General features: G+C 72.1%; 84 protein-coding genes (2 of these 84 running past the window's edge). 21 read left to right on the plus strand and 63 right to left on the minus strand.

What is annotated here, in order from left to right:
• Together ACFWYW_RS25525 and ACFWYW_RS25530 are read left to right on the plus strand one after the other, a co-directional pair.
• A protein-coding gene (locus ACFWYW_RS25525; protein ID WP_379611817.1) for an SDR family NAD(P)-dependent oxidoreductase crosses the window boundary here: on the plus strand, positions 1 to 1,531 show its 3' portion. It extends 2,330 nt beyond the left edge of the window; only the last 1,531 of its 3,861 coding nucleotides appear in the window; its start codon lies off the left edge, out of view; it ends in the stop codon at positions 1,529 to 1,531.
• Positions 1,518 to 2,675 carry an acyl-CoA dehydrogenase family protein gene (locus tag ACFWYW_RS25530; protein WP_379611818.1) on the plus strand — a complete coding sequence of 386 codons (1,158 nt, stop codon included), beginning with the start codon at positions 1,518 to 1,520 and terminating at the stop codon, positions 2,673 to 2,675. Before ACFWYW_RS25525 ends, ACFWYW_RS25530 begins: the two co-directional genes overlap by 14 nt.
• On the opposite strand, the gene ACFWYW_RS25535 is transcribed toward ACFWYW_RS25530, so the two are convergent.
• From ACFWYW_RS25535 to ACFWYW_RS25585, 11 genes are read right to left on the minus strand one after another with little or no spacing between them, the layout of a single operon-like run.
• Positions 2,638 to 3,471: a 4'-phosphopantetheinyl transferase family protein gene (locus ACFWYW_RS25535; protein ID WP_379611819.1), complete on the minus strand. Its 834-nt coding sequence runs from the start codon at positions 3,469 to 3,471 to the stop codon at positions 2,638 to 2,640. The two genes, ACFWYW_RS25530 and ACFWYW_RS25535, sit on opposite strands and share 38 nt — an antisense overlap.
• Positions 3,462 to 4,256 carry a thioesterase II family protein gene (locus tag ACFWYW_RS25540; RefSeq protein ID WP_379611820.1) on the minus strand — a complete coding sequence of 265 codons (795 nt, stop codon included), beginning with the start codon at positions 4,254 to 4,256 and terminating at the stop codon, positions 3,462 to 3,464. Before ACFWYW_RS25540 ends, ACFWYW_RS25535 begins: the two co-directional genes overlap by 10 nt.
• A gap of 10 nt (positions 4,257 to 4,266) precedes the next feature.
• Entirely contained in the window at positions 4,267 to 5,337 is a 1,071-nt protein-coding gene (locus tag ACFWYW_RS25545) for an HAD-IIIC family phosphatase (RefSeq protein WP_379611821.1), read from the minus strand.
• Complete coding sequence (locus ACFWYW_RS25550) at positions 5,334 to 6,458, minus strand: acyl-CoA dehydrogenase family protein (protein ID WP_379611822.1); 1,125 nt, start codon at positions 6,456 to 6,458, stop codon at positions 5,334 to 5,336. The genes ACFWYW_RS25545 and ACFWYW_RS25550 overlap by 4 nt, the downstream gene beginning before the upstream one ends.
• On the minus strand, positions 6,455 to 6,703 hold the full coding sequence (locus tag ACFWYW_RS25555) for an acyl carrier protein (RefSeq protein WP_379611823.1): 249 nt from the start codon (positions 6,701 to 6,703) through the stop codon (positions 6,455 to 6,457). The genes ACFWYW_RS25550 and ACFWYW_RS25555 overlap by 4 nt, the downstream gene beginning before the upstream one ends.
• 15 nt (positions 6,704 to 6,718) lie before the next feature.
• A complete protein-coding gene (locus ACFWYW_RS25560) occupies positions 6,719 to 7,561 on the minus strand; it encodes a 3-hydroxyacyl-CoA dehydrogenase family protein (RefSeq protein ID WP_379611824.1) in 843 nt (280 codons plus the stop codon).
• Between the two features lie 13 nt (positions 7,562 to 7,574).
• The gene (locus tag ACFWYW_RS25565; RefSeq protein ID WP_379611825.1) at positions 7,575 to 16,733 is read right to left on the minus strand and encodes an SDR family NAD(P)-dependent oxidoreductase; all 9,159 of its coding nucleotides are present in this window, start codon (positions 16,731 to 16,733) and stop codon (positions 7,575 to 7,577) included.
• The gene (locus tag ACFWYW_RS25570; RefSeq protein ID WP_379611826.1) at positions 16,726 to 21,471 is read right to left on the minus strand and encodes an SDR family NAD(P)-dependent oxidoreductase; all 4,746 of its coding nucleotides are present in this window, start codon (positions 21,469 to 21,471) and stop codon (positions 16,726 to 16,728) included. The genes ACFWYW_RS25565 and ACFWYW_RS25570 overlap by 8 nt, the downstream gene beginning before the upstream one ends.
• 34 nt (positions 21,472 to 21,505) lie before the next feature.
• Entirely contained in the window at positions 21,506 to 26,698 is a 5,193-nt protein-coding gene (locus tag ACFWYW_RS25575; protein ID WP_379611827.1) for an SDR family NAD(P)-dependent oxidoreductase, read from the minus strand.
• 24 nt (positions 26,699 to 26,722) lie between these two features.
• On the minus strand, positions 26,723 to 31,963 hold the full coding sequence (locus ACFWYW_RS25580; protein ID WP_379611828.1) for a type I polyketide synthase: 5,241 nt from the start codon (positions 31,961 to 31,963) through the stop codon (positions 26,723 to 26,725).
• Positions 31,953 to 40,493, minus strand: a complete 8,541-nt coding sequence (locus tag ACFWYW_RS25585; RefSeq protein ID WP_379611829.1) for an SDR family NAD(P)-dependent oxidoreductase — start codon at positions 40,491 to 40,493, stop codon at positions 31,953 to 31,955. Before ACFWYW_RS25585 ends, ACFWYW_RS25580 begins: the two co-directional genes overlap by 11 nt.
• A 175-nt stretch (positions 40,494 to 40,668) precedes the next feature.
• On the opposite strand from ACFWYW_RS25585, the gene ACFWYW_RS25590 reads away from it, so the two are divergent.
• Both ACFWYW_RS25590 and ACFWYW_RS25595 read left to right on the plus strand, forming a co-directional pair.
• The gene (locus tag ACFWYW_RS25590; protein ID WP_379611830.1) at positions 40,669 to 42,021 is read left to right on the plus strand and encodes a condensation domain-containing protein; all 1,353 of its coding nucleotides are present in this window, start codon (positions 40,669 to 40,671) and stop codon (positions 42,019 to 42,021) included.
• Positions 42,022 to 42,042: 21 nt separating this feature from the next.
• Positions 42,043 to 43,419: an AMP-binding protein gene (locus tag ACFWYW_RS25595; RefSeq protein ID WP_379611831.1), complete on the plus strand. Its 1,377-nt coding sequence runs from the start codon at positions 42,043 to 42,045 to the stop codon at positions 43,417 to 43,419.
• On the opposite strand, the gene ACFWYW_RS25600 is transcribed toward ACFWYW_RS25595, so the two are convergent.
• Positions 43,387 to 43,629 (minus strand): phosphopantetheine-binding protein, encoded by a 243-nt coding sequence (locus ACFWYW_RS25600; RefSeq protein ID WP_184971190.1) that lies wholly within the window; start codon positions 43,627 to 43,629, stop codon positions 43,387 to 43,389. The two genes, ACFWYW_RS25595 and ACFWYW_RS25600, sit on opposite strands and share 33 nt — an antisense overlap.
• A 139-nt stretch (positions 43,630 to 43,768) precedes the next feature.
• Here ACFWYW_RS25600 and ACFWYW_RS25605 point away from each other — a divergent pair, with 139 nt between their 5' ends.
• Genes ACFWYW_RS25605 through ACFWYW_RS25615 form a run of 3 tightly spaced genes read left to right on the plus strand, consistent with a single transcriptional unit; the run spans position 43,769 to position 47,440 of the window.
• Positions 43,769 to 45,412, plus strand: a complete 1,644-nt coding sequence (locus tag ACFWYW_RS25605) for a condensation domain-containing protein (RefSeq protein ID WP_379611832.1) — start codon at positions 43,769 to 43,771, stop codon at positions 45,410 to 45,412.
• Positions 45,409 to 46,269, plus strand: a complete 861-nt coding sequence (locus tag ACFWYW_RS25610; RefSeq protein ID WP_379611833.1) for an LPD16 domain-containing protein — start codon at positions 45,409 to 45,411, stop codon at positions 46,267 to 46,269. The genes ACFWYW_RS25605 and ACFWYW_RS25610 overlap by 4 nt, the downstream gene beginning before the upstream one ends.
• 4 nt (positions 46,270 to 46,273) lie before the next feature.
• On the plus strand, positions 46,274 to 47,440 hold the full coding sequence (locus ACFWYW_RS25615; RefSeq protein WP_379611834.1) for a cysteine desulfurase family protein: 1,167 nt from the start codon (positions 46,274 to 46,276) through the stop codon (positions 47,438 to 47,440).
• 345 nt (positions 47,441 to 47,785) lie between these two features.
• Here the strand turns inward: ACFWYW_RS25615 and ACFWYW_RS25620 are convergent, their stop codons facing one another.
• The 20 genes from ACFWYW_RS25620 to fabG are packed head-to-tail and all read right to left on the minus strand — an operon-like array spanning position 47,786 to position 65,915.
• Complete coding sequence (locus tag ACFWYW_RS25620; protein WP_379611835.1) at positions 47,786 to 48,784, minus strand: hypothetical protein; 999 nt, start codon at positions 48,782 to 48,784, stop codon at positions 47,786 to 47,788.
• A gap of 3 nt (positions 48,785 to 48,787) precedes the next feature.
• Entirely contained in the window at positions 48,788 to 49,672 is an 885-nt protein-coding gene (gene rfbA / locus ACFWYW_RS25625; RefSeq protein ID WP_379611837.1) for a glucose-1-phosphate thymidylyltransferase RfbA, read from the minus strand.
• Positions 49,669 to 50,598 carry a dTDP-glucose 4,6-dehydratase gene (rfbB, locus tag ACFWYW_RS25630; protein WP_379611839.1) on the minus strand — a complete coding sequence of 310 codons (930 nt, stop codon included), beginning with the start codon at positions 50,596 to 50,598 and terminating at the stop codon, positions 49,669 to 49,671. Before rfbB ends, rfbA begins: the two co-directional genes overlap by 4 nt.
• Before the next feature lie 5 nt (positions 50,599 to 50,603).
• The gene (locus ACFWYW_RS25635; protein WP_379611840.1) at positions 50,604 to 51,749 is read right to left on the minus strand and encodes an ABC transporter permease; all 1,146 of its coding nucleotides are present in this window, start codon (positions 51,747 to 51,749) and stop codon (positions 50,604 to 50,606) included.
• The gene (locus ACFWYW_RS25640; RefSeq protein ID WP_379611841.1) at positions 51,746 to 52,873 is read right to left on the minus strand and encodes an ABC transporter permease; all 1,128 of its coding nucleotides are present in this window, start codon (positions 52,871 to 52,873) and stop codon (positions 51,746 to 51,748) included. The genes ACFWYW_RS25635 and ACFWYW_RS25640 overlap by 4 nt, the downstream gene beginning before the upstream one ends.
• 2 nt (positions 52,874 to 52,875) lie before the next feature.
• Positions 52,876 to 53,814 carry an ABC transporter ATP-binding protein gene (locus ACFWYW_RS25645; RefSeq protein ID WP_379611842.1) on the minus strand — a complete coding sequence of 313 codons (939 nt, stop codon included), beginning with the start codon at positions 53,812 to 53,814 and terminating at the stop codon, positions 52,876 to 52,878.
• On the minus strand, positions 53,811 to 54,812 hold the full coding sequence (locus tag ACFWYW_RS25650) for a nitrous oxide reductase family maturation protein NosD (protein WP_379611843.1): 1,002 nt from the start codon (positions 54,810 to 54,812) through the stop codon (positions 53,811 to 53,813). Before ACFWYW_RS25650 ends, ACFWYW_RS25645 begins: the two co-directional genes overlap by 4 nt.
• Entirely contained in the window at positions 54,812 to 55,252 is a 441-nt protein-coding gene (locus ACFWYW_RS25655) for a hypothetical protein (RefSeq protein ID WP_379611845.1), read from the minus strand. The genes ACFWYW_RS25650 and ACFWYW_RS25655 overlap by 1 nt, the downstream gene beginning before the upstream one ends.
• Complete coding sequence (locus tag ACFWYW_RS25660) at positions 55,249 to 56,031, minus strand: alpha/beta fold hydrolase (protein ID WP_379611846.1); 783 nt, start codon at positions 56,029 to 56,031, stop codon at positions 55,249 to 55,251. Before ACFWYW_RS25660 ends, ACFWYW_RS25655 begins: the two co-directional genes overlap by 4 nt.
• 38 nt (positions 56,032 to 56,069) lie before the next feature.
• On the minus strand, positions 56,070 to 56,909 hold the full coding sequence (locus tag ACFWYW_RS25665) for a nuclear transport factor 2 family protein (protein ID WP_379611847.1): 840 nt from the start codon (positions 56,907 to 56,909) through the stop codon (positions 56,070 to 56,072).
• Position 56,910: 1 nt separating this feature from the next.
• Complete coding sequence (locus tag ACFWYW_RS25670) at positions 56,911 to 57,327, minus strand: phosphopantetheinyl transferase (protein ID WP_379611848.1); 417 nt, start codon at positions 57,325 to 57,327, stop codon at positions 56,911 to 56,913.
• Positions 57,324 to 58,229, minus strand: a complete 906-nt coding sequence (locus ACFWYW_RS25675) for an ACP S-malonyltransferase (RefSeq protein ID WP_379611849.1) — start codon at positions 58,227 to 58,229, stop codon at positions 57,324 to 57,326. Before ACFWYW_RS25675 ends, ACFWYW_RS25670 begins: the two co-directional genes overlap by 4 nt.
• 10 nt (positions 58,230 to 58,239) lie before the next feature.
• Positions 58,240 to 59,106, minus strand: coding sequence for an alpha/beta fold hydrolase (locus ACFWYW_RS25680; protein ID WP_379611850.1), 867 nt, complete (start codon positions 59,104 to 59,106; stop codon positions 58,240 to 58,242).
• Positions 59,103 to 60,335 carry an NAD(P)/FAD-dependent oxidoreductase gene (locus ACFWYW_RS25685; RefSeq protein ID WP_379611851.1) on the minus strand — a complete coding sequence of 411 codons (1,233 nt, stop codon included), beginning with the start codon at positions 60,333 to 60,335 and terminating at the stop codon, positions 59,103 to 59,105. The genes ACFWYW_RS25680 and ACFWYW_RS25685 overlap by 4 nt, the downstream gene beginning before the upstream one ends.
• Positions 60,332 to 61,081 carry a nitroreductase family protein gene (locus ACFWYW_RS25690; RefSeq protein WP_379611852.1) on the minus strand — a complete coding sequence of 250 codons (750 nt, stop codon included), beginning with the start codon at positions 61,079 to 61,081 and terminating at the stop codon, positions 60,332 to 60,334. Before ACFWYW_RS25690 ends, ACFWYW_RS25685 begins: the two co-directional genes overlap by 4 nt.
• Positions 61,078 to 63,312 carry a beta-ketoacyl synthase N-terminal-like domain-containing protein gene (locus ACFWYW_RS25695; RefSeq protein ID WP_379611853.1) on the minus strand — a complete coding sequence of 745 codons (2,235 nt, stop codon included), beginning with the start codon at positions 63,310 to 63,312 and terminating at the stop codon, positions 61,078 to 61,080. Before ACFWYW_RS25695 ends, ACFWYW_RS25690 begins: the two co-directional genes overlap by 4 nt.
• A gap of 11 nt (positions 63,313 to 63,323) precedes the next feature.
• Entirely contained in the window at positions 63,324 to 64,397 is a 1,074-nt protein-coding gene (locus ACFWYW_RS25700) for an aminomethyltransferase family protein (RefSeq protein WP_379611854.1), read from the minus strand.
• The gene (gene fabZ / locus ACFWYW_RS25705; RefSeq protein ID WP_184971230.1) at positions 64,390 to 64,857 is read right to left on the minus strand and encodes a 3-hydroxyacyl-ACP dehydratase FabZ; all 468 of its coding nucleotides are present in this window, start codon (positions 64,855 to 64,857) and stop codon (positions 64,390 to 64,392) included. Before fabZ ends, ACFWYW_RS25700 begins: the two co-directional genes overlap by 8 nt.
• Positions 64,854 to 65,141, minus strand: coding sequence for an acyl carrier protein (locus tag ACFWYW_RS25710; protein ID WP_157251764.1), 288 nt, complete (start codon positions 65,139 to 65,141; stop codon positions 64,854 to 64,856). The genes fabZ and ACFWYW_RS25710 overlap by 4 nt, the downstream gene beginning before the upstream one ends.
• A gap of 24 nt (positions 65,142 to 65,165) precedes the next feature.
• A complete protein-coding gene (gene fabG, locus ACFWYW_RS25715) occupies positions 65,166 to 65,915 on the minus strand; it encodes a 3-oxoacyl-ACP reductase FabG (protein WP_379611855.1) in 750 nt (249 codons plus the stop codon).
• Positions 65,916 to 66,048: 133 nt separating this feature from the next.
• On the opposite strand from fabG, the gene ACFWYW_RS25720 reads away from it, so the two are divergent.
• Entirely contained in the window at positions 66,049 to 67,659 is a 1,611-nt protein-coding gene (locus ACFWYW_RS25720) for an FAD-dependent monooxygenase (protein ID WP_379611856.1), read from the plus strand.
• Here ACFWYW_RS25720 and ACFWYW_RS25725 read toward each other — a convergent pair.
• Positions 67,575 to 69,224: a BTAD domain-containing putative transcriptional regulator gene (locus ACFWYW_RS25725; RefSeq protein ID WP_379611858.1), complete on the minus strand. Its 1,650-nt coding sequence runs from the start codon at positions 69,222 to 69,224 to the stop codon at positions 67,575 to 67,577. The genes ACFWYW_RS25720 and ACFWYW_RS25725 overlap by 85 nt on opposite strands.
• Positions 69,221 to 70,495 (minus strand): macrolide family glycosyltransferase, encoded by a 1,275-nt coding sequence (locus tag ACFWYW_RS25730; protein ID WP_379611859.1) that lies wholly within the window; start codon positions 70,493 to 70,495, stop codon positions 69,221 to 69,223. Before ACFWYW_RS25730 ends, ACFWYW_RS25725 begins: the two co-directional genes overlap by 4 nt.
• On the opposite strand from ACFWYW_RS25730, the gene ACFWYW_RS25735 reads away from it, so the two are divergent.
• Positions 70,494 to 71,594, plus strand: a complete 1,101-nt coding sequence (locus ACFWYW_RS25735) for a DegT/DnrJ/EryC1/StrS family aminotransferase (protein WP_379611860.1) — start codon at positions 70,494 to 70,496, stop codon at positions 71,592 to 71,594. The two genes, ACFWYW_RS25730 and ACFWYW_RS25735, sit on opposite strands and share 2 nt — an antisense overlap.
• 1 nt (position 71,595) lies before the next feature.
• Here ACFWYW_RS25735 and ACFWYW_RS25740 read toward each other — a convergent pair whose 3' ends face one another.
• The 3 genes from ACFWYW_RS25740 to ACFWYW_RS25750 are packed head-to-tail and all read right to left on the minus strand — an operon-like array spanning position 71,596 to position 74,001.
• Entirely contained in the window at positions 71,596 to 72,162 is a 567-nt protein-coding gene (locus tag ACFWYW_RS25740; protein ID WP_379611861.1) for a dTDP-4-dehydrorhamnose 3,5-epimerase family protein, read from the minus strand.
• Complete coding sequence (locus ACFWYW_RS25745) at positions 72,162 to 73,376, minus strand: methyltransferase domain-containing protein (protein WP_379611862.1); 1,215 nt, start codon at positions 73,374 to 73,376, stop codon at positions 72,162 to 72,164. The genes ACFWYW_RS25740 and ACFWYW_RS25745 overlap by 1 nt, the downstream gene beginning before the upstream one ends.
• A 22-nt stretch (positions 73,377 to 73,398) precedes the next feature.
• Entirely contained in the window at positions 73,399 to 74,001 is a 603-nt protein-coding gene (locus ACFWYW_RS25750) for a DUF1707 domain-containing protein (protein WP_379611863.1), read from the minus strand.
• Between the two features lie 136 nt (positions 74,002 to 74,137).
• Here ACFWYW_RS25750 and ACFWYW_RS25755 point away from each other — a divergent pair, with 136 nt between their 5' ends.
• On the plus strand, positions 74,138 to 75,472 hold the full coding sequence (locus tag ACFWYW_RS25755; RefSeq protein ID WP_379611998.1) for an NDP-hexose 2,3-dehydratase family protein: 1,335 nt from the start codon (positions 74,138 to 74,140) through the stop codon (positions 75,470 to 75,472).
• Here the strand turns inward: ACFWYW_RS25755 and ACFWYW_RS25760 are convergent.
• On the minus strand, positions 75,453 to 76,289 hold the full coding sequence (locus ACFWYW_RS25760) for a TIGR03621 family F420-dependent LLM class oxidoreductase (RefSeq protein WP_379611864.1): 837 nt from the start codon (positions 76,287 to 76,289) through the stop codon (positions 75,453 to 75,455). The genes ACFWYW_RS25755 and ACFWYW_RS25760 overlap by 20 nt on opposite strands.
• Positions 76,286 to 76,918: a 4'-phosphopantetheinyl transferase gene (locus tag ACFWYW_RS25765; RefSeq protein ID WP_379611865.1), complete on the minus strand. Its 633-nt coding sequence runs from the start codon at positions 76,916 to 76,918 to the stop codon at positions 76,286 to 76,288. The genes ACFWYW_RS25760 and ACFWYW_RS25765 overlap by 4 nt, the downstream gene beginning before the upstream one ends.
• 157 nt (positions 76,919 to 77,075) lie before the next feature.
• Here ACFWYW_RS25765 and ACFWYW_RS25770 point away from each other — a divergent pair, with 157 nt between their 5' ends.
• Positions 77,076 to 78,014: an aldo/keto reductase gene (locus tag ACFWYW_RS25770; RefSeq protein WP_379611866.1), complete on the plus strand. Its 939-nt coding sequence runs from the start codon at positions 77,076 to 77,078 to the stop codon at positions 78,012 to 78,014.
• Here ACFWYW_RS25770 and ACFWYW_RS25775 read toward each other — a convergent pair.
• From ACFWYW_RS25775 to ACFWYW_RS25785, 3 genes are all read right to left on the minus strand, one after another.
• Complete coding sequence (locus ACFWYW_RS25775) at positions 77,990 to 78,661, minus strand: response regulator (RefSeq protein WP_379611867.1); 672 nt, start codon at positions 78,659 to 78,661, stop codon at positions 77,990 to 77,992. The two genes, ACFWYW_RS25770 and ACFWYW_RS25775, sit on opposite strands and share 25 nt — an antisense overlap.
• The gene (locus ACFWYW_RS25780; RefSeq protein WP_379611868.1) at positions 78,642 to 79,427 is read right to left on the minus strand and encodes a sensor histidine kinase; all 786 of its coding nucleotides are present in this window, start codon (positions 79,425 to 79,427) and stop codon (positions 78,642 to 78,644) included. Before ACFWYW_RS25780 ends, ACFWYW_RS25775 begins: the two co-directional genes overlap by 20 nt.
• A gap of 387 nt (positions 79,428 to 79,814) precedes the next feature.
• Positions 79,815 to 80,693 carry a UbiA family prenyltransferase gene (locus ACFWYW_RS25785; RefSeq protein WP_379611869.1) on the minus strand — a complete coding sequence of 293 codons (879 nt, stop codon included), beginning with the start codon at positions 80,691 to 80,693 and terminating at the stop codon, positions 79,815 to 79,817.
• A gap of 222 nt (positions 80,694 to 80,915) precedes the next feature.
• Here ACFWYW_RS25785 and ACFWYW_RS25790 point away from each other — a divergent pair, with 222 nt between their 5' ends.
• From ACFWYW_RS25790 to ACFWYW_RS25800, 3 genes are read left to right on the plus strand one after another with little or no spacing between them, the layout of a single operon-like run.
• Complete coding sequence (locus tag ACFWYW_RS25790) at positions 80,916 to 81,641, plus strand: BTAD domain-containing putative transcriptional regulator (RefSeq protein WP_379611870.1); 726 nt, start codon at positions 80,916 to 80,918, stop codon at positions 81,639 to 81,641.
• Between the two features lie 23 nt (positions 81,642 to 81,664).
• Positions 81,665 to 83,398: a 2-isopropylmalate synthase gene (locus ACFWYW_RS25795; protein WP_379611871.1), complete on the plus strand. Its 1,734-nt coding sequence runs from the start codon at positions 81,665 to 81,667 to the stop codon at positions 83,396 to 83,398.
• A 15-nt stretch (positions 83,399 to 83,413) separates the two neighbouring features.
• Positions 83,414 to 86,131, plus strand: a complete 2,718-nt coding sequence (locus ACFWYW_RS25800; protein ID WP_379611872.1) for an AAA family ATPase — start codon at positions 83,414 to 83,416, stop codon at positions 86,129 to 86,131.
• Between the two features lie 7 nt (positions 86,132 to 86,138).
• On the opposite strand, the gene ACFWYW_RS25805 is transcribed toward ACFWYW_RS25800, so the two are convergent.
• Together ACFWYW_RS25805 and ACFWYW_RS25810 are read right to left on the minus strand one after the other, a co-directional pair.
• Positions 86,139 to 86,348, minus strand: coding sequence for a DUF5988 family protein (locus ACFWYW_RS25805; RefSeq protein WP_379611873.1), 210 nt, complete (start codon positions 86,346 to 86,348; stop codon positions 86,139 to 86,141).
• A 12-nt stretch (positions 86,349 to 86,360) separates the two neighbouring features.
• Positions 86,361 to 87,761 carry an acyl-CoA carboxylase subunit beta gene (locus ACFWYW_RS25810; RefSeq protein ID WP_379611874.1) on the minus strand — a complete coding sequence of 467 codons (1,401 nt, stop codon included), beginning with the start codon at positions 87,759 to 87,761 and terminating at the stop codon, positions 86,361 to 86,363.
• A gap of 177 nt (positions 87,762 to 87,938) precedes the next feature.
• Here ACFWYW_RS25810 and ACFWYW_RS25815 point away from each other — a divergent pair, with 177 nt between their 5' ends.
• Positions 87,939 to 91,136: a GH92 family glycosyl hydrolase gene (locus ACFWYW_RS25815; protein WP_379611875.1), complete on the plus strand. Its 3,198-nt coding sequence runs from the start codon at positions 87,939 to 87,941 to the stop codon at positions 91,134 to 91,136.
• Positions 91,137 to 91,140: 4 nt separating this feature from the next.
• Here ACFWYW_RS25815 and ACFWYW_RS25820 read toward each other — a convergent pair whose 3' ends face one another.
• From ACFWYW_RS25820 to ACFWYW_RS25845, 6 genes are all read right to left on the minus strand, one after another.
• Positions 91,141 to 91,524, minus strand: a complete 384-nt coding sequence (locus tag ACFWYW_RS25820) for a YchJ family protein (RefSeq protein ID WP_379611876.1) — start codon at positions 91,522 to 91,524, stop codon at positions 91,141 to 91,143.
• 12 nt (positions 91,525 to 91,536) lie between these two features.
• Positions 91,537 to 92,934 (minus strand): pyridoxal phosphate-dependent decarboxylase family protein, encoded by a 1,398-nt coding sequence (locus ACFWYW_RS25825; protein ID WP_379611877.1) that lies wholly within the window; start codon positions 92,932 to 92,934, stop codon positions 91,537 to 91,539.
• Positions 92,931 to 94,190: an MFS transporter gene (locus tag ACFWYW_RS25830; RefSeq protein ID WP_379611878.1), complete on the minus strand. Its 1,260-nt coding sequence runs from the start codon at positions 94,188 to 94,190 to the stop codon at positions 92,931 to 92,933. Before ACFWYW_RS25830 ends, ACFWYW_RS25825 begins: the two co-directional genes overlap by 4 nt.
• Positions 94,191 to 94,381: 191 nt before the next feature.
• Entirely contained in the window at positions 94,382 to 94,996 is a 615-nt protein-coding gene (locus tag ACFWYW_RS25835; protein ID WP_379611879.1) for a TetR/AcrR family transcriptional regulator, read from the minus strand.
• A 109-nt stretch (positions 94,997 to 95,105) separates the two neighbouring features.
• Positions 95,106 to 95,552 carry a MarR family winged helix-turn-helix transcriptional regulator gene (locus ACFWYW_RS25840; protein ID WP_379611881.1) on the minus strand — a complete coding sequence of 149 codons (447 nt, stop codon included), beginning with the start codon at positions 95,550 to 95,552 and terminating at the stop codon, positions 95,106 to 95,108.
• Positions 95,549 to 96,175: a type 1 glutamine amidotransferase family protein gene (locus ACFWYW_RS25845; protein ID WP_379611882.1), complete on the minus strand. Its 627-nt coding sequence runs from the start codon at positions 96,173 to 96,175 to the stop codon at positions 95,549 to 95,551. The genes ACFWYW_RS25840 and ACFWYW_RS25845 overlap by 4 nt, the downstream gene beginning before the upstream one ends.
• A 242-nt stretch (positions 96,176 to 96,417) precedes the next feature.
• Here ACFWYW_RS25845 and ACFWYW_RS25850 point away from each other — a divergent pair, with 242 nt between their 5' ends.
• Both ACFWYW_RS25850 and ACFWYW_RS25855 read left to right on the plus strand, forming a co-directional pair.
• Positions 96,418 to 97,752: an NERD domain-containing protein kinase family protein gene (locus ACFWYW_RS25850; protein WP_379611883.1), complete on the plus strand. Its 1,335-nt coding sequence runs from the start codon at positions 96,418 to 96,420 to the stop codon at positions 97,750 to 97,752.
• A gap of 2 nt (positions 97,753 to 97,754) precedes the next feature.
• The gene (locus tag ACFWYW_RS25855) at positions 97,755 to 98,264 is read left to right on the plus strand and encodes a GNAT family N-acetyltransferase (RefSeq protein WP_379611884.1); all 510 of its coding nucleotides are present in this window, start codon (positions 97,755 to 97,757) and stop codon (positions 98,262 to 98,264) included.
• On the opposite strand, the gene ACFWYW_RS25860 is transcribed toward ACFWYW_RS25855, so the two are convergent.
• The gene (locus ACFWYW_RS25860) at positions 98,261 to 100,894 is read right to left on the minus strand and encodes a BTAD domain-containing putative transcriptional regulator (RefSeq protein WP_379611885.1); all 2,634 of its coding nucleotides are present in this window, start codon (positions 100,892 to 100,894) and stop codon (positions 98,261 to 98,263) included. The genes ACFWYW_RS25855 and ACFWYW_RS25860 overlap by 4 nt on opposite strands.
• Before the next feature lie 148 nt (positions 100,895 to 101,042).
• Here ACFWYW_RS25860 and ACFWYW_RS25865 point away from each other — a divergent pair, with 148 nt between their 5' ends.
• The gene (locus ACFWYW_RS25865; RefSeq protein ID WP_379611886.1) at positions 101,043 to 101,966 is read left to right on the plus strand and encodes a M23 family metallopeptidase; all 924 of its coding nucleotides are present in this window, start codon (positions 101,043 to 101,045) and stop codon (positions 101,964 to 101,966) included.
• Entirely contained in the window at positions 101,963 to 103,324 is a 1,362-nt protein-coding gene (locus ACFWYW_RS25870; protein ID WP_379611887.1) for an N-acetylmuramoyl-L-alanine amidase, read from the plus strand. The genes ACFWYW_RS25865 and ACFWYW_RS25870 overlap by 4 nt, the downstream gene beginning before the upstream one ends.
• On the opposite strand, the gene ACFWYW_RS25875 is transcribed toward ACFWYW_RS25870, so the two are convergent.
• Together ACFWYW_RS25875 and ACFWYW_RS25880 are read right to left on the minus strand one after the other, a co-directional pair.
• Positions 103,321 to 104,802, minus strand: coding sequence for an AMP-binding protein (locus ACFWYW_RS25875; RefSeq protein ID WP_379611888.1), 1,482 nt, complete (start codon positions 104,800 to 104,802; stop codon positions 103,321 to 103,323). The genes ACFWYW_RS25870 and ACFWYW_RS25875 overlap by 4 nt on opposite strands.
• A gap of 43 nt (positions 104,803 to 104,845) precedes the next feature.
• Complete coding sequence (locus ACFWYW_RS25880) at positions 104,846 to 105,715, minus strand: FKBP-type peptidyl-prolyl cis-trans isomerase (protein ID WP_379611889.1); 870 nt, start codon at positions 105,713 to 105,715, stop codon at positions 104,846 to 104,848.
• A 94-nt stretch (positions 105,716 to 105,809) separates the two neighbouring features.
• Here ACFWYW_RS25880 and ACFWYW_RS25885 point away from each other — a divergent pair, with 94 nt between their 5' ends.
• On the plus strand, positions 105,810 to 106,847 hold the full coding sequence (locus ACFWYW_RS25885) for a DUF2293 domain-containing protein (protein WP_379611890.1): 1,038 nt from the start codon (positions 105,810 to 105,812) through the stop codon (positions 106,845 to 106,847).
• 525 nt (positions 106,848 to 107,372) lie between these two features.
• On the opposite strand, the gene ACFWYW_RS25890 is transcribed toward ACFWYW_RS25885, so the two are convergent.
• From ACFWYW_RS25890 to ACFWYW_RS25900, 3 genes are all read right to left on the minus strand, one after another.
• Positions 107,373 to 107,822, minus strand: coding sequence for a hypothetical protein (locus ACFWYW_RS25890; RefSeq protein WP_379611892.1), 450 nt, complete (start codon positions 107,820 to 107,822; stop codon positions 107,373 to 107,375).
• Positions 107,803 to 108,456 (minus strand): DUF433 domain-containing protein, encoded by a 654-nt coding sequence (locus ACFWYW_RS25895; protein WP_379611893.1) that lies wholly within the window; start codon positions 108,454 to 108,456, stop codon positions 107,803 to 107,805. Before ACFWYW_RS25895 ends, ACFWYW_RS25890 begins: the two co-directional genes overlap by 20 nt.
• 271 nt (positions 108,457 to 108,727) lie before the next feature.
• A complete protein-coding gene (locus ACFWYW_RS25900) occupies positions 108,728 to 109,273 on the minus strand; it encodes an HD domain-containing protein (protein WP_379611895.1) in 546 nt (181 codons plus the stop codon).
• Positions 109,274 to 109,290: 17 nt separating this feature from the next.
• Here ACFWYW_RS25900 and ACFWYW_RS25905 point away from each other — a divergent pair, with 17 nt between their 5' ends.
• Complete coding sequence (locus ACFWYW_RS25905; RefSeq protein WP_379611896.1) at positions 109,291 to 109,692, plus strand: MmcQ/YjbR family DNA-binding protein; 402 nt, start codon at positions 109,291 to 109,293, stop codon at positions 109,690 to 109,692.
• A 45-nt stretch (positions 109,693 to 109,737) separates the two neighbouring features.
• Here the strand turns inward: ACFWYW_RS25905 and ACFWYW_RS25910 are convergent, their stop codons facing one another.
• The 7 genes from ACFWYW_RS25910 to ACFWYW_RS25940 all read right to left on the minus strand — a co-directional run.
• Positions 109,738 to 110,322 carry a LysE family translocator gene (locus tag ACFWYW_RS25910; protein ID WP_379611897.1) on the minus strand — a complete coding sequence of 195 codons (585 nt, stop codon included), beginning with the start codon at positions 110,320 to 110,322 and terminating at the stop codon, positions 109,738 to 109,740.
• Between the two features lie 188 nt (positions 110,323 to 110,510).
• On the minus strand, positions 110,511 to 111,206 hold the full coding sequence (locus ACFWYW_RS25915) for an ABC transporter ATP-binding protein (RefSeq protein WP_379611899.1): 696 nt from the start codon (positions 111,204 to 111,206) through the stop codon (positions 110,511 to 110,513).
• Positions 111,203 to 111,928: an ABC transporter ATP-binding protein gene (locus tag ACFWYW_RS25920; RefSeq protein WP_379611900.1), complete on the minus strand. Its 726-nt coding sequence runs from the start codon at positions 111,926 to 111,928 to the stop codon at positions 111,203 to 111,205. The genes ACFWYW_RS25915 and ACFWYW_RS25920 overlap by 4 nt, the downstream gene beginning before the upstream one ends.
• Positions 111,912 to 112,832 carry a branched-chain amino acid ABC transporter permease gene (locus tag ACFWYW_RS25925; protein ID WP_379611901.1) on the minus strand — a complete coding sequence of 307 codons (921 nt, stop codon included), beginning with the start codon at positions 112,830 to 112,832 and terminating at the stop codon, positions 111,912 to 111,914. Before ACFWYW_RS25925 ends, ACFWYW_RS25920 begins: the two co-directional genes overlap by 17 nt.
• Entirely contained in the window at positions 112,829 to 113,686 is an 858-nt protein-coding gene (locus ACFWYW_RS25930; protein WP_379611902.1) for a branched-chain amino acid ABC transporter permease, read from the minus strand. The genes ACFWYW_RS25925 and ACFWYW_RS25930 overlap by 4 nt, the downstream gene beginning before the upstream one ends.
• Positions 113,683 to 114,807, minus strand: coding sequence for an ABC transporter substrate-binding protein (locus ACFWYW_RS25935; RefSeq protein WP_379611903.1), 1,125 nt, complete (start codon positions 114,805 to 114,807; stop codon positions 113,683 to 113,685). Before ACFWYW_RS25935 ends, ACFWYW_RS25930 begins: the two co-directional genes overlap by 4 nt.
• Positions 114,808 to 114,879: 72 nt before the next feature.
• On the minus strand, positions 114,880 to 115,343 hold the 3' portion of the coding sequence (locus ACFWYW_RS25940) for a 2-keto-4-pentenoate hydratase (RefSeq protein ID WP_379611904.1). Its footprint extends 331 nt past the window's final position; the window shows 464 of its 795 coding nt (coding positions 332-795); its start codon lies off the right edge, out of view; its stop codon occupies positions 114,880 to 114,882.

Genomic DNA, 115,343 nt, shown 5'->3' on the forward strand with positions numbered 1-115,343 from the left:
CTTCAGCCTGGCCAGCCCGGAGGCTTCCGGCGACCCGGTCGAGCACTTCACCGCCGAGCAGAACCGCGGCTTCTACTCCGTACTCGCGCTGGCCAGGGAACTGGTGGACAACACCGGCTCGGCCCCGCGCGCGGAGCTGGTGCTGCTGACCTCGCAGGCGGTGGGCGTGGCCGGCGCCGACCTGCGCCACCCCGAGCACTCCACGCTCGCTGCCCTCGCCCCGAGCCTGGCCCAGGAGAACCCCCGGCTGCGCGCGCGGCACATCGACGCCGACGAGGTGGCCGAGGACGCCCTGCACCTGCTGGCCGCCCAGATCCTGGCCGCCTCCGTCGCCCCATACGAGGGGCCGATGGCGGTACGCGCCGGCGAGACGTTCGTGCGCGCCTACGACCAGCACCCCATCGCCGAGCCCGAGGGCGAGGCGCGGCCGATCCGCGACGGCGACACCGTGCTCATCACCGGCGGTCTCGGCGACGTGGGCCTGGTGCTCTCCCGCCACCTGGCCAGCACGTACGGCTGCCGCCTCGTGCTGACCGCCCGCTCCCCGCTGCCGCCGCGCGAGGAATGGGACGCCTACCTGGACGGGCACGACGGGGACCGTACCTCTCGGCACATCCGCAACATCCGCGACCTGGAGGCGAGGGGCGCCACCGTGCTCCCGCTGTCGGCGGACGTGGCGAACGAGGAACAGATGGCGGCCGTGGTCAAGGCGGCGGTCGGCCGGTTCGGCACCATCGACGTCGTGGTCCACGGCGCCGGGGTGCAGGACGGGGCGTACTTCAACTTCGCCCACCTCATGGACCGTCAGCAGTGCGACGCCCACCTGGCCGCCAAGGTCACCGGGTTCCACGTGCTGCAGAAGGTCCTGGGCGACCGCTGCCCGGAGCGCCGGATCACGCTGTCGTCCATCGCCTCGGTGCTGGGCGGGATGACGCTGGCGCCGTACGCGGCGGCCAACGCCGCCCTGGACGCCTACGTCAGGCAGGCCAGGACCGCGGGCGAAGGCCGGTGGGTCACCGTCGACTGGGACACCTGGGCGATCGACCCCGACCGGGTCGAGGGCCACAGCGAGGCCGTGGTCGGCTACGCGATGGCGCCCGCCGAGGGCGTGGACGTCTTCGAGCGCACGCTGTCCGCGGCCGACCGCGCCGGTCACTTCGTCATCTCGACGGGCTGGCTGGAGACGCGGATCGCGCAGTGGGTCACCGGCGACATCCACGACACCGACGGCGACTTCGACGAGCAGGAGCGCCACCCACGGCCCGAGCTGAACAACGCCTACGTCGAGCCCGCCCCCGGCACCGAGACCACGCTGGCCGACATCTGGTCACGGGTGCTCGGCATCGAGCCGATCGGCGCGCTGGACAACTTCTTCGAGCTCGGCGGCCACTCGCTGCTGGCGATCGAGCTGACGACCCGCATCCGCCGGGCCGTGAGCGCCTCGATCCCGGTGACGGGACTGCTGGAGTGCCCGACGGTCCGCCAGCTCGCCGCTCTTCTCGACGCGAGGGACGAGGATGAAGCAGCCTGAGTACCTGCGCACGGTACAGGCCTTCGCCCGCCGCGAACTCCTGGGCAAGGACGCCTACCTCGACTCGCTGGCCGAGGCTCCGCTGCCGCTCTACGAGCGGTTCGCGGAGACCGGCCTGGCGAACTGGTGGCTGCCGGAGGAGAGCGGCGGGCTGGGCCTCGGCCTCGAAGAGAGCGTGCGGATCACCGCCGAGCTGGCCTACGCCGACGCGGGGGTGGCCTTCACGCTCTTCATCCCCGTCCTGACGACAAGCATGGTCTCCTGGTACGGCAGCGCCGAACTCAAGGAGCGTCACCTGAAGCCGCTGGTCAACGGCGGCTACGCGGCGACCCTGGGCAGCGAGCACGCCGCCGGCAGCGAGCTGGCCAGGATCACCACCACGGCCCGCCGCGAAGGCGACCAGATCGTGCTCGACGGCGAGAAGGCGTTCTCCACCAACACCGGCTTCGCGAACTTCCTCGTGGTGGTCGCGCGCGCCCAGGACGACCCGGCGGGCTACCTCGCCGTCCTGGTCCCCCGCGAGACCCCCGGCGTCAAGATCGACAAGCGCTGGGACGTCATCGGCCTGCGCTCCTCGGCCACCTACCAGGTCTCCCTGTCGGGCGTGCGCGTGCCCGCGGCCAACGTGCTGCGCGGCAACGGCCTGCGCCTGCTGGAGATCGGCCTGAACGCCAGCCGTATCCTCATCGCCACCACGGCGCTGGGCATCGCCCGCCGCATCCGCGACGTCTGCATGGAGTACGGCAAGGCCAAGCAGGTCAAGGGCGCCCCGCTGGCCGGCAACGCGGTCTTCGCCGCCCGGCTCGGCCAGTTCGAGATGCAGATCGAGGTCATGGCCAACCAGTGCCTGGCTGCGGCGCGGGCGTACGACGAGGTGGCGGCCAGGCCGGACGCCGGCGAGGAGTTCCTGCGCGTCGGCACGCTCAAGCAGGCGCTGACCACGAAGATGTTCTGCGGCCAGACCGGCTGGCAGATCGCCTCGGCCGCGTCGGAGATGTTCGGCGGGCTCGGCTACACGCACGAGTCGGTCATCGGCAAGCTGACGCGCGACATGCGCTACGTCTCGATCGTGGAGGGCGGCGACGACGTCCTGCGCGACCTGGTCTTCAGCCGGTACGTGGTTCCGGTGTCGAAGCGGTCGTGACGACGGCCGCCGCGTAGCCGGGCGCCACGTCCAGCCAGCGCACCGGCCACTCGCCGTCAAGGGAGCGCGAGCCCACCAGGGCCGCGCTCCCTTCGTGTGCCGGGGTGACCCGGGTGTCGCGCAGTCCGGCCAGGCCGACGCCGGTGGCCTTGATGTAGGCCTCCTTGGCGGTCCACAGCCGGAAGAACTCGGGCGCGCCCGCGGCGCGGACGCGCTCGACTTCCTCCGGTTGGTACATGCGCGCGGCCAGCTCCAGGATGTCGGCGTCGGAGCTGATGCGCTCGACGTCGACACCCACCCGCCGGCCCTCGGGAGCTACGGCGATCAGCGCCCACTCCCCCGAATGCGACAGGTTGAAGTCCAGACCCTGGGAACGGTCACACCCATCCGGCAGACGGCCGGACCCATCCAGCGGACGGTCGGACCCGTCCGCGGCGGGGGCGAGACCAAGGCGGCCGCCGTGCCCTTGCGTGTGGAGTGCTTCGGTGTGGAGTGCTTCGGTGTGGAGTGCTTCGGTGTGGAGTGCTTCGGTGTGGAGTGCTTCGGTGTGGAGTGCTTCGGTGTGGACGGCGAGGCGGGGGCGGCCGCCGGCTTCCGTGCTGAAGGCGAGCCGGGCGGCGGGGATGCCGCACAGCTCGCCCAGGATCCGCTTGAGCGTCGAGCGCGCCACCACCCAGCGGCGGCGCTCCAGCGGGTCGGCGAAGCGCAGCGCCCGCTCGCACTCGGCCTCGGAAAGGGCCGACCAGCCGGGCATGCCCGGCCGGTCGAGGTGCACCTTCCACACCTTCACACCCACGGCCGCAGCGCCTCCGCGAGGATGCGGTGCGTGAGCATGGCCTGCTCGAAGACGGCGAAGTGGCCGCCGTCGAAGGGCCGCAGCACGAACGCCGCCGCGGTCTGGTCCCGCCAGCCGATCACCTTCGACTCGGCGATGCGCGGGTCCCTGGTGCTCGGCAGCGCGGTGATCGGCAGGTCCAGGGGCGGCTCCTGCGCGTACGTGTAGGTCTCCTTGATCGTGAAGTCGGCCTGGATGGCCGGCAGGATCATCGCCATGGCGCCCTCGTCGCCGAGCAGCCACTCCGGCGTGCCGCCGAGCCCGCGAAGGAACGACACCAGCTGCGGCCTGGTCATCGTGCGTACCGGCTGGCCGTCCTCGTAGGTGACCTGCGGCGCGTCGCAGCCGGAGACGAACAGGTGCACCGGCTCCGGCCCGCCGCGCCGCCGGATCTCCCTGACCAGCTCGAACGCCACGAGCGCGCCGAGACTGTGCCCGTAGAGCGCATAGCGCCGCCCGGCGGCGTTCAGCTCCACGTCGGCCAGGACGACGTCCGCCAGATCGGAGACCAGGGCCCCCATCCGCTCGTAGGCCGGCTCCTTGTGCCTGGCCTCCCGGCCGGGCGGCTGCACCGGCTGGACCGCCACCCCCGGCAGCTTGCGCTGCCAGAGGCGGAAGGCCGAGGCCGCGCCGCCCGCGTGGGGCAGGCAGTACAGCGGGAGCGCGCCGGGTTCGGCGCCGGTCTGCGTGCGGAAGGGCAGCCAACGGTTGAGCGCGTCCGTGCTCATCACGTCGTTGACGGTCATGGGGGGCGCCTCATTCCACGATCTCAAGCTGTACGTACGACGGCGGCGGCTGGACCACGCTCAGGTCGGCCTCCAGAACCACGTGCGCTCCGTCCCTGCTCACCTCCCGGAACCCGGCGAACGCGTAGGTGACCTGCATCATGCGGTTGCGGCCCGTCTCGACGAAGTCGGCGCGGACCGCGGCCCCGGCCTCGGCGGCCAGGCGCATGATGTGGTTCAGCAGGACCATGCCGACGCCGCGTGACATCACCCGGCACGACATGAGCATCATGTTGAGCCGCCAGACCTCCTCCTGCTTCTCCACCAGGGCCAGCCCGATCTTGCCGTAGCTGCCGAACTTGTCGGTGAGCGAGGCGACCAGGACCAGGTGGTCGGGCGACTCGCGCAGCGTGTCGAGCTCCTCGTAGGAGTAGGTGCGGCCGGTGGAGTTGAGCTGGTTGGTGCGGACCGTGAGCTCCTCGGCCCGCTGCAGGTCGTCGCGGAGCGCGGGCGCGATCGTGAACGACATCTCCAGGCTGGCGAGGAACTCCTCGTTGGTGCCGACGAACTCGCTCTCCAGCTCGTCGCGGGCGATCTGGCCCTGGTACATCTCGCGGCGCAGCGCCGACTCGTCGGTGACGAAGCGGGGCTGGAACTCCGGCCGCTCCAGCGCGTCGTGCAGCTCCAGGATGTCCACGCAGGTCACCTCGGGCACCGCGTGGGCCACCTCGCCCAGCTCGAACGGCTGGTCGTCGACGAACGCGAAGGCGTCCAGGCCCAGGTTGAGCGCCTTGGCGATCCGGCGGATGGACTCCGACTTGGCGTTCCAGCCGATCTGCGGGAACAGGAACATCTTGTCCAGGCCGAGCACGCGCAGCTTCTCCAGCGCGGTGTCCCGGTCGTTCTTGCTGGCGACCGAGTGGAGCACGCCCTTGCGGTCGAGTTCGAGTATCGCCTCCACCACGCTCTCGCGGACGTGCACCTCCTCGTCCTCCAGCAGGACCCCGTCCCACAGCGTGTGGTCGAGGTCCCAGACGATGCACTTGATCCGCCCCTGTACGGGTTTCTCGGGCAGGAGGGCGACGGACTCTTGCACGGTCATGGCTTCTCCCGATCTGCCTGACCAGCGATGGTCATGCGCTGGATCTCGTTGCTGCCTTCGATGATCTCCATCACCTTGGCGTCCCTGTAGAAGCGCGCCACCGGGTAGTCGGGGGTGAACCCGTTGGCGCCGTGGATCTGGACCGCCTCGGAGGCGTGCTTCGCCGCCGCGGTGGAGGCGAAGTACTTGGCGATCCAGGTGGCCATGAGCGTGGCCGAGTCGCCCGCGTCCTTCAGCCGGCCGGCCTCGGCCAGCAGCAGGCGGGCCGCCCGCGCGTCGGTGACCATGTCGGAGAGCTTCGCCTGGATGAGCGGGAGGTCGCGCAGCGGCTTGCCGCCGACCTCACGCTTGGCGGCGTACGCCGCGCTCGCCTCCAGGCAGCCCTGGACGATGCCGACCGACCCGGCCGCCACGCTGTAGCGGCCCAGGTCGAGGGTGCCGGTGAGCACCATCCCCGCGGTGAAGCCGCTCGGGCCGAGCAACGCCTCGCGCTCGACCTCCACGTCCGCGAAGGTGATCTCGGCCAGCATGGACGCCCGGGTGCCCAGGATCTCCTCGATCGGGCGTACCCGGACGCCCGGGGTGTCCTTCGGCACCAGGAAGGCGCCGATGCTGGAGGCGGTGCGGGCGAAGACGAGGAACACGTCCGCCCGCTGGCCGCCGGTCGTCCACTTCTTGGTGCCGTTGATCACCCAGCCGCGGTCGGTCTCCGTGGCGGTGGTGGTGATGCCGGAGGTGTCGCTGCCGGCGCCCGGCTCCGACAGGCAGAAGGCGCCCAGCGCCGCTCCGCTCGCCAGTGCCGGGCCCCACTGCTCGCGCTGGGCCGGAGTGGCCCAGCGTTGCACGGTCCACGACAGCATCGTGTGCACGGTGAGCAGGCTGCGGACCGAGGAGCAGCCCCGGCCCACTTCCTCGTGCACCTCGCCCAGCGTCACCATGTCCATGCCGGCGCCGCCGTACCGCTCGGGCAGGAAGGGGGCCCACAGGCCCGCTTCGCTCGCCTTGCGGATCAGATCCTCGGGCACGCGGCCGTCGAGGTCCCAGGCGTCGGCGTGGGGGACGATGTGCGCGTCGACGAACTCGCGGGCCGAGCGCCGGTCGGTGACCCTGCTCGTGGTCACGCCGCCACTCTCGCCAGCCTGTCGACCAGCTCGGCCATCGAGTCGGCGGTGCGGAAGTTGTCGATGCGCAGCTCGTCGTTGGGGATGGTGACGGTGAAGGTCTTCTCGACGAACATCACCAGCTCCATCGCGAACAGCGAGTTGACGAAGCCGAGGGCGAAGATGTCCTGCGCGGCGTCGAGCTCGGCCTGCGGGAAGCGGCCACGGACGAAGTCGAGAATCTGGCCCTGAGCGGTGTTGGACATGGTGGTGAACCCTTCTCAGTTGTAGGTGTAGAAACCGCGGCCGGACTTGCGGCCGTGCAGCCCGGCGTCCGTCATCTGCTTGAGCAGGGGGCACGGCCGGTACTTGCTGTCCGCGTAGTGCTCGTAGAGCACCTCGACGGAGTAGAGGATGGTGTCGACGCCGATCAGGTCGGCGGTCTCCAGCGGGCCCATCGGGTGGCCGAAGCAGCTGCGGAAGACCTCGTCGACGGACTCGGCGGTGGCGACGCCCTCGTGGACCAGGTACGCCGCCTCGTTGACGGTGAGCATGAGCACCCGGTTGGAGACGAACCCGCAGGCGTCCTTGACGTCGATGGCCTTCTTGCCCATGGCCTTGAGCAGGTCGCGCGTACGCTCGACGGTCTCGGTGGAGGTGTGGAAGCCGGGGATCAGCTCGCACGCGGGCTTGGCCGGCACCGGGTTCATGAAGTGGACCCCGACGACCTTGTCGGGACGCCGGGTGATCGAGGCCATCTTGGTGATCGGGATCGCCGAGGTGTTGACCACGAAGACCGTGTCGGGCCCGCAGACCTCGTCGAGCTCCTCGTGGACGGCCCGCTTGACCTCCCAGTTCTCGGTGACGTTCTCGATGACGACCTCGGCCTTGGCCGCGCCGCCGACACCCACCGACGTGGTGATCCTGGACAGGATCTCGTCGGCGTCCAGCGCCGGTCCGCCCATGAGCCGGCTCATCCGCGCGTTGCGCGAGATGGTTTCGAGCGCCTCCTTGAGAATCTGCTCGTCCTTGTCGACCAGGACCACGTCGTGCCCGGTCTGCGCGAGGTTCTGGGCGACGCCGACGCCCATGACGCCTGCGCCGATTACGCCGATCAAAGCCATGACATTCCCTTCGTTACCGGCCACGCCTGCGGGCGGCCGAGGCTTCGAGTCCTGATCTGCGGAGCTGGGCGCGCACCTGGCTGCCGCCTTCGGTGCCGCCGTCGGTCTGCGCCTCTCCCGAGGCCATCGCCTCCACGGTCTGGGCCAGCGCGGCCACCGTGGGCGCCTCGTAGAGGATGTGCGGCGGCAGTTCGGCCAGCTCGAACGCGCGGCGGACCGCGGCCACGATGGTGACGCCGAGCAGCGAGTTGCCGCCGAGTTCGAAGAAGTTGTCCAGGACGCCGACCCGCTCCAGCTTGAGCAGGTCGCACCAGATCCCGGCGATCTTCTCCTCCGCGGGGCCGGTGGGCTCCTGGTAGGAGGTGACCAGTTCGGGACGGGGGTGACGCTCGCCGCTCGCCTCGGCGGCGGTGACCGCCTCCAGGGTGAACATCGAGCTGCCCTCGACCAGCGTCGGGAAGTCCTGGGTGGAGACCACGACGCGGGGCTCGCCGCTGGACAGCACCCGCAGCAGCGAGCGCCAGCCGTCCTCGAACCCGATGCCGATGCGCACCCGGTTCTTGCGGAAGAAGTCCTGGAGCCCCTCGTCGTAGCCGGCCAGGCCGGCCTCCCAGGCGTTCCAGGTCCACTCGCCCCAGTCGACCGACACCACGCGGGTGCGGGAGGCGGCCGGCCGGTGGGCGCAGGCGTCGAGGTAGGCGTTGGCGGCGCAGTAGTCCACCTGGCCGGGGCCGCCGCCGGTGGCGGAGGTGATCGAGGAGAACAGGACGAGGAAGTCCAGCTCGGCCTCGTCCGGCTCGCCCAGGCGCAGCGCCTCGGCCAGCGCCCGCATCCCGGCGATCTTGGGCGCCATGACCTCGTCGAGCTCTTCCGGCCGCTTGAACTGCATGAGCCCCATGCCGGGCACGCCCGCCGCGTGCAGCACGCCGTGCAGCGTGCCGAACCGCTCGCGGGCCCGCCCGACCGCGCGGGCGACGTCGTCCGCGCTCGCCACGTCGCCGACGACCACCTCGACCTCGCCGCCGGCCGCCTCGATCGCCAGCACCCGCTCGACGCGGTGGCGGATCGTCTCGCCGGCCTGCTCGGCGCCGCCCAGGATCGCGGCCCAGCGGGAGCGCTCCGGCAGGCCGTTCCTGGCCAGCAGCACCAGCTTGGCCTGCGACTCCTTGGCCAGCTGCTCGGCCAGGCCGAGCGCGATGCCGCCCAGGCCGCCGGTGATCAGGTAGACGCCGCCGTCGCGCAGCGGCTCGGCCTCCGGCAGCGGCATGCGGTCGTAGCCGGGCACCCAGCGTCTGCCGCGCCGCAGTGCCACCGTCCTGGCGGACTGCTCGCGCAGCAGCTCGGCCACCAGGTCGGCGGGGCCGTCCTGCTCGGCGTCGATGAAGCGGGTGCGGACGTTCGGGTACTCCAGCGGGATCACCAGGCTCGGGCCAATCAGCTGCGCGCTGTCCGGGTTCGTGACGTCCTCGCCGAGTACCTGCTGGGTGCCGGTGACCGCCACGTCCAGCGACCAGCCGTCCACGCCCGACTCGCCCGCCGCCCTGGCCAGCGCGACCAGCGTGTGGGGGCCCTGCGCCGTCGCGTCCAAGCCCCAGAGGTGGACGACCCGGTCGAGGGGACGGCCCGCGCCACGCAGGTCTCTGAGCAGGGCCGCGGTGTCGGCCACGTTGCCGGGCCTGATCGTGTAGCCGTCCGGGGAGGTGGTGTAGGCGTCGCCGGGCCGTACGACGGAGATGGGCTTGTCCGTGGTACGGCGGAGCTCGGCCAGCACGCGCTCGGCCAGCCCGTCGCGGGAGTAGACCAGCCAGGTGGCGGGCTCGGCCCTCGGCGAGGCGGTGACCTGACGCCAGACGGGCTGGTAGAGCCACTGGTCCTCGGGCAGCTTGCCCAGGCTCGTGATCGCGTCGAACAGCGAGCCCTCGGCGATCGCGTCCTCGACCGTCCTCTTCCTGCCCTTGCTCGCGGGCGGGTCGATCCAGTAGCGCAGCCGCTGGAACGGGTAGGTGGGCAGCGGCACGCGGCCGGGCAGCCCCGCGGGGTCGGCGCCCTCGACGCGGCCGTGGTAGGCGTCCCAGTCGAGGGTGGCGCCGCCCAGCCAGAGGCGGGCCAGGCAGCCGGCGAACACCTCGTCGTCGGGCCGGTTGTCCCCGGCGGCGGGCAGTACGTGGGAGATGAGCGGCCAGCGCTGCGGCGGGCAGCCCGCGCCGCGCACCAGCGCGCCGAGCGACTGGCCCGGCCCGATCTCCACGATCGCCAGCTCCGGGTCGGCCAGCAGGCTTTCGAGCCCGGCGGCGAAGCGCACGGTCTCGCACATGTGCCTGGCCCAGTAGCCGGGGTCGCGCACCTCGTCGCCGGCCACCTCGCCGGTCAGGTTCGACACGTACGGCAGCGCCGGGGCGTTGAGCCGGACGTTCTTCTTCACCCAGTCGGTGAGCTCGGCCGCGATCGGCTCCAGCATCCTGGAGTGGAAGGCGTGCGTGGTCTGCAGCGGCCGGCACGGCACCTCGGCCGCCCGCAGCCGCTCGGCCAGGGCGTCCACCGCCTCGCCCGGCCCGGCGACGACCGTCACCTGCGGCCCGTTGACGGCGGCCACGTCCAGCCCGTCGAGCGGGAAGCGGCGGCGCAGGCCGTCCTCGGGCATGGAGATCGCGAGCATGGAGCCGCCGGGCAGTCCGGCGATGAGCCGGGCCCGGTGGGCGACCAGCTTGAGCGCGTCCTCCAGGGACAGGACTCCGGCCAGGGTGGCGGCCACGTACTCGCCGAGGCTGTAGCCGAGCATGATCCGCGGCTGGAGGCCCCAGTCCATGAGCGTGCGGGCCAGCGCGTACTCGACGGCGAACAGCGCGGGCTGGACCACCTCCGTGCGCTCCAGCCGGGCGGCGCGCTCGTCGGAGTCGCCGCCCCGGCCCAGCAGCGCGGCCAGGCCGGGGGCGCCGCCGCGCTCGCCGGTCAGCAGGTCCGCCAGGTCCGTCAGGTCCAGCTCCCGCAGCCGCTCAAGGCAGGTGTCGAGGTGGGCCTTGAAGACCGGCTCGTGCGCGTAGAGCCCGGCGGCCAGGCCCGGGTACTGCTCGCCGACGCCGCCCAGCAGGAACGCGACCTGCCGTCCCTGCACGGTGTCGACCCGGTTCAGGACCCCGGTGCCGGTCAGTTCCTCTGCGGCTTCCCCGACGGTGGCGGCGACCAGGGCCCGGCGGTGCTCGAACGTCTTGCGTCCCACCTGAAGGGTGTACGCGACGTCGGCGAGCCGGGCCCCGGTCGCCTCTCTCAGGTGCTCGCCGAGGCGTTGGCACGCCTGGTCCGCCGCCGTGGCATTGCGCGCGGACAGCGGGAGCACCTGGTACCTGCGCGGGGACTCGGGGGCGGTGTCCCTAGCAGGCGCCTGTTCGACGACGAGGTGCACGTTCGTGCCGCCCATGCCGAGCGAGTTGAGGCCGGCGATGCGCGGGCGGCCGTCGCGGGTGCGCCACTCGGCCAGCTCGGTGTTGACGTAGAACGGGCTGTCGTCGAAGTCGATCTCGGGGTTGGGGCTGGTGTAGTGCAGGCTCGGCGGGATCAGGCCGCTGTCCAGCGCGAGCGCCGTCTTGATCAGGCCGCTGGCGCCGGCCGCGCGGTCGAGGTGGCCGACGTTGGTCTTCACCGAGCCGATGGGGCAGTACTTCTTGTCGCTGGTCCGGCCGAAGGCCCGGGTCAGCGCGGCCACCTCGATCGGGTCGCCGAGCTCGGTCGCGGTGCCGTGGGCCTCGATGTAGCTGATGTCGTCGCCGCTCACGCCGGCGTCGGCCATCGCGTCGGCGATGACCCTGGCCTGGCCGACCACGCTGGGCGCGGTGTAGCCGACCTTGAGCGCGCCGTCGTTGTTCATGGCCGCGCCGCGGATGACCGCCCAGACGTGGTCGCCGTCGCGGATCGCGTCCGGCAGCCGCTTCAGCAGTACGGCCGCCGCCCCGTCGCCGAACATGCTGCCCCGCGCCTGCGCGTCGAACGTGCGCACGTGCCCGTCGGGCGACTCCTGCCCGCCCGGCCCGAACTTGTGTCCCACCCGGTCCGGCACCCGGATCGAGACGCCGCCGGCCAGCGCCAGCTCGCACTCGCCCGCCCGCAGGCTCTGCACCGCCATGTGCGCGGCCACCAGCGAGGTGGAGCAGAACGTCTGCACCGCCACGCTCGGCCCGTACAGGTCGAACAGGTAGGACACGACCGTGGTCAGGGCGTCCTTGTCGTTGCCCATGATGACTTCGAAGTCGCTGAAGTCGTCGCTGTCGGCGCCGAGCAGGTGGTCGCTCATGCGCAGCAGGTAGGTGCTGATGTTGGCGCCGCCGAACACGCCGACCCGGCCCCGGTTCTCGGGGGCGGCGTACCCGCCCTGCTCCAGGGCCTCCCAGCAGACCTCCAGGAAGGCCCGCTGCTGCGGGTCGGTGATCGCGGCCATGCGCGGGCTCATCCCGAAGAAGGCCGCGTCGAACTCGGCCACCTCGTCCAGCACCGGGCGCGCCGGCACGTAGGCCGGGTCGCGCACCAGCTCGGGGTCCACGCCCGCGGCCACCAGCTCCTCCTCGGAGAAGAACGTGATGGACTCGACGCCGTCGCGCAGGTTGCGCCAGAAGGCGCCGACGTCGGAGGCGCCGGGGAAGCGCCCGGCCATGCCGACGATGGCGATCCGCCGGTCGTCGTCGTCCTCGCTGGGCTTCGCCCGCTCGACGACCCTCGCGTTCGCGGGCGCGGCGGGCAGGGCCGCGCCGCGCTCGTCGAGGATCGCCGCCAGCCGGTTCACCGTCGGCGCCTCGAACAGCATCACCGTCGGTACGGCCACGCCGAACCGCTCCTTCACCAGCCGGAGCATCTGCAGCGCGACCAGCGAGTTGCCGCCCAGGTCGAAGAAGTTGTCCCGGGTGCCGACCGGCTCGACGCCCAGCACCTCGGACCAGAGCTCGGCCAGGCCGCGCTCGGCGTCCGTGAGCGGCGGGCTGTACGGCTGCGGCAGCTCAGGCCGGGGAAACCGGTCCCCCTTGGCCGTCACCGGCGTGCTCGCGGCGGCGCGCGGCAGCCGGTCGTCCAGCCCGCCCGCCGCCACCACCAGGCCCGGCGCGGGCGCGGCCAGCAGCCGGTCGAAGGCGGCCATGCCCTCTTCGGTGCTCATCGAGTGCGCCACCATCGCGGCGCCGAGCCCGCCGCCCAGGCGCTCCAGCGAGACCGCCCAGGTGTCCCAGCCCGCCGCCACCCACGTGGTCGGGGTACGGCGGGCGTGGACGCGGTGGGCCAGCGCGGTCAGGGCGGCGTTGGCGGCGGCGTAGCTGCCGAACGTGATGCCGCCGAGGATCGAGGAGGTGGAGGAGAACAGCACGCAGAACGCCGGCGGCCGCTCCATCTCGTCGAAGACCCGCTCCAGGACCTTGGCGCCGGCCACCTTGGCGGAGAAGTGCCTGTCCACGGCGGTCTCGTCCAGGTCGCGCAGGGAGACGAAGGTGTCGGGGTTGCTCTCGGCGGCCAGGTGGATCACGCCGTCCACGCCGTCGAGGGCGGCGCGCATGGCGTCCGGGTCGGTGACGTCCACGGCGGGGGTCAGCACCTCGACGCCGCGCGCCCTGAGCCGCTCCACCGCCGCGTGGCGCGGGTCGGCGGCCTGCCCGTTGGGGCTGCGCAGGCCGTTGCGGCTGGTCAGGACGAGACGGCCGGCTCCGGCGCCGGCCAGGTGATCGGCCAGCAGGAGACCCACCGGGCCCAGGCCGCCGGTGACCAGATAGGCACCACCCTTCTTGACGCCCTCGCGCGCGCCGGTGCCCTGTTGGGTGTCGCCGGGCCTGTTGCTCACTCGGGTGTCGGCGGGGCGTACCGGCTCGAAGTCGCGCAGGAGGCGGCGGCCGTCGCGGTAGGCGGCCAGGACCTCGCCCTGCGGCGCGGCGAGTTCGGCGGCCAGCAGCGCGGCGGCCTCCCCGGCGGCCAGGCCGGGCGGCAGGTCGACGGCGCGGCAGTCGAGGTTCAGGTACTCCTGGTTGGCCACCAGCGGCAGCGTCGCCACGGCCGCCTGGGCGGGCGACGGGCTCTCGCCGGGAAGCACGGCCTGGCCGCCGGAGGTGACCACGATGATCCGGGTGTTGTCGCCGCTCTCGGCCCAGGCGTCCAGGAGCGCGGACACGGGCAGCAGGGCCTCCCGGCCGTCGCCGCCGTCGTCGGTGTGGTCGAGCATGCGCAGGTCGACAACCACGTCGGCCGATCCGGGTCCGGCGTCGATCCCTCCGCCGACGGATCCGGGACCGGCGGCCGATCCGGGGCCGGCGGCGATCTCGACGTCGGTGCCCGTGGCGCGCAGTACCCCGGCCAGGGCCTCGGCCACGCCGCCGCGGTCGGCGACCAGCACGGCCCGGCCGACCGGCGCGGACGCCCCGGCGGTCTCCGCGGCGGTCCACTTCGCGGCCATCACCCGCACGTGCGGTTCCGGCGCGGCGGCCGGTGCCGGGATGTCGATCGGCGCGGCGGCCGTCGCCGTGGCGGCGGGCGCGTCCACCCAGTAGCGGGTGCGCTGGAACGGGTACGGCGGCAGCGACACCTTGGCCACAGGCCGGTCCTGCTGGTAGCCGGCCCAGTCCACCGGCACCCCGGCCAGCCACAGCCTGCCGACCGCCTCGGCGAGCACCTTCCCGGCGGGCCGCTGGTCGCTCTCGGCGGGCAGCGCCTGCACGATGAGCGGCCACCGGTCGCGCGGGCAGTCGCGGTGCCCGCGGACCATCGCGCCCAGCGACGGCCCGGGGCCGATCTCCAGCAGCGCCGCCTCGCCATGCCCGAGCAGCGTGCCGATGACCTTGTCGAACTGCACGGGCGCGCACATGTGCTCGGCCCAGTAGCCGGGGTCGGTCACCTGCTCGGCGGTGGCGAGGGCGCCGGTCACGTTGGAGACGTAGGGGACGCGGGGCGGGTTGAGCGTGATGGTGGCGGCGATCCACGCGGTGAGCTCGCCGCGGATCGGCTCCATCATGCGCGAGTGGAAGGCGTGGGTGGTGGCCAGCGGGCGGCACGGGATCGACTCGGCCTCCAGCAGCGCCCGCACGGCCGCCAGGCCCTCCGGCTCGCCGGAGATCACGGTCAGCTCGGGACCGCTGACGGCGGCCACGTCCACGCCGGGGACGGCGGCGATGCGCGCCCGCACCTCGGCCTCGGCCAGTGGGACGGCGCTCATGCCGCCGGCGGGCAGCTGGTTGATCAGCTTGGCCCGGTGGGCGACCAGCGCGAGCGCGTCGTCCAGCGAGAGGACCCCGGCCAGGGTCGCGGCCACGTACTCGCCGAGGCTGTAGCCGGCCAGGATCGACGGCTCGACGCCCCAGGAGCGCACCAGCCGCGCCAAGGCGTACTCCACCGCGAACAACGCGGGCTGGAGCAGGTCGGTCGAGGTGGCGTCCGAGGCCTCGGCGCGGCCCAGCATCCTGGCCAGCGCGCCCGCCTCGCCCGTCACGCGGGGTCGGAGCATGGCGGCCAGCGGGTCGGCGCCGTCCATGAGCCCGCGCAGCGCCGTACGGCACCGGTCGAGCGTCTGGGCGAAGACCGGCTCGGTCTCGTAGAGGTCGGCGGCCATGCCCGCGTACTGCTCGCCGGTGCCGGCCAGCAGGAAGGCCACGGGCCGGTCGTCACGGGTGTCGGAGCGGGTGAGCACGGCCGGCTCGCGCAGCCCGGCCACGGCCTCGGCCGCGTCGCCCGCGACCAGGATCCTGCGGTGCCCGAACAACTGGCGGCCCGACTGCAGCGTGTGCGCCACGTCGGCCAGCCGTACGCCGTCCTCGGCCTCCAGGTGGGCGGCCAGCCGGTCCGTCATCGCGTCCGCCGCCTCGGCGGTGCGCGCCGACCAGACCAGCAGCTCGGCCCTCGGCTCCGTCTCCGGCCTCGGGACCGGCGGCGCCTCCTCCAGGACCACGTGGGCGTTCGTGCCGCCGATGCCGAAGGCGCTGACCCCCGCCCTCCTGGTACGGCCCGCCGCCCGCGGCCAGGAGCGCAGCTCGGTGACGACCTCGATCTCGGCGTCGCCGCTGCTGAGCTGCTGGTTGGGCGTGACCAGGTTGAGCGTGGGCGGGATCTCGTCGTTGCGCAGCGCCAGCGCCGCCTTGATGAGGCTGGTCACCCCTGCCGCCCGGTCGAGGTGGCCCAGGTTCGTCTTCACGGAGCCGACGAGCAGCGACTCGCCGCGGAAGACCTGCTGGATCGCGGCGAGCTCGGCGGCGTCGCCGAGTGCGGTGCCGGTGCCGTGCGCCTCCACGTAGTCGATGTCGGAGGGCGCCAGGTCGGCGGCGGCCAGCGCCTCGGCCATGACCGAGGCCTGTCCCTGCACGCCGGGCGCGGTGAAGCCGACCTTCTTGCCGCCGTCGTTGTTGACCGCCCAGCCGCGGATGACCGCGTAGATCTGGTCGCCGGCGTCGAGCGCGTCCTCAAGGCGGCGCAGCACGATCACGCCGACGCCACTGCCGAGCGGGCTGCCGAGTCCCGCCGCGTCGAAGGCGCGGCACTCGCCGTCGGGTGGGGCGATCCCGCCGGGCTGGTAGATGTAGCCGACCCGGTGGGGAACGTTGACGGCGACGCCGCCGGCCAGCGCCATGTCGCATTCGAACCCGGCCAGGCTCGTGGCCGCCGCGCAGATCGCGACCAGCGAGGTCGAACAGTAGCTCTGCACGCCGTAGCTGGGTCCGGTCAGGCCCAGCGTGTGCGCGACGCGGGTGGTCAGCGAGTCCTTGTCGTTGGCCAGGCCGAGCGCCAGATGGCCCATGACCTCGCCGATGCCGCCGGGCAGCAGGTTGTTCTGCATGTAGGAGCTGTGGGCGCAGCCGCCGAAGACGCCGATGGAGCCGTCGAAGCGGGTCGGGTCGCAGCCCGCGTCCTCCAGCGCCGCCCAGCTGTGCTCCATGAACAACCGGTGCTGCGGGTCGAGGATCTGGGCCTCCTTGGCGCCCAGCCCGAAGAACGAGGCGTCGAACAGGTCGATGCCCTCGATAACCGGGTTGGCCTTCACGTAACTCGGGTCCTGGAGCTGCTCCTCGGTGACACCCTCGGCGCGCAGTTCCTCGTCGGTGAAGCGGGTGATCCCCGATCTGCCCGCCCTGATGGCGGACCACAACTCGGCGACGCCGGGCGCGCCCGGGAACCTCCCGGACATCCCGACGATCGCGATGTCGGTGCCGGCGCTCTCGTCACTCACGGTTCTTGTCCCTTCCGGTGCTGGGCCTTCCGCTTGCGGACCGGGCGCGGCGCCGCCGCTGACCCCTCGCCGAGCTGCTGGTCAGTACTTCCTGCGTGGCCGACTCGCCGCCGTCGACGGCCGCGGCGAACGCGGCCACGGTCGGGTGCTCGAACAGCACGGCCGGGGCGATCGGGACGCCGAGCTCCTTCTCGATGGCGAGCACCATGGCCATCCCGACCAGGGAGTTGCCGCCGAGGTCGAAGAACGGGTCGTGCACGCCCACCTGGTCGATGCCGAGGTAGGCGCCCCACATCTCGGCGATCAGCGTCTCCCGCTCGTTACGCGGCCGCGCGTAGTCGGTGCGCAGCTGCGGGCGGGGGAAGCGCTCGCCGCGCGGGACCGCGGAGGCGGCGCCGATGAGGTTGTCGATGTCGAGCATCGCCGTCCACTCCCTGACCACCTCCCCGAGCGGCTGCCTGGCGGCCAGGACGTAGCCGTGGCCGCCCTGGATGATCGTGTCGAGGAGCTCGTTGCCGGCCTCCTCGGCGAAGCCGTACCTCTCGCGGTAGGCGCGCACCCGCTCGGCCAGGCCGCCGGTGCCCTTGAAGTTCTCGGCCTGCCAGTCGTCGTGCAGCCAGGGGCCCCAGGAGATGGAGACGACCCTGGTGGAAGGGGCGGTGGCGGCCAGCGCCTCGCCGTAGGCGTCGAGGACGCTGTTGGCCGCGCAGTAGTCGCCCTCGCCGATGCCGCCGAACGCGGTGACCGCCGAGGAGTACAGGACGAGCAGCTCCGGCCGCTGGTGTTCCGGGGTCCGCGCGCTGACCAGTTCGGCCAGCGGGCCCATGGCCAGGACCTTGGGCGCGAGCACCGCGCGGGCCTCGGCGACGGTCCTGCGCTGCATCAGCCCCCCGGCGGGCAGACCGGCCGAGTGGATCACGCCGTGCAGGGCGCCGTAGTGGCCGCGCACGTCCGCGATGGCCCGCCCGAACCGCTCCGCGTTCCCGGTGTCCGCGGCCACCAGCAGCACCTGCGCACCTGCCGCCTCCAGCGCCGCGACGTCCTGGAGCGTGCGCTCCGCCCGGCTGCCGGGCTCCGGCGTCGCCTCCCTGTCGAGTGGGGTACGGCTCAGCAGCGCCAGCTTCCTGACCCCGCTCCGCACCAGATGCCTGGCCAGCCCCATCCCCAGCCCCCGGGTGCCACCCGTGATCAGGTAGACCCCGTCGGCCCGCCAAGGAGAGCCCTCGCCGGGGGGCGCGGACGGCACTTCTGACCAGGCGCGGAGCCAGCGGTGGGTGCGGCGCCAGGCGGCCAGGGCGTCGCTGCCGCCGACCTCGGCGATCAGTTCTGCGGCCAGTTGCCCGGCCACCAGTTGCCCGGCCTCCGGCGCGTCGGCCGGGGCGTCGGGGTCGAGGTCGACGCCGGTCCAGCTCAGGTCCTTGAACTCGTGCTGTACCGCCCGCCCGAACCCGTGTGCCATGGCCTGCTGGGGCGCGAGCGCGTCCCCGCCGAGGACCTCGGTGGCGCCCCGGGTGACGGTGAGCAGCCGGGAGCCGGGGACGACGTTCATGGCCTGGGTGGCCAGCAGCAGGCTGTCGAAGCCGTGGCCGATGGCCGCCACCAGGTCGGTACGGTCGGACAGCAGGCTCCACAGGTGCGCCACGTGCACGGGACCGCCGGGCAGGTCGCCGAAGACCTCGCCGTAGTGGGCCGGATCAGCGGGGTCGATGGTCAGGCGGCGGCCTTCACGGTGGAGGCCTGTGCCGGGGAGGACTTCGATGACCGTGGTGCCGCCGGCTTCGGCCAGGTCGGCGAGAGCCGTACCGGCGAGGCCGTCGGAGAAGATCACGAGCGGGCCGGGCAGGGAGAGGAAGGCCGGGAGGGCGGGGCGTGCGGCGGCCCGCTGCCACGCGGGCACGAACCGGAAGTCGGCCGGGTCGCTCGAACCGGCGGGGGCGGCGGCCCTGATGACGGTGGCGGGGGCGACGTCCTGGCCCGGCTCGGGCCAGAAGCGGGTGCGCTGGAACGGGTAGCCCGGCAGGGTGGTCACGCCCGCGCCGGACGGGCCGGTCAGGTCCCAGCGGATCGTGGCGCCCAGCTCCCACAGCCGGCCCGCGCTCTCCAGCAGCTCGGTCCTGGCGTCGCGGCGCTCGCCGGTCGTCCACAGCGCGGGCAGCGTGCCGAGGACGGCGGCGGGCCCCGCGCCGGCGAGGTTCTGGCGGACCAGCCCGCCGAGTGTCTGCCCGGCGCCCAGCTCGATGAAGACGTCGATGTCGTGGTCCACGCAGTGGCGTACCCCGTCGGCGAAGCGGACCGGGCTGACGAGCTGGTCGGCCCAGTAGGTGGCGCTGACGGCCTGTTCGGGGGTGAGGGCGGCGCCGGTGAGGTTCGCGACGATCGTGGTGGCCGGCGGCTTTCGCGGCACGGTCTCCAGCAGGGCCAGCAGCTTGTCGCGGGCCGGCTGCAGCAGCGAGCTGTGGAAGGCGTGCGCCGAGCGCATCGGCCGGCAGGCCAGCCCGGCGGCCATCAGGACGGCGGTGGCCTGTTCGATCTGGGCGGGCAGGCCGCTCAGGACCGTCATCGACGGGCCGTTGAGCGCGGCCACGTCGACCTCCAGGTCGGGCAGCGCCTCGCGGATGCTCTCCTCCGAGGCGGCCACGGCGACCATGCGGCCCGCGGGGACCGCGTTGATCAGGTGGGCCCGCTCGATCACCACGTGCAGGGCGTCCTCAAGGGTGAAGACGCCGGCCAGGCACGCGGCCACGTACTCGCCGAGGCTGTAACCGATGAGCATGTCGGGGGTGACGCCCCAGTGCGCGAGCAGCTTGGCCAGCGCGTACTCGACGGTGAACTGGAAGGGGTGGGCGATCGGGGCGTGGTCGAGCGGGTCGTCGGCGCGCTCTCCGGTGTCGCGGCCGAGCAGCGCGGCCAGGTCGTCCTGCCTCGGGGCGGCCTCGGCCTCGAAGAAGGGGCGCAGGTCCAGGTCGGCGTGCGCCAGCACCTGTGCGACGCACTCGTCCACAGCCTGTGCGTAGACGGGCTCGCTCGCGTACAGCTCCTTGCCCAGACCGGCGTACTGGTCGCCGACGCCGGGGAGCAGGAAGGCGATCCTCGGGTTGTCCTTGGCCCGGGAGATCGCGGGGGCCTCCGCCAGGGAACGCAGGCGGGTGACGGCCTCGCGCAGGTCCGCCACGACCAGCAGGCGGCGGTGGTCCAGGTGGGCCCGGCCGCTCTGCAGCGTGCGGGCCACGTCGGCGGCGCGCAGATCCGGCTGCCCGGCCAGGTGAAGCGCCAGCCGTCCCGCCTGCTCGCGCAGCGCCGTCTCGCCGCCCGCCGAGACGGGGAGGGCGTGGACGGGGGCGACGACCGGCGACGCCGCGACCTCAGGGGCCGCTTCCAGGACCACGTGGGCGTTCGAGCCCGACAGTCCGAACGAGCTGACGCCCGCCAGCCTCGGCGCCAGCTCCAGCACCTCGTTGACCGGCTGCACGGTGCCGTCCCCGGGGATGGCCGTCGCGGGACGGTCCAGGTTGAGGTTGGGCGGCACCAGGCCGTTCTCCAGCACGAGCACGGTCTTGATCAGCCCGGCGACCCCGGCGGCGGCCTGCGTGTGGCCGATGTTGGTCTTGATGGCGCCCACCCGCAGCGGCCGCTCGGCCGGGCGCTCGCCGAACACGTCGTGCAGGGCCGACAGCTCGATCGCGTCGCCGAGCTGGGTGCCCGAGCCGTGCGCCTCCACGTAGTCGACCTCGTCGGCGCGGACGCGGGCGGCGGCGTGCGCGCGGGTGATCACGTCGACCTGGGCGCTCCTGCTGGGCGCGGTGAGCCCGTTGCTGCGCCCGTCCTGGTTGACCGCCGAGCCCTTGATGACCGCCCGGATACGCCGCCCGTTGGCCAGCGCCTTCGACAGCGGCTCCAGCACCACCAGGCCGCCGCCCTCGCCCATGACGTAGCCGTCGGCGCCCTCGTCGAAGGTCTTGCACCGGCCGTCGGAGCACATCATCATGCCCGCGCACGCCTGGATGAACATCGACGGGTGCAGCGTGAGCGAACATCCCGCGGCCAAAGCCAGGTCGCACTCGCCCCTGCGCAGGCTCTCGACGGCCAGGTGCACGGCGATCAGCGAGGAGGAGCAGGCGGTGTCCACGCTCATCGTGGGGCCGGTCAGGTCGAGCTGATAGGCGATACGGCCGGCCGCCACGCTGGAGATGGCGCCCTGGCCCAGGTACGGGTCGGCGACCGCGTCCCGGCCCTGGAGCTCCATCTGGAGCCGGCCGTACTGGAGGGTGTCCATGTAGCCGACCATCACGCCGGTCCTGCTGCCGGCCATCCGGTCGGGGGCCAGGCCCGCGTTCTCCAAGCCTTCCCACGCCAGCTCCAGCAGCAACCGCTGCTGCGGGTCCATGCGCAGCGCCTCGCGCGGCGAGATGCCGAAGAACTCCGCGTCCCAGCCGGTCACGTCGTCGAGGAAGCAGCCGTAGCGCGTGTACATGCCGCCCGGCTTCTGCGGGTCGGGGTCGTAGTAGTCGTCGATGTCCCAGCGCGCGGGCGGCACCTCGCCGACGGCGCTCCTGCCTTCGCGCAGCAGTTCCCACAGGCCCTCGATCGTGTCGCCGCCGCCGGGGTAGCGGCAGGCCATGCCGACGACGGCGATGGGCTCGTGGCGGCGGTCCTCGGCCTCGGTGAGGTTCCGGCGCGCTTGGGCCAGTTCGACGGTCACACGCTTGAGGTAGGCGCGCAGCTTTTCCTCGGTCCCCATCGGGCGAACCTTTCCGGTAACGGGAGTCATGGGTTCACAGTTCGTTGTCGATGAGCGCGAAGATCTCCTCATCGGAGGCGGCGTCGATCTTCTCGACCATGCCGTCGGCGTCGTTCTGGCCCGCGCCGTACCGGGCGAGGGCGGTCTGCAGGATCGGGACGAGCCGGCCGCGGATGGCCTCGCCCTCCCCGTTGGCGCTGGTGAGCATGGCCTCGACGCGCTCCAGGGCGCTTTCCAGCACGTCCTCGGGCGAGGGCGTCTTGGGCGCGAGCGTGCGGAACAGGTAGTCGGCCAGGGAGGTCACGGTCGGGTGGTCGAAGACGAGCGTCGCGGGCAGCCGCAGGCCGGTCTCGGCGTTGAGCCGGTTGCGCAGCTCGACCGCGGTGAGCGAGTCGAACCCGAGCTGGCTGAAGGCGGTGCCGACGTCGATCTGGTCGGGGCTGGCGTGGGCGAGCACGGCCGCGACGTGCGCGCGGACGGTGGCGGTCAGCAGGCGCAGGCTCTCGGTGTGCGGGAGCGCCGCCAGCCGCTCGGCCAGCCCGCCCGCGACCGTCACGTTCGACGCGGTACGGCGGGGCCCGCGCACCAGCCCGCGCAGCATGGCGGGAAGGTCGTCGTTCTCCGCCCTGGCCCGCAGCCCGGCGGTGTCCCAGCGCACCGCCACGACCACGGCCTCGTCGGTGGCCAGCGCCGCGTCCAGCAACTCCAGCCCCTGAGCGGAGTCGAGCGGGGCGACGCCGGAGCGGGCCAGCCTGCCCCGGTCGGCGGCGCTGAGCCCGCCGGTCAGGTCGGTGGAGGTGTCCCAGAGCCCCCAGGCGATGGAGACGGCCGGCAGCCCCTCGTCCCTGCGCAGTTCGGCCAGCGCGTCGAGGTAGGTGTTGGCGGCGGCGTAGTTGCCCTGTCCGGCGTTGCCGAGGATGCCGGCCAGGGAGGAGAAGAGCACGAAGGCCTTGAGGTCGCGGTCCTTGGTCAGCTCGTGCAGGTGCCAGGCCGCGTCCAGCTTGGGGGCGAAGACCCGGTCGATCCGCTCCGGCGTCAGCCCCTCGATCGTGGCGTCGTCGAGAACCCCGGCCGTGTGCACGACACCGGTCAGATCCGCGATCCCGTCCACCACCGCGGCCAGCGCCCGCCGGTCGGCCACATCACACGCGAGCACCTCGACTCGCGCGCCCAGCTCTTCGAGCTCCGCGCGCAGCTCTCCCGCTCCCGGTGCGCCGGCACCGCGCCGCGACAGGAGCACCAGGTCGCGCACCCCGTACCGCTCGACCAGATGACGAGAGATCAGCCCGCCCAGACCGCCGGTCCCGCCGGTCACCAGGACCGTGCCGGAGCCGATGGGCTCGGGTTCCCCGGCGGTTCTGCGGGCCACGCGCGGGGCGAACAGCTTGCCGTCGCGCACCCGCACCTCCGGCTCGCCGGTCGCCAGCACCCGCTCCCAGTCGGCGAAGCCGTCCGGCACGTCGGCCAGGACGAACCGGCCCGGTTGCTCGGTCTGCGCCGTCCGCACCAGGCCCCGGACCACTGCGGCGTCCAGGCCGCTGGGCGCGAACACCACCTGGTGGTCCTCGCCTGCCACCGCCGCCAGGACGCGGGCGGCCAGCTCGCGCGGCGTGCCCTCGGCCAGCGGTACCACCGTGAACGAGCCCGCCGGATCGGCCGTGGGCGCGATCTCCACCCAGTCCAGGCCGTGCGGGGCCACCTGGGCGGCGGCCGGTCGGGGGGCGGCCTGCCGTACGCGGAGGGAGTCGATCGAGAAGACCGGGTGACCGGCGGCGTCGACCGCCTCGATCCCGGCGTCGTCGGCGCCGCGCGGCGTCAGCCGTACGCGCAGGAGGGAGGCCTGCGCGGCCGACAGACGCACGCCACGGAAGGCGAACGGCAGCCGCAGCGCGCCCCCCTCGGCCGCCAGCACGAGCGGGTGGAAGGAGGCGTCCAGCAGCGCGGGGTGGATGCCGAACCCGGTCACGTCCACCCCGTCGGGGGCGCTGACCTCGGCGAACAGTTCCTCGCCCGCGCGCCACATCGCGCTCACGCCTTGGAAGGCGGGCCCGTACTCGTAGCCCTGGGCGGCCAGTTGCTCGTAGGCCACCTCCACCGGCTGGGCGCCGTCGGGAGGCCAGGTGGCCGCCCAGCCGGGAGAGGCGGTTCCGGTGACGGCCAGGGCGCCGGAGGCGTGACGGACCCAGGCGTCGCCGGTCTCGGAGAAGATCGTGATGCCGCGCCGCCCGTCGGTCTCGGCGGAGACGACGACCTGGAGGCGTGCGGTTCCGGTGAGGATCAGCGGCGCCTCGATGATGAGTTCCTCGACCAGCTCGCAGCCGGCGGCGGCGGCCGCTTCGAGCGCCAGTTCGGCGAAGGCGGCGCCGGGCAGCAGGACGCCGCCCTCGACCGCGTGGTCGGCCAGCCAGGGCGCGATCTTGGTGGACAGCTGGCCGCTGAGCACGAGCCCGCCGTCGGCCACCGGCACGACCGCGTTCAGCAGCGGGTGCTCGGAGCCGTCCACGCCGGGGACGCGCCCTGCCCGCGCGCCGGCGTCCAGCCAGTAGCGCTGCCGGTCGAAGGCGTAGGTAGGCAGGTCCACGTGCCGGAAGGGGATGGCGGCGAGCGCGGCGGCCCAGTCGACCTCGGCGCCCAGCACGAACGCCTGGGCGAGCGCGGTCAGGAAGCGCCGCCAGTCGCCCGAGCCCCTGCGCAGGGTGCCGCAGATGCCCGCGGACTCGTTCATCTCGGCCACGTCCGCCTGGAGCACCGGGTGCGGGCTCACCTCGACGAACAGCGGCGCTCCGGTGACCGAGCCGATCGCCTGCCGGAACAGGACCGGGTTGCGCACGTTGTCGAACCAGTAGCCGGCCGTCAGCCGGTCGGTGTCGATGAAGTCCCCGGCCATCGAGGAGCAGAACTCGATGTCGGTACGGCCCGGCCGTACCTCGCCCAGAAGCGCGGGCAGCTCGTCGCGCAGGACCTCGATGTGCGGCGTGTGCGAGGCGTAGTCCACCGCGATCCTGCGCGCCCGGTAGGGCTCCTCCCAGGCGGCGGCCACCTCGTCGAGCGCGTCCACGTCACCGGCGACGACGCACCCGCCCGGCCCGCTGTCCACGGCGATCCACAGCCGCCCCTCGTACGGCGCGAGCAGCTCGCGCACCCGCTCGGACGGCAGCGCGGCGGAGAGCATGCCGCCGGTGCCGCCGAGCCGCTCGCCGATGACCCGGCTGCGCAGCGCGACGATCCGGGCGGCGTCCTCCACCGAGAGGACTCCGGCGACGCAGGCCGCGGCGATCTCGCCCTGCGAGTGGCCGACGACCGCGGCGGGCTCGACGCCGAGCGAGCGCCAGAGCTCGGCCAGCGCGACCATCACCGCGAACAGCACGGGCTGGATGACGTCGGAGCCGGTCAGCTTCTCGCCCGAGCGCAGCACGTCCTCCACCGACCAGCCGGTGTGCGGCTTGAGCGCCTCGTCGCACGCGCGCAGCCGCTCGCGGAAGACCTCGCTGGCCTCGAGAAGCTCGACGGCCATTCCCGGCCACTGCGAGCCCTGGCCGGGGAACAGGAAGATGGTGCGGGCCGCGGCGGCGACGCCCTCCAGGAGGGCGGGGTGCGGGGCGCCGTCCGCGAGCGCGTCGAGGCCGGCCAGCAGTTCGAGGCGGTCGGCGGCGATCACGACGGCGCGGTGGGCGAACCTGGCCCGGCGCGCGAGCACCGGGCCGGCGGCGGCCAGGTCGGTGAGCGACGCGGTCGCGGCCCGCCCGCGCAGCCTGGCGGCCTGGGCGCGCAGCGCGCTCCCGGTCTTGGCCGACACGACCCACACCAGCGGCGCGGCGGTCTCGGGGGCTGGCTCCTCGTCGGGGCCGCGCTCCAGGATCAGGTGCGCGTTGGTGCCGCTCACGCCGAAGCTGGAGACGCCGGCGCGCGGCGGGCGCTCGCCTTCGGGCAGCTCGACCTCGCCGGTCAGCACCCGTACGCCGCCCAGCGACCAGTCCACGTGCGGGGTCGGCTCGGCCACGTGCAGCGTGCGCGGCAGCACCCGGTGCTCCAGCGCCTTCACCATCTTGATCACGCCGCCGACCCCGGCCGCCGCCTGGGCGTGCCCGAGGTTCGACTTGAGCGAGCCCAGCCAGAGCGGCCGGTCGGCGGGCCGCCTGCGTCCGTAGGTGGCCAGCAGGGCGTGCGCCTCGATCGGGTCGCCGAGGGTGGTGCCGGTGCCGTGCGCCTCCACCGCGTCGACGTCGTGGAGGTCGAGGCGGGCGTCGGCGAGCGCCTGCTCGATCACGCGCTCCTGGGCGGGCCCGCTGGGGGCGGTCATGCCGTTGCTGGCGCCGTCCTGGTTGACCGCGCTGCCGCGGACGACGGCGAGGATGCGGCGGCCGTTGCGGCGCGCGTCCGACAGGCGCTCAAGCAGCAGCACCCCGGCGCCCTCCGCCCAGGCCACCCCGTCGGCCGTGGAGGAGAACGCCTTGCAGCGCCCGTCGGGCGACAGTGCCCGCTGGCGGGAGAACTCCACGAACGGCACCGGCGACGGCATCAACGTCACGCCGCCGGCCAGGGCCAGCGTGCACTCGCCCCGGCGCAGCGCCTGGGTGGCGAGGTGGATGGCGACCAGCGAGGAGGAGCAGGCGGTGTCGATCGAGATCGACGGGCCCTCCAGGCCGTAGACGTAGGAGACGCGGCCGGACAGCACGCTGGCCACGGACGAGGTGAACAGCGTGCCCTCGATCGCCTCGGGCGAGCCGTCGAGGAAGCGGTTGGAGTAGTGCTCGTACATCACGCCCGCGTACACGCCGGTACGGCTGCCGCGCAGCGTCCCCGGGTCGATCCCGGCCGCCTCGAACGCCTCCCAGGTGGCCTGGAGGAACAGCCGGTGCTGCGGGTCGGTGCCGAGCGCGTGGCGCGGGCTGATGCCGAAGAACGCGGCGTCGAAGTCGAACGCGTCGGGGATGAAGCCGCCGTTGCGCGTGTAGCTCTTGCCGATCGCGTCGGGGTCGGGGTCGTACAGGTCATCGAGGTTCCAGCCGCGGTCGTCGGGGAAGTCCCCGATGGCGTCGCGGCCGGAGCGCACGAGCTCCCACAGTTCCTCGGGGCTGCTGACGCCGCCCGGGAAGTGGCAGGCCATGCCCACGATGGCGATGGGCTCGTGGCGACGGCTCTCGTCCTCGGTCAGGCGCCTGCGGGTCTCCGCCAGTTCGACGGTGGCGCGCTTGAGATAGTCGCGGAGCTTGTCCTCGGTACCCATCGCTCGGGCCTTTCCTGTCATGGTTCACAGTTCCTTGTCGATGAGTGCGAAGATCTCCTCATCGGAGGCGGTGTCGATGTCGACGCCCTCGTCGTCATTGCTCGCGGTGCCCCCGAACCTGGTCAGGCCGCTCTGCAGAACGGCGACCAGGCGGCCGCGGATGTCCTCGCCGTTGTCCTTGGCGGTGGTGATCATGGAGCCGACCCGTTCCAGGACCCCGCGCAGCAGGTCCTCGGGCGACGGCGTGGCGGGTGCCAGGCTCTCGTGCAGGTACTTGGCCAGCGCCGAGACCGTCGGGTGGTCGAAGACGAGCGTCGCGGGCAGCCGCAGGCCGGTCTCGGCGTTGAGCCGGTTCTGCAGCTCGACCGCGGTGAGCGAGTCGAACCCGAGCTGGTTGAACGCGCTGTCCACGTCGATGTGGTCGGCGCTGGCGTGGGCGAGCACCGCGGCCACGTGGCCGCGGACCGTCGTGGTGAGCAGCCGCATGGCCTCGGACTCCGTCAGCGCCGCGAGCCGCTCGGTGAGCCGCCCGGTCCCCTTCTTCTGCGACGAGGTACGGCGCGGCGCCCGCACCATCCCCCTGAACAGGGGCGGCAGGCTGCCGTCCTCAGCCCTGGCGCGCAGCCCGACCATGTCCCAGCGGGCCGCCACGACCACCGGCTCGTCCCCGGCCAGCGCGGCGTCGAACAGGGCCAGCCCGTGCTCGACCCCGAGCGGGGCGACACCGGCGCGGGCGAGCCTGGCGATCTCCAGGTCGGTGAGCTCGCCGCCCATGCCGCCGTCCCAGAGCCCCCAGGCGATGGAGACGGCGCGCAGTCCTTCGGCGGTGCGCTGCTCGGCCAGCGCGTCGAGGTAGGTGTTGGCGGCGGCGTAGTTGCCCTGTCCGGCGTTGCCGAGGATGCCGGCCAGGGAGGAGAAGAGCACGAAGGCCTTGAGGTCGCGGTCCTTGGTCAGCTCGTGCAGGTGCCAGGCCGCGTCCAGCTTGGGGGCGAAGACCCGGTCGATCCGCTCCGGCGTCAGCCCCTCGATCGTGGCGTCGTCGAGAATCCCGGCCGTGTGCACGACACCGGTCAGATCCGCGATCCCGTCCACGACCGCGGCCAGCGCCCGCCGGTCGGCCACATCGCAGGCGAGCACCTCGACCTTGGCGCCCAGCTCTTCGAGCGCCGTCCGCAGCTCCGCCGCCCCCGGTGCGGCGGGACCGCGCCGGGACAGGAGCACCAGGTCGCGCACCCCGTGCCGCTCGACAAGGTGACGGGAGATCAGGCCGCCCAGGTCGCCGGTCCCGCCGGTGACCAGGACCGTGCCGGAGCCGAGCGTGACCGGCCCTTCGACGGTCCTGCGCGCCAGGCGGGGGGCCAGCACCTTGCCGTCCGACACCCGCACCTGCGGCTCGCCGGTCGCCAGCACCCGCTCCCAGTCGGCGAAGCCGTCCGGCACGTCGGCCAGGACGAACCGGCCCGGTTGCTCGGTCTGCGCCGTCCGCACCAGGCCCCGGACCACCGCGGCGTCCAGGCCGCGCGGCGCGAAGACCACCAGGCGCTCTTCCCCGGCCATCGCGGCCAGCGCCCGGGTGGTCAGCTCGCGCGGCGTGCCCTCGGCCAGCGGCACCACCGTGAACGCGCCGACCGGCTCGCCCGCCGGCGCGACCTCCACCCAGTCCAGGCCGTAGGGCGCGGGACCGGCCGAGTGGCCGCCGAGCGCGCCCGCGGCCACCGCGCGGACGCGCGCGGACTCCAGCACGAACACCCGCCGGCCGGCGGCGTCGGCCGCCTCGATCGAGCAGCCGTCCTGGCCGTCGCGCAGCAGCCGCACCCGCAGCGCCGTCGCTCCCGGGCTCACCAGCCGTACGCCGCGGAACTCGAACGGCAGCCGCAGCTCCGCCGAGGGCGCGCCGATCAGCAGCACGTGGAACATCGCGTCGAACAGCGCCGGGTGAATCCAGTGGCCGGTCACGTCGAGCTCGCCCACGGCCACGTCGGCGAACAGTTCCTCGCCCGAGCGCCACAGCGCGCGCACGCCCTGGAAGGCGGGCCCGTACTCGTAGCCGGCGTCGGCCAGCGGGCCGTAGGTCACCTCGACCGGCTCGGCGCCCGGCGGGGGCCAGGTCGCCGCCCAGTCGCAGGCGGCGGGGGCCGCGGGCTCCGGTGACAGGGTGGCGCGGACGTGGCGGGTCCAGGTGGCATCGGGGTCGGCCGCGGGGCGGGAGTGGACGCGGGCCTGCCGTACACCCTGGTCGTCTGGGGCGTCGGCGACGACCTGGACGGTCACGCCGCCGCGCTCGGTGAGCAGGAGCGGCGCCTCGAAGACCAGCTCCTCGATCTGGCCGCCGGCTTCCAGCAGCAGGTCGGCGAAGGCCGCGCCGGGCAGTACGGCGGCGCCGTTGACGGCGTGGTCGGCCAGCCAGGGCGAGCCGGACAGCGAGAGGCGGCCGGTGAGCACGCTCACGCCGTCGCCGGCCACGTCGAGCGCGGCGCTCAGCAGCGGGTGGGTGACCTCGCGCAGGCCGGTCGCGGACAGGTCGGCGACGCGGGCGGGCGGGTCGAGCCAGAAGCGCTCACGGTCGAAGGCGTAGGTGGGCAGGTCGACCGGGGCGCCGGAGCCGGTCAGCGCGGGCCACTCGACGCGGGCGCCGATCACCCAGGCCTGCGCGAGGCAGGTGACGAGGGCGTCGGCCTCCGGGCGCTTGCGGCGGCTGAGCGTCAGGACGGCGGCCTCGCGGCCGTCCAGGCAGTCGTGGGCCATCCCGGCGAGCACGGCCTGCGGGCCGATCTCCAGGTAGGCGTCGGCGCCGAGCGAGTCCAGCCGCTCGATCATGGCCTGGAACTGGACCGCGCGGCGGATCTGGGCCAGCCAGTACTCGCGATCGGCCCACGAGCCGCCGTTGAGGTTGGTGGCGAACTCCAGCTTCGGCTCGGCGAACTCGACGTCCTCCAGCACGGCGGCGAAGGGGGCCAGCATCGGCTCCATGAGCGGCGAGTGGAAGGCGTGGCTGACGGCGAGGCGGTGGATGCGCCGGCCCAGGTCCGCCCAGTGCTCGGCGACCGCGAGGCAGGCCGCGACCTCGCCGGAGACGACCACGCTCTTGGGCCCGTTGACGGCGGCGACGCCGATCAGGTGCTCCTGCCCGGCCAGCGACGAGGCGATCTCCTTGGCCGTGGCCTCGATCGCGACCATCGCGCCCGGGGCGTCGAGTGCCTGCATGAGGCGGCCACGGGCGGTGATCAGCCGGGCGGCGTCGGGCAGCGACCAGACGCCCGCTGCGTAGGCGGCGGCGAACTCGCCCACCGAGTGGCCCGCGACGATGCCGGGGTGCACGCCGAGCGACTCCAGCAGCCGGAAGGCGGCCACCTCGAAGGCGAACAGCGCGGGCTGCGTGTAGGAGGTCTCGTTGAGCAGCTTGGCCTCGGGGGTGCCGGGCTCGGCCCACATCACCTCGCGCAGCGGGCGGTCGAGGTGACGGTCCAGCTCGGCGCAGACCTCGTCGAGCGCCTTGGCGAAGGCGGGGAAGGCGGCGTACAACTCGCGGCCCATCCCGTGCCGCTGGCCGCCCTGGCCGGTGAACAGGTAGGCCAGCTTGAGGTGCTCCTTGGCCTGACCCTCCACGACCTCGGCCGGGGCCTCGCCGCGCAGGTGCCCGCCGAGCCCGGCCAGCAGCGCCTCACGGTCATTCCCGAGTACGGCGACGCGGTGCGTGAAGGCGGCGCGGCGCGTGACCAGCGAGTGGGCCACGTCCCGGGCGCCGGTCTCCGGCCTGTCGAGCACGAAGTCACGCAGCCGGGCGGCCTGCCCGCGCAGCGACGTGGCCGTCTGCGCGCTGAGCGCCCAGACCATCGGGCCCTGACCGGTCTGGCCGGTGGCGGGGACGGGCTCCTGGTCGTACTCCTCCAGGACGGCGTGGGCGTTCGTGCCGCTGATGCCGAAGGCCGAGACGCCCGCGCGGCGGGGCCGCTTGTCGTGCGGCGCCCACTCGCGGGCCTCGGTGAGCAGGTTGACCGCGCCCGCCGACCAGTCCACGTGCGGGGTCGGCTCGGCCACGTGCAGGGTGGGCGGCATGACGCGGTTGCGCAGCGCCATCACGGTCTTGATCACGCCGGCGACTCCGGCGGCGGCCTGGGCGTGTCCGATGTTCGACTTCACGGAGCCGAGCCACAGAGGCTGATCCGCCGCACGATTACGTCCATATGTTGACAAAATGGCCTGTGCTTCGATCGGGTCGCCCAGCTTGGTGCCGGTCCCGTGCGCCTCGACCACGTCCACGTCCGCCGTGGTCAGCCTGGCGTCGGACAACGCCTGCGCGATCACGCGTTCCTGGGCGGGCCCGCTCGGGGCGGTCATGCCGTTGCTGGCGCCGTCCTGGTTGACCGCCGTGCCGCGGATGACCGCGAGGATCGGCCGGCCGTTGCGGCGCGCGTCCGACAGGCGCTCCAGCAGCAGCACCCCGGCACCCTCGCCCCACGCCACCCCGTCGGCGGTCGAGGAGAACGACTTGCACCGCCCGTCGGGCGACAGCCCCCGCTGCTTCGAGAACTCCACGAACGTGTCCGGCGGCACCAGCACCGTCACGCCACCGGCCAGCGCCAACCCGCACTCGCCGTCGCGCAGCGCGCGTACCGCGAGGTGGACGGCCACCAGCGAGGAGGAGCAGGCGGTGTCCACCGAGATCGACGGGCCCTCAAGCCCGAACGTGTAGGACACCCGCCCCGACAGCACGCTCGGCGTGCTGGAGGTCAGCAGCAGGCCCTCGACCGACTGCGGGATCGCGCCGTGGGTGAACCTGACCGAGTAGTCGTTGTACATGCACCCCGCGTAGACCCCGGTACGGCTGCCGCGCAGCGTCGCCGGGTCGATCCCGGCCCGCTCGAACGCCTCCCACGACGCCTCCAGGAACAACCGCTGCTGCGGGTCCGTGGCCAGCGCGTTGCGCGGGCTGATCCCGAAGAAGCCGGCGTCGAAGCTCGCCACGTCGTGCACGAAGCCGCCGTGCCTGGTGTACGACTTGCCGGGAGCCTCCGGGTCCGGGTCGTAGACGTCCTCGTCCCAGCCCCGGTCGGCGGGGAACTCGCTGATCGCGTCCACACCGGACCTGACCAGCTCCCACAGTTCCTCCGGGCTGGACACCCCGCCCGGATAGCGGCAGGCCATGCCCACGATCGCTATCGGCTCGTGGCTGCGCGCCTGCGCGTCCGCCAGGCGCTGCCTGGTCTCGGCGAGTTCGACCGTGGCCCGCTTAAGGTAATCGCGGAGCTTTTCCTCAGTTGCCATGATCGGGTCCTTCCGCCATGCTCCGGTTGTCGATCAAGGCGAAGATCTCCTCGTCGGAGGCCGAAACGATCTTCTCGGCGGCGCCGTTCGCCGCGGTGCCACTGCTGCCGAACCGGGTGAGGGCGCTCTGCAGGATGGCCACCAGCCGTCCCTTGATCCCCTCGCCCTCCCCGTTGGCCGCCAGCAGCATCGACTCGACCTTCTCCACCGCGCCGCGCAGCGTGTCCTCGGGCGAGGGCGTCTGCGGAGCCAGGGACTGGAACAGGTGCTCGGCCAGCGCGCTGACCGTCGGGTGATCGAAGACGAGCGTCGCCGGCAGCCGCAGCCCGGTGTCGGCGTTGAGCCGGTTGCGCAGCTCGACCGCGGTGAGCGAGTCGAAGCCCAGTTCGTTGAACGACTTGTCCACGCCGACGCGGTCGGCGCCGCCGTGCCCGAGCACCGCCGCCACGTGCGAGCGGACCAGGCCGGTCAGGTGGTTGCGCGCGTCCGGCTCGGCCATGACGGCCAGCCGCTCGACCAGCGCCACCGGCCCGGCCGCTGACGCCGTGCCGTTCCTCGCGGAACTTCCCTTCTCCGCGGTACGGCGGGGCGCGCGCACCAGCCCGCGCAGGATCGAGGCGAGCTCCCCCGCCTCGGCCCGCTGCCGCAGCGCCGCGGCGTCCCACCGGGCCGCCACGACCACGGCCTCGGCGGCCGGCGCGGTCAGGACGGCGTCGAAGAGGTCGAGGCCCTGCTCGGCGGTGAGGGTGGCGACACCGGTGCGTGACATCCGCGCGACGTCGGCGCCGGACAGCTCACCGGCCATCCCGGTCTCCCACGCGCCCCAGGCCACCGACACCGCGGGCAATCCCAGGGCGTGGCGGTGCTCGGCGAGGGCGTCGAGGAAGGCGTTGGCGGCGGCGTAGCCGGCCTGCCCCGCGGTGCCGATCACACCGGCCACCGAGGAGAACAGGACCAGCGGACGGTCCCCGGCCAGCTCATGCAGCCGCCACGCGGCGTCCGCCTTGGGCGCCAGCACGGTGTCGAGCTGCGTGGCCGACAGTCCGGTGACCGTCGCGTCGTCCAGCACCGCGGCCGTGTGCACGATCCCGGCCAGCTCGGGAATCCCGGCGACCAGCCTGCCCAGGGCGTCCCGGTCGGAGACGTCGCACGCGGCGATCGTGACGCGGGCGCCCAGCGACTCCAGCCGCCCGGTCAGCTCGGCCGCGCCGGGCGCGCTCGCGCCGCTTCTGGAGACGAGCACCAGGTCGCGCACGCCGTGCCGCGCGGCCAGCCGCTCGGCCACCAGCCCGCCCAGCGCCCCGGTGCCGCCGGTGACCAGCACGGTCCCCCCGGCCAGGGTGCTCGCGAGAACCAGATCGGGAGCGGGGGCCGGCGAGCCCGGGTCCGCCGTGCTCGGGCTCGCCGGCGTCGCGCCCGCCGGACCCCCGGTCCGTCGGGTCAGGCGGGGAACCTGAAGGCTGCCGCCGCGGGCCCGCAACTGGGGCTCGTCGGTGGCGGCCAGCAGTTCCCAGTCGGTGAAGCCCGCGTCCACGTCGGCCAGCGCGAAGCGGCCGGGGTGCTCGGCCTGGGCGGAGCGCACCAGTCCCCACAGGGGGCCGGTGACGACCGCGGGTCCCCTGGTCACGAAGACCATCCGGGACTGCCAGAACCGCTCGTCGCCCACCCAGCCCTGCACGAGGTCGAGGGCCTGGTAGAGGGCGTCGTGCACGGAGTAGGGCAGGTCATCGGCGTCCGGCTCGAACGGGACGAGCACCACCGGCGGCGCGTCCACGCTCATGTCGGCCAGCGAGGCCAGGTCGTAGTAGCGCTGCCCGCCGGCCTCGTCGGCGAAGGCGTCGTAGCCGACCGTGGCCCAGGTGGCGTCGCCGCGCTCGGGCTCGGGCAGGTCGCTCCAGTCGACGCCGTAGGTCTCGGCGGACGGGGCGGCCCCGGTGCGCGGGACCGCGCGCAGGGTCAGCTCGGCTGTGGCGATCGGGGCGCCGGACACGTCGTACACGGTCAGGGCGTGGCGGTCCTGGCCTTGAGGGGCCAGCCGTACGCGGAGGGTGCGCGCGCCGCCGGTGCTCGCGTGCACGCCGCTCCACGCGAACGGCAGCAGCAGCGTGCCCGGCTCGCCCGCGGCGTCGAGCACCAGCAGGTGGAGCGCGGCGTCGAGCAGAGCGGGGTGCAGGGTGAACCGGTCGGCGCCCTCGCCGGCGTGCTCGGGCAGGTCCACCTCGACGTAGGCGTCCGCGCCCGCGCGCCAGGCGGCGCGAAGGCCCTGGAAGGCGGGGCCGTAGCCGTAGCCGCGCTCGGCCAGGCGCTCGTAGGCGTCGCCCAGGTCCACACCCGTGGCGTCGGCCGGCGGCCAGACGGTCAGCGGCTCGCCCGCGAGGGGCGTGGCGGCTGTGGTGGGCGTGTTGTCCGACAGTGTGCCGGTCGCGTGGCGGGTCCACGGGGCGTCGGGGTCGCCCGCCGGGCGGGCGTGGACGGACAGGTCGCGGTGGCCGCCCTCGTCGGAGGCGCCGACGGTCAGCTGGATCTGGACCGCCTCCGTGGCGGCCAGGCGCAGCGGAGCCTCCAGCGTCAGGTCCTCGACGGTCACGGCGCCCACGGTGGCGGCGGCCTCCAGGGCCAGCTCCACGAACGCGGTGCCGGGCAGCAGGACCGTGCCGTCCACGGCGTGGTCGGCCAGCCACGGGGTGGCGGCGAGCGAGAGCCTGCCGGTCAGCAGGTGCCCGTCGCCGGCGGCCAGCGGGACGGCCGCGCCGAGCAGCGGGTGGCGGGCGGCGTCCAGGCCGGTGGCGGAGACGTCGGTGCCGCCGGCCGTACCGTCGAGCCAGTAGCGCTGCCGCTCGAAGGGATAGGTGGGCAGCTCGGCGAGGGGGCCGGTGCCCAGGGCGGCGGGCCAGTCGACGGGGGCGCCGAGGACGTGGGCCTGGGCCAGCGCGGTGAGCAGGCGGGCGCGCCCGCCGTCGCCGCGCCGCAGCGTGCCGGTGGCGCCGCCGGGGCGGCCCGCGGCGGTGAGCGTGTCCTGGACGTGGCCGGTCAGCACCGGGTGCGGGCTGGTCTCGACGAACAGCGGCGTCCCCGCGAACGACTCCACCGCCTCCTGGAAACGGACGGGGTTGCGCAGGCTCGTGTACCAGTACTCGGCGGTCAGCTCGGCGTGATCCATCAGGCCGCCCGCGTAGGAGGAGCAGAAGGCGACCTCGCCGGCGCGCGGCCTGATGCCGTCGAGCGCGGAGAGGATCTCCTCGCGCAGCGCCTCGATGTGCGGGGTGTGGGCGGCGTAGCCGATCGCGACCCGCCGGGCGTTCAGGCTCTCGCCGTGCGCGGCGGTGAACTCCTCCAGCGCGTCGGCGTCCCCGCCGATCACACAACTCTCCGGCCCACTGTGTACGGCCGGCCAAAGCCGACCCGCCCACGGCTCGATCAGCTCGCGCCCCCGCTCGGCCGGGACCGGCAGGGCGATCATGCCGCCACGGTCCCCGAGCCGCATCAGTGCCCGGCTGCGCAGGACCACGACCTTGGCCGCGTCCTCCAGCGACAGGGCGCCGGCCACGCAGGCGGCGATGATCTCGCCCTGCGAGTGCCCGACGACCGCCGACGGCTCGACGCCCAGCGAACGCCACACCTTCGCCAGCGCCACCATCACCGCGAACAGCACCGGCTGGATGACGTCGGAGCCCTCCAGCTTGCCCTCGGCGCGCAGCGCGTCCTCGACGGACCAGCCGGTGTGCGCTCTGAGCGCCGCGTCGCAGCGGCGCAGCTCGGTGCGGAAGACCTCGTCGGAGTCCAGCAGTTCGACGGCCATTCCGGCCCACTGCGAGCCCTGGCCGGGGAAGACGAAGACCGGCTGGACGTCCCTGTCCGCGACACCGGTCACGAGCGCGGCGTGCGGGGCGCCTTCCGCCAGCGCGTCCAGGGCGGCGAGCAGTTCGCCGCGCTCGCGGGCGACCACGACGGCGCGGTAGGCGAACCCGGACTTCCTGGCCAGCGCCCGTCCGGCGGCGGCCAGGTCGGACGCCTCGGCGGCGACCTCGCGCAGCCGGAGCGCCTGGGCACGCAGCGCGCTCTCGGACCTGGCCGACACCACCCAGGCCAGAAGCTCCTGCCCGGACGGCGACGCGACCTCCGAGGCGTGCTGCTCCTGAGCGTGTTCCGACGCGGGCTCTGGGGCGATGGCCGCGTGCTCTGGGACGGTGGGGGCGTGCTCTGGGGCGGCGGGCGGTGCTTGTTCGATGATCAGGTGGGCGTTGGTGCCGCTGATGCCGAAGCTGGAGACCGCGGCCCGCAGCGTGCGGCCCTCGGGCAGGTCCACGGGCGAGGTCAGCAGCCTGACGTTCCCGGCCGACCAGTCCACGTGCGGGCTGGGCTCGTCGGCGTGCAGGGTGCGCGGCAGCACGCGGTGCTCCAGCGCCTGCACCATCTTGATGACGCCGCCGACTCCCGCGGCGGCCTGCGTGTGGCCGAGGTTCGACTTGAGCGAGCCGAGCCACACGTCGTCGTAGACCGACATGACGGACTCGGCCTCGATCGGGTCGCCGAGCGTGGTGCCGGTGCCGTGGGCCTCCACGACGTCCACGTCGGCGGAGGTGAGGCGGGCGTCGGCCAGCGCCTGGCGCATGACCGCCTGCTGGGCCAGCCCGCTGGGCGCGGTGAGGCCGTTGCTGGCGCCGTCCTGGTTGACCGCGCCGCCCCTGATGACGGCGAGCACGGGGTGGCCGTTGCGGCGGGCGTCGGACAGGCGCTCCAGCAGGAGCATCCCGGCGCCCTCCGCCCAGCCGGTACCGTCGGCGGCGGCGGAGAAGGCCTTGCAGCGGCCGTCGCGGGCCAGCCCGCCCTGGCGGCTGAACTCCACGAACATGCCGGGCGTGGACATCACGGTCACCCCGCCGGCCAGCGCCATCGTGCACTCGCCGCGGCGCAGCGCCTGCGTGGCGAGCACGATCGAGACCAGCGACGACGAGCAGGCCGTGTCCGTGGTGAGCGCCGGGCCGCGCAGGCCGAGCGTGTACGCGATCCGCCCCGAGACCACGCTGAGCGCGGTGCCGGTGAGCAGGTGGCCGTCGGCGACGCCGCCGGACAGGTGCAGCCGGGGACCGTAGTCGGGCGCCATCGCGCCCACGAACACCCCGGTCGCCGTGTCACGCAGCTCGGCCGGGTCGATCCCGGCCCGCTCGACCGCCTCCCAGCTGATCTCCAGCAGGAGCCGCTGCTGCGGGTCCATGGCGGCGGCCTCGCGCGGGCTGATGCCGAAGAAGCCGGCGTCGAAGCGGTCGGCGTCGTGCAGGAAGCCGCCGTGGCCGGTGTCGCTGGTGCCCGAACGGTCCTGGCCGGTGGCGAACAGCGCCGCCATGTCCCAGCCCCGGTTCGCCGGGAACTCGGTGATCGCGTCGGTCCCGTCGCTGACCAGCTTCCACAGGTCGGCGGGCGAGGCCACGCCACCGGGATACCGGCAGCCCATCCCGACCACCACGACCGGGTCGTCGTCGAGGCGCGCCCGCTCCTGAACGGCCGCCCGCGGCGCCTCCCGCGCCAGCAGCGCGCGCAGGTGGTCGATCAGCTTCTGCGGGGTCGGGTGGTCGAACAGCAGGCTTGTCGGCAGCCGCAGCCCGGTGGCCGCGCGCAGCCGGTTGCGCAGGTCCAGCGCGGTGGCGGACTCGACGCCGAGGTTCTTGAACGTCCTGGCGGGCTCGATCCCGGCCGCGTCCTCGTGCCCGAGCAGCCCGGCCAGCGTGGTCAGCACCAGCTCCCGGACGTCCCCGGTAAAGCCCGCAGCCCCAGCACCGTCCGCGTGGGAAGCGCCGTCGGCGTGCGGAGCACCGTCCGCGTGGGAAGCGCCGTCGGCGTGCGGAGCACCGTCCGCGGAGTGAGCGCCGTTCGCGTGGTGAGCGCCGTTCGCGTCGCCCGATGTGTGCGAAGACGTCCCGCCGTTGAGCGCCGCCCGTCCGGCCGTGGCTCCTCCCGCCGGTACGGCCAGCCGGTGACGACGCCGCTGGAACGGGTAGGTCGGCAGGTCCACCAGCCGCCCGCCCCCGCATGGACCGGCCCAGTCGACCTCGGCTCCCCCGGCGTAGGCCTCGGCCAGCGAGCGCATGACCCGCTCCGCCCCGCCGTCGTCGCGGCGCAGAGTGCCGACGGCGGCCACCTCGCGCCCGGCGGCCTCGGCGGTCTCGCTCACCCCCGACACCAGCACCGGGTGCGGGCTGCACTCCACGAACACCCCGGCGTCGTGCTCCAGCGCGACCCTGACCGCCTGCCCGAAGCGGACGGGCCGTCGCAGGCTGGCGTACCAGTAGGAGGCGTCCAGCTCGGCGGTGTCGATGGGGCGGCCGGTGAGCGTGGAGACGAAGGTGGTGCACGTGGACGCGGGCCGTACCGGGGAGAGGGCGGCGAGGACCTCGTCGCGGACCTGCTCGACCTCGGCGGAGTGGGAGGCGTAGTTGACCGGGATGATCCGGCTGCGGTACTCGGGCAGCCGGGACTTCAGCTCGGCGAGCGCCTCGTGCGGGCCGGAGACGACGAAGGACGTGGGCCCGTTGACGGCGGCGACGGCCAGGTGGCGGGAGATGCGCGCCATCGTGCTCTCGATCACGCCGAGCGGCGCGGCCAGCGACATCATGCCGCCCTTGCCGGCGATCCCGGCGATGGCCTTGCTGCGCAGCCCGACGACGCGGGCGCCGTCCTGGGCGGACAGGGCGCCGACGGCGGTGGCGGCGGCGATCTCGCCCTGGGAGTGTCCGATGACCAGGTCGGGACGCAGGCCGTACGACTGCCAGAGCGCGGCCAGGCCGGTCATGACGGCCCACAGCGCGGGCTGGACCACGTCCACCCGGTCGAGGCCGGGCGCGCCGGACTTCTCGCGCAGCACGTCCATGAGGTCGTAGTCGGTGAAGGGGGCGAGCGCGAGCGCGCACTCGGCGACCCGCTCGGCGAAGGCGGGCGAGCTGGACAGCAGCTCGCGGGCCATGCTCGGCCACTGGGCGCCCTGGCCGGGGAAGACGAAGGCGGTGCGCCCGGCGCCGGAGCCGGTGACGGCCGCGTCGTGCGGCAGGCCGCCGGCCAGCGCCCGCAGCGCCTCCCGCTTGGCGGTGCCGAGCACCACCGCGCGGTGCTCGAAGGCGGCGCGGCTGCGCACCAGGCTCCACGCCACGTCCGCCGGGTCGGCCTCGACCTCGGCGAGCTGCTCGGCCAGCTTCTTCAGCGCGCCCGGGGACCGGGCGGACAACACCCAGGGGGCGCCGCCGTCGGGCTCCTTGCGGACGGGCGGGCGCCGGGAGCCGCCGATGCTGAGGCGCGGCGGCTCGGTGACGAGCAGGTGGCAGTTGGTGCCGCCCATGCCGAACGAGCTCACGCCGGCGACCAGGCGGCGCGCGGACCACGGGAGGGTCTCGGAGACGACGCGCAGGCGCAGCGAGTCGAAGGGGATCTCCGGGTTGGGCGTCTCGCAGTGGAGGCTGGCGGGCAGCTCGCGGTGCTTCAGGCTCAGCACGACCTTGAGCAGCCCGGCGATGCCCGCCGCGCCCTCCAGGTGGCCGATGTTGGTCTTCACCGAGCCGACGAGCAGGGGCTCGGTGGCCGGGCGGGCCTTGCCGTACACGGAACCGAGGGCGGTGGCCTCGATCGGGTCGCCGACCTTGGTCCCGGTGCCGTGGAGCTCCACGTACTGCACGGCACCGGGCGCGACCCCCGCCTGAGCGCAGGCCGACTCGATGACCTCGGCCTGCGCCCGGCTGCTGGGGACGGTCAAACCCTCGCCGCCGCCGTCGTTGTTGACCGCGCCGCCCAGGATCACCGCGTGGATGACGTCCCGGTCGGTTATGGCCGCGGCGAGGGGCTTGAGCACGACGAGCCCGCCGCCCTCGCCGCGTACGTAGCCGTTGGCCCGCGCGTCGAAGGTGTGGCAGCGGCCGTCGGGTGACAGCGCGCCGAACTCGCCGATGGCGTTGGTGGTCTCGCCCAGGAGGTTGAGGTTGACGCCGCCGGCGACGGCCAGGCCGATCTCGCCGCGGCGCAGGCTCTCGCACGCCATCTGGACGGCCACGAGCGAGGAGGACTGGCCGGCGTCCAGGGTGAGGCTCGGGCCGCGCAGGCCGAGCAGGTAGGAGACCCGGTTGGCGATCATCGCCCGGTTGGCGCCGGTGTAGCCGTGCCGGCCACCGGCCCCCAGGGACGCGAAGTCGTTGGAGATCGCGCCCAGGAACACGCCCGCCGCGCTGCCGCGCAGCTCCGCGGGCAGCACCCGCGCGTTCTCCAGGGCCTCCCAGGCCAGCTCCAGCACAAGGCGCTGGTGCGGGTCCATGGCCGCGGCCTCGTTCGGGGAGATCCCGAAGAACGCGGCGTCGAAACCCTCGACGTCCTCCAGGAATCCGCCGAAGCGGTAACCGGCGGCGTTCGGCCACCGGTCCTCGGGGGCCGGGGTGACCGCGTCCACTCCGTCACGCAGCAGGTGCCAGAACCGGGCCGGGTCGGCAGCCTGAGGGAGCCTGCAGGACATGCCGACGACGGCGATCCCAGCCAGCTGATTCGACTCACCAACCATCAATGCGCCACCTCAAGCCGGGGTATTGAATATTCGCGACTATTGGCCAGTAATTAAGACCCTAATCGCGGACTTTGCTGAGGCACATGGAGCGACGGTGGCACGTAGTTACCGCAACTGTTGGCCGCCCAGCCACAGTTGACGGTGTGGGCACGGCTGGGCAATGAATGGCAACATGCCCGTAGAAGCTGCACTCAGTTTCGGCCAGTTGTTCAGCTGGCGCGATATCGAGCGGCACCCGCACGACTGGATCCACGAGGCGAACCTGCCGGCGATGTGGGACCTGCGCGGGCTGACACTCGACCGGGTGACGTGCGCGCTGCGCGCCCTGGTCCAACGGCACGAGGCGCTGCGCACCACCTACCACGTGCGCGACGGCGTGCCGTACCAGAGAGTGCACGAGACGGTGGCGCTGCCGATCGAGTTCGTCGAGCGCGACGGCGGCGACCAGCAGGAGGCGGAGCGCACCGCGGCCGAGCTGATCGGGCGGCCCTTCCCCATGGAGGGGAACCTCAACTGGCGCGGCCTGCTGGTCAGCGTGAAGGGCGAGCCGAAGTTCCTCGCGCTGTCGATCTCCCACCTGATCCTCGACGCCTGGTCGGTGCAGCACCTGCGGACGCAGTTCCGCGCGCTGATCGAGGACCCGGGCGCCACCGCCGAGCCGGGCCCGATCCCGCGCACGCTGGCGCTGAGCCAGCGCGGGCAGGAGTGGGCGGCCCGCCGGACGGGCGCAGAGCGCCACTGGCGCGGCGTGCTGGAGGACGGGCTCATGGACGAGCTGCCCACGCTGCCCTCGCGGGCCTACCGCAACCGCCTGGAGGCGACGCTCCACTCGCGGCGCATCGGCGGGCTGGCCCACGCGGCAGCCAAGCGCCTCGGCGTCACCGCGCCCGCCGTCGTGATGGCGCTGGTCGCGGCGGGCGTCGCCCGGCAGACCGGCGCCGACCGGGTCACGATGAGCCTGATGGCGTCCAACCGGTTCTCCGCCGGCAACCAGCGGGCGGTCGGCACGCTCAACCAGCTCGTCCCGGTCGTCCTGCCCGTCGACCAGGGCGCCACCCTCGCCGAGCACGTACGCGGGCTGCACTGGGCCGCCACCAAGGCCTACCGGCACGGCAGCTACGACATCGACCGCATGGCCGAGGTGGCCGCCGAGTACGGCAGGCCCGAGCACGGCTGCTGGTTCAACCACCTGCTGCGCTGCTGGTTCAACTACCTGCAGATCGACGACAGGATCGCCGACCCGGCCGACGACAGCCCCGCCGAGCTGGTGTGGACGCCGCTGGCCCAGCAGTACGGCCAGCCGTTCCGCGTCCGCGTACAGGTGCAGCACGGCAGAACTTCGCTGCTCATGCTCGCCGACCCGGACGTCGTCCCCGCCGACGGCATGCTCGACATCCTGCGCGGCGTGGGCCACGGGGTCCGGCTGGCCGCGAGCGAGCCGGAGACCGGGCTCAAGGAGCTGTGGAGCGGCAAGGAGCTCGACCCGTCCCTGTTCCCGCGCGAGGCCGACGGCCCGCCGCGCTAAGCCACTTCCGGGAGTTATGCCGTGGCACGGACCCTGTACCAGTGGTTCGCCGACAGCGTCGCCCGCCACGGTGACGCCGTGGCGCTGGAGGTGGCCGGCGACCGGCTCACCTACGCCGAGCTCGACGAGCTGGCCGGGCGGATCGCCGCCGACATCCGCGGCGACGCCCCCCGGGTCGGGCTGCGCGCCGACCGCACGGTGCTCGCCTATGCCGGTTACCTGGCGATCCAGCGGCTCGGGCGCACGGTCGTGCCGCTGAACCCGGCCGCGCCGCGGGCACGCAACGAGACCATCGCGCGCTCCGCCGGCCTCGCGCTCGCCACGCCCGCGCCCGCCGAACGGGCCGCGCCCGCGGGCGCCCAGGATCCGGACGGCCTCGCCTACATCCTGTTCACCTCAGGCTCCACCGGCGTGCCCAAGGGCGTGCCGCTGCGCCACAGCAGCCTGGACGCCTACCTGTCGTACGTGATCCCGCGCTACGAGCTGGGGCCCGGCTGCCGCGTGTCGCAGACCTTCGACCTGACCTTCGACCTTTCGGTCTTCGACATGTTCGCCACGTGGGGCAGCGGGGCGACGCTGGTCGTGCCGCTCAAGTACGACCTGCTCAAGCCGGTGACGTTCGTGACCAGGCACGAACTGACGCACTGGTTCTCGGTGCCGTCGGTGGTCTCGGTGGCGGCGCGGCTGCGCCGGCTGGGGACCGACGCGATGCCGTCGCTGCGCTGGAGCCTGTTCTGCGGGGAGCCGCTGACGCTGCAGCAGGCCGACGCGTGGCGGGTGGCCGCGCCGTTCAGCGTCCTGGAGAACCTGTACGGGCCCACCGAGCTGACCATCAGCTGCACCCAGTACCGCCTGCCCGCCGAGCGGGCCGACTGGCCGGAGCCGGCCAACGGGACGGTGCCGATCGGCGTGCCGTACCCGCACGTGGAGCACACGGTCATGGACGGCGAGCTGTGCCTGAAGGGCGTGCAGCGCTTCCCCGGCTACCTCGACCCGGCCGACGACGAAGGCCGCTTCGCCGGCGAGTGGTACCGCACGGGCGACCGGGTGGCCTGGGAGGACGGGCTGCTGGTGCACCACGGGCGGCTGGACCAGCAGGTCAAGATCGCGGGACATCGCGTGGAGCTCGGCGAGATCGAGGCGGCGCTGCGCCGGCAGCCGGGCGTGAGCGAGGCCGTCGTGCTGGCCCTGCCCGGCGCCGACGGCGAGCTGGTCCTGGAGGCCGCCTGCACGGGCGCGGGCGTCGACACCGCCACCCTGCTCAGGGGCGTCGCGCAGGTCCTGCCGCGCTACATGGTGCCGCGCGCGGTGACCGTGCTCGACGAGCTGCCGCTGAACGGCAACGGGAAGGTCGACCGGCGCGCCCTAGCCGATATGTACGGCCAGCGCCTCCCATAGCGAGCCGACCGTGGCGAACGTCTCCTCGTCCAGGATGTCGTCCGGCAGCGCGACCGCGTAGCCGTTCTCGATGTCGACGAGCAGCTGCACCACGCCCATCGAGTCGAGCCCGAGCCCGGCCAGCTCGTCGCGGGCCGAGAACGCGCCAGAATCGGCGTACGGCAGGTGCGGACGCAGGAGACGCTGAAAGTCAGCAGGTATTTCCAACATATGCCACCTCGCAATAAATCTGCCTACCACTAACCGTCCCCTATTCATAAGGGGGACCGCTAGTGGCAGCTTCTCGCTATCCCCTAGCGGCCACCGCGCACCCATTGTGGTAACCCCAGAGAAACCTAATTCTGAAAGCGTGAAGACTGCGAAGCTGTGCTGGGGTCAGCGCTACATGTGGCTGCGATTCCACCAGCTACCCCCTGCTCACCGCCACGAGACGCACGTCGTGCTCAGGCTGGGCGTGCACGAGGGCATCACGCTGGCCAACTGCCGGGCCACGCTCACGTACCTGGCCCGCCGGCACGAGGCGCTGCGCACGACCTTCCACCTCGACGGCGACGGCGACCCCTATCAGAAGGTCAACCCCCCTGGACCGGTCCGGGCGGTCGAGGTGAGCACCGAACGGGACGGCACCCCGTCGCCCGCCGAGGTGGTCGAGGACCTGTCGAGCCGCCCCTTCGACCTGGAGTCGGAGTGGCCGATCCGCGCCTGCGTGATCACCAGCGGCGGCGTGCCCAAGCAGATGGTCGTGGTGCTCAACCACCTGGCCGTCGACGTCTGGACGATCGGCGAGCTCAAGCGCGAGCTGCGCATGCAGCGCGCCGGCTTCGCCACCCGCCGCCCCGCCGCGATCCAGCCGGTCCGGCACCAGCCGGCCGACCTGGCGCGCTACGAGGCGTCGGCGGAGGCGGCCGTCACCGCCGCCGGCGCGGTCGCCCACTGGGAGAACGAGATCGCCCAGCTCCCCTACGACCTGTTCGCCGCCCGGCGCACCCGCCCGGAGGGCCCGCCGGCCCGCCACGCGACGCTCATCTCCCCCGCGCTCCTGCCCGCCTCCCGCGAACTGGCCGCCGCGCACCGGGTGTGGCCGTCCCTCATCCACCTGACCGCCTACACCGCGACCATGGCCGCCTACACCGGCAGCGACACCGTCGGGCACCTGTCGTTCGTCGGCAACCGCGACTCCCACCCCTTCGGTGACGTGCTCACCTGCATGTTCTCGCCGACGCTCGTGCGGGTGGACTGCTCGGGCGACCCCACGTTCGGCGAGCTGCTGGCGCGCGTCTCCGCCGCGTTCACGCTCGCCCGCGAGCACGCGTACCTGCCCTATGACGAGGTGGTCGAGCTGCTGTCCCGCGAGGGCTCGCGCCGCGCCCATCCGGTACGGCTGGCCTCGGAGTTCAACTTCATCAAGCAGGCCTCCCGCGAGTACAAGGGCACGCGGACCGCGTTCACCTCGAACCCGGTGCCCGAGGCGTGGGCGCACACCGGCACCGACACCTACGTGCGGGTGGACGAGTGGAAGGACGCGGTGGCGGTCTCACTGCACGCGGCCTCCACGGTCATGGACGGCGACGCGGTGGAGCGGTTCCTGCGCGGCTTCGAGGCCGTGCTGCTGGCCGCCCGCGACGACGGCCTCCGGCTCTCGGAAGCGGGCCGACTCACGGGCTTCACCCCTCCGGAAAGTGAAACGCCGGCGTGTGGGGGCGCGCGGCCGTACCTCGCGACCTCGGACGCCGACCCGGCGGCCGAGCAGGATCTCGCGGAGATCGTCCGGCAGGTGAACGGCCTGCCGAAGACGGACCTCACGCGCAGCTACACGCTCGCCGGCGGCCGCGCCCTGCGGATCCCGCGCGTGCTGGCAGAACTGGACGCCCAGGGCTGGACCGGACTCGACGTCTGCCGGCTCGCCGGCCCCACGCCGCTCCGGGCGCTGGCCCGACGGCTCGTCCCCCTTTCCACGCAAGATCGGAACAGACTCGGAGTGGTCACATCATGAGCGTTTCCAAGCACCACGAGCTGGTGGCGTCCGAGCAGGAGCTCCGCGACGTCGTCAACCGCGAGCTGGCCGGCACTGGCACCGGCTCCGACCTGGTCATCATGGGTGGCCACTTCATGCTCTTCGAGAACGAGGAGGGCAACCTGGTCTCGGGCATCATCGAGGAGCAGGACTCCGAGGTGATGAGGCGCCGCATCGCCGGCCGTGTCGGCATCTTCCCCGGCTACACCTGGCGGATGTCGGTGGACCTGTTGCGCGACCACCCCGAGGCCCGCCTGTTGCTGCTCATCAACGACTGGCAGTACGTCCCCCAGAACGGCCGGCCGGCCAGTGAGTTGCGCGCCGAGTACTACGAGGGCTTCAACCAGCTCCCCTCCTCCTACGAGAAGGAGCTGCGAAGTGCCGGCCTGTCCCCCGACAGCATGCTGCCCAGCAGGAAGCACCCGCTGGCCTTCCCCGAGACCTGGCTGAAGTACCGCTTCCAGAAGACCGCCGCCAAGCTCGTCAAGCAGGGCCGCCTGGAGAAGCGCTACCTGGAGTCGGGCGAGAGCAAGCCCGAGGTCTCCTTCCTCGACGACAACGGCAACTACCGCACGCTGATGAGCTGCGGCATCACCGGCTGCGCCGGCGAGATGACCGAGATGGTGGCCGAGGTCTACAACGCCGGCTACCGCACGCTGCTCGTCTACGCCCCCGGCGAGTGCCTGAACCCGGTCGAGACCGGCGTCGACATCGCCCTCAGCCTGTACGGCCTGCCCGGCATGACCGTCATCATCACCGACCCGGGCGGCAGCGGGGAAATGTCGGCCGACGAGATCTTCGGTGGACTCGTCACGGTGTGCACCATCAGGAGCTGATTCCGTGAACATCATCTACCTGGACAACTGCGCCACCACGCGCGTGGACGAGGAAGTCCTCGACGCGATGCTGCCCTACCTGCGCGAGGACTTCGGCAACCCGTCCTCCCCGCACGTCCTGGGCAAGCGCGCCCGCCGCGCGGTCGACCTGGCCGCCGCGTCGGTGGGCGAACTGCTCGGCGCCGACCCGAGCACGATCGTCTTCACCTCGGGCGCGACGGAGAGCAACAACGTCGCCCTGCTCGGCCTGTTCGAGCACGACGACCGGGCGCCGGTCAACGCGGTCTTCTGCCCGACCGACCACAAGTCCTCGCTGTCGATCGGCGGCGCACTGGCCGCCCGCGGCGTGGAGACCAGGACGATGGCGGTGCGCGAGGACGGCCAGGCCGACCTGGCCGACCTGCGCGCCAAGCTCGACGCCCACACCCGGGTGGCCACCGCGGCCTGGGTCAACAGCGAGATCGGCACCATCCAGCCGATCGCCCAGATGGCCGCACTCTGCCACGAGGCCGGCGCGCTGCTGCACGTGGACGGCGCGCAGGCGGCCGGCCGTATCCCGATCGACGTGAACGCGGAGGGCATCGACACCCTGTCGCTGTCCGCCCACAAGGTGCACGGCCCGAAGGGTGTGGGCGCGCTGTACGCGCGCCGCGAGGTCCGCCGCAGACTGCGCCCCGTCATGTACGGCGGCGGCCAGCACGAACTCCGCAGCGGCACCATCCCCACCCATCTGGTCGTCGGCCTGGGCGCGGCCTGCCGGCTCGCCCAGCGGCGCCTGAACGACAACTGGTCGGCCATCACGCGTCTTCGTGAGGTGGCACTGAAGGTGCTGTCGGACCGGGTGCCGGGATTCCGCTTCAACGGCGACCCCAACATCTCGGTGCCCCACGTGCTGAACGTGGTGCTGCCGGGGGTGCGGGGCGAGAGCCTGGTGGCCGGGTTGCACCGGGTGGCGTTGTCGACCGGGTCGGCGTGCAACTCCGACTCGCAGGAGCCGTCCTACGTCCTCACCGCGATCGGCGTCACGGCCGACGACGCCAACAGCTCTGTCCGTATCTGCCTTTCTCCCCAGCTTTCCGAGGAGGACCTGGTCACGGGGTTGGAACTCGTCTGCGAACGCGCCAGAGGCCTCGCCGAGGTCGTCACCGGCGCCTCCACCCACTACCGCTGACCCCCACCAGGAAACACCCGAAAGGCAACACCCCCGGAGGACAACACCCCGGAAGGGGCAACCCTCCGGAGGGCGGCACCCCGAAAGGACGGCACCCCGAAGGGACGACCCGGAGGGCGGCACCCCGGGAGTGCGGCACGCGCAGGAGTGCGGGCTTGGGGGTTGCACCCCCAAGGGACAACCCAACGGGGAGCACCCGGCGAGGGCAACCCGGCGGGGCGGCACGCGCGGCAAATGCGGGTCTTGGGGTTGCGACCCGGAAGGGACGGCCCGGAGGTGCCAGGGGTGCCGGAATGGGAAGGGCCCGACGGCCGGTGAGGGTCGTCGGGCCGGAAAGGAGGTGGGTCAGTGGCCGTTGGGGAGGAACTTGCGGGCGGCCTGGACGCCGGCCTGGAAGCGGCTGGTGGCGTCCAGGTCCCGCATGAGCGTGGCGATGTGCCGGCGGCAACTGCGCACGGACATGCCGAGCTTGCGGGCCACCACCTCATCGGTGTACCCCTTGGCCATCAGGGCGGCGATGGACTGCTGCAGGTCGTCGGCGACGTCGGCGTACCCGGCCTCGATGCCCTCCAGCGGCGTGGCCGTCTCCCAGAGGTGGTTGAACAGGTCCAGGAAGAACTGGGCCACCCCCTGGTTGTGCACCCGCGCCACGTTCGCCTCGCCGTCGGCCACGCCGAAGAGCACGACGAGCGAACGGTCGAAGACGATCGCCGAGCGCGGGATGTGGCTGACGGTGTAGACCGTGGCCCCCGCCTCGGTCAGCCGCTTCATCTTCATCCGGGTGGCGAGGTCGGCACGGTTGCGGTGCTGGCAGATGATCCGGACGGAGATGCCGCGCCCGAGCAGCGTCAGGTACGTCTGGGCGAGCTCGTCCCCGTCGATCCCGCTGGACTGCAACACCAGGACCTCGTCGCGGCAGGCGTCACCGGCCATCTTCAGGAAGCCGCGCACCTCCATGCTGCCCACCAGGTAGTCGATCGAGCCGCCGGGCGTGGCGCCGTCGCCGGCGTAGTCCTGGCGGAAGACGTCGATCCGCTCCCTGATCTGGTCGATCAGCTCCCGCCGCTGGTAGATCTCCCGCTCCACGTAGGACACGAGAGAGGCGGCGGCCACCTCGGGGTCGACGGGCAGGAACCGCTGGCCGCGCCCGTCGCCGGGGCGCAGCAGGCGGCTGCCGACGAGCTGGTCCACCGCCTCCCGCATCTCATGGATGCCGATGCCCAGGTCAGCCGCGGCCACCTCGACGGCCTCTATCGCCCCCTTTCGCGCCGCATATCGGTATACCGCCGACACGTGGTCCCCCTCGACCGGCGCCCGTCCCGTGAAGAACGCACTCGTCGTCATGATCTACCTCCCCTGTTCTGCGAACTGCTCGGCCACCGAGATCACGTACTGGCCGTACGCGGACTTCTCCAGTGCGACGCCGAGCCGGTGGCAGGCCTCGGCGTCGATGTATCCCATGCGCAGGGCGATCTCCTCGAGACAGGCGATCCGCACGCCCTGGCGCTGTTCCAGAAGCTGCACGTACTGCCCGGCCTGGAGCAGGGACTCGGGTGTCCCGGCGTCCAGCCAGGCGAAGCCGCGGCCGAGGTCGACCAGCGTGGCCTTGCCGCGCCGCAGGTAGTCGCGGTTGACGTCGGTGATCTCCAGCTCGCCGCGCGCGGACGGGGCGAGGTTCTTGGCGATGTCGACGACGTCGTTGTCGTAGAGGTACAGGCCCACGACCGCGCGATTGGACTTGGGTACGGCCGGCTTCTCCTCCAGGGAGAGCAGGCGGCCGTCGGGGGCGGTCTCGGCGATGCCGTACCGCTGGGGGTCGCTGACCGGGTAGCCGAACAGCACGCAGCCGTCCACGTCCTTGCACTCCTGGCGCAGCACGCCCTGGAAGTCGTAGCCGTGGAAGACGTTGTCGCCCAGGATCAGGGCCACGCTGTCGTCGCCGATGTGCTCGGCGCCGAGCACGAACGCCTCGGCGATGCCGTTGGGCTCGGGCTGTTCGGTGTAGTCGAGTCGCAGGCCGAACTGGGAGCCGTCGCCCAGCAGCCGGCGGATCTGCGGCAGGTCCTCCGGAGTGGAGATGACCAGGATCTCCCGGATGCCGGCCAGCATGAGCACCGACAGCGGGAAGTAGACGAGCGGCTTGTCGTTGACCGGCAGGAGTTGTTTGGAGACGGCCAGCGTGGTCGGCAGCAGCCTCGTGCCGCGCCCGCCGGCGAGGAGAATCCCCTTCATCGTGGTCCGCCTTTCGCTCGGTACCACTGGACGGTCGCGGCCAGCCCTTCGGCGAAGGGCACCTCGGGCCGGTAGCCCAGACCGCGGATCTTGGAGTCGTCGAGCGAGTAGCGCCGGTCGTGGCCGGGCCGGTCGGCGACGTGGTCGATCATGTCGGGGCCCGCGCCGCAGGCCCGCAGGAGCAGGTGGGTGAGCTCGCGGTTGGTCAGCTCGGTGCCGCCGCCGATGTTGTAGACCTCGCCGGGCGCGCCGTTCTCTGCGACGAGGAGGATGCCTCTGCAGTGGTCGTCCACGTGGACCCAGTCGCGTACGTTGCGGCCGTCGCCGTACAGGGGGACCTTCTTGCCGGCCAGGAGGTTGGTGACGAAGAGCGGGATGAGCTTCTCGGGGTACTGGCGTGGGCCGTAGTTGTTGCCGCAGCGGGTGATGCGTACGTCCAGGCCGTGGGTGCGGTGGTAGGCCAGGGCCATGAGGTCGGCGGCGGCCTTGGCGGCGGCGTAGGGCGAGTTGGGCTTCAGGGGGCAGGTCTCGTCCCAGGAGCCGGTGTCGATGGAGCCGTACACCTCGTCCGTAGATATCTGGATAAATCGGCCTACCCCGGCGTCCAGTGCGGCCCGCAGCAACGCGTCGGTGCCTGCCACGTTGGTCCTGACGAACTCCGCCGCGCCCGCGATCGAGCGGTCCACGTGGGTCTCGGCGGCGAAGTTCACCACCATGTCGTGGCCCGGGACCAGCTCGGCCAGCAGCCCGGTGTCGCACACGTCGCCCTTGACGAAGCGCACCCTCGGGCCGGCCGGCACGTTGGCCGGGTCACCGGCGTAGGTGAGCTTGTCCAGCACGGTGACCCGCCCGGCCGGACGGCCGAGCAGGTGCCTGACGTACGCGGATCCGATGAAGCCGGCCGCGCCGGTGACGAGGATGCGCATGGCGATCAGGTCCCCGCTCTCGTCCGCCGGCTGAAGAGAATGAGCGCGGCGCCCAGCAGCAGCGCGGCCATCGCGGCCAGCACCGCCAGTTCGGGGAGCACCGCGAGCAGGCCGGTGCCCGGCCGCGACAGCGCGAGCAGCGCGTCCATGCCCCACGCGTGCGGGAAGAAGTGGCCGATCGTGTTGAGCGTCTCGCCCGCCGCCTCGCGCGGCCACAGGCAACCGCCCAGCATGCCGAGCACGACACCGAGCGACGGGCCGATGGCCGGGGCCTGGTCGGGGTTGTTCAGCAGTGTGCCGACCAGGATCGCCGCCGCCGTCGCCACCAGCGCGAACACGCCAACCACGGCGGCCACGCCCAGCGGGTCGCCCCACCGCACGCCGAAGGCCAGCGAGCTGACCACCACGATGAGCACGGCCTGCGCGATCGCGACCGCGAAGCGGCTCAGCGCCTCGCCCATGAGTACGGCTCCGCGCCGCACCGGGGCGGTCAGCGCCCGCTGGAGCATGCCGAGGCGGCGGCTCTCGACCATGGCGGCGGCCACGGCCATGGAGTTGATGAACGTGAACAGGAGCAGGTTGGCGGGGGCGGTGTAGGCGAAGCCGCGGGGTTCGCCGCCGGGCGACTCGGTGTCGACGACGGTGACGCGGCCGGTCTGCGACTGCGCCTGCCGTACCAGGAGGGCGGCTTCTTGGGGTGTGGCGCCCGCGCGCTCGGCGGCGGCCGAGGCGGCGAGGACACCCGAGACGCGGCCGACGGCGACCTCGACGGCGGCGCGCGCGGCCACGCCGCTGCCGTTGTTCTCGGTCGCGACGAGGTCGAGGCGGGACGAACCGGGGGTGACCACCAGACCGGCGGCCAGCGAGCCCTCGCGCACGCCCGACTCCAGCTCGGACTTGGCGGCCACGGGCGTGATCTCCAGGTCGGGGTGTCGTCGCAGCTCGGCCAGCACCGCGGCGGTTACGGCGTCGCCGCCGGGCGCGACGACGCCGACGGGCAGCCGCTCGCCCACGGTGCCGCCGCCCAGCGCCATGCCGACGAAGATGATCGAGACGAACGGCATGACCGCCATGAAGAACAGGCCGGTCCTGTCGCGGGTGTGTCGGCGCAGGTTGGCCAGCACGAGCGCCAGCACGGGACGGGGCCTCATCCCAGTAGTCCCTTCTTGAGTCCCACGGCGGCCAGGCCGCCCGCGGTCAGCGCGATCGCACACAGGACGCCGATCGGCAGCGCCACACTGGCCAGCCCGTCACCGGAGCCGGCCAGGCCGACCAGCGCGTGCGAGGTCCAGCCGTTGGGCGTGAACAGGGCGACGACCTGCAGGGCGTCGGGCAGGTTGGGGATCGGCACCAGGCTGCCGCCGAAGAACGCGGCCACGAACGAGACCGCCATGATCACACCGTCGGCCTGCGCGTCGGTCTTGACCCGGCTGGCGACCAGCATGGTGATCGCGGCGGCGGCCAGCACGTGCGCGCACAGGACCGCGAAGACGGCCACCGGGTCGCCCCAGGTGGTGCCGAAGATCAGTGTCGAGGAGGCCCAGGTCACGCAGACGCCGAAGAGAGCGAGCCCGAAGCCCACGATCGCCTTGCCGGCGACCGGCACCCAGGGGGCCAGCGGCCCGGCGCGCATCCGGTTGAGCGTGCCCAGCTTGCGCTCGGTGAGCAGGCTGCGGAAGGAGGCGCCCACTACGAAGAAGGCGAACAGCGCGGCCATGCCGGCGCCGTAGTAGACGGAAAGGTCCACCTTGCCGCCGGCGAGGGGGTCGCTCACCACGCTGAGCGGTTCCGCCGGGCCCGCGGCGAACCGCTCCGTCAGCGCCCGGGACTCCACCATCACCGCGATCCGCTCCACCAGCGACCTTGCCACCACTCCGGCCAGCGGCGACTCGGGCGTGGTGAGCACGGAGACCTGTCCCGAGCCGCCCGCGCCGACCGTGCGGCTGAAGTCGCGGCCGAACACGATCGCCGCGCCGACGCCGCCGTCGTCCACGGCCCGCCGCGCCGCCTGCTCGCTCGGCAGGTCGCGCAGCGTGAGCACGCCCTTGAACTGCTCCGCCGCCGCGATCTCGCGCCGCACGTCCGCGGGCAGCCGGCCGCCGTCGAGGTCCACGACGCCGACGGTCGCGCGCAGCGGCGGGTCGTCGCCGCCGAGCGCCAGTCCGAACAACGTGGCCAGCGCCACCGGCACGATGACCGCGATGATCAGCGCGGTGCCGTCCCGCAGCCGCGTACGCAGCTCCAGGGCGCTCACTGTCAGCAGGGGTCGCATCATCCTCAGTCCCTGAGCGTGCTGCCGGTCAGATGGAGGAAGGTCGCCTCCAGGTCGGGTTCGATGACCTCGGTGGCGGTGACGGTGGCGTAGCCCTCCACGGCGGTGATGAGCGCGGGAAGCAGGTACCTGCCGCCCTCGGCCAGCAGCCGCACCGAGCTGTCGCCGGTCCTGGCCGCCTCCAGCACGCCCTCGACGGTACGGAGCTTCGCGAACGCGGCGTCCACGTCGCCGTCGAGCACCAGCTCGATCTTGTCGGCGCTGCCGACCATGGCCACGAGCTCCTGCCGGGTGCCTTCGGCGACGATCTGGCCGTGGTCGATGATGGCCACGCGGTCGCAGACCCGCTCGACCTCCTCCATGTAGTGGGAGGTGTAGAGCAGCGCCATGCCCTCGGCGACCAGGTGCTCGACGCCGTCCAGGATGGCCTTGCGGCTCTGCGGGTCGACGCCGACGGTGGGCTCGTCGAGTATGAGGATCTCGGGGCGGTGCAGGAGGGCGGCGCCGATGTTGATGCGCCGCTTCATCCCGCCGGAGTAGGTGTCGAGCTTGCCGTCGGCGCGGTCGGTGAGGCCGACCAGTTCCAGCACCTCGTTCACGCGCCCGGCCAGCCGCTTGCGCGGCAGGCCGAACAGGCGGCCGAAGAAGCGCAGGTTCTCCCGGCCGGTCAGCTCGGGGTAGAGGGCGATCTCCTGTGGCACGTAGCCGATCTTGGCCTTGGCCCGCAGCGGCTCCGCGCCGAGGTCGACGCCGCCGACCGTGACGCTCCCGGAGTCGGGGCGCAGCAGGCCGACCAGCATGGAGATGGTCGTGGTCTTGCCCGCGCCGTTCGGGCCGAGCAGCCCGTACGCCTGGCCGGGCGCGATGGAGAAGCCGACGTCCCGTACGGCGACGACGTCGCCGTATCGCTTGCTCAGGCCGTGGCAGGACAGGGTCGCGCTCACGGGTTCCACCCCTTAGCGTCCACGGGCTCGCCCTTGTCGGCGCGGTTGCCCCAGATGGTCTGCCGGTCGAGATCGCAGCCGAGCTGGTAGTCGAGCGGGCTGTTGCCGCTGACGCGGTTCCACAGGATGTGGTTGTCCAGGGCGTCGTCGCCGCCCCAGTCCTTGGAGGAGCCGACGGTGAAGGCGGCGCCCATGACCGACTCCCCGCTCGGGTGGTTGCCGTGGATGCGGTTGTCCACCACGCTCACCCGGTGGGTGCCGATCAGCGCCAGGCCCACGCCGGAGATCGGCGGCCCGGCCGCGCCGAGCCCGTCGGGCTGGATGCCGGCCGCCAGGTTGTTGCCGAACAGCTCGTTGCCCGCCACCAGGCAGTCGCGGACGCCGCCCTCGGGCTCGCCCTCGTAGATCTGGTTGAGGAGCATGATGCCGATCGCGTTCTCGTGGCAGGAGTTGCGCAGCACCCGCGTGCGCGAGGAGTTGTCGACGAAGATGCCGAACGCGTTGCGGACGACCTCGTTGCCGGTGACCTCGCCGCCGGCGTCCGGGCAGAAGCTCAGCGCGATGCCGCCGTACTGGGTGCCGTAGGCGCGGCACGCCACGACCTCGCACCCGCTCGACTCGCGCAGGTAGACGCCCCACACGGCGTTGTCGGCGGCCTCCACCTCGCGCACCGCGACGCCGGCGACCGTGTGGGCGTAGACGCCCGCGCCGGTGAAGCCGCGCACGGTCAGGCCGGAGATCTTCACGCGGGCGACGCCGTTGGCGCTGATGCCGCTCAGCACGCTCGCGTCGGCGTCGTGCAGCTTGGGGATGTCGGGCAGCACGTCGCCGCCCGGGACCAGGACCGTCCTGCCCATACCGGCGCCGCGCAGCGTGACGTCGTCGTGCCTGATCCAGACGGTCTCCTCGTAGACGCCTTCCTCCAGGAGGATCTCGGCGCCGGGGCCCGACTCGTCGAGCGCGCGCTGGATGGACTCGCCCGGCTTGACCACGTGCATCAGTGGGTTCCCTTCCGACGGACGTAAACGATCGCGAGGGAGACGAACAGGCCGGAGCCGTGGCCCCAGCGGGCGGCGCCGGTGACGCGGCCCGCGTGGGGCGGGAGCCGTACGAGGGCGGCCTTCTCGCTGGCGCCGCCGACGGTGAAGACCGCGCGTCCGGGCAGGTCGAGACCGGTGGAGGCGATCAGCTCCGCGGCGGCCTCGTCGAGCAGGCAGCCGGCCCAGCCGGACGGCCGCTCGCCGGTCTCCTGGAAGTCGTGCCAGCTGAAACCGGGCGGACGCCCGCCCACGGCCTTGATGAAGCTCTCCTTGACCGAGAAGGTCGGCCCGCCGCCGCCCATGACGCGGTCGAACGTCTCGCCGCCGCGCCGGGCGGCCGTGGCGAGCCGGTCGGCGGCGACGATGTCGACCCCAAGGAGGACGGCGGGCATGCTCATGCCAGCGCCCCCGCGCAGCGCCCGGCGAAGCCTTCCAGAGCCGCGGTGTACTCGTCGCCGCGCTCGATCATCGGGATGTGGCCGCTGTCCTCGACGACCACGATCTCGACCGGGTAGTCCGCCAGCACGTCCAGCCACGGGTCGACCGGCGTCATGCGGTCGTGGCGGCCCCAGATGTAGATCGACGGGCAGGCCACCCGGTCGAGGGCGGGCTTGACCTGGTAGGTACGGGTGGCCTTGAGGCTGCGGGCCATGCTGACCATCGACTCGGGCCGGCGCAGCATCTCGCCGACCTCGTCCTTGCGCTCGTCGGAGAAGGCCCGCGAGCGGTCGTGGAAGAGCGCGGCCAGCATGCGGTCGCCGAACTCCTGGCCGAAGGGCTGCACGCTGCCGCGCCGGTCGAAGCTGAGGCCGACGTCCGGGTCGGGGGTCAGGCCGGGGGCGCCGCTGACCACGATGCCGCGTACCCGCTCGGGGTGGCGTCCGGCCAGGTCGATGGCGACCAGCCCGCCGAGCGAGTTGGCGCAGACGATCACCTCGCCGGCGCCCGCCTCGTCACAGGCCGCCAGGAAGGAGTCGCCGAGCCGCTCGATCGAGCCCGCCACCCGGCGGTCCAGCGCGCAGATGGCCTCGTGGGTACGGAGCACCGGCCAGCCCTGCTCTTCCAGGCGGCGGTAGGGGTGCTCCCAGATCCAGCCGCCGGCGAACAACGCGGACATGAAGACGACGGCCGGCCTGGACCCGCCGTCCAGCCGGTGCTCGGTCGTGAAGTCGGTCATCGGGGCTCCGTTCACAGAAAGGGTTCACAGAGGGGGGTTCACAGCAGGGTGGCGTCGTCGGGGATCCATCCGCAGCCGCAGGTCGTACCGGTGCCGACCGGTACGACCGACTCGCAGCTCGGGCAGCGTGCGTACTCCCGCGACTTGGCGGGGACCCAGATGCTCGTGTGGACGCGGGTGCACAGACCGCTCTTGAAGAAGCGGCGCATGGCCCGCTGGTGCGGCCTGGCGTGCACGGCGCGTACCGATTCCGGCCGGTCGAAGGCGCTCAGCGTGTACTTGCGGTTGCCGACGTCGACGGTGGTCACGCCGAGGAACCCGCGTGAGGCGCGCAGCGACTTGACGATCTCCACGCTGAGCAGGTCCACGTCGGCCGCCTCCGCGGCGTCGCGGATCTCCAGCCAGGTCAGGGAGAAGGCGCCGGGCCGGTCGGTACGCCCGCTCGACGCCCGCGCGCTCACCCCGAACTCGCGCACGTCATCGGCCTCCGGCACGAACCGCGCCGAGTAGCCGAGCGCCTCGGCCAGCGCCAGCCGGTCGAAGATCCGCCGCACCTGCCCGTCGGCCGTCACCAGGTCGGTGCCGGACACGCGGGCGGCGCCGCCGGTCGCGGGCATGCCCAGGTAGGCGGCGCGGTGGTCGGCGGTGAGCGTCCAGGAGACGGTCACGCCGTCCTCGTCGCCGGTCACCCGACCGACCTCGAAGCGCAGTCCCTTGAAACTCTCCATCAGGGCGGCGGCGTGCGCGGCCAGTTCCTCGCCGCTCAGCGGCCCGCCGGAATCGGGGTCCTCGTAGCGGGTGACGCAACCGGCCACCATGGCCGCGTCCTCGCGCCGCCACGCGTCCAGGTGCTCCTCGGCGATCTTCCTCGCGTCCATCTCAGTCGTCCTCCGGAAGCCGCGCGGCCGCGACCGCGACCGCGAGCGCGTGGCCGTCGGTGTGGCTGAGCGAGATGCGGATCCGCTCCCCCGACCTCGCCCGCGCGGTCAACTCCCCGCTCAGCTGTACGGCCGGCGGATGCCCGTCCAGGCAGGCCGCCGACTGCTCGCACACGGGCGTGGGCCGGGGCAGCACCTCGACCGAGCCCAGGAGCTCGGCGGTCGGCGGCAGGTCCAGCAGCCGCAGGACCGCGTACTTGCCCGCGAGCCGCCCTGCCCAGTGCTGCAGCGTCCGGCCGGCGCCCGACCTGACCCGTTCCGCCGGGGTGTAGACGGCTTCCAGCGCCATCGCCCCGAGCAGGTCCTGCGGCCTGGTGAAGTCGCCGAACCGGACGAGCGCGCTGCCCCACCGGTTCACGCCGCCACCTCCCTGGCCAGCCGGCGCAGTGTGCTGGGCTCGGCCATGCTGAGGCAGCGGGCGCCGGAGCGGCGCGAGAGCCCGGCCAGCACCTTGCTGTCGCCGACCTCGACGCTCGGGCCGAGCGCGTCGACCACGGCCACGGTGCGCGTCCACAGGACCCGCCCGGTGAGCTGGCCGACCAGCGCCCGCCTGATGACGTCCAGGTCGATGGTGGGTTCGGCGGTGACGTTGGGCACCACCGGCACGAACGGCGGGCGCATCGCGGCCGCCTCGACCGCGGCGCTCCACTCGGGCACGGCGGGGTCCATGAGCGGCGAGTGGAAGGCGTTGCCCACCGACAGCTCCACGATCTTGCTGGCCGAGGTGGCCAGCTTGGCCAGGCGGTCGAGCGCGCCCATCGCGCCGGAGACCACCACGTGGCCGGGCGCGTTCTCCAGCCCGACGACGAGCGGCTCGTCCGGGCCCGCCGCCCAGCCGACCATCTCCTCGACCTGCTCGACCTCAAGGCCCATCACCGCGTGCATGCCGCCGATGACGTTCACCCGCGACATCAGCCGGGCCCGCAGCTCCACGAGCCGGGCGGTCTCGGCCAGGTCCAGGACGCCGGCGGCGTAGAGCGCGCTCAGCTCGCCGACGCTGTGCCCGGCGACCACGTGCGGCTGGAATCCCTCGTCCTCCAGTACGGCGTGCGTGGCCAGGTTGCAGGCGGTGACGGCGATCTGGGCGTGCTCGGTGGAGACCAGCCGGTCCAGCGGCCCGCGCGTGCAGATGGGCGAGATCGGCCGGGACAGCCGCTCGTCGAACTCGTCGAGCACTCTCCTGGCCACCGGGTTGCGCCGCAGCCACGCGCCCATGCCGACGCGGACCGTGCCCTGCCCGGGGAAGAGGTAGCCGACCATGATCTGCTCCTTAGAGGCGGCGCCGGGGCCGCCGCTCCGGCTCTGCGGGCTGCTCCGTGCCGAGGAAGCCCAGCAGGAGTTTGCTGACCGTTTCTGGGGCGTCGAGCGGGATGTAGTGGCCGGCGTCCTCGACGCGCTCGTAGCGCCAGGGGCCCTTGACGAACTTGCCGGAGTTGGCCATGCCCTCCTCCAGCAGCGCCTTGTCCTCGGTGGACCAGATGCCGAGCGTGGGGGCGTAGATGGGCGGGAAGGGCCGCTGGTGACGCAGTTCGGCCTCGGGCGAGCGGTTGGCGCGGTACCAGTTCAGGCCCGCGGTCAGCGCGCCCGGCCTGGACATGTCGCGCAGGTGCCGGTCGTAGTCGCCCTCGCGGCCCATGATCTCTTTCCACAGCCGCCAGCCGTTGCGCTTGAGCAGTTCCTCGGCGGCCGGCGACTGGTAGAAGAGCATGTACCAGGAGGCAGCGCGCTGCTCCAGCGTCGGGTAGGAGAAGACGCCCGGGTGCCCGACCGACAGCACCGCCAGGTGGTCGATGCGGCGCGGCATCAGGAACGCGTACATCCAGGCGATCGCCGCGCCCCAGTCGTGGCCGACCACGTGCGGACGCTTGATGCCGAGCTGGATGGTCATGGCGACGATGTCGTTGACGATCGTCTGCATCGTGTAGGCCTCGATCTCCTGCGGTTTGCTGGAGTCCCCGAAGCCCCGCAGGTCCGGCGCGATCACCCGGAAGCCGCCCTCGACGAGCGCGGGGATCTGGTGCCGCCACAGGTAGGAGGAGTCGGGGAAGCCGTGCAGCAGGATGACGGTCTCGCCCTCTCCCTCGTCCACGTAGGCGAGGTCCACGTCGTTGACGTGGATGATCTTCTTCTCGGTCATGCCGACTCCCTGAACAACCGCTCGGCGAAGAACTCGCTGAAACCGAACTCGGGCACTTCCTCGGGGGCGACCATGTTGAGCAACCCGGTCACCTGCGCGGCGAAGTTCTTCGCCATCAGCTTGCGGACCCTGCGCCGCCGCTCGACGGCGGCCGGGCCGAACTCCACGTGCAGCCGGCTGATGATCTGGGCGCCGAAGTCCAGGCGCGACAGCCGGAACTCGCGTTCCTTCACGTACGGCTCGAAGACCGGCGGCGACCAGTCGTCGGAGTCCAGGAGGATCTCGCACACGGTCCTGGAGTCCCGCATGGCACACGACAGGCCGGTGCCGAGCACGGTGTCGGCGTTGCCCGCCTCGTCGCCGATCAGCACGACGCCCTCGGTCAGCGGCGGGCCCTCCGGCACGCTGGAGACCGATGGCCACACCGACAGCGGGCCCGCCTGACGCGACTCCACGACGGCACGGCCACGGTCGGGCAGGCACTCCAGCTCGAAGGCCTTGAGGAAACGTTCCATGGCGCCGGGGCCCCGGTACTTGCGGCTGTCCTTGGTGCCGAAGTTGAGGTAGAGGCGGGCGCGGCCGTACCCCTGGGGGAAGACCATGAACATGACGTCGCCCTCGGTGCCCATCGCCTGGACGTCGGCGGGCCAGTCGTCGAGGCCCTCGACCATCACCCCGCCGCCCCAGTGGTGCATGTGGTTGCTCATGGTGATGCCGACCTGGCGGCCGACGGTGCAACCGCGGCCGGTGGCGCCGAGCACGATCCTGGGCCGGATCTCCTCGCGGCGGCCCTCGGAGTTCGTGTAGGTGACCGACGGGCGGGGGCCGGCGGTCACCTCGATCTTGGCCGCGTCCATGATCAGCGTGGCGCCGCTGTCGGCGGCCTGGGCCGCCATGAGCTCGCAGACCTGGTGGTGCGGGAACGAGTACGGCCCGCCGATCCCCGGGATGAACCTGGTCATGTCCACGGCCTCGACCTCATGCGGGTCGACCGCCTCGTCCCAGGTCATCCACTCGCGGATCTCCCAGGCGCCGCCCGCCCCGAAGCAGTCGTAGACGCCCAGGCGCTGGGCCTCCCTGATGCCCCACGGGGCCAGCCACTCGCCGCGGACCAGGTCGTTGTAGCTCTCCTGCTTCTCCAGCAGCACGACGGAGAGCCCTCCGGCGGCCAGCTTGCACGCCGCCGACGCTCCCGCGATGCCACCGCCGACGATGACGACGTCGGTCATGACTCCCACCTCTCCCAAAACGTGCGTTCCTTGGCGCTGACGCGATCGGCCGGGCGGAAGTCGGTGCCCACCGTGTAGGCGACCGGGATCATGCACACCTGCGTGACGCCGGACGGGATGCCGAGCAGCTCGCCGACCGGCCCTTCGTGGGCCACGTGCAGGCAGGTGATCGTGCTGCCGAGCCCTCTGCTGCGCAGCGCGAGCTGGAAGGACCAGATGGCGGGGAAGATCGACCCGTAGAAGATGCTGGCCCGCATGGACCCGTGGGTGGAGCGGTGGCCGGGGTCGTCGTCCTCTTTGGTCGCCATCCGCCTGCGCCACGCCTCGTCGATGGCCGAGATGTCCGGCGGCCGCCCCAGCACGCAGGGGATGACCAGGACCGGTACCCGGGCGATCGCCTCGGCCAGCGCCTGCGCCGATTCGTAGTTCTTGCGCGCCTGCCGGTCGGTACGCCGCCGGCCGGCGTTGGTCCACATGTCCATGCGGTGGAACTGCCACGACAGCGAGGTCAGCTCGGCGATGCGGGCCTTGACGCCGTCGTCGGTGACGACCATCCACCGCCAGTTCTGGTGGTTGTTGGCGCTGGGGGCCTGGATGGCGATCTCCAGCGCCTCCTCGACCACCTCGCGCGGCACCGGCCGGTCGAGGTCCAGGCGGCGGCGTACCGACCGGGTCGTGGTCAGCAGGCGGTCGGTCTCGGTCACGTCGAACGGCAGGCCGGCCATGATCTCCACCGGGGCGGTCATATCGCCCCCAGGAGCACCGCGCCGCGTACCGATCCCGGCGACTCCGACAACACCAGCGCCTGCGCGACCGGCGCACCGAGCTCCGGCTCGGTCACGAACCCGCCCTGCTCCTCCGGGGTGCCCGCGTGCGCCGGGGCGATCCCGTCGCGGACCGCCAGGGCGCCGAGCGCGAGGTTGAGCGCGCCCGAGGCCGCCTGGCAGTCGCCGGCCAGCCCGATGCTCGTGGTCAGCGCCGCGTGCGGCAGCGCCGCACGCACCGCCGCCGCCTCACCGGCGCCACCGGTGCCCAGCACGAGCGCGGGTTCCGTGCCACGCAGCCGCTCCAGACCGCGGGTGAGCGCGGGCTCGGCGCCGTGCAACCGGTCGATGCCCCGGGTGAGCTCGTGGCCGTCCGGTAGGTGGCTGGTGCCGAGGATCTTGGCGTACGGCGTGCCGTCCCGCCCGGCGCAGTGGTCGGCGGACTCGACCACGAAGGCCACCGCCCCCGACCCCTTGACCGGCTCGCCGGGCGGCCGGGCCGTACCGTGGACGGCCTCGTCGGCGGCGACCACCAGCACGACCTCCGCCTTGCCCGCCCTGATCATCTCGACCGCGCAGTCCAGCGCGATCGAGGCGGAGGCGGCGCCGTTGCAGATCGTGGTGGTCGGCCCGCGCAGCCCGAGCGTCTGGCAGACCGCGCCTCCGGTGGCGTTGAGCACCACGTTGGAGAAGCTCAGCACGGCCGGCTTGTTGGGGTTGAGCGCGATGCTCTCGTCGAAGCCGCCGGTGCTCTCCGCCGATCCGGCGCCGGTCGCGAAGACCAGGCCGACGTCGTCGAGCTCCTTCCTGGGCAGTTTGAGTCCTGAGTCCTCCCAGGCCAGCCGGGAGGCGGCGATGGCCATGCGGGAGAGCTGGTTCATGTGCCGCCACAGCGAGCGCGGCGCGAACGTGCGGCCTTCGAGCGTCGGCGCCTCGCCCGTGGCCTCGCGACCGGCCAGGACGGCGGCGCTGAGCTCGGCGATGCCGGTGGCGGCGCCGACGGCGGGGCCGAGGCCGGTGATGACGGCCTCGCGGTGCGGGAACTCCTCGTACTCGCGTGGCGGCTGGGGGGTGGTCAGCACCAGCGAGACGTTGTTGCCGCCGAAGGCGTAGTTGTTGGAGACGACGGTGTCGATGGGCATCGGCCTGGCCTTGTTGGGCACGAAGTCCAGGTCGCGCGGCTCGGCGTCGTCGTCGAAGCCGATCGTGGGCGGCGCGACGCCGTGGCGCAGCGCCAGCACGCTCGCCACCGCCTCGACGGCTCCGGCGGCGCCGAGGGTGTGGCCGACGTAGGACTTGATGCTGCTGGTCGGGACCTGTCCGGCGCGCTCGCCGAACACGACCCGCATGACCTTGGCCTCCATGGCGTCGTTGGCGGGAGTGCCGGTGCCGTGGCCGCTGACGTAACCCACGTCGGCGGTGGTGAGGCCGGCGTCGGCCAGGGCCCGCCGGACGGCGCTGGCGCCGCCCCGGCCGGTGGGGTCGGGGGCGGTCGCGTGGTAGGCGTCGGCCGACAGCCCGTAGCCGGCGACCTCGGCCAGCGGCGTCGCGCCCCTGGCCAGGGCCAGGTCGAGCGGCTCCAGCAGGAGGAAGGCGGCGCCCTCGCCCAGGTTGAGGCCGTCGGAGTGGCTGTAGGGGCGGCAGGGTCCCGTGCTGAGGGCCTGGAGGCCGGCGAAGCCCGCGTACGTGCCGAAGAGCAGCGGGTCGACGCCGCCCGCGAGCACGATGTCGGCCTCGCCGGTGAGGATCTTGTCCTTGGCGAGGCCGACGGCGTTGCCGCCGGCCGCGCACGCCGTCGAGACGAGGATGCGGGGGCCGCCCAGGCCGAGGCGCTCGGCGACCACATCCTGGGTGCGGTGCATGGGCTGGTAGAGCCCGGCCGCGTCGGGGGTGGCCTGGCACTTGCCGAGGATGATCCCGAACCGGTCCTGGTCGAACCCGCTCAGACCCGCCTGCTCGACCGCCTGCCTGGCGGCGATGAGCGCCAGCTGGGCGGTGCGGTCCAGGTCGGCGTCGGAGCCGGTGAGCTGACTGGTGATCCACGCGTCCGGGACCTGGCCGGCGTACCTGGCCTCGAACACCGCGTAAGCCTCGTCCTCGACCGGGGCGAGACCGCCCTGGCCGGCGAGGAGCCGCTGCCAGAACTCGGCCGGGTCGCGCCCGGCGGCGCAGATGATCCCCAGACCGGTGACGACGATGGGCCGCAGCGCCATTGCCTTCTCCTTCAGATGATCGGGATGCTCCAGCTCTTGGGCACGATGTACGGGCTGGTGAGCGTGGTGACCTCGGAACCGGCGACGGTGAACTCCAGACCGGCGGCGGCCAGGTCGGCGTCCACCCTGACCAGGCCGAGCGTCGTGCCCAGGCCGACGCTGTGCACGGCGTGCACGACCTCGCCGACGTCCTCGCCGCCCGCGTACACGCGGGTGCCGGGGGTCGGCACGCCCTCGCCGCCGACGAAGCCGACGGTGCGGCGGCCGGTGCCGGACTCGAACGCCTCGAGGACGGCGTCCTTGCCGACGAACGCGTCCTTGGTGACGTCGACCAGCCAGTTGGCGCCGATCTCGATCACGTTCGCGCCGCCGGTGACCTCGTGGCGGGGGATCGGCTGGCGTACCTCCAGCATGGCCAGCTCCAGGGCGTCCTGGCCGGCGGCCTGGGCGTGCTCCAGCGACCGGGTCCACAGCTCGCCCACGGCGGCCTTGGGCACGAGCATCTGGTAGCCGTACTCGCCGGTGAAGCCGGTGCGGGCGAAGATGATCTCGGAATCGTTCCAGGTGGTGTCGACGACCGACTCGAACGGCAGCGCCGCCAGCTCGCCGTCGATCAGGCGGCCGACGACGCCCCAGGCGTACGGGCCCTCCAGGCCGAGGACGGTCAGGTCGTCGCGCTCGGTGATCTCGACGCCTTCGTCGTTGTGGGTGCGCAGGTGCTCAAGCAGCCGCGCGCCGGCGCCCGCCGAGCTCTCCAGCAGGATGCCGTCCTCCCGGCCGAAGGCCAGGACCTGGTCGACGACCTGCCCGGACTCGTCCAGGACCAGGCTCATCATGCAGCGCTCGGAGGTGAGGTACTCCACGTCGCGGGCGAGCACCCGCTGCGCGAAGTCGATCGCCTCGGCCCCGGTGACCTCGATCAGCAGGTGGGCGCTCAGGTCGAGGATCGCGGCGCGCTCCCTCAGCACCTTGTACTCGGCCGACAGCGCGTCGGGCGCGGCGGAGAAGCGCCGCGGCAGGGAGGCGTCGCCCACGTCGCCGTAGACGGTGTCCTCCGGATGAAGGTTCGCGAGGACGCTAGCCATTCTTCACACCTTTCGGGTCAGCGATCGTGAGGTTTCCTTCGGCGGCGATCTGGCCGTCGACCCGGGCCGAGACCTTGTACTCGGCGAAGCCCCTGCCGCCCGCGGTCCGCTCGGCGCTCAGCACGAGCTGGTCGCCGGGCACCACGGGACGGCGGAAGCGCATCGACCTGACTCCGGCCAGGTAACTGATCTCGCTCGCGCCGGCCAGCGCGAAGACCACGCCGGCGAGCTGGGCCAGCGACTCGATGATCACGATGCCGGGCAGGACGGCCTCGTTCGGGAAGTGGCCCTGGAACCACAGCTCGGTGCCGGCGACGTTCTTGGTGGCGCTGCCCTTGACGCCCGGCTCGACCCGGGTGACCCGGTCGAGCAGGAGCATGGGCCAGCGGTGCGGGAGCACCGCCCGGATCTGGTCGTGGCCGAGGCCGGTCAGGACCGGCGGCGCCGTCGTCGCGGTCATGACGCCCGCAGCGCGGGGTTGACCTCGTCGGCCAGGCGGGAGACCGACCCGAAGACGGCCATCTCGCTGTCGTACAGCGCAACGCCGAACTCGGCCTCGATGGCCACGTAGAGCTCCAGCACATCCAGGCTGTCGAGCTCCAGGCCGCGGCCGAACAGCGGCTGGTCGTCGGTGATCCAGTCGGGCTCGATCTCCAGGTCGAGCCGGGAGACGATCATCTTCTTGATCTGGGTGCAGGTCTGCTGGCGCTCGGCGGCCTTCGCGCGAAGCTCGTCGATGGTCATCTGTCCTCCTAGTAGTGACCGGGGTCAGCCGAGGCCGCCGCCGTGGGCGACGATCACGGAGCCGGAGATGTACGACGCCTTGTCCGAGGCGAGGAAGCTGACGATCGACGCGATCTCCTCCGGGCGGCCCATGCGGCCCAGGCGGATGCGCGACTCGTACTGCTTCCTGATGTCCGTGGGCACCTTGCGGGTCATGTCGGTGGACACGAAGCCGGGGGCGACCACGTTGGCCCTGATCCCGTGGGGTGCGGCCTCGTTCGACAGGGCCGAGGTGAAGGCGATGATCGCGCCCTTCGATGCCACGTAGTTGGTCTGGCCGGGGAAGCCTCCGTCGAGCCCGCTCGTGGAGGAGATGGTCACGATGGAGCCGCGTTTGTGGTTGCGCATCAGGCGCAGCGCCTCGCGGCAGGCCAGGAAGGTTCCGACGACGTTGACGTCGAGCGGGGTGCGGAACTGCTCCTGGCTCATCGTGATGAGGTATCGGTCGAGGGTGAGGCCGGCGCTGGTCACGAGCACGTCGAGGCGGCCGTGGTCGGCACGGATGCCGCGGAACATCTCCCGCACGGCGTCCTCGTCGGCGACGTCCGCCTGTACGGCCTCGGCGCTGCCGCCCTCCTCCTGGATGAGCGCCACGACCTCTTTGGCGTCCCGCTCCGACCTGGCGTAGTTGACGATGACATGGGCGCCTTCTCTGGCCAGATCGAGCGCGACCGCCCGGCCGATTCCGCGTGAGGCGCCCGTCACCAGGGCCACTGAGCCTTCGGCAAAGAGCATCTTCGTTCTCCAGGAATTCGACAGCACATTATCTGGATCTTCACTGAACAAGTTACTAAAGGGCGATATCACGCCTGTATCATTCAGTTATTAGTGCATTGACTGGGGAAATTGGATATATCACCCTTGCAACATGGACGAGCTCGACGTAGAAGTTTTGGTCGTCGGCGGCGGCCCGGTCGGCCTGTCCGCCTCAATTGAGCTCTCGCGCCACGGAATATCGACGCTGCTCGTCGAGAAGCACGCGGGCACCTCGATATTTCCGAAGGCCAGGCTCATCACCACCAGGACGATGGAGATCTTCCGCGCCTGGGGAATCGTGGCGGACGTCGAGCGCGCCGGAATGCCGCGCGAGGAATTCCTCGCCGTGGGCGTCGGCAGCTCGCTGTCCTCCGACGACTTCATCCGCTCCGCGGCCGCGATCGAGCGCGACGCGCCGCAGAGCCCCACCTACGCCTACCTGTGCTCGCAGGACCACCTGGAGGTGATCCTGCGCCGGCTGGCGGAGTCGATGCCGTCCGCCCGGGTCAGTTATGGCGCGACGATGACCGGGCTGCGCGACACCGGCGACGGCGTCGAGGCGGTCGTCGAGGACGGGCGGGGCCGTACGCTGGTGCGCGCCCGCTACGCCGTGGCCGCCGACGGGGCCAGGAGCGGCGTCAGGGAACAGCTCGGCATCGAGGTCGAGGGCCCGCCCACGCTCGGCCACATGATCAGCATCATGTTCGAGGCCGACCTGAGCTTCCTGCCCTCCGAGCGCCGGGCCGCGCTGTCGTTCCTGCGTAACCCGCCGTGCGCGGTCGAGGCCGTGGACGGCGGCAGACGCTGGATGGTGCAGACCGGCTACGAGCCCGAGGAGGGCGGCAGCCCCGCCGACTTCACCCCGCAGGTCTGCCTCGACGCGGTACGCGGCGCCGTCGGCGTGCCCGATCTCCCGGTGGACATCCTGGGCGTCATGCCCTGGCTGCAGCAGGCCAAGGTGGCGACCACCTTCCAGAAGGGCCGCGTCTTCCTCGCCGGGGACGCCGCGCACGTGGCCACGCCGCAGGGCGGGTTCGGCATGAACTGCGGCATCCAGGACGCGCACAACCTGGCCTGGAAGCTCGCCGCAGTGCTCCACGGTACGGCGGGGCCGTACCTGCTGGACACCTACACCGCGGAGCGGCACCCGATCGCGGCCAGGACCGTGGACGAGAGCCTGAACAACGCGCTGATCACCTTCCACATGATGGAGGGGCATCTGTCGATGACCGAGGCGATCGAGCAGCAGGCGGGCCGGCGCAGCTCGGAGGGCCTGGTGCTGGGCTTCCACTACGACTCGGCGGCCGTGGTCGCCGACGGCACGCCCGCCCCTCTGCCCGAGGACCCCTACCGCACCTACGTCCCCGCCGCCCGCCCCGGCCACCGCGCCCCGCACGCCTGGCTGACCGGCGAGAACGGCAGGATCTCCACGCTCGACCTGCTCGGCCCCCGGTTCACGCTGCTGACGCCGGCCGGGAGCGGCTGGCTGCAGGCGGCGAAGGAGGCGGCCGAGTCGAGCGGTGTGGCGATCGCGGCGGTCGAGATCTCCGCCGACGGGTCCGGCGGGCTGACCTCGCCGGCCTGGGCCGGGGAGTACGGACTTGAGGAGAGCGGGGCGGTGCTGGTCCGGCCCGACGGTCACGTGGGGTGGCGTTCGTGCGCCGGACAGCCCTCGCAGGCGGAACTGCTGGAGGCACTGGACACGATCCTGGCGCGGTCGTGATAGGCCAGGTCACGATGCGGCTGAGCCGCATCGTGACGGGCCGCATCGTGACGCACGGGATCGTGGCGGGACGGGTCGTGGCGGGCCGCCGGATCGTGACGCACGGGATCGTGGCGGGATGGGTCGTGGCGGGCCGCGGGATCGTGGCGCGCGGGGTCGTGGTGGGGGCGTGAGCGGGTGCGCATCTTGGCCGCGGCGAGGCGCAGCGACAGCGGGCTGCCCGAGGTCGCGGCCAGGACGCGGCCGCGGGCCGTGCCCACCAGCAGGTCGGCCAGCCGCCGGGCGTCGGCCGCGGGCAGCGGCCGGACGAACTCGCGGTGCGCCCCCTGCCTGGCCACCAGGTCGTCCAGCGGGTCCGTGCTGATCACGACGACCCGGCAGTGCGCGCCGCCAGGCAGCAGCGGCACGACCTGTTCGGCGTCGGCGACGTTGTCCAGCACCACCAGCAAGCGGCGCCGCGCGGTCCAGGACCGGTACAGCGCCAGCTTCTCGTCGGCGTCGAGGGGCAGGTCGGCGGCGGGTACGCCGAGGGCGCGCAGGAACCGCTCGACCACGGTCTCCGGCTTGGCACCCGCCATGTCGGCGAAAAGCTGCCCGTCGGGGAACCAGCCGATCCGCTCGTGCGCCCACCGCAGCACCAGCGCGGTCTTGCCCATGCCCGCCGGCCCGCTGACCACGGTCGTGGCCGGGGCCGCCGCCTGGTCCTGGCTCAGGGCCGCGTCCAGGGCCGCCAGCTCCCGCTCCCTGCCGACGAACGGCAGGATCTGCGGCGGCAGTTGCGACGGGACCACCTGCGCCGGTACCGAGGCACGCGGCACCGGACGCATGAGCGCGACCTCGTCCCTGAGGATCTGGTCGTGCAGGCGCCGTAGCGCGGGTCCGGGCTCCAGGCCGATCTGCTCCAGCAGGTAGCGGCGCGTCTCCTGGTAGGTGCGCAGCGCGTCGGCCCGCCGTCCCGCGCGGTACTGGGCCAGCATGAGCTGAGCGCGTACCCGCTCGCGGAAGGGCGACTCGCTCACCAGGGCCAGCAGGTCGGGGATCACCTGGTGGTGGCGGCCGAGCTCGATCTCCAGCTCCAGGCAGGCCTCCATGGCCTCCAGCCGCGACTCCTCCATCCTGGCGACGTCGTAGCGCAGGCCCCTGATGTCCTCGAACGGGTTGCCCCGCCACAGCGACAGCGCCTCGCGCAGCAGCTTGACCGCCGCCTCGCGCTCGCCGTCGGCCGCCGTCGCGCGCGCCCGCGCCACCAGCGCGCCGAAGCGCAGCCAGTCGATGCTGTCCGGCTCGGCGCGCAGCATGTAGCCGGGGCTGGACGTCTCGATCACACCCGCCCCCAGCGTACGGCGCAGCCGAGAGACGCAGATGGCGATCTGCCGCCACGCGCTGGCCGGCGCCGAACCCGCCCACACCGTCTCCACCAGGCGGTCCACGCTGACCACCCGGTTGGCGTTGAGCAGCAGGCTGGCCAGGATCGCCAGCTCCCTGTTCGCGCTCATGTGCAGCTCGGCGCCGTCCTTGGCGACCTTGAGGGGCCCGAGGACGCCGAACTCGAAGGGCCTGCTCATGCCGGGTACCGCTCTAACTCGTCGGCCGCTCTGGCCGTGCCGCCGGCTTCGCGGATCTCCCTGGCCATGGCGGCGGTGGCCTGCCGTACCCGGTCATCGGAGACGACCGCGAGCACGTCGGCGACCAGGCGCTCAGGCGTCAGCTCCGCGGGGTCGACGACGCGGCCGAGGCCGAGTTCGGCGACGCGGCGGGCGGGCGGGCCGTCGATGGCGGTGGCCGGGACGATGACCGTGGGGCGGCCCCAGTACAGGGCCTCCATGGCGGTGCCCATGCCGCCGTGGGTGACGGCCACGTCGGCGTGCCGCAGCACGCTCATGTGCGAGACCCAGCGGCGGACCTCGACGTTGGCGGGCAACGGCCCCAGGTCGACGGCGTCCGGCACGGTCACCACGGTGTGCCAGGGCAGCTCGCCGAAGGCCCGCACGCAGGTGCGGAACAGGTCGGGACGGCTGCTGGCCACGGTGCCGAAGGTGAGCAGCGCGATCGGGCGGCCGTCGCCGGGCGGCGTCCAGTCCGACAGGAAGCTCCGCTCGCCCAAGGCCCGCTCACCTAGGCACGGCCCGACGAAGGCGAAGCGCTCGTCGAAGGTCTCCCCGGCGAACTGGAAGGAGCGCGGCAGGTTGACCAGGCTGAAGTCCTGCACCTGCCACCACAGGTCGGCCGGCGGCACGTCCACGCCGTGGGCGTGCGCGAGCGCGGCGGTCCTGGCCAGCATGTCGTCCACCCAGCCGGGCAGCGCGCCGCCGTCGCCGCCGTCGCCGTAGATGGAGGAAAGGTAGGAGAAATGCTCGTTCGACGCGAACACCGGAATGAGTTGTACGGCCGGCCGCCCCCACTTACGCGCCAGAATCCGCCCGGCGTGCAGAACGGAGATGTCATACACCACCACATCGGCCTTTTCAGGTCCGACGTTTTCCAGCATGACCCGGCTCTCGTCGAGAAACAGCGAGATGAGCCCGAGCGGATCGTCTTCGAGCCGGCGCAGATCGGCCTTGTGATAAATGGAGTCGTAGCCGATGACGGTGGCGCCCGCGGCGCGGACGACGTCGGCCATGCTTTCACCGGTGACGTAGGTGACCCGGTTTCCCCGGCGCACCAATTCGGAGACCACGGCCAGGTTCGGAATCACGTGGCCATGATCGGGCTGACACATGAAGAGGTAATGCCGTGCCATACGCACAAAGCTAGTGAGGACGGGGCATAACGTGTCACCCCTAACCCCGTGATAGGGGTACCGCCGGTACGGGGCCCGGTGATTACGTTGAGTCATGGCCACTCGTGTCTGGGACTACCTGCCGGAATACGACGTCGAGCGGGACGATCTGATCGACGCCGTCGAGACCGTGTTCCAATCCGGCCAGCTCGTGCTCGGCGAGAGCGTGCGCGCCTTCGAGGCCGAGTTCGCCGCCTACCACGGCGCCCGCCACTGCACCGGAGTCGACAACGGCACCAACGCGCTCAAGCTCGGCCTCCAGGCTCTGGGGGTCGGCAGCGGCGACGAGGTGATCACCGTGTCCAACACGGCGGCGCCGACCGTCGTCGCCATCGACGGCGTGGGCGCCACCCCGGTCTTCACCGACGTGCACCGCGACACCTACCTCATGGACGTCGAGCAGGTCGAGGCGGCGATCACGCCGCGCACCCGCTGCCTGCTGCCCGTCCACCTGTACGGCCAGTGCGTCGACATGGCTCCGCTGGAGCGCCTGGCCGAGGCGTACGACCTGATGATCCTGGAGGACTGCGCCCAGGCGCACGGCGCCAGGCACCACGGCCGCGTGGCCGGCTCGATGGGCCGGGCCGCGGCGTTCTCCTTCTACCCGACCAAGGTGCTCGGCGCCTACGGCGACGGCGGCGCGACGATCACCTCCGACGACGTCGTGGACGCCAACCTGCGCAGGCTGCGCTACTACGGCATGGAGCAGACCTACTACGTGGTGCGGACGCCGGGCCACAACTCCCGCCTGGACGAGGTGCAGGCGGAGATCCTGCGCCGCAAGCTCACCCGCCTGGACTCCTACATCGCCGGCCGCCGCGCCGTCGCCGAACGCTACGAGCGGGCCCTGGGCGACACCGAGCTGGTGTTGCCCGCGACCGCCGCGGGCAACGAGCACGTCTACTACGTGTACGTGGTGCGCCACCCCCGGCGCGACGAGATCATCGAGGCGCTGCGCGCCTACGACATCCACCTCAACATCTCCTACCCGTGGCCGGTCCACACGATGACCGGCTTCGCCCACCTCGGCTACCGTCCCGGCAGCCTGCCGGTGACAGAGGAACTGGCCGGGCAGATCTTCTCGCTGCCCATGTACCCCTCCCTCCCGGTCGAGGTGCAGGAGAAGGTCATCGCCGCCCTGCGCGAGGTGCTGTAGGTCACCACTCGGGAAGCAGCCCGAGCGCGGCCGCCTCACCCAGCGTGGGGGCGGCCGCGTCGCGTTCCGACAGGATCGGCGCCGGCTCGGCGGGCAGGCCGAGCGCGAGGTCGGTGTCGAAGACCGACAGCGTGAGCTCGTTCTCCTTGCGGTACTCCGCCGACAGCAGGTAGCACACCACCGAGTCGTCCTCCAGCGCGGCGAAGGCGTGCCCCACGCCGGGCGGGAAGTAGACCGCGCGCCCGTTGGCGAGACTCAGCTCCGCCGCCTCCCACCGCCCGAACGTCGGCGAGCCCACCCTGAGGTCCACCGCGTAGTCGAGCACCCGCCCCGCCGCGCAGTACACGTACTTGGCCGTGCCCGGCGGGATGAGCGTGTAGTGGATGCCGCGCACCACGCCGCGCCGGGAGACGTTCCTGCTGGCCTGCGCGACCGGGAAGAGCCCCTTCCCGGTCGCGGCGATGAAGGCCCCCTCCTGGTACGGCGAGGCGAACGACCCGCGCTCGTCGGGGAAGACCGCAGGGGTGAACTCGAAGGCGCCGGCGACGGCGAGTTCGCGATGGCGCATCACACGACGTGGACGTCGGGGACGTACAGGATCCACCGGCCGCCGGACTCGCGGAAGCCCGTCTCCTTGGCCATGATCTCCTCGGCGTGGTTCCAGGCGAGCAGCAGCGCGTAGTCGGGGTAGGGGTCGCGGAAGGCCTCGGGCCCGAGTACGGGGATGTGCGAGCCGGGCGTGAGCCGTCCCTGCTTGGCCGGGGTGGTGTCGCTGACGAAGGTGAGCAGGTCCGGGCCGATGCCGCAGTAGTTGAGCACGGTGGCGCTCTTGGCGGTGGCGCCGTAGCCGTAGATGGTGGCGCCCTGGGCGCGCAGCCCCTTCAGCAGCGCCGTGAGCCGGTCGCGGTTGCCCTCGACGGTGGCGGCGAAGCGGTCGAGCGCGGACAGCCGGGTGATGCCGGCCGCGTCCTCCTCGGCCAGCATCGCGGCGACCGCGGGAGCGGGCGTCCTGGCTCCGGTCCTGGCGAGGGTGTAGCGCACCTCGCCGCCGTGCACGGGCAGCCGCTCGACGTCGACGAGCTCGAAGCCGTGGCGGGCGGCCATCCGGCTCACCGAGCCGGCGCAGAAGAAGTAGAAGTGCTCGTCGTAGATCTGGTCGAAGGAGGAGCGGGCCACGATGTCGGCCAGGTAGGGGTCCTCGAAGACGAAGACGCCGTCCACCTTCAGCAGCGTGTCGACGCCGCTGAGGATGGAGTCCATGTAGGGGATGTGGCACAGGGTGTTGGCCGCGTAGATCACGTCGGCGGGGCCGTCCTCCGCGCGTACGCGGGCGGCGGTCGCGGCCTCGAAGAAGTCCTTGGTCACGCGCACGCCCTTGGCGGCGGCCAGGTCGGCCACGCCGCCGGACGGTTCGACGCCGAGGTGCCTGACCCCGGCGTCGGCGACGACCTCCAGCATGGTGCCGTCGTTGCAGCCGAGCTCGACGACGAACGGGTCGTCGCCGCTCAGCTCGGTGGTCAGCAGCCGCTTGGCCAGCGTGTGGAAGTGCTCGCGCATGACCGAGGAGCCGGAGGAGACGTAGGGGTAGCCCTCGTGGAACATGCGCTCCCTCGGCACCTCTTCGAGCAGCTGCACCATCGTGCAGCTCTCGCAGACGCCGACCGCGAGCCGGAAGAAGAACTCCTCGCGTGGGTCACCGGGTTCGACGAAGGCGTCGGAGATCGGCTGCCGGCCGAAGTCCGCGAACTCGCGGAGCCGGCCGGAACAGATGCGGCACGCCATACGATCCTCCTGAGATTTGCCGTCAGCGGCGGTACCTCACCCACACGTCACCGGTCTGCACGTAGCCGGTGAGCCGCACGACGACCGCGGCCTGGGTGGGCGAGACGATGGGCCTGTTGTGGACGGCGCCGAGGAGCCGGCGGGTCACCGCGTCGTCCTGCACCCACCAGTCGTAGGGGGCGACGATGACGACGTCGCCGAACCACGAGGTGATCTGCACGTCGACGGTCACCTCACGGTAGGCGCACTCGGCCCTGGTGAAGTCGACGCGCACGGTGCCGAACCTGTGTGCCTTGGTCGTGATGAGCGGCGGCACCACCCAGCGCCCGTCCTGGCGGATCTTGCCGCTGCGCGTGTGCAGCTCCAGCACGTCACCCGGGTGGGCGGCGGGCAACGGAGCGGCCGCCACGGTGGCGGGCAGCAGCGCCGTGGACGGCGGTCCGCCCTGGGGTAAGTCCTCGACGACCTCGTCCAGCTCACGGAGCGTACGCGCGCCGTAGGTGCGGTCCAGGCGCTCGTTCAGCTCTTCGAGGTCGATGCGTCCCTCGCTGACCGCGACCCTCAGCATTTCCGCAATTCTGTCGCGATCCTGGTCACTGGCTCGGATTTCCGGACGATCGGTCATGGCGTCCACCCTAAGAGCGTATGAATGGCAGGTCCCAGAGATAACCCCTATTTTCCATCACCGAAAAGCAGGGGTTGAGGTGTTATGAGGGCACATGCGAACTTCGGCGGTAAAGGCCTGTTGTTAGGAGACCGCCATTCTTGACGTCAGGAGCTGGTTCGAGGAAGTCGCCGAGCACACCGCGATGACGGTGGAGCGGCTTCCTCTGGAAGAGCTGGGCGGATGGCGCCGGTGCGCGAGCACCGGGAACATCAGCCACGACAGCGGCAAGTTCTTCACCGTCCAGGGGCTCGACGTACGCTTTCCCGGCAGCCCCGTGGACGCCTGGACCCAGCCGATCATCAACCAGCCCGAGGTGGGCATCCTCGGCATCCTCGTCAAGCGCGTGAACGGCGTGCCGCATCTGCTGATGCAGGCCAAGAACGAGCCAGGCAACCACGACGGCCCCCAGGTCTCGCCCACCGTGCAGGCCACCAGGAGCAACTACACCCGTGTGCACCAGGGGCGGCCGGTGCCGTACCTGGAACACTTCCGGGAGCCGAGCGGGCGGGTGCTGGCGGACGTGCGCCAGTCGGAGCAGGGCGCCTGGTTCTACCGCAAGCGCAACAGGAACATGGTCGTGGAGACCGCCGCGGACGTCGAGGTGCTCGACGGGTTCCGCTGGCTGCCGCTGGGGCGGGTCCACGAGATGCTGGCCGTGCCCGACCTGGTGAACATGGACGCGCGCACCGTGCTGGCCTGCATGCCGGCGCTGGAGGCGCCGCTCCCGGGCGAGGACGGCTTCCGCGCGGCGCTGATCCGCTCCCGCGACCCGCGCCAGAGCGCCGTGCACGGGATCGACGAGGTGCTGAGCTGGCTCAGCGGCATCCGCTCGACCGTCGACATCAGCACTGAACCCATCCCGCTCAACCGGCTGCGGCAATGGCGCCGCGACGACGGGCGGATCTCGCACGACAGCGGCCGCTTCTTCGACATCATCGGCGTACGCGTCGCCTCCAGCGGACGCGAGGTGAGCGGCTGGACGCAACCGATGATCGAGCCGGTGGGCACCGGCGTCATCGCCTTCCTCGTCCGCCGGATCGGCGGCGTCCTGCACGCGCTGGTCCACGCGCGCGTGGAGCCCGGCTACACCGACGTGGTCGAGCTGGCGCCGACCGTGCAGTGCGTGCCGGAGAACTACGACCACCTGCCGCCCGCGGCCCGCCCGCTGTTCCTGGACGAGGTGCTGGACGCCGACCCCGGACGCATCCGCTTCGACACGGTGCTCTCGGAGGAGGGCGGGCGCTTCTACCACGCCAGGAACCGCTACCTGATCGTGGAGACCGGCGAGGACCTGGCCCCCGGCCACCCCGACTTCCGCTGGCTGGCCATGCACCAGGTCGTGGAACTGCTGCGCCACAGCTACTACCTCAACGTCCAGGCCCGCACGCTGAGCGCCTGCCTCGACAGTCTCAGCGCAGCCGCTCGATGACCTTGCCGAAGTCCTCCATGGCCGCCTCGGTCACGGTGAAATAGGCGAAGCCGTACCTCTCGCTGTCGCGCAGGACCTGCTCGGCGAGCTGCGCGGGCGTGCCCACCAGCAGCGTCGGGACCTCCGCGAGCTGCTCGGCCGTGAGGTCGGGAGCGTAGCGGCGCAGGCTCTCCAGGCCCGCGCGGCGCTCGCGCGTGAGCACGGTGGCCTTGGGCAGCAGGTTCAGCTCGGGCTCGCGGCCGCCCGCCTCGGCCCTGACGAAGGCCACGCGCTCGGCGAGGGCGTCCGCGTCCACGAGGGCGGTCCTGCCGTATTCCGCCCGGTACGGCGCGCCGGTGAAGCTGACCGTCCGGGCGCGCTGGGCGGCCAGGCGCAGGATGCGGTCGCCGTGCCCCCCGATCATCAACGGCGGCGCCGACTCCCCCAGCGCCGCGTCGAGCTCCTTGACCAGGCTCTCCAGCCGGTCGGCGCGGGAGGACGCGGTGCCGAACGGGATGCCGGCCTTCTCGAACTCGGCCTTCACGTAGCCGGTGCCGAGCCCGAGTTCCAGCCGGTCGCCGAGGAGCTGGGCGGTGGTGGCCACGTCCCTGGCCAGCAGCGCGGGCAGGTAGAAGCTGGAGTTGAGCACGTACGTGCCGATCCTCGGGCGCGTGGTGGCCTCGGCGGCCAGCACGGCGCAGGGGAAGGGCGCCAGCAGGTTCAGGTGGTCGGGGACGGCGACGACGTCGTAGCCGAGCGCCTCGGCCCGGCGGCACTTGTCCATCCACTCGGTCCTGGAGCAGCCTTCGGTGATGAGCACCACGCCGAATCTGATCATGTCATCCCGATCCTCGCGATCGCGGTGACGATCAGGCCGTTGCGGATCAGCCACCGCCCCTGCCACCGCAGGCCTTCCGCCATGATGTGGGCCGAGAACGTGCCGCCGAACGGGTCCACGTCGATCTCGGCGTCGTAGAAGCCCAGCCACCGGTTCGTCATCGGGAACCAGGCCTTGTAGACGGACTCCTTGGCGCTGAACAGCAGCCGGTCCCAGCAGGGTCCGGGGCTGGTGGCGGCCAGCCGGCGCAGCATGTCGCGCTCGTGCGGCAGCGAGACCGCCTCGATCACGTCGTCGCCCACCGGGGCGTCGGGCTCGGCGTCGATGCCGAGCATGGCGGGCTTCCTGGTGAGCGCGGCGGCCCGGTATCCGGTGCAGTGAGTGATGCTCCCCGCGATGCCGGGCGGCCAGGTCGGCTCGCCCCGCGGGCCGCGCAGCACGGCCACCGGCGCCATCCCCAGCTTCCCCATGGCCCGCCGGACGCAGTAGCGCGCGGTCGCGAACTCCCTGCGGCGTTTTTCCACCGCCCGCCCGATCAGCGCCTCCTCCTCGGGGAAGAGCACGGTGCCGGGAGGATCGTCGAAGGTCTCGAAGGCCTCGACCTCCGGGGGGAGGATGTCCTCGATCACCCAGCCAACTTACCCATAGGAGGCAATTCGCCAATAGGGCGGGAAACATGATTCCGGGGCCGGTCCGCAAAATTAGGGGTGCGTCCTATAGGGGCGGCGGAGTGCGAGTTAACCCGGAATTTGACCGCTTTTTGAGCGGTATTCGCTATCAAGGAGGATGCGCTATACACGGTTGGGGCGGGCGGGACCGGCCGTGTCCCGGATGGGGCTCGGCTCCCTGGCCCTGGCCGGCGCCTACGGCCACGCCGACCGGCACGAGGCGGCCGGCCTGATCCGCCGCGCGCTCGACGCCGGCGTGACCCTCGTCGACACCGCCGACTTCTACGCCGCCGGCCAGGTCGAACGCGTGGTCGGCCGGGCCGTGGCCGGACGCGCGCACGAGGTCGTCGTCTGCACGAGGGGCGGCGCCCGCGTCCTCGGCAGGACGATCGACTTCGACGGCCGGCCCGAATACCTGGAGCGCGCCTGCGAGTCCTCGCTGAAACGCCTGGACGTCGAGAGCGTCGGCGTCTACTTCCTGCACTGCCAGGACCCCCGCGTGCCGATCGAGGAGAGCATGGGCGCGCTGGCCGCGCTCGTGGCCGCGGGGAAGATCCGCCACATCGGCCTGTCGGGCGCCACGGCCGCGCAACTGCGCCGGGCGCACGCCGTCCATCCCGTGACGGCGCTGGCGGTGGAGTTCTCCCTGTGGGTACGGCGGGCCAACACCGCCCTCCTGGCCGAGGCGGAACGGCTGGGCGTGGGCGTGCTCGCCGCCCGCCCGCTGGGCCGGGGCTTCCTCACCGGCCGGATCGGATCCGCCGCCGTGCTCGGACCCCACGACTGGCGCCACGGCGACACCCGCTTCCTGCCCGAACGCGACGTGCCCGCGCTGCGCCGCCTGGAGGCCGCCGCGGCCGAGCTCGACCTGGGCGCGGGACGGCTGGCGCTGGGCTGGCTGCTGGCCCAGGACGAACGGGTGGTGCCGGTACCCAGCACCCGCGACCAGGTGCACCTGGAGATGAACCTGGCCGCCACCACGGTCGCGCTGGGCCGCGAGACCCGCGACGAGCTGACCGGGATCTTTCCCGACTACTCGCCCTCGCTCCTGCTCTGAGGCGCGAGCAGCGAGGCCGCCACGGCCTTGTTGACGGCGTCGATCCGCGAGACCGCGTTGAGCTTGACGAAGATGTTGCGCATGTGCCGCTTCACGGTGGCCTCGGCCAGGCCGAGCCGCCGGGCGATCTGGGCGTTGCTGAGCGCCTGGGCGGCCAGTTGCAGGACCTCCAGCTCCTTCTCGCTCAGCCCGCCGGAGGGCGGCGCCGACTCCACGTGCGCCAGGCTGTGCCGGGAGACCGCGAGCACCACTCTGGACGGGTCCTCGTGCACGCTCTTGACCGCCGCGATCAGCTCGTGCCGGTGCACGCTCTTGAGGAGGTAGCCGCGGATGCCGGCGGCCAGCAGCCGGGTGAGCAGTTGCGGCCCGTCGTACATGCTGAGGATGATGATCTGGGTCTCGGGCGAGATCCTGCGTACCTTGCCGACGGTCTCGGTGACCTCGTCGCCGGGGATCTCGACGTCGAGCAGGAGCACGTCCGGTTTCGTGGCGCCGACCATGGCGACGGCGCCCGCCGAGTCGCCGGCCTCGCCGACGATGCCGATGTCGCCGCCGGCCTCCAGGATCTCGCGCAGCCCCTCCCTGAAGAGGGCGTGGTCGTCCACGATGCCGACGGAGATCAGCGCGTTACCCGGGGTCGTGGTCATCGTGCCGCTTCTTCAGGGGGATGAACACCTCGACGAGGCAGCCGCTGCCGGGGGCGCTGGAGATCGTGACCCGCCCTCCGAGCAGTTCGGTGCGCTCGCGCATGGAGCTCAGCCCGACGCCGCCCTTGCCGCGCACCACGGCCGGGTCGAAGCCCCTGCCGTTGTCCTGGACGGTGGCGACGAGCTCGTGAGGGGCGATGTCCACGCGCATGAGGATCATCGTGGGCGCGGCGTGGTTGACGGCGTTGCGCGCGGCCTCCCTGACGACCAGGAAGGCCTCGTCGAGGACCCGGGCGTCGGCCCAGCCCTCGTCGCCGTTGACGTGGAGCCCGACGGAGACCGTGTCGTCCTCGACCGACTCCAGGAAGCCGAGCAGCGCCTTCTCCAGGCTCTTCAGCGGCACCTGGGGGTGGAGCTCCGAGGTCATCTGGCGCAGGTTCTCCATCGTCTCCTGGATGGCCTGCTGGGCGACGCCCATCTTGGTGGAGGCGCGGGCGGCGTTGGTGACCCGGTAGACCTCGGCCAGCGCGAGCTGCTGGTGCGCGACGCTGATGCCGTGGCCGATCCGGTCGTGTAATTCCCTGGCGATCCGTCTGCGCTCGTCCTCCTGCGCCTCGTGGACCTGGTTGAGCAGGAAGCCGTGATAGCTCTCCGACGCCTCGCGGATGCGCAGGGACAGGCTCTCCTCCATGCCGGTGGCCACCAGCGTGAATGCCTCGGCCGGCGATTCCGATTCCACGGCCACCTGAAGGGCGAGTCGTGTCATCGCGACACGAAAGAAAAGTGAGCCTGCCTCAAGAGAAGCTTTCGGGTGTACGCCGGTGGCGGCACGGCGGCTGCCCACTTCCCACGCGTGGAATTTATACAGGTTGTTAATCTGCACCTTTCCGGCACGGAGAGTAGCCGCCACATCGTCCAGGACGTAACGCGCGGTCATTAGGGCCTGTCGCTTGGCCTGCGGATCCGTGTACAGAACGTTGCCGGCGGCGAGCAGGGCGGCCTCGAATTCGACGAGGATTTCTTCCCGGCATGCGTCCACGATTCGCGCCGGGTCGCCCCCAACCCCGTATGCCGCATCCAAGGATGTCCCTTCCGCCCATGGGACCGAGCACTCAACTATCTCGCAGCCCGGCCATCCTGGCAACATATAACGTCAAATGCCAGATATCAGCGCGGTAATGTGAACCAGGTGTTGTGTGGCCATGAACGCGCGGTACGGCCGGCGTTGTTCGTGCCGGCTTCCCCCGCCTAAGCGCACCCGCCCCGCACCGGCCACGACCACCGCGACCGCCCCCGCGGCCAGCGCCACGACCACCCAGACCAGCTCCACCCCCAGCAGCACGACCACCGCGAACAACGCCACGGCCAGCACGGACGCCGCCACCGACATGAACCACCTGCACGCCCGCTCACCCCTGGTCACCACGACCGTGCGCCGCCCCGCCGCGGCATCCCCCTCACAGTCGGACAGATCCTTGGCCGGCACACCGACGAGCGTCATCCAGTAGACGGAGGCGGCGGCGAACACCAGCAGCCCGACAGGGGTGCCGGTGGCCTGCCCCCCTGCGGCGAGCGTGAAACCCCCCAGGTACGACAGCAGCCCGGACAGCACCAGCACCGCCACGGTGCCGCCGGAGCTGCCCTTGAGCGGCACCGGCGGACCGGAGTAGAGGTAGCCCAGCACCAGGTTGGCCCCCACGATCAGCGTCATCGGGCCCGGCAGGTCGAGCGTGGCGGCCAGCGACAGCACCGCCGCCACACCTGCCACGAACAGCGCCGACCCCGGATCCAGCGCCCCTCGGGCGATCGGCCTGGCCGATCCGTTGACGCGGTCTCCCGCCACGTCGGTGACCCCGTTGAACAGGTAGATGGCGAAGATCGACAGGACCCACGCGGCGACGCCCTGCAGCACCTTGATCGGCTCTGGAGCCACCGCCGTGACCGGAAGGGCCAGCACCACGCCGGTGAGGAAGCGCATCGCGGACACGGTCAGGACGGCCGGCCTGGCCTCGGCCACGCACATCGCCAGCATCGAAGGGATCGAACCTGTCGCGTTCCTTGACGCGGTTACTCCAGCCATGGCCGGATTCTTGCCCCCGGCACCCGCGAAGATAAGGGGGTGATACGAAAGTTGTAGTCCCGGATGATTCCTCGGATACCCGGACTACAACCTCCCGGGAATCCATCTTGCCCGGCCCGCGAAACCCCGGCTAGCTTCGCCTCAAGTCGACCCAACGCGACGATAGGGAATGTCATGCTGGATTTCAAGCTGCTCGGGCCTGTAGAGGTGCGCGACGAATACGCTGGAATACTGGCACTGCGTGGCGCGAAGATTCGCCAGGCGATTTCCCTGCTGGCGCTCAATGCCGGTCGTACGGTCGGGTTCGATCAATTCATCGATGAATTGTGGCCGGCCAGGACGCCGAAAGACGCGTTGAAGACCCTGCAGACCCACATCTATTACCTGCGCAGAATGCTCGGGCCGGCGGCGGGTCCTTTGGTCGTCACCAGGCCCGCCGGATACGTGCTGCGCACCGACGCGGACCGCGTCGACGCCCTCGTCTTCCCCCGCCTGGTCGCGCGGGCGGGGGAGCAGGCCCGCGAGGGCAGGACCGCCGCCGCAGAACGGCTGCTCGAGCGGGCGCTCGGCCTCTGGAGCGGCTACACCGCCCTGGCCGACGTGCCGCTCGGCTTCGTTCTCGGCCCGCCCGCGACCCTGCTCGACCAGCAGCGGCTGCGCGCCCAGGAGACCTCCATCGACCTGCGGATCAAGCTCGGCAGGCACACGGAGCTGATCGAGGAGGTGCGCGCGCTGGTCGCCGCGCATCCGCTGAACGAGACCTTCCACTCCCAGCTCATCACCGCGCTCACGCGCGCCGGCCGACGCACCGACGCCCGGCGGGCCTACGAGGGGCTGCGCATTCTCCTGGACGCCGAGCTGGGCGTGAAGCCCACGTTCGACCTCCCCGCTCTGCATTGAAAAGGCCTGCGAAAGGAAAACCGATGAAGGGTGTCGAGCGTTACGCCGGATTCACGCCCATCGACCTGGTCGACCGCACATGGCCCGGCAATCGAATTCGCACCGCGCCGCGCTGGCTGTCGACGGATCTGCGCGACGGCAACCAGTCCCTCGCCAATCCGATGACCCCCGAGCGCAAGCTCATGATGTTCGAGCTTCTGGTGGATATGGGATTCACGGAGATCGAGGTCGGTTTTCCCGTGGCCAGCCGGAGCGACCACGACTTCGTGCGCATGCTCATCGAGCAGGACCGCATTCCCGACGACGTCCGCATCACCGTGCTCACCCAGGCGCGCGAGGAGCTCATCGAGCAGACGATCGACTGCCTCAAGGGCGCGAACCGCGCGATGATCCACATCTACAACGCCACCTCCCCGGTCTTCCGCGAGGTCGTCTTCGGCATGGACCGCGACGGCTGCAAGGAGATGGCCGTGCGGGCCACCCGCGTGATGATGGACGGCGCCGAACGCCGGCTGCGCGGCACCGACGTGGCCTTCCAGTACTCCCCCGAGCTGTTCAACGAGACCGAGCCGGACTTCTCCCTGGAGGTCTGCGAGGCGGTCATGGACGTCTGGCAGCCCGGCGAGGGACGCGGGATCATCCTGAACTTCCCGACCACGGTCGAACGCTCGCTGCCCAACGTCTTCGCCGACCAGATCGAGTGGCTCGGCCGCAACCTGTCCAGGCGCGAGCACGTGTGCCTGTCCGTCCACCCGCACAACGACCGCGGCACCGGCGTGGCCTCGGCGGAACTCGCCCTGCTCGCGGGGGCTGAGCGGGTCGAAGGCTGCCTGTTCGGCAACGGCGAGCGGGCCGGCAACGTCTGCCTCGTGACGCTCGGCATGAACATGTACTCCCACGGCGTCGACCCCGGGCTCGACTTCTCCGACATCAGCGCGATCCGGCGCACCGTCGAGATCTGCAACGAGCTGCCCGTCCACCCCCGCCACCCCTACGGCGGCGACCTGGTCTACACCGCCTTCTCCGGCTCACACCAGGACGCCATCAAGAAGGGCTTCGACGAGCTGGAACGGCAGGCGCTCGCTCGTGACCTGCCCGCCGGTGAACTGCCGTGGCGGGTGCCGTACCTGCCGGTGGATCCCAAGGACGTGGGCCGCACCTACGAGGCGGTCGTGCGCGTGAACAGTCAGTCGGGCAAGGGCGGCGTCGCCTACGTGATGAGCGCGTGGCACGGCATGAACCTGCCGCGCGGCCTTCAGAGCGACCTGGCGGCGAAAGTGCAGGCGCACGCGGACACGATGGGCGGCGAGCTGTCGCCGAGCCTGATCGGCGCGTTGTTCGCGCAGGAGTACCTGTACCACGGGGACGCCGCCGAGGCGGCCGGCTGGCACACGCCCATCACCGCCTCGCTGTACGTGGACGGGGCCTTCGACCACTGCGGCCCGCGGGCCGACACCTTCCGCACGCTCGGCGCGCTGCTCGGTCCCTGGGGCATCCAGGTACGCGTCGTCCACCGTACGGGCCGATCCCTCGACCACGAGGAGCTCGAACCCCACCAGCGGCTGCTCGGCGGCTGCTCGCGAGAAGAGACCGTGATCTACGCGGAGTGCGCGCTCGGCGACGAGGTGGCCTGGGGCGTCGGCATCGACGCCGACATCGCCACCGCCGCCTTCCTGGCCGTGCGTGCCGCCGGGACGCGCCTGGTCCGCGAGACCCACACCAGCCGTGCCGTGAGCGTCGCCGCGGTGGGGCACTAGGAACGGGGAGAAGCGATGTCACTGGCCACTCTGCGCGCGCTGCTGGACGAAACGGTGTCCGGCAAGGGCCGCATCGCGATGGTCACCGGGGCCGTCGCCACCGGCAAGAGCAAGCTCCTGTACGGCTTCGCCGAAGGCGTCTTCGAGCAGGGCGCGCTACCGCTGACCGCGACCGGCTCCCGCGCCGAGTCCGAGGTCCCGCTGGGCGTGCTCTCCCAGCTCATCCACAGCGCCCCGCTGACGGAGGAGCAGCAGGAGACCACGCTCGGCCTGATGCGCGAGGACGCCCGCGCGAAGCTCGGCCTGGACCCGCGCTCGGAGGCCATCGAGCACATGGACGTCCAGGTCGTGGACGCGCTGGCCAGGGTTCTGCTGGACCTGTCCGAGCGCTGCCCGCTGGTGATCATGGTGGACGACGTCCACTACGCCGACCGTGGCTCCCAGCTGTGCCTGTCGTACCTGGCGCGCCGGGTCAGGTTCGCCAAGATCATGCTGGTCTTCAGCGCCGCCGACCACAGCCCGCACCTGCAGAGCCTCTTCCACACCGAGGTTCTGCGCCAGCCCCACTGCCGTCGGGTGCGCCTGTCGCACCTGTCGGCGGAGGGCGTGGCGGAGCGGGTGGCCGAGCGCGCCGGCGCCGAGGCGGCCGAACGGCACGCGGCCACCTGCCACGAGCTCAGCGGCGGCAACCGGCTGCTGGCCGACGCGCTGCTGGAGGACCTTCAGGACAGCGGCGCCCCCGCCACCCGCTACGGCGACGCCGTCCTGGCCTGCCTGCACCGGGCCGACCTGCGCATGCTGGTGACGGCCAGGGGCCTGGCGGTGCTGGGCGAGCCGGAGCGCCTGGGCAGGCTGCTCGGCGAGAGCGAGCCGGCCACCGCCAAGGCGCTGATGGCCCTGGACGGCGTCGGCCTGCTCGACGAGGGCCGCTTCCGTCACGAGACGGCCAGGTCGGCCGTGCTGGGCGAGCTCGACCCCGCCGAGCGTGTCGGCCTGCACCGCCAGGCGGCCGAGCTCACCTACGACGAGGGCGCTCCGGTCGCCGTCGTGGCACAGCACCTGCTGAAGGCCGGGCACGCCGAGGAGCCGTGGGCGCTGTCGGTGCTGGAGGAGGCGGCCTCGCACGCGCTGCGCGACGACGGCGTGGAGATCGCGATCGAGTATCTGAAGCTCGCCTCGCGCGCCTGCGACGACCAGCGGCGGCGGGCCAGGATCGCGACCATGCTGGTACGCGCCAAGTGGCGCATCGACCCCGGCACGCCGACCGGCCAGCTCGCCGAGCTCACCGACGCCCTGCACAAGGGCAATCTGGGCGGCTCCGACGCGGTGGTGCTGGCCAAGGCGCTGCTGTGGCACGGCCACGCCGGCGACGCCAAGGAGGTGCTCGGCCACCTCGCCGAGCCCGACCGGCTCGACCAGGAGGCGGTGGCGGAGGTGGCCGCGGCCCGTCCGTGGTTCCGCGGCACCTACCCCTCGTTCCTGCGGCATCTGCCCGGCCTGACCCGCGAGCAGGCGGGCAGCGCCGCCTCGTCGCTGCGGGTGGGGCGCCGGATGGAGTCGGCGGAGGCGCTGGCCGGCGTGCTGGCCGAAGGGCCGAAGGAGGAGACGATCGCCACGGCCGAGCAGATCCTGCGCGGCTCGCACCTGGACGAGATGTCCATGGACACGGTCGAGAGCGCGCTGCTGACGCTCACCTACACCGACCGCTCAGGCAAGGCCGCGCCCTGGTGCGACGCCTTCATCGAGGAGGCGGCGGCCCGCCGCGCCCCGAGCAGGCAGGCCCGGCTGTCGGCCATCCGCGCCGAGATCGCGCTGCGCAGGGGCGACCTGGCCGCGGCCGCCGAGGACGCCACCCGTGCGCTGGAGATCATCCCGGCCGGCAGCTGGGGCGTGGCCGTCGGCAGCCCGCTCGGCACCCTGCTGCTGGCCGGCTCCGCCATGGGCCGCCTGGACGAGTGCCTGTCGCGCTTCGACGAGCCCGTCCCCGACGCGATGCTGGAGACGCGCTACGGCCTGCAGTACCTCTACGGCAGGGGCCGCTTCAACTTCGCCGCCGACCAGCCCCGGCAGGCGCTGCGCGACTTCATGCACTGCGGCGAGCTGATCCGCGCGTGGGAGATGGACGTGCCCGGGTTCCTGCCCTGGCGGGTGGACGCGGCCGAGGCGCTGATCCAGCTCGGCCAGAACGAGGAGGCCCGCCGGCTCATCGACGACCAGCTGACCCGCTGCCGCGGCCGGTCCAACCGGGTCCACGGCATCGCGCTGCGGGTGCTGGCCTCGGTGAGCGAGCCGCGTACCCGGCCGATGCTGCTGCGCCAGTCGAGCGACCTGCTGCAGTCGTGCGGCGACCGGTACGAGCTGGCCAGAGCGCTGTTCGATCTCACCGAGGCCTACCACGCGAAGGGCGAGGCGCGCCGGGCCGGGATGCTCGGGCGGCGGGCCCGCGTCCTGGCCGAGGCCTGTCACGCCGCCCCGCTGAGCCGGGCCCTGTCGCGCGGGCGCAGGACCGACCCGGCGCCCGAGCCCGAGCACCACGGCGAGAGCCCGGTGCTCAGCGACGCCGAGCTGCGGGTGGCGACGCTGGCCGCGGAGGGATTCACCAACCGCGAGATCTCCGGGAAGCTGTTCATCACGGTCAGCACCGTGGAGCAGCACCTCACGAGGATCTTCCGCAAGCTCAACGTCACCCGCCGCACCGACCTGCCGACGAGCCTGGCCCGTGAGCACACCTGATCGGGTCTCACTCCGCGATGGCGGTGTGCATGACCCAGCGCAGCACCGGCAGATCCTCGCCGTCGACGGAGGTGTTCTCGCCCTGGTGCCGGAAGTGCTCGTACCCGGCGCCCAGCGGCAGCTTGAACGTCTCCTCGACGGCGACGACCCGCTGGATGCGGCGGTCGGCGGGCAGGTGCGGCGGGCCGCCGAGCAGGATGACCTTGAACTGGGACATGACTGCCTCCTTTCAGAGAGGGATGTTGGAATGGCGCCCTCTCGACTGCGGCGCCTCGGCGAGAGCCTCGGCCAGACGCAGCCGGGTGGTCTCGGGGGCGATGACCTCGTCCACGGCGCCCATCGCCAGCGCCCGCTGCACGCCGCCGGACACCCGCTGGTGCTCCTCGGTCAGGCGGGCCAGCAGCTCCGGCCGCGCCTCCTCCGGCGCGGCGGCCAGGACCTTGCGGTGCAGGATGCCGACCGCGGCCTCGGCGCCCATGACGGCCACCTCGGAGCCCGGCCAGGCGAAGACCCGCGTGGCGCCGAGCGACCGGGAGTTCATGGCGATGTAGGCGCCGCCGTAGGACTTGCGGGTGATGAGCGTGATGCGCGGGACGACGGACTCGGCGAAGGCGTGCAGGAGCTTGGCGCCGCGCCGTACGACCCCGCCCCACTCCTGGTCCACACCCGGCAGGTAACCGGGCACGTCCACCAGGACGAGCAGCGGGACGCCGAGCGCGTCGCACATGCGCACGAACCGGGAGGCCTTCTCCGCCGACAGGGAGTCGAGACAGCCGCCCTTGCGCAGCGGGTTGTTGGCCAGCACGCCGACCGTGCGCCCCCCGAGACGGCCGAGGCCCGTGCACATGTTCCCCGCCCACTTCGGCTGCAGTTCCTCGAAGCCGTCGTCCACGATGGCGCGGACGAGCTTGCGGGCGTCGTACGCGCGGCGCGGCGAGTCGGGCAGCAGGGAGCCGAGATCCCTGGGCTCGCTCAGCTCGGTGAAGTCGAAACCGCCGTGCCGGGTGAAGAACCCGGCCAGGCGGCGGGTCCTGCGGTAAGCCTCCTCCTCGTCGGCGACCGTGACGTGGGCGACGCCCGACTTGGGCCCGTGGGCTGCGGGACCGCCGAGGCCGGCCATGTCGATCTGCTCGCCGGTGACGGTCTTGACGATGTCGGGGCCGGTCACGAACAGGCGGGCGTCCTCCGTCATGACGATCACGTCGGTCAGCGCCGGGCCGTACGCGGCGGCGCCGGCGGCCGGGCCGAGCACGACGGAGATCTGCGGCACCACACCGGAGGCCTTGGTCATGGCGGCGAACATGCGGCCGACGCCGTCCATCGACTCCACCCCGTCGGCCAGCCGGGCGCCCCCCGAGTGCCACAGCCCGATCACAGGGGACCCCTGGAGCACCGCGATGTCGATCGCCTCGACGATGTGCTGGGCTCCGGCCGCGCCGAGCGCGCCGCCCTTGAGGGTGGCGTCGGTGCAGAAGGCCACCACGGGCGCCCCGTCCACCAGGCCGCGAACAGCGGTGACGCCGCTGCCGTCCTCCTCGTGAAGCGCGACTGCGGTGTCGGGGTCGAGCAGGCGGGAAAGGCGGACCGACGGCGCTCTCGTATCAGTGATTCGTTCTGACAGAACTGTCATCGCTGGATATTTCCTGACGCTCGGCAGTGGTTAATGGCAAAAGTGCCAAGATCACAACGCCCTGCCAACCCTTATTGTCCGGTTGCCGATGACAGCTTGTTGCCGCCCTTTCTGCGCGTTGACCCGGCTTCGTCATAGGCGCTTCCATATCGGGATCTTCACTTTTGGAGGACTGACGTGTCCCAATGGTCCTTACCTATCGTTTCCGCGCTTCTGGTCTCGCTGGCGGTTCCGCCGGGGGCCACCGTCCATTCCCCGCAGACCGACCCTGCCGCCCTGGTCAACGTCTTCCACGGCACCAAGGAAGCGGCTCCCGACTTCGGGCACGGCGGCGGCGGAGGGATGACCTTTCCCGGCGCCGTACTGCCGTTCGGCATGATGCAGTGGAGCCCTGACACCGTCAGAGAGGCCGGCGGCGGATACGCGTGGGAGGACAACCGCCTGCGCGGATTCTCCATGACGCACATATCCGGGCCCGGTTGCAACGGCGCCCAGGATTTCCCGATCATGCCGTTCTCCGGTGTCATCGGCCGCTCTCCCGCCACCAATGGCTGGGATTACGTCCAGACGTTCAAGCACGAGAATGAGAAAGGCCGGCCCGGCTCCTATTCGGCCACGCTCGACAGTGGCGTAGGGGTCGAACTGGCCGCCACCACCCGCGCCGGCGTCGGCCGCTTCAGCTTCCCGGCCGGCAAGCCCGGCACCGTGCTGCTCAACACCAGCGGCTCCATCAACGGCGTCGACGACGGCGAGACCAGGGTCAGCGGCAACACCGTCGAAGGCTGGATCCAGACCGGCGGCTTCTGCGGCCCGCCCATGCGCTACAAGGTCTACTTCCACGCCACCTTCGACCGGCCCGTCACCGCGTACGGCACGTGGAAGGACGACACGGTCACCCCCGGCGCCGCCCGCGTCAAGAACAACGGCCCCGCCCGCGTCGCGAACGCCGAGACCGTCGGCGACGGCGACGTCGTCACGAGCGGTCCGGGATCCGGCGCCTACCTGCAGTTCGACTCCGGCCAGCCGGTCCAGATGCGCGTCGGCCTGTCCTACGTGAGCATCGACGGCGCCAAGAAGAACCTCGCCGCCGAGGTCGGCACGCAGAACCTCGGCCAGATCAGCGACCAGGGCTACGCCGCCTGGAACAAGCGGCTCGGCCAGATCCGGGTCACCGGCGGCGGCGAGGACCGCCAGCGCACCTTCTACAGCAACCTCTACCACGCGCTCCTGCAGCCCCACGTCTCCGACGACGTGGACGGCCAGTACCCCGGCTTCGACCACAAGCCCAAGCAGGTACGGCCCGGCCGCCACCACTACGCGCTCTTCTCCGGCTGGGACATCTACCGCAGCGAGGTCCAGCTGATCGCCCTGCTCGACCCGGCCGTCGGCGCCGACATCGCCCAGTCGATGTACGACAACGCCCAGGCCGTCGGCAACGTCTGGGACCGCTGGTCCCACCAGATCGCGATCACCGGCGTCATGGTCGGCGACCCCTACCACTCCATCCTGGCCAGCATGTACGCCTTCGGCGCCCGCGACTTCGACGCCCAGAAGGCGGTCCAGGCGATGGCCGAGGCGGCCAGGAGGGTCGGCCCGCAGGACATCGGCAGCCCGCTGCTCGGCTACGACGAGCGCCCCGGCAACGCCGCCTACATGAGCCAGGGCTACGTGCCGATCGACCCCGCCACCACCCTGGAGTACACGGTCGCCGACTTCGGCATCGCGCAACTGGCCGCCCGGCTCGGGCAGACGCAGATCGCGCAGGAGTTCACCGCCAGGTCGCAGAACTGGCAGAACCTCTACAACCCGGCCAACGCCTGGATCCAGCCCAGGGCCAAGGACGGCTCGTTCGTCTCGCCGTTCGACCCGGCCAGCATGCAGCTGTACGTGGAGGGCAACGGGGCGCAGTACCACTGGATGGTGCCGCACAACGTGCGCGGGCTGTTCAACGTGATGGGCGGCAACGCGCAGGTGCTGCCGCGCCTGGACGCCTTCTTCAAGAAGCTCAACGCCGGTCCGCACGAGCCGTACGCCTACCTGGGCAACGAGCCCTCGCTGGCCACGCCGTGGCTCTACGCGTGGGCGGGCCGGCCGTACCGGACGCAGGAGCTCGTGCGCCGGGTGCAGCAGGACCTGTTCAAGTCGGGGCCCGACGGGCTGGTCGGCAACGACGACCTGGGCGCCATGGGCTCCTGGTACGTGTGGTCGGCGATGGGGCTCTTCCCCGCGATCCCCGGCCGGGCGGAGCTGATGGTCAACACGCCGCTGTTCGACAGCGTCACCGTCACCAGGCCGCAGGGCACGATCACGATCAGCGCGCCCGGCGCCGCCGCCAACCCCTACGTGCAGACCTTGCGGGTGAACGGCGCCGCCACCGGCAAGGCATGGCTGCCCGAGTCGTTCGCGCAGCAGGGCGGGCGGCTGGACTTCACGCTCGGCGCCAAACCCAACACCCAGTTCGGCAGCGAGACCTGGAACGCGCCCCCGAGCTTCGGCGAGGGCGTCAAGCCGTACCTGGCCGGGCTGAGTCCGGGCAGCGGGCCGGTCGAGCCGGGCGGCAGCTTCAGCAGCGAGCTGGCCGTGCAGTCGTCCGGGCGGGCGCAGTCCGTCGCCTGGACGGCCAAGGCGCCGGCCGGGGTCACCGTGACCCCCGCCGCCGGGATCCTGCGCGTCCCGGCGGGCGGCAAGGCCACGCAGAAGGTGGTCGTCTCGGTGAGCCCCGGCATGGCCACCGGGTTCCAGGAGGTCGACTTCGTGGCCGGGGAGGTGAGTACGGGCGTGCGGCTCAACGTCGCCCAGCGCGGCACCGTCGCCTGGGCGCAGAACGGCGCCGGCGTCGGTGACCCGGACCATCCGGGCATCGCCAACCTCGACGGCTTCAACTTCAGCTACTCCAACGAGGGGCTGGCGGCCAACGGGTTCGTGCCCGGCAGGCCGTACAAGTGGAAGGAGTTCGAGTTCACCTGGCCCGACCGCAAGCCCGGCGAGTGGGACCACCTGCGGGTGGGCAGCGGGCCGGTCGAGGTGAAGGCGCCGCCCGGGGCCTCGAAGGTGGCGTTCCTGGGCTCGGCCACGTTCGGCTACCCCGAGGTGGACGTCACGATCACCTACACCGACGGCACCACCGGCACCGGCAAGCTGGGCCTCAGCGACTGGATCCTGAACTTCAGCAGCGCCCAGCCGCAGCACGGCAACGAGATCGTGGCCAAGCTCCCCAACCGGTTGTTCGGCGGTTCGTGGGCGTTCCAGCCGATCCCGTCGTACCTGTTCGCCGCCCAGCCGATCGCGCTGGACCCGTCGAAGCAGGTGCGCAGCCTGACCTTCGGGCCCGTTCCCGAAGGCGCCATGCACCTGTTCACCTGGGCGTTCGCCTAGGTGGCTAGGAGGGGGCGGCGTCCAGGTAGACCCAGGCGCCGCCCTCTCTGACGAACCTGCTCACCTCGTGCGTATAGCCCGCCGTGCCCGCCTGGGTGAAGTGGGCGCGGAACTCCACGGTCCCCTCGGTGTGGATCGCGCTGCCCGCCGTGGCCGCGACGATCTCCAGGCGGTCCCAGCGCAGCCCGCGCTCGATCTCCACCCGGCCGGGCCGGGTGCGCGGGTGCCAGGTGCGCAGCAGGTACGCGGAGTCGCCCACGGCGAAGGCGCTGTAGCGCGAGCGCATGAGCTGCTCGGCGCTCACCGCCCGCGCCTGGCCGCGGTGCAGCTTCCCGCAACACTCGGCGTAGAGGGCGGGCAGCCCGCAGGGACAGGGACGCTTGGCCATGGGCCCATCGTGTCAGGTGTAGATGACCGCCAGGAACCTGACCAGGATCTCCTCCCGCTTGGCCGCGGGCAGCGCGTCCAGGATCGAGTTGACCACGGCCATCCCCGGCTGGCCGCCGCCCCCGAGATCCACCCCCACCGCCGCCGCCAGGTCGCCGAACTCCCGGTCGCCGAGCGCGTCGAGATCCAGCTCCGCCACCATCTCGACCAGCCCGTCCGGCACCTGCGCCGGTCCGCGTTCCCTGGCCGCCTCCGCCGAATCGGCGATCACCCGCAGCATCGCGTCGACGCCCTTGAGCGTGGCGCCGGTGACCGTGATGTGCAGGTTGGCGGGGATTCCGGCGTACGACAGCTGCGGCTGGATGAACCACCCGCGCGCCCGCGCCTCGTCGGCCAGCACGAAGACGTCGATCTCGCATGAGGTGAACGCGATCAGCGACCCGGCCGGGTCCCCGAGCACCCGCAGCCCCGGAATCGCCGCCAGCCCCTCACGCAGCCGCCGCGCCGCCTCCAGCGTGTCCCGCCCCAGCTCCCGGTACCCCTCGTGACCCAGCATCCGCAACGTCGCCCACGCGCCGCCCAGCGGCCCCGCCGACTTCGAGCTCTGCACGGTCGCGTTGATCACCGTGTATCCCGGCCAGGCCGCCGACGCGAAGTACGCCTTCCTGCGCATCGCCGGATCGGCGAACAGCACCACCGAGGCGCCCTTGGGCGCGTAGCCGAACTTGTGCAGGTCGCAGGAGATCGACGTCACCCCCGGCACCGACAGGTCGAACGGCGGCACCTCCGCCCCCGCCTCCCGCAACCACGGCAGCAGCCACCCGCCCACGCACGCGTCCACATGACACGGCACCCCCGCCGCGGCCGCGACCGCGGCGACCTCCGCCACCGGATCGACCACACCCTGCGGATACGACGGCGCCGACGCCACCACCAGCACCGTGTCCCCGTCGATCCTCTCCCGTACGGCCGCCGCCGCCACCTTGAACGTCTCCAGGTCCACCGGCACCGCCCTGACCTCCAGGCCCAGGTAGTGCGCCGCCTTGTGGAAGGCCGGATGCGCCGTCACCGGCACCACCATGTTCGGCCCGGCCCGTCCCGCCGCGTCCCGCGCCGCCTTGACCGCCAGCATGATCGACTCGGTGCCGCCGCTGGTGAAGATCCCGTGCCCGCCGCCGAGCACCGCCGCCACCTCGCCGACGACCTGCTTCTCCATCTCCACCACGCTGGGGAAGGCGGTCGGGTCGAGGGTGTTGACCTCCAGCATCTCGAAGTAGGCACGGGCCGCGGCGTCGTGCACCTCCGGCCGGCCCGTGTCGTACACATAGGCGGTCACCTGGCCGCCGCGTACCGGCAGGTCGTGCCGCTTCAGCGCGGCGATCTCGGCCAGCAACTCCTCGGCGGTGCTCACACGGTCTCCTTCTGGGCTTCTGCATGGGGTACGGCCAGCCGGCCGTACCAGGTGATGAGGGGAAGGCTGAGCAGCATGAGCGCGGCCGGGAGCGCGGTGAAGCCGAGCAGCATGCCGGTGAGCGCCTGCGCTGTCTGCCCGGCTTGTGTGGCAGTGGCCGACGTGAAGCCCGACAGGGCGAGCACGGCGGCGAACAGGCCCGGCCCGAGCGCCAGCCCCGCCGTCTCCCCCGCCGTCCACAGGCCGGTGAACGCGCCCGCCTGCGCCTGGCCGGTGCGGGCGGTGTCGGCGTGGACGGTGTCGGGCAGGAGCGAGAGCGGCAGCAGTTGCAACGCGGCGTAGCAGACCCCGGCCACGGCGGTCAGCGCCAGGGTGGCGGCCAGCGAGCGTGCGGCGATCGCCGGGACCAGCCCGAGCGCGGCCAGCCCGAAACCCAGCGTGGCGGCGAGGTAGCATCGCACGTGCCCGTACGCGCGGGCCAGCCGGGACCAGGCGGGCACCGCCAGCAGGCTCGGCCCGACCAGGCAGACGAACATCAGCGACGTCAGGCTGTAGTCGCCCAGCCGGTGCGCGGCCACGTACGGGGCGCCGGCCAGCATCACCGCGACCCCGAGAGCCTGCGTCACGAAGGCGGCCAGCAGCGCGAAGAACGGCCGGTTCCCCCGAGCCATGCGGAACGCGGCGACCGGGCCGAGCTGGTGCGGGCCGGGCCGCGACGTGACCCAGCGGGTGCCCAGAGTGGCCCCGACCAGGGCCGCCGCCATGACCGCACCGACCGCGACCCCCATGACCGCGTACCCGGCCCTGCCGCCGCCCGCCAGATCCACCACCGCCGGGGCCAGCCCGCCAGCCACCAGGATGCCCGCCGTCAGGCAGACCACCCGCCACGACATGATCCTGGTCCGTCCGCGCCGGCCCCCGGCCATCTCGGCGGGCAGCGCGACATAGGGCACCTGGAAACACGCGAACGCCGTGGCGGCCAGCAGGAACGCTCCTCCGGCCCAGGCCACGGCGAACCCCGTGCCGCCTGCCGGTACCGCGAACATCAGGGCGAAGGCCACCGGCAGCGCCACCGCGCCGGCCAGCAGCAGCCTGGTCCTGCGGCCGGTGCGTACGGCCTCGCGGTCGCTCGCGGCGCCGACCAAGGGGTTGAGCAGGACGTCCCAGATCTTGGGCGCGACCAGCACGGCGCCCGCGATGGCGGCCGGGACGGCGAGGACGTCGGTGAGGTAGTAGAGCAACAGGAGACCGGGCACCGCCGAGAACACCCCGGTCCCGACAGACCCGACCCCATACCCGAACAACCTGCCCCGGCCGAGTCTGCGCTGCGTGCCGTCGTTGGGCACCTGCTGTGTGCCGTCGTTGGGCGGCTCTTGTGGGCTGTCAGCTGGTGGCTCTTGTGGGCCTTCGGTTGGTGGCTCTTGGGTGCCGTTGTTGGGCGGCGGGGTCACGGCAGGGTGCCGGGGAGGGCGAGGGCGCGGTGGACGGTCTGGTGCAGATGGGTGCGGAAGCGGCGGGACGCGGCCACGTCGCCCGCGCCCCTGCGGTTGCCGTCGGCGTCCAGGATCCCGCCCTTGGCGAACCCGTGCACGCACCAGATGACCGACCACATGGCCATCTCGACGTCCACGACCGGGTCGATCACACCGGCGGCGACGGCGGGTTCCAGGGCGCGGGTGACGGCGTCGACGAGCGGGCGTACGTACTGGCGTTCCAGGTCGGTGAGGTCACTCGCGTCGGACAGCCAGCGGTGCATCCACAGCGCGGGCACCTCGGGGTGCTCAAGGCAGAAGTCGAGATAGTCGTCGATGAGACGGTGGATGGCATCGACCGGATCGGCCCCTGACATCCGGGCCAGCGACGCTTCCAGCGTGGCGCGCTCGGCGGTGTGGGCGCGTTCCATCACGGTGAGGTAGAGCTCGCGCTTGCCGCCCACGTGGTAGTTGACGGTGGCGATGTTGAGCCCGGCCGCGTCGGCGATCTGGCGGGTGGAGGTGCCGTCGTAGCCGAGCGCCGCGAACAGCTGCGTGGCCACCTTGACGATGTTCTCCTGGGGATGCACCCCGTCACCATATTCCGGACATTTCCCTCAGTCAATCACTTGATGGAGACGGCCTCACCACACCCCCCAAGCCCGCCTCGGCCGGAGCCATGGCGGGCGTTGAGGGTGGTTAGCGTTGCTGGTCGGTGAGGGTGTCGAGGGCTTGCGAGAGCCGTTCCATGGCTGCCAGGCAGGCGGGCCAGTCGTCGCCCACCGCGTCGGCGATCCGTTCGGCCATCTTCTGGTGGTCCGGGCCGATCCGCTCCACGGCGGCGAAGCCCTCAGGGGTGGGCCGGAGGAGCTTCGCCCGGCGGTGCGCCGGGTTCGGCAGGTACTCGGCCAGCCCCTTCTCCACCAGCAGGTCCGCGATCCGCTGCACGCTCTGCCGGGTGATCCCCATGACGCGCGCGATGCCCGCCACCGGCAACGGCTCGCGCAGCACCGCGCCCAGCACCTGCCACCAGGCGGCGGTGAGCCCGGCCGGGCGGGCCAGTTCCTCGGCGATCGCGAGGAACTGGCCGTTGAGCCGGAACGAGGTGATCGCGCTCCCGGACAGCAGATCCGCCTCTTCGCTCACGACTGCCCGGCGGCCTCAAGCGCCGCGAAGGCCGAGGCGTCACTGTTCTTGAACAGCCGGAACCACGCGTCCAGCACCTCCGGCTCGTAGACACCGAGCCGGGCGAAGATCTCGCGGGCGAACGCCTCGGGCTCGGTCGCACCCGCCGTGATGACGTTGTCCGCGGTTACGGCGTCCGCCTCGACGTAGAGCTCCGCGCCCTTGTACCCGGGCACCGTCATCGTCAGGAACTCCAGCACGTTGCTGGTGTGCGCGCGCCCGTCGAGCAGCCCCTGCCTGGCCAGCCCCACGGTCGCACCGCAGATCCCCGCGACCGGGACGCCCGCCTCCACGAACTCCCTGGCCTTACGCCCGAACGCGTCGAGCTCCCCGCTCACCCAGGTGTCGGCGCCGGGAAGGATCAGCAGCTCGCTGTCCTGGGGAGAGAGCTGGTCGAGCGTGATGTCGGGCACGATCCGCATGCCGCCGGAGGTGACGACCGGGTCGAGGGTCTCGCCGACCACGACGATCTCGAACCCGCCGGGCTCGCGGTGCCAGGCACCGTTGCGGAGGTGGGCGGTGGCGTGCCCGGTCTCCCAGTCGGCGAGGGTGTCGTACACGGCGTGGTGAACTGTTTTCGTCATGACAGTATTCTGTCATGACGACAGCATGCTGTCAACTCTCCATCTCCCGCAACCTCCACAACCCTCTGGACCTGAAGAGTGCTCCAACCCCCGGGGAGAGCGCCGCGGAGACACGGAACGCCTCGGGCCACGCAGGCTCCAGGAGAGCGGAGCTCGGACACGGGCGGCACGGGGTCCTCGGGGCGAGAGCGGGATCCGGAGACGGGCAGGGGGTGGGTGGGGGGCGTGCGAGGATGGCCTCTATGGCAGAGATCGTCGGCGGAGGCATTCCGGTCAACGACGCCGAGCGAAGGGTGATCGCCCACCTGCGCGACCACGCTCCCCAAGATTGGCTCCTGCTGCACAACGTCGAGGTCCCCCGAGGCGACGACCTGTTCGAGGTGGACCTGATCGTCCTCACGCCCCACTCCCTCGTGGTGGTGGACGTCAAGGGCACGCGGGGCCGGATCGAGGTCTCGGGCGGACGGTGGTTCCCGCAGCGCGGCGGCGCGGTCGGCTCGCCGGTCACCAAGCTCAGGGGCACGGCCAGGGCGCTGAAGGGCCTGCTGGTCGACGCCCACCGCAGGCTTGAGCGCGTCTACGTCGACAGCCTCGTGGTCCTGACCTCCCCCGACGCCGAGCTGTCCGACCCGTCCGGCCGCGACGCCGTGAACGTCGCCGACCTCGACGCCCTGATCCCCACGCTGGCCGACGTGACGCGGGTGCGCCGCGGCGGCAGTCCCGACGTACGCCCCTATGTGACCGCGATCCTGGACGCCCTCCACCAGTCCGTACGGCGCAGCACCGCCCCGCCGAGGTTCGGCAACTGGGAGGTGGAGGAACAACTGGGCGGCGACGCCAAGGTGACCGAATACCGGGCCTTCAACGCCACCCTGCCGGGCAGCGAGACCGTCCTGCTCCGCGTCTACCAGGCCGACCCCCTGGCCGACCAGCCCAGCCGGGTCGCCGAACGCCAGCGCATAGCCAACGCCTACCAGTCTCTGACCCGCATCCCGCCCCACCCGAACGTGGTGCGTTCCCGCGACTTCTTCGCCATCGACGACGAGAGCCGCTTCGTCCTGGTCCTGGACGACGTGCACGGCCAGGCCCTGCACGTACGGCAGAGCGCCCGCCTGACCGTCGTCCAGGACATGCTGCGCGGCCTGGCCCACGCCCATGCCAACGGCGTCATCCACCGCGCCCTCACCCCGGCCAGCGTGCTGGTGACTGACGAGGGCCACGCGGTGCTGACGGGCTTCGACTACGCCAAGCCGGGCGCCCGCAACTTCACCGTCGCCCACGAACTCGGCAACGTCCTCGACATGCACTACGTGGCCCCGGAGTGCCAGGAGGGCCCGGACCGCATGACCCCGGCCTCGGACGTGTACGCCGCGGGCGTGATCGCCTACCAGCTCCTGACCGGCGGCCTGCCGGAAAACACGGAGGACACGGACGCCAAGGATGTTCCCGAGGTCGTGACCAGGATGCTCGACGACGCCCCTGCCAGGCGGCCCACCGCCGCGGACAGCCTGGCGTCCCTGGAGGGCATTCGTCAGGAATCCCGTCTCAGGCGCCTCTTCCGCCGCGTACTGTCTTGATCATGGATGTTTCACTGCGTCCTGTGCGCGAAGACGACCTACCCTTCCTCAATCACCTGACCAACGACCAAGAGGGCTCGGGGGCCCACCAGTGGTACGGCTGGCACGACCCGCACCACCACCGCCGGCGCTGGGAGGAGAACGGCTTCCTCACCGACGAGGGCGGTTATCTGATCATCACGAGAGACGACGACCGGCTCGGCTTCCTGTCGTGGCACAAGCAGATGACCAGCAGGGTCTCCTTCTGCTACGAGATGGGGCTCATCGTCGCCCCCGAGTTCCGCGGCCGGGGTTACGGGACGCTCGCCCAGCGGCTGCTGGTCAGATACCTGTTCGACCACTCGACGGTGAACAGGATCCAGGCCGCCACCGAGCTGTCCAACCTGGCCGAGCAGCGGGCGCTGGAGAAGGCCGGGTTCACGAAGGAGGGTGTCCTGCGGGGTATCGGCTTCCGGGCCGGCCATTGGCAGGACGGGGTTCTGTACAGCATTCTGCGCGCCGACCTCAACTAGAGGCTGCGGCGCAGCGTGCTCGCGTGCTCCAGGTAGTCGTTGGCGAGAAGGGTGCGTCCGGCCGAGCGGTGCAGTTCGCCGAGCATCTCGGTGGTCTGCGCCTCGCCGCTGCGGTCGCCGAGTTCCTGGAAGACCTCCAGGGAACGTTCGAGTCCGGCGGAGGCCGGCGCCCACTCGCCGCGTGCCACCTGGAGCCCGGCGAGGCTCTGCATGGCGTAGGCGCCGCAGTGCCGGTCGCCGAGCGATTCGAAGATGTCGAGGGCGTGCCGGTGGAAGGAGACGGCCTGCTGGAGCCGGCCGATCTGCAGGCTCACGCAGCCTTCCCGGTGGGAGTCGCCGAGTTCCTGGGCCAGCCGCATGGCCTGTTTGAGCCATTTGCCCGCCTGGGCCAGGTCGCCGTTCCTGAGGCAGAGGCGGCCGATGGCCTGGCGGACGAAGGCCTCGCCGTTCTGGTCGCCCGCGGCGAGAAACATGGCCAGCGCCCGCCGGTAGTGACCGAGCGCCTTGGCCACGTCGCCCCGGAACTGCCGGACGGCGCCGAGGCCGCACAGCGTGGTGGCCTCGGCCCTGGTGTCGCCGAGTTCGCGGAAGATGCGGCGGGCGCGGCTGAACTGGCCCGCCGACTCCTCGTATCTGTCCTGGTAGAGGCTGACCTGGGCCAGGCCTCTGAGCATGGCGGCCTCGCCGTACCTGTCGCCTGAGGAGCGTGCGGCGGCGAGGGCGAGCGCGTGCGTGCGGGACCAGGCGTCGAAGTGGCAGTGCAGGTCGAAGTAGGGGACCATCGCGGCGGCCAGCCCCCACGCCGACGCCGCGAGTCCGGCCTCGGCGGCCACGCGCACGGCGCCGACCAGGGTGTCGTGCTCGGCCTCGAACCAGCCGGTGGGGTCGGCGGTCAGCCGGTCGAGCGTGCGGGCGGGCAGCTGCCAGCGCGGCGCCCGGTCGGAGGTGAGGCTGAAGACGACGGTGGGCAGGCGGGTCATGGCGTGCTCGGTGGTGGCCGTCCATGCCGCCAGTACGCGGCCGAGGGCTTCGGGGTCGGCATGCCGTTCGAGCGCGTGGGCGCCGATGAGGCCGGGCACCACGTAGCGCGGCTGGCCCACGGGGTCGGTGCCGACGAGCCTGAGCAGGTTGGCGTCGACGAGCAGGTCGGTCACGTCGTCGGCGCGCGGGCGGTCGAGCACGGCGCCGACCACCCAGCCGGGCTGCGCCTGGCCGCCGAGCAGGCCGAGCGTGCCGAGCGTGCGCGCCGCCTCGTCGGGCAGCGCCGCGTAGCTGCGGTCGAGGCTGGCGCGTACCTCCTTGAGCTCGCCGAGCAGGTCCTCTTCGAGCCTTTCCTTCAGTACGGCCAGCGACCACCCCGGCCGGGCGGCCAGCCGGGCACCCGCGCTGCGCACGGCCAGCGGCAGCCCGCCGCAGGCGGCCACGATCGCCCGCGCGGACTGCGGTTCCCTGGCCACCCGGTCGACGCCGGCGATCCGGCCGAGCAGGCGCAGCGCGTCGGCGGGCGGCAGCTCGCCCAGGTCGAGCTGGAGTGCGCCGGGCAGCTCGGTGATCTTCCTGCGGCTGGTGACGATCACCGCGCAGCCGTTGCCGGGCAGCAGTGGCCGGATCTGGTCCGCGCCGTCTGCGTCGTCGAGCAGGATGAGCATCGGCCGCTCGGCCAGCACCGTACGCAGCAGCGCCGACCGCTCGTGCACCGTGGGCGGCGGCGTGTCCACCCCCAGCGCCCGCAGCGCCTCGGCGAGCAGTTCGCCGGGTTCCCTTCCGGCCAGGTCCAGGTAGAGCTGCCCGGCGGGGTAGCGTTCCCGCAGCGCGTGCCCGGCATGTACGGCCAGCGCCGTCTTGCCCGCCCCCGGCGGCCCCGACACGATCGCCACCCCGAACGACGCCGCCAGCGTCGCGAGCGCCTCGGCCCGCCCGGTGAAGTCCGGCAGGTCGGGCGGCAGTTGCCTGGGCACGACCGGCGCGCCCTCGTCGGCGAGGATCGTCTCGTAGGCCCGGCGCAGGTCGGCCCCGGGTTCGACGCCGAGTTCGTCGACGAGCTGGGCCCGGATGAGGCCGTACGCCTTGAGCGCCTCGGCCTTCCTGCCGCTGCGGTGCAGGGTCAGCAGGAGTTGCTGCCACAGGTCCTCGCGGTAGGGGTGTTCGGCGATCAGGCTTCTCAGCAGGGCGATGGCGCCGGCCTGGTCGCCGCCTTCCAGGTGGTGGGCGATCAGGTTCTCGGCGGCGCGCAGCCGTACCTCCAGAAGGGGTTCGAGCCGGCGGTCCCAGAGCGGGCTGCCGGGCAGGTCGGCCAGCGGCGCGCCGCGCCAGAGCGCGAGCGCGCCGGCGTAGTCGCCGCGGGTCACCAGGTCCTCGAACACGAGCAGGTCGAGCGCGCCGCCGGGCACGTCGATGGCGTAGCCGCTGCCGTCGCCGCGCAGGTGGCCGCCGCCGAGGTCGGTGCGTAAGGAGCTGACGTAGGTACGGATGTTGGCCTGGGCCGAGCGCGGCGGCCGCTCCGGCCAGAGGATCTCGACAAGTTGGTCGGCGCCCACCACGTGTCCCGCGTTCAGCAGGAGGGTGGCGAGCAGCATGCGGGGTTTCTTGCCGGAGACCCGCACGGGGTCGCCGGCGGACCTGACTTCCAACGGTCCGAGCACATGAAAAGTGACCGACATGACCGCATCCGCTCCTTTATGGAGACCTGACAGCCCTTTGTATCTGTTCTGGACGTTTCTTGTGCGGCTTATGCACACCCTGGTCTCAGAGATCCCAGAACCCCCCGAGAGGATCACCATGAAGCTCAGAGGAGCAGTGGTCGCAGGCGTCACCCTCTTACTCAGCCTCGGCGCGATGCTGACCACGGGGTCAGCCGCGTCGGCCGACCCAGAGCCGTTCTCCGCGGAAGCGGAGATCCTTGCCACCAACTTCCAGCTGCCGTTCCCCTGTGGACAGAGCTGGACGGGCAACTCCAGCGCGAGCAGCGCGCACCAGTCGTGGGAGATCGATTTCAACCGCGGCGGCAGTGCCGACGCCGACCTCGGCGACCCGGTGGTCGCCGCCGCGTCGGGCACCGTGGTGATCTCGGCGCACCAGGGCTCCACCAACGGTTACGGCAACCTGGTCAAGATCGACCATGGGAGCGGCTGGACCACCTACTACGCCCACCTGAACGTCCGCTCGGTCAGCGCGGGCCAGGCCGTCTCCCAGGGCCAGCAGATCGGCACCGTGGGCAAGACCAGCAAGCCGGGCAACAACATCAGCGCCCACCTGCACTACGAGGTACGGCAGGGCGAAGGCTACCCGGGCAACATCCGCAAGGCCGTCTTCAACGGAACCACCTTCGGCTACCCGGTCCAGACGCTGACCTCCAGGAACTGCGGCGGGTCCAGCAACCCGTACACCCCCGAGCAGGTCTGCGGGGCCGGCTACGGCGTCGTCGACTCGGCGGCCCTCGGCTCCAGCGGCACCGTCTACCTGCTCTACAACAACTCCAACGGCTACAACTGCGTGGTCACGCTGAAGAAGACCTCGCTCGGCACCGCCTCCCCGGTGACGGCGTACCTGGAAGTCCAAGGAAGCGCCCGGATAACCGATTCGGGCAACTTCAGCTACTACGCGGGCCCGGTCAGGGCAGCGGCCCCCGGCAAGTGCGTCAAGTGGGGCGGCAAGGCCGGGACAGCCACGTACGACTCCCCCTTCGAGCACTGTGGATCATGAAACTGAGAATTCTCTTGCTGGCCGGACTTCTCGTGATGTCCGGCCAGCAGGCCGCGACGGCCTCCGCTGAATCCAGCCCGCTCGCCGACGCCTTCGACAAGGCGGCCAGCGGCTACGACGTCCCGCGCGACCTCCTTGCCGCGCTGGCCTACGCAGAAACCCACCTCGACGGCCACCGGGGCGAGCCGAGCGCCAGCGGCGGATACGGCCTGATGCACCTGGTTCCGAAGGCTCTTGAGGAGGCGGCCGAGCTCACCTCCACCCCGGCCGACCGGCTCAGGACCGACGACGCGGCGAACGTGCTCGGCGGCGCCGCCGTACTGCGGGCCAAGGCGGACGCGCTCGGCATGGACGCGAGCGCGCGCAAGGACCCGGCGCGGTGGTACGCGGCGATCGGCGCCTACGGCGGCGCGAAGAGCACCGCCAACATCTACGCCGACGCCGTCTACGAGGCGCTGTCCAGCGGTTTCGAGGCCAAGGGCGTGCGCGTCAAGCCGCAGGCCGTGCAGCCGGAGCGCGGCGAGGACTACACGCCGTTCGCCGCCGCGGCGGTCGACTACCCCGGCGCGCTGTGGTCGGCGGCCAGTTCCTCCAACTACACGGTCGCCAACCGCCCGTCCAGCGCGGCGATCAACAAAATCGTCATCCACGTCGCGCAGGGCTCCTACGCCGGGACGATCTCCTGGTTCAAGAACCCGGCGGCCAAGGTCTCCTCCCACTACGTGGTTCGCTCGTCCGACGGGCAGATCACGCAGATGGTGCGCGAGAAGGACGTCGCCTGGCACGTCAAGGGCGCCAACACCAACAGCGTCGGCATCGAGCACGAGGGCTACATCAGCGACGCCTCGTGGTTCACCGACCAGATGTACCGCGCGTCCGCGGCGCTGACCCGCAACATCGCCGACCGCCACGGCATCCCGAAGACCCGCGCGAACATCGTGGGCCACGTCGAGGTGCCCGGCAACGACCATACCGACCCGGGCCCGAACTGGGACTGGAACAAGTTCATGAGCTACGTGACCGGCGGCAGCGGCAACCCGCACACGCCCGAGTCGGTCTGCGGCACCGGCTACAAGATCATCGACTCGCAGGCGCTCGGCAGCGCGGGCACGGTCTACCTGCTCTACAACCCGGCCAACGGCAACAACTGCGTGGTCACGATCAAGCACACCTCGCTGGGTACGGCCACCGCGACCAGCGCCTTCCTTGAAGTCCAGGGCAGCCCGAGGACCACCGACTCCGGCAACTTCTCCTACTACGCCGGACCGGTCAGAGCGGCCGCACCGGACAAGTGCGTCAAGTGGGGAGGTTCCGCAGGCAGCTCCACCTACACGAGCCCGTTCGAACACTGCGGCTAGAAACCCTGCGTGTGGGCCACTGACCTGGCCCACACGTAGTCGGGCTGTCCGGCCGGACCCCGGTGGATCTCGCTGACCAGCCGCAACGCCCCCGGCACCGCGTGCGCGGCCAGCCTCCCCGCGCAGTGCGCGGCCAGCTCCTCCAGCGACAGCGCCGCGACGGGCGCCACGACCGCCGTCACCCGCTGCCCGGGACCGCCGACCACCACCGCGTCGTACACCGCCGGATGCGCCCGCACCACCGCCTCCACCTCCTCGGCGCGCACCCTCCCGCCGCCGGTACTGATCACGTTGGCCGCGCGCCCGAGCAGGGTGACGCTCCCGTCCTCCTCGACCCTGGCCAGGTCGCCGGGCACCGCCCACCTGCGGCCCTGGGCGTCGCACGGGAAGTCCGCGCCGTTCCAGTAGCCGCGCGCGACCCGCCCGGTCCTGCCCAGCACACCCTCCTCGCCGGGAGCGGCGGGCTCAAGACCATCAGCAAGTACGGCCGCGCCGTCCGCCAGCCCGAACCCGGCGCCCATCGCCTGGCAGGCCAGACCGGACTCGGCGGCGCCCAGCGCGTCCACGATCGCCGCGAGACCGGGAACCGCCGCCCGCAACCCCGCCTTGGTCCGCCCCGACATGGCCGCCGCGCCCGTCACCACCGCCATGAGCCCGGCCAGCTCCCCCGGCCGCACCGCCGCCAGCAGCGGCCTGGCCATCGCGTCGCCGGTCAGCACCATGACCTGGGCCCGCTCCGCGTCGGCCAGCCGGACGACCGCGCGAGGGTCGAAGCCGTGCCCGGTCCACAGGATGAGCGTGCCGCCCGTGGTGTGACAGGTCCAGCCGAGCCACTGCCCGGCGGCCTGGGCGAGCGGCGCGCAGACCAGCATCCGCAGCCCCGCCCCGGCCGCGGCGTTCTCGGCGACCTGCTCCGGCGAGGCGACCGGCTCGCTCACGAACGATCCCATCGCGGCGAAGAACACGTCCTCGTGCCGCCAGAGCACGCCCTTCGGGCGACCGGTCGTACCGGCGGTGTAGATCAGGTAGTGATCGTCGCCGGAGCGCTCCCGGGGTTCCGGCATGCTCCGGGGAAGGGCCACCGCCCGCTCGTACGGCGGGCCGTACGCGATCGTGTTCGTGAACCACGGCACCCGCCGCAGCAGACCCGCCTCGCCCACCAGAGCGGCGCACCCGGAGTCGCGCAGCACGTGGGTGAGGTCGTCCTCGCGGCAGCGGTGGTCGAGGTTCACCGGCACCGCTCGCAGCTTGAAGCAGGCGAGTTCGCTCTCCTTCCACTCGGCTCTGTTGCGCGCGAGGATGCCGACCCTGTCGCCCCGCCCGACCCGCATCCCGCTGAGGTGGCAGGCGAACCTGGTGGCGCGTTCGTCCAGCTCGCGGTAGGTGAGGCGGCGCTCGCCCGCGACCAGCGCCGTCCGGCCGGGCACCGCCCGCGCCACGCTCTCGAACAGGTCGGCCAGGTTGAAAGTGCGGCTCACCGGTCAAGATTGCGCAGCCCGCACCACCTGTTGTCCAGACCCATCAGAAGGTGTCGATGACGTCCACGACGTAAAGGAGCGGTCCACCGCCCGGAACGCCGATGCCGCCGGTGGTCGTGAAGCCCTTGACGGCCGGGACGATGACGGCCACGCGGCTCCCGACGGCCTTACCCGTCAGCGCCTCGACCCAGCCGGGCGGCACCGCCCCGGGTACGAGCGTGAAGCCGCGCGGGCCGCCGCGCCGGACAGAGGAGTCGAAGACCGTGCGCGCGGGCCACCTGGCGCCGACGTACTGCACCACGACCTTGGCTCCCGCCTCGACCACCGGGCCGGAGCCGTCGATGAGCGTGCGCGAGGGTCCCGGCGCCCGGAGGTCCGCGGGGAGCTCGGGTAGCCCCTCCCCGAGCAGGCGGGCGTCGGCCGGGTAGCCGCCGAGGATGTCGAACACCGCCACCAGCGTCTCCCCCGGGCCGACGCCCGCCGGAGCCCCGTCGCCCGCCGGGCCGACCAGCATCACGCGGCTGCCCGCCGCGTGCCCGGCCAGCGCCTCGTGCCAGGCGTCCGGCACCTGCCCGCCGCCGAGCACCACGGTGGCGGGCTGGCGGGTGTCATAGGTGTTCATGTACGGCTTGTTGCCCTCCCACCGGCGTACCTCGACATCGGTGACCACCACGTCCCCCTTCTGCGTCACCCGCCCGCCGCCCTCCCAGAGCACGGTGACCCGCGGCTCCCGGTCCGGGCGCCCGGTGGGCAGGCTGATGACCGGCTTGGTGCCGAAGGCGCCGGACACGCTCGGCGTGGCGGTGGCGAGCCCGCAGGAGGTCACGAGCCCGCACGAGGCGGCGAACCCACAGGAGGTGGCGAGCCCGCACGAGGCGGCGAGCAGGATTGCGGCAAAACAGATCAGTCGCACACTTCGCTTCTTTGCCGCGATCACTCCAAGGGATTGGCATCTACCCCCAAAACCACACGGCCGATGCCCTCTCAGGATGCGGCATGCTGGGTGGGTGAGCAGGCCCAACCTCGCGCGGCGGGTGGCGGAAGCGGCCGAGATCGCGCTGACCCACCGCAAATACGTGACCTTCGTCGACGTCGTCACCGGCCTGCGCTGGCTGCACACGCGGCACGTCGACACCTGGCGCCAGGGCCGGGCCGCCACGCTGGCCGACCTTGCCGCCGTGGACGACGACCGGCTGCTGGACGCCGCCGCCCACCTGCGAGAATGGGCGCTGGGCAAGGGGCTGCGGCCGGTGGCGGCGCCGTACGTGTCCAGCAGCCGCGACCGCCGCGACCTGCGCTTCACCAGAGACGGCGACCAGGAGCCCTACAGGACCCACTGGCTCTCACCCGACCTGAGCGAAGCCCGGGTCAAACAGATCACCGACCGCCAGTCCAAAGCCCCCGACCTGGTGGCGGTGAAGCCGGTAGAAGCCTGGACCTGCGCCGAATGCGGCGACACCGGCGACTTCCTGATCATGGAAGAGGACCGCCCACACTGCCTGACCTGCACGGATTTGGACCACCTGATCCTGCTACCAGCCGGCAACGCCACACTGAGCCGCCGAGCCAAGAAGGAGAGCGGCCTGTCCGCCGTAGTGGTCGAATACAACCGCAGACGCAAGATCTACCAGCGCGTGGGCGTACTGGTGGAGGAGTCCGCACTGGCGCTGGCCGAAGAGTCCTGCCTGGCCGACGAGGAGGTACGGCTACGCCGCCGCGACCGAGACCGGACAAGACGAGCAGAGCAGGACATCGACTACCAGACCCGGATGGCCACCGAGATAGCCCGCCTCTTCCCCGGCTGCCCACCTGAACGAACCCGTGAAATCGCCGAACACGCCGGACAACGAGGCAGCGGCAGAGTGGGCCGTACAGCAGCCGCAAGAGCGCTGGACGAAACCGCGATCACGTTGGCGGTGGTCGCCTCAATCCGCCACCTGGACACCGACTACGACCACCTGCTCATGTCCGGCGTCCCCCGCAAGGAAGCCCGCGACCGCATCCGCGACAAGATAGCCGCCAAACTGGCCGAATACCGCCCCTGAAAGCAAGGTGGTCGCTCCGCTCCCGCGTGCCTCCAGTCGGGCCGGGGCCCGACCTCTGAAGGACTTCGCTCCGCTCAGACGCCCTTCCGGCCCACCCGTTACCCAGCTGGAGTGTTGGCCAGCTGACACCCACCCCGCACAAAGGAGCTCGCTCCGCTCGCGCGCCCACCCAGGGGGCAAGCCCAGGCACGACCAGCGGCGTACGGGAACTACCACATGACCAAACGCCCCCGCCAGAGGCCGGCCGCATCGACACCACCAAGTCAAGGCCCGAACCCCACAGCCAAACCGAGCTAGCGGCCACAGGACGAGACCGAGGCCGGTGCACCACACCGCAAACCCGAAGCCGGGAACCACAGGCCAAGCCGAGCCCGCGACACCGCGTGCCCACCACCCGGCCCAGCAGATCGCGGCGACAGCCCACAGGCCCTCCACGGCCGAAGTCCGGACGTGAGCACTCGCTCAGAGGCCTCACGAGGTAAGAGCCCAGCCCGCGATCGCGGAATCCTGGCGATCCAGCCCGCGCTAGGGAGACGTAGGCCAGAACTTGGGCAGATTCACCGCAGGATCGGTCACCCGCAAGCGGCTGGCCGCCGTGGGATCGACGCCCTTCAAAGTGATCAAGCGTGGCCCGTCTGCCTCTTCCAGCAACGCCAGCGCACTCGGCAACCCCGCGGCTACCGTAGCGATGGCGACGCCCATCCCTACCAGCCCGGGATGCTTGTGCGGGTATTCGATCCGGTGCAGGCCAGAGGCTGCGATCGCGGCCACTTCCCGCGGTCGCTGCATCTGACGGCCGTCGTTGGTGAGAACGACGTGGAACCCCTCGGCCGCGGCCCGCGGATACAAGGTCTCGTCGCGCGTACCCGACCAGCCAGGAAGATCCAGTAGATGGACGATGTCGTGGTTCAGCACGAAGCTGGTCAGGACCTGATGCAGGGGGCGGGGGACGTTCTCATCCAGCAGCAGCCTCACGCCGCTCCTGAGGGGGGTCGTAGCTGTCGACGTAGGCGGCGAAGTCAGCGGCGTCCATCGCCGCGGTGGCGGACACGCTCGGGTAGTAGTCCGCGATCCGCTCGGCCGGGACACCGTCCCGCAACAGTGCCGCGATCTCGTCGTACGGCACGCGAGTCCCTTCGATCACCGGCATACCACCACGGACCGCCGGGTCGACGGTGACGTGCTCCCTGGGACGCAGCAGGTCCGGGATATGCCGTCCATCGCGGTAGAACGGCCGCAGCACCTCGACCATGTCATGGATGACGACATTGGCCCTGCGGTGCACCAGATCGGTGGCCTGACCCTGCTCGACCAAGTAGATCGTCGAACCGTCGGTCACCAGTTGATAAGCCGATAGATGCTCGCGCTGTCGCAGGTCGTCGCGGAGTGTGTCCAAGGCTTGGCGAATCTTCTGCAGGGACGCGTCGTTGCGCAGCTTCACACAGGTGCGCAACGCGACCAGGTCTCGAAACGAGTACAGCACCGGGCGCACCGGCGAGATCTCCGGCACCAGCACGGCCCCACGGCCGGAGCCGGCCTTACGCCAGTGCGCGAGCTGGCGAAGCGTGGCACCCGACAACGCCGCCGCCAGCTTCGGACTGTAGGACACCCACTTCACCTCCATCCGCCTGAATGAGCCCCTTCATCATCGCAAACATCCCCACGATTCACTCGCCATCACCTCGTCTTGATCGGGGCGTCGCCAGGCCCGGCACTGGCCATGTCCACAAGCACTGCGGCCCGAATCCCAGATCCGCACAACGGCCTTGGGTTACGCATCCCGACGTACGCCCTTACGCGCGAGACCTGAACAGCCACGGCCAACAGGTGCTCTCCGAACCGGGAGCGCAACGCGACGGCGCGCGGTCTCCGGTCGGGGGTCAGGCCGGAAGCGGGCGGGTGAGGTGTTCGATGATGGGGCGCCACGTGCCGAGTTCTTCCAGGGGCGGCCGGGTCAGGCCGATCACCTTGCCCAGGTCGTCGGCTCGGCGGAGGGTGACGGCGGCCATGCCGTACGGGTGGGCCTCGAAGGCGGCCACCTCCGCGTCGGACATCAGCCCGCCCTGCAGTTCCAGGGTACGGGCGGACTCCGGGGACAGGCGGCGCGACGGCTCCACAGTCGCCAGGTAGCGCTTGGCCGGCACGTGCAGCTCCACGAGGCCCGCCACCCGGTCGCCCAGCAGCGGCCGGACCGCGTCGGCGCCGGCGCTCGCGTGTCCCGCCTCGTCGCCCGGGTACAGCAGGTGGCCGATGTCGTGGACGAGCCCGGCGACCTGCAGTTCGAGGTCGTCGGGATGCCACTCGCGCACCACGGCCGCGACCTGCAGGCCGTGGTCGAGCAGCGCCACCGGGTCGCCGGTACGGTCGGGGCTGTCCCAGGCGTCTTCGCAGCGGGTGAGAAGGTCCATGAGTTCGTCGAGCGTCACCGGGATAGCGTTACCATATGCGCGACTGGCACGACATCAGAGACGAGCTACGAAATTTCGCCCTCGGGCTGCCGGAGACTCATGAAGACCATCCATGGGGCGAATCGGTCATCAAGGTCAACAAGAAGGTCTTCCTCTTCCTCGGCATGGACGAGCCGACCGAGAAGTGGGACCCGACCTTCGGTGTGAAGCTGCTGTCGGAGACCCACGGCCACGCGCTCACCGTCGAAGGCGCCGAGCCCAGCGGCTACGGCCTGGGCAAGGCCGGCTGGGTCACAATCCCGTTCATGAGCGAGCTGCCCGAAACCGAGATCCTGCTCGACTGGGTCGAGGAGAGCTACCGGGCGATCGCCCCGAAACGGGCCATCAAGCTCTTGGACAGCCAGCCGTCACAGCACGAATCAGACGGCCAGCCGTAACAGCACGCAACGCCATGGGACGGCCAGCCGTAGAAGCGCGAATGGCTATTGAACGGCCAGCCGGAGCGCGAACCCGACCAGCAGCACCCCCGTCACCCGCTCCACCCGCGCACGCACCTTCGGCCGCCGCAACAACGCACCCACCCTGTCCACGACCACGTTGTAGAAGCTGAACCACAACGCATAGAGGGCCGCGAAGATCGCCGACAGCAGCATTGGCGCCGCCCCCTCCATGAACTGCGGCAGGAACGTCACGAAGAACAGCAGCACCTTGGGGTTGAGCAGGTTCGACAGAAACCCGTTGCGCACATGCCGCAGCCCCGTGCCAGTGGCGGGCTCGGCGATCGGCGCGACGACGGCACGGGCCCGGAGCCCCTGCACGCCCAGCCAGAACAGGTACGCCACCCCCAGCCACCGCAACACGGAGAAAGCGGCAGGCGAGGCGGCAAGCAGGGCCGACAGCCCGATCGCGGCGGCGACGGCGTGCACTCCGAGTCCGAGCAGCCCACCGGTCATGGTGAGGAGCCCGGCGGTGCGGCCGTGCGCGAGCGAGCTGCGCATGATGAGCGCGGCGTCGGGCCCGGGGATCATGATCATGATCAGGGCGGTGACCGAGAAGGTCAGCAGCATGGCGGGGGTCTCCCGGGAGCACTGGGGGCGCGCTCCCGCCAACCCGCTGGTGCGCAGGCCGCACGAGAACGCGGGTGAACACAAATATGCCTTGTGGGCGGACCTAATCTTAGGCGACGCGATCGATCCTCACGACCCGGCCCCCAACATGGCCGCCGACGGACGCGTCCGCAAGAGGAACCGCGCCCTCACGATCCCACCCCCAGGTACTCGGCGATCGCCGCGTCGTCACCGGCGAACTCCCCGGCCGCCGCCGCGTACACGAACCGGCCCTTCACCATGCATCTGACCTCGTCGGCGACCTCCAGCGCCAGCCGGAGGTTCTGTTCGACCAGCACCACCGAGATCCCCGTCTCGCGCAGCCCCGCCAGCACGACGCCGAGCTCCTCGACCAGCCGGGGCGCCAGGCCCTCCGACGGCTCGTCGAGCAGCAGCAGCCGCGGGTTGCCGAGCAGTGCGCGCCCGATGGCCAGCATCTCCTGCTCGCCCCCGGAGAGCTGGTCGCCGCGGTGGCGGCGGCGCGCGGCCAGGGCGGGGAAGATCTGGTAAACGCGCTCGACCGTCCAGTCACCGGGGGCGCGGGAGATCGCCAGCGTCTCCTCCACCGTGAGCGAGCGGAACACCCGGCGCCCCTGCGGCACGATCCGCACGCCCGAGCGGGCGATGCGCCGCGTGTCCAGGCCGGACAGTTCGCGCCCGGCCAGGCTGATCGACCCGGCCCACGGCCTGACCAGGCCCATCAGCGCGTGTATGAACGTGGTCTTGCCGGCCCCGTTGCGCCCGAGCACGGCCACGGCCCGGCCCTCGCCGAGGGTGAGATCGGCGCCGTGCAGCACCTGGGCGGTGCCGTAACCGGCGGTGAGGTCCTGGACGGTCAGCATCATGTCCCCAGATAGGCCTTCTGGACCTCGCGCGAGGCCCGCACCTGCGCGGGCGTGCCGTCGGCGATCACCTGGCCCGCCGCCAGCGCGGTCACCCGTGAGGCGACGGCGAAGACCAGGTCGAGGTCGTGCTCCACGATCATCACGGTCAGTTCCGGAGGCAACGTTCGCACCAGCGAGGCCAGCTCGGCGCTCTCGGCGGCCGACATGCCCGCCGCCGGCTCGTCGAGCAGCAGGAGCCTGGGCCGCGCGGCCAGCGCCATCGCCAGTTCCAGCCGCCGCCCCTGACCGTGCGAGAGCGCCCCGGCCGGCCCGCCCGGCTCGACGCCCATCGCCGCCAGGTGCCCGGCCGCCTCCCGCTCGATCTCCGCGCGCCGCCCGCGCGGCAGCCACGCCCGCAGTCTCAACCCCTGCCTCGCCCGTACGGCGAGCGTCACGTTCTCCAGGCACGTCAGCCCGGTGAACAGGCTGCTGTGCTGGAAGGTCCGCCCGATCCCGAGCCTGGCCCGGCGCGGCTCGGAGAGCTTGGTCACATCCCGCCCGGCGAACTCGATCCGCCCCGCCGACGGCCGCAGCGCCCCGGCGACCGCCGCGAACACCGTCGACTTCCCCGCGCCGTTGGGCCCGATGAGCGCCCGCCGTTCACCCTCCTCGACGGACAGGGAGACCCGGTCCACGGCGGCCAGCGCGCCGAAACGCACGGTCAGCTCACGCAGCACGAGCACGTTTCCTCCACAGCCCGGCGAGCCCCTCGGGCAGCAGGTAGACACACAACACGAACAACGCCCCCTCGACCAGCAGCCACTTGTCGCCCAGCGCGCCGGATGTGGCCTCGCGCAGCGCGATCAGGCCGGCCGCGGCCAGCGCGGGCCCGGCCAGCGAGTCGCGCCCGCCGAGCAGCACCATGACCAGCAGCAGCACGGAGACGCCCACGCCCAGGTGGGTCGGGGCCACGAAGGTGTCCTTCTGCGCCACCAGCGCGCCGCCCGCCGCGCACACCGCTCCGGCCACGGTGACGGAGGCCAGCCGTACCCCAGGGACCGAATAGCCGAACGCGGCCATCCGCGCCTCGTTCTCGCGCGTGCCCGCGATGGCCGCGCCGAGCGGCCCGCGCCGCACCACCGCCAGCACCGCGAACCCGGCCGCGACCACCGCCAGTGCCCACCAGTAGAAGACCACGACGTACGGCATGGCCGTCTCCAGCCCGAACAACGTGCTGACCGGAATGCCGGCCAGACCGTTGTCCCCGCCCGTGACCCGGCCGGCCCGCGTGGCCGCCTGGACCGCGATCTCCCCGATCGCCAGCGTGAACATCAGGAAGAAGAACCCCCGGGTACGCACCGCGAACCATCCAGTGACCAGCGCGAACACCACCCCCGCCAGCACCGCCGCACCCAGCTGCACCACGGCGGACTCGCTGAGATGCTTGGCCGTCAGCCCCGCGGCGTACGCGCCCACCCCCAGGAAGGCCGCGTGACCCAGCGACGGCAGCCCCGCGTGCCCGACGAGGAGGGCGAGGCTCGCGGCCATCAGCCCGTAGGCCAGCCCGCCGGTGAGCAGGCTGAGCTGGTAGGCCCCCAGGACGAACGGCATGGCGGCCAGCACGGCGATGGCCAGGACCGCCCTCACCTGGCCCGCCCGAACATCCCCGACGGGTTCCACAGGAGTACCGCCGCCATGACCGCGAACAGCAGGTACGCCGCCAGTTCCGGCACCAGCGCCACCCCGACGGTCTGCACCTGCCCGACCAGCAGCGCCCCCACCACCGCCCCGCGGACGGAGGCGAGACCGCCGATCACGATGACGATCAGCGCCAGCACGAGCACCTCGCTGTCCAGCCCGGCCCGCAGGTTGAGCAGCGGCAGCCCCAGCACGCCGGCGAACGTGGCCAGCCCGCAGCCGGCCAGCATGACCGATAATCGGACCCGCGCGACGTCCACGCCGATCGCCGCGAGCATCCCGGGATCGTCCACGGCGGCCCTGACCAGCGCCCCCGCCCTGGTCCGCTCGAAGATCCAGTACACGATCCCGCCGATGACCAGACCGGCCGCGATCACCGCCACCCGGTAGGCCGGATAGCTGCCGAGGACGCTGCCGTCCAGCCCGTCTGGTGGCGGAAGGGTGTGGAATCCCCGGTCCACCACGCCGAGCAGAAACTCCGACAGCAGGATCGCCAGCCCCAGTGTGAGCAGGGCCTGGTCCAGATGGCCGCGCCCGCGCAGCGGCAGGATCGCCGCCGACAGGACGCCGCCCAGCCCCACGCCGAGCGCGGCCACGAGCAGCGCGGCGCCCGCCCACATCCCGAGCCCGACCGAGGCGCCGCCGAGCAGCAGGAAGGCGACGTAGCCGCCGGCCATGTAGAGCGCGCCGTGGGCCAGGTTGAGCACGTCGAGCATTCCGTAGATCAGCGTCAGCCCGACCGCGAGCACGAACAGCAGCGCCCCGAACGCCAGCCCGTCGAACGCGTTGACGAGCAGGCTCACGAGGCCTCCGGCGCGATGGTGGCGATCACCTTGTTCACGCCGCCGGAGTACTCGCGGACGTACCAGTTCTGGACGGGGTTGTGCTTGGCGTCCAGCGTGAACGGGCCGCGCGGGCTGGCGATCTCCCCCACCTGGCCCAGGGCCTGGGCGAGGTCGCCGCCCCGGCCGGCGGCCTGGTCGATGAGGCTCATGGCGTCCCAGCTCTGCAGCGCGACCACCGACGGGTTCTTGCCGGTCTTCGCCTTCCACTTGGCGGTGAAGGCCTGGTTGTCCGGGTTGTCGAGGGCGGGCGAGTACAGGCCGACGCTGGTGATGCCTTCCGCGTCGGCTCCGATCGCCTGCAGTACGTCTTCGTCGGTGATGTTCTGGCAGGTCAGGAGCTTGAGCTTCGTGTCGTAGCCGAACTGCTTGAAGTTCTTGGCGAACGTGATGGCCTCGCCGCCGGCGTAGAAGACGTAGAGGAACTTCGCCTCGGTGGGGATCTGGCTGAGGTACGGCTGGAAGTTCTGGGTCTTGCCGAACGGGGTGAGGATCTGCTTCAGCGGCTTGGCGCCGCCGCCCTTCGCGTAGCCCTCGGCGAAGCCCTTCAGCGTCTCGGTGCCGGCGGAGTAGTCGGCGCCCATGAGGACGGCGCCGTCCTTGCCGTACGACTCGGCGGCGTAGCGGCCGGCCGCGTACCCGTGCATGTAGTTGGTGTAGGAGACGCGGAAGACGCCGGGACCGCCCAGCGCGTCGGCGCCGGCGTTGGCGATGACCACGGGAGTCTTCTGGGCGGCGGCCTCCTTGGCCACGGCCACCGCGACCGGGGAGGCGATCAGCCCGGTGATCACGTTCACCTGGTCCTGCAGGGTGAGCTGCCTGGCCTTCTGCTGGCCGGTCTCCGGGGTGCCGGCGTCGTCGGCGACCACCAGCCGGGCCGTCTTCCCGCCGAGTTCGCCGCCGTGCTCGTCCAGGTAGAGGCGCATGGCGGTCTCCATGTCGTCGCCGAGCGCCGCGTACACGCCGGTCTGCGAGATGATCGCGCCGACCTTCACCACGGAGTCGTCGGCCGCCTGCTGAGTGGCCGCGCCACCGCACCCGGCGGCCAGCGCAACGGCCAGAGCGAGCAAGGCAAATCTCATCGGAGGCTCCCGCTGCCGCTTGCGTTTCCGAGATCCTCGCGCGTGCGGCGGCAGAAGGGAAGAGCGCTATCCCTACCCGAACACGGCCCGCACGGAGCCGAGTCCGTCGATCCGCACCTCGAAGGCGTCCCCGCTGACGGCCTCCACGAACGGCCCCAGCGTCCCGGTCAGCACCACGTCGCCCGCGCGCAGCGGGAACGCCGAGCGCCCCGTCGCGCCCGCCAGCCAGACCAGCGCGTTGAGCGGGTGCTCCACGACCTGCGCCCCCGACCCCGACGACACCTGCTCGCCGTTGCGCGTCATCGTCATGGCCGCCGTACGCAGGTCGAGCCCGCGCAGATCCCGGGGATCGGAGCCCAGGACGAAGGCGCCGCTGGAGGCGTTGTCGGCGATCGTGTCGGCCGGGGTGATGTCCCAGCCCTCGATCCGGGAGTCGGCCACCTCGATGGCGGCCAGCGCGAAGTCCACCGCCCTGATCACCTCGGCGGTGGTGAACGGCCCGCCCTCCAGATCCTCCTTCAGCACGAACGCCACCT

The organism is Nonomuraea sp. NPDC059023 (genome assembly GCF_042740095.1).
Lineage (GTDB): Bacteria > Actinomycetota > Actinomycetes > Streptosporangiales > Streptosporangiaceae > Nonomuraea.

Coding starts and splice junctions, on each gene's coding strand:
- ACFWYW_RS25675 (WP_379611849.1), bottom strand. CDS start 58,229: ATGGTCGGCTACCTCTTCCCCGGGCAGGGCACGGTCCGCGTCGGCATG.
- fabZ (WP_184971230.1), bottom strand. CDS start 64,857: ATGACCGCGACGACGGCGCCGCCGGTCCTGACCGGCCTCGGCCACGAC.
- ACFWYW_RS25665 (WP_379611847.1), bottom strand. CDS start 56,909: ATGGACGCGAGGAAGATCGCCGAGGAGCACCTGGACGCGTGGCGGCGC.
- ACFWYW_RS25870 (WP_379611887.1), top strand. CDS start 101,963: ATGAAACTGAGAATTCTCTTGCTGGCCGGACTTCTCGTGATGTCCGGC.
- ACFWYW_RS25660 (WP_379611846.1), bottom strand. CDS start 56,031: ATGACCGACTTCACGACCGAGCACCGGCTGGACGGCGGGTCCAGGCCG.
- ACFWYW_RS25620 (WP_379611835.1), bottom strand. CDS start 48,784: ATGACGACGAGTGCGTTCTTCACGGGACGGGCGCCGGTCGAGGGGGAC.
- ACFWYW_RS25850 (WP_379611883.1), top strand. CDS start 96,418: ATGGCAGAGATCGTCGGCGGAGGCATTCCGGTCAACGACGCCGAGCGA.
- ACFWYW_RS25555 (WP_379611823.1), bottom strand. CDS start 6,703: ATGTCCAACACCGCTCAGGGCCAGATTCTCGACTTCGTCCGTGGCCGC.
- ACFWYW_RS25710 (WP_157251764.1), bottom strand. CDS start 65,141: ATGACCATCGACGAGCTTCGCGCGAAGGCCGCCGAGCGCCAGCAGACC.
- fabG (WP_379611855.1), bottom strand. CDS start 65,915: ATGCTCTTTGCCGAAGGCTCAGTGGCCCTGGTGACGGGCGCCTCACGC.
- ACFWYW_RS25530 (WP_379611818.1), top strand. CDS start 1,518: ATGAAGCAGCCTGAGTACCTGCGCACGGTACAGGCCTTCGCCCGCCGC.
- ACFWYW_RS25790 (WP_379611870.1), top strand. CDS start 80,916: ATGCTGGATTTCAAGCTGCTCGGGCCTGTAGAGGTGCGCGACGAATAC.
- rfbB (WP_379611839.1), bottom strand. CDS start 50,598: ATGCGCATCCTCGTCACCGGCGCGGCCGGCTTCATCGGATCCGCGTAC.
- ACFWYW_RS25655 (WP_379611845.1), bottom strand. CDS start 55,252: ATGAGCATGCCCGCCGTCCTCCTTGGGGTCGACATCGTCGCCGCCGAC.
- ACFWYW_RS25570 (WP_379611826.1), bottom strand. CDS start 21,471: ATGGGGACCGAGGAAAAGCTGCGCGCCTACCTCAAGCGTGTGACCGTC.
- ACFWYW_RS25560 (WP_379611824.1), bottom strand. CDS start 7,561: ATGGCTTTGATCGGCGTAATCGGCGCAGGCGTCATGGGCGTCGGCGTC.
- ACFWYW_RS25735 (WP_379611860.1), top strand. CDS start 70,494: ATGGCCACTCGTGTCTGGGACTACCTGCCGGAATACGACGTCGAGCGG.
- ACFWYW_RS25575 (WP_379611827.1), bottom strand. CDS start 26,698: ATGGGTACCGAGGACAAGCTCCGCGACTATCTCAAGCGCGCCACCGTC.
- ACFWYW_RS25740 (WP_379611861.1), bottom strand. CDS start 72,162: ATGCGCCATCGCGAACTCGCCGTCGCCGGCGCCTTCGAGTTCACCCCT.
- ACFWYW_RS25680 (WP_379611850.1), bottom strand. CDS start 59,106: ATGACCGAGAAGAAGATCATCCACGTCAACGACGTGGACCTCGCCTAC.
- rfbA (WP_379611837.1), bottom strand. CDS start 49,672: ATGAAGGGGATTCTCCTCGCCGGCGGGCGCGGCACGAGGCTGCTGCCG.
- ACFWYW_RS25590 (WP_379611830.1), top strand. CDS start 40,669: ATGCCCGTAGAAGCTGCACTCAGTTTCGGCCAGTTGTTCAGCTGGCGC.
- ACFWYW_RS25915 (WP_379611899.1), bottom strand. CDS start 111,206: ATGATGCTGACCGTCCAGGACCTCACCGCCGGTTACGGCACCGCCCAG.
- ACFWYW_RS25820 (WP_379611876.1), bottom strand. CDS start 91,524: ATGGCCAAGCGTCCCTGTCCCTGCGGGCTGCCCGCCCTCTACGCCGAG.
- ACFWYW_RS25730 (WP_379611859.1), bottom strand. CDS start 70,495: ATGACTCAACGTAATCACCGGGCCCCGTACCGGCGGTACCCCTATCAC.
- ACFWYW_RS25845 (WP_379611882.1), bottom strand. CDS start 96,175: ATGACGAAAACAGTTCACCACGCCGTGTACGACACCCTCGCCGACTGG.
- ACFWYW_RS25720 (WP_379611856.1), top strand. CDS start 66,049: ATGGACGAGCTCGACGTAGAAGTTTTGGTCGTCGGCGGCGGCCCGGTC.
- ACFWYW_RS25785 (WP_379611869.1), bottom strand. CDS start 80,693: ATGCTGGCGATGTGCGTGGCCGAGGCCAGGCCGGCCGTCCTGACCGTG.
- ACFWYW_RS25775 (WP_379611867.1), bottom strand. CDS start 78,661: ATGACCACGACCCCGGGTAACGCGCTGATCTCCGTCGGCATCGTGGAC.
- ACFWYW_RS25910 (WP_379611897.1), bottom strand. CDS start 110,322: ATGCTGCTGACCTTCTCGGTCACCGCCCTGATCATGATCATGATCCCC.
- ACFWYW_RS25760 (WP_379611864.1), bottom strand. CDS start 76,289: ATGATCAGATTCGGCGTGGTGCTCATCACCGAAGGCTGCTCCAGGACC.
- ACFWYW_RS25695 (WP_379611853.1), bottom strand. CDS start 63,312: ATGGCGCTGCGGCCCATCGTCGTCACCGGTCTGGGGATCATCTGCGCC.
- ACFWYW_RS25780 (WP_379611868.1), bottom strand. CDS start 79,427: ATGACACGACTCGCCCTTCAGGTGGCCGTGGAATCGGAATCGCCGGCC.
- ACFWYW_RS25865 (WP_379611886.1), top strand. CDS start 101,043: ATGAAGCTCAGAGGAGCAGTGGTCGCAGGCGTCACCCTCTTACTCAGC.
- ACFWYW_RS25610 (WP_379611833.1), top strand. CDS start 45,409: ATGAGCGTTTCCAAGCACCACGAGCTGGTGGCGTCCGAGCAGGAGCTC.
- ACFWYW_RS25585 (WP_379611829.1), bottom strand. CDS start 40,493: ATGGTTGGTGAGTCGAATCAGCTGGCTGGGATCGCCGTCGTCGGCATG.
- ACFWYW_RS25800 (WP_379611872.1), top strand. CDS start 83,414: ATGTCACTGGCCACTCTGCGCGCGCTGCTGGACGAAACGGTGTCCGGC.
- ACFWYW_RS25750 (WP_379611863.1), bottom strand. CDS start 74,001: ATGACCGATCGTCCGGAAATCCGAGCCAGTGACCAGGATCGCGACAGA.
- ACFWYW_RS25640 (WP_379611841.1), bottom strand. CDS start 52,873: ATGATGCGACCCCTGCTGACAGTGAGCGCCCTGGAGCTGCGTACGCGG.
- ACFWYW_RS25580 (WP_379611828.1), bottom strand. CDS start 31,963: ATGGCAACTGAGGAAAAGCTCCGCGATTACCTTAAGCGGGCCACGGTC.
- ACFWYW_RS25600 (WP_184971190.1), bottom strand. CDS start 43,629: ATGTTGGAAATACCTGCTGACTTTCAGCGTCTCCTGCGTCCGCACCTG.
- ACFWYW_RS25685 (WP_379611851.1), bottom strand. CDS start 60,335: ATGACCGACGTCGTCATCGTCGGCGGTGGCATCGCGGGAGCGTCGGCG.
- ACFWYW_RS25545 (WP_379611821.1), bottom strand. CDS start 5,337: ATGACCGTGCAAGAGTCCGTCGCCCTCCTGCCCGAGAAACCCGTACAG.
- ACFWYW_RS25855 (WP_379611884.1), top strand. CDS start 97,755: ATGGATGTTTCACTGCGTCCTGTGCGCGAAGACGACCTACCCTTCCTC.
- ACFWYW_RS25650 (WP_379611843.1), bottom strand. CDS start 54,812: ATGCACGTGGTCAAGCCGGGCGAGTCCATCCAGCGCGCGCTCGACGAG.
- ACFWYW_RS25725 (WP_379611858.1), bottom strand. CDS start 69,224: ATGAGCAGGCCCTTCGAGTTCGGCGTCCTCGGGCCCCTCAAGGTCGCC.
- ACFWYW_RS25700 (WP_379611854.1), bottom strand. CDS start 64,397: ATGGCTAGCGTCCTCGCGAACCTTCATCCGGAGGACACCGTCTACGGC.
- ACFWYW_RS25635 (WP_379611840.1), bottom strand. CDS start 51,749: ATGAGGCCCCGTCCCGTGCTGGCGCTCGTGCTGGCCAACCTGCGCCGA.
- ACFWYW_RS25745 (WP_379611862.1), bottom strand. CDS start 73,376: ATGGCGTGCCGCATCTGTTCCGGCCGGCTCCGCGAGTTCGCGGACTTC.
- ACFWYW_RS25805 (WP_379611873.1), bottom strand. CDS start 86,348: ATGTCCCAGTTCAAGGTCATCCTGCTCGGCGGCCCGCCGCACCTGCCC.
- ACFWYW_RS25810 (WP_379611874.1), bottom strand. CDS start 87,761: ATGACAGTTCTGTCAGAACGAATCACTGATACGAGAGCGCCGTCGGTC.
- ACFWYW_RS25770 (WP_379611866.1), top strand. CDS start 77,076: ATGCGCTATACACGGTTGGGGCGGGCGGGACCGGCCGTGTCCCGGATG.
- ACFWYW_RS25795 (WP_379611871.1), top strand. CDS start 81,665: ATGAAGGGTGTCGAGCGTTACGCCGGATTCACGCCCATCGACCTGGTC.
- ACFWYW_RS25905 (WP_379611896.1), top strand. CDS start 109,291: ATGCGCGACTGGCACGACATCAGAGACGAGCTACGAAATTTCGCCCTC.
- ACFWYW_RS25540 (WP_379611820.1), bottom strand. CDS start 4,256: ATGACCGTCAACGACGTGATGAGCACGGACGCGCTCAACCGTTGGCTG.
- ACFWYW_RS25935 (WP_379611903.1), bottom strand. CDS start 114,807: ATGAGATTTGCCTTGCTCGCTCTGGCCGTTGCGCTGGCCGCCGGGTGC.
- ACFWYW_RS25690 (WP_379611852.1), bottom strand. CDS start 61,081: ATGACCGCCCCGGTGGAGATCATGGCCGGCCTGCCGTTCGACGTGACC.